Origin of the sequence: Amycolatopsis sp. NPDC051758, assembly GCF_044453095.1 — a bacterium.
Lineage (GTDB): Bacteria > Actinomycetota > Actinomycetes > Mycobacteriales > Pseudonocardiaceae > Amycolatopsis.
Map to the genome: position 1 here is coordinate 770554 of NZ_JBITCJ010000001.1, position 111226 is coordinate 881779.

A 111226-nucleotide genomic window follows, 5' to 3' on the forward strand; every position below is an offset into this window, starting at 1 on the left:
CCGCCACGATCCGGACCGACGGCGCGGAAGTGGCGGCGAAAATGGTCCTCGACGTTATGAAGTGATCTTCCCGTACCGCTCCAGGGACACCTGGCGCTCGTGGGCGTGGTCGACCATGGGCTCCGGGTAGCCCGCGGGGCGGTCCTTCAGCTTGTGGACCGCCTTGCCCTCGACCGACCGCAGCTCCGGGACGTACTTGCGGACGTAGTCGCCGTTCGGGTCGAACTTCTCGCCCTGCGTTGTCGGGTTGAAGATCCGGAAGTACGGCGCCGCGTCGGTGCCGCTGCCGGCGACCCACTGCCAGTTCAGCTGGTTCGACGCGAGGTCGCCGTCAACGAGGTGCTTCATGAAGTGCCGGGCCCCCAGCCACCACGGCAGGTGCAGGTCCTTGACCAGGAAGCTCGCGACGACCATCCGGACGCGGTTGTGCATCCAGCCCTCGGCCAGCAGCTGCCGCATCCCGGCGTCGACGATCGGGTAGCCGGTCCGGCCGGCGCACCACTGCTCGAAGGCCTCGTTGTCGTTGTCGTGCTTCATCTTGTCGAAGCGCGTGTCGTAGTTCTTGCGCGCGGTCTCGGGCCGGTGCCACAGGACGTCGGCGTGGAACTCGCGCCAGCACAGCTCACCGCGCAACGACTTCACGCCGACACGGTCGTCCCCGGCGAGGTCCGCGAGCAGCGTGCGCGGGTGGACGCACCCCCAGCGCAGGTACGGCGAAAGCCGCGTGGTGCCTTCGCGGTCCGGCCGGTCGCGATCGGTGTCGTACGTTTCGATGCCGTCGTCGAGGAACTCGTGCCAGGCGTCCAGCGCGGCCTGCTCGCCCGGCTCGGGCAGTGTCGCGGAAACCTTGGGCGGCTTCGGGATCTTCAACGACTTCGGCGGCTCGACCCAGTCCACAAGGGATGGTCCGGTGTCGGCCGGCCCACGCCAGCCGTGCGCGGTCCAGGCGCGGTAGAACGGTGTGAAGACGCGGTACGGATCACCGTCCGGCTTGGTGACGCGGCCCGGCGCGACCGCGTACGGCGAACCCGTCTCGACCCAGTCGATGTTGTTCTCCGCCAACGCTTTGGCAACCTCGGCGTCACGACGGCGGCCGTACGGGCCGGTGTCCGCGCTGACGTGCACCGCGGCGGCGCCGATCTTCTTCGCCGCCTTCACCACTTCGGCCGCCGGTTCGCCGCGCACCAGCATCAGCCGTCCGCCGAGCTGCTCGTCCAGCTTCTCCAGGCACCCGTACAGGAACGCCTCCCGCGGGGCGCCGCCCGGCTTCAGCAGCGCTTCGTCGAGGACGTACAGCGCGAGAACGTGCTTGCTGTGCTTCGAAGCTTCGAGCAGGGCAGCGTGGTCGCCCAGCCGCAGGTCGCGACGGAACCACAGGACGACGGGTGCTTCTTTGGTCACGACGCCCCACGATAAACGCCCCGCCGTGCCAGTGCACGACGGGGCGTTCACGGTCAGCCGATCAGGCTCAGCGCTCCGACATCGGGGTGTAGTCCCGCGACGCGTAGCCGGTGTAGATCTGCCGCGGGCGGCCGATCTTGGTGGCCGGGTCGTTGATCATCTCGCGCCAGTGCGCGATCCAGCCCGGCAGGCGGCCGAGCGCGAACAGCACCGTGAAGAACTTCGTCGGGAAGCCCAGCGCCCGGTAGATCAGGCCGGTGTAGAAGTCCACGTTCGGGTACAGCTTGCGCGAGACGAAGTAATCGTCCGAAAGCGCGACCTCTTCGAGCTTCTTGGCGATGTCGAGCAGCTCGTCGCCGCCCTTCAGCTTGCCGAGGATCTCGTCGGCGGTGTTCTTGATGATCTTCGCGCGCGGGTCGTAGTTCTTGTAGACCCGGTGCCCGAAGCCCATCAGCTTCACGCCCTTTTCCTTGTTCTTCACCCGCTCGACGAACTTGGCGACGTCGCCGCCGTCGTTCTTGATGCCCTCGAGCATGTCGAGCACCGCGGCGTTCGCCCCGCCGTGCAGCGGGCCGAACAGCGCGTTGATGCCGGCCGAGATCGAAGCGAACAGGTTCGCCTCGGACGAGCCGACCAGGCGCACGGTCGAGGTCGAGCAGTTCTGCTCGTGGTCGGCGTGCAGGATGAACAGCAGGTCGAGCGCCTTCGCGACGTCCGGGTCGACCTCGTACGGCTCGGCCGGGAAGCCGAACGTCATCCGCAGGAAGTTCTCGACCAGGCCGAGCGAGTTGTCCGGGTACAGCAGCGGCTGGCCCACGGACTTCTTGTACGCGTACGCGGCCAGGGTCGGCACCTTGGCGAGCAGCCTTATCGTGGACAGCTCCACGTTCGGTTCGTCGAACGGGTTGAGCGAGTCCTGGTAGAAGGTCGAGAGCGCCGAGACCGCGCTGGACAGCACGGGCATCGGGTGCGCGTCACGCGGGAAGCCGCTGAAGAAGGCCTTCAGGTCCTCGTGCAGCAGCGTGTGGCGCTGGATCTTCTCGGTGAAGTCGGCCAGCTGGGCCTCGGTCGGCAGCTCGCCGTAGATCAGCAGGTAGGAGACCTCGATGAAGGTCGACTTCTCGGCCAGCTGCTCGATCGGGTACCCGCGGTAGCGGAGGATGCCGGCGTCACCGTCGATGTAGGCGATGGCGGACGACGCGGCACCGGTGTTCACGAACCCGGGGTCGTAGGTGATGTACCCCGTCTGCGCCAGCAGCTTCCCCAGTTCGATCCCGGGCGCGCCCTCGACCGGGTGGACGACCTTGAACTCGTGCTCGCCACTCGGCAGGGTCAGCTTCGCGGTTTCGCCGCCGGACTGCCCCGCAGTCGTCGCGTCGGACATGCAAGTCCCTCTCACGTTGGGCACGGGCCGGCGGCGCCTGTACGTTCCACAGGTAGCCACGTGTTCACGCGAGGAAACACTGGCGCCTCGCTGCACACCGCCCCGCTGGGGTATGAAGAATGCCCCTCTACGCTAGTCGAGAAACGTGTGTTCGCGCAGCGGTGACGTTGCTCCTGGGTGCCCCTTTGGGACCAGGTTCACACGGTGGATGCCATGTCGGCCGACGTCGGCGGTTCGGCGCCGCTGCGGGACACCGTGATCGACGCCGCTTTCGCCGCGTATTCCAGCGCCTCCCGCCACGCGTCCGCGTCCAGTGAGGCCAGGTCGGCGACGTCGCGGGTGTGCAGCCAGGCCAGCAGCGCGCCCTGGACGGTGTCGCCCGCGCCGATGGTGTCGACGACGGTCACCTTCCGCGACGGCACGTGGGCCAGCTCACCTGCGGCGGTGATCACCGCGACGCCGTCGGCGCCCCGGGTGAGCACCACGGCGTCCACACCGGACTCGATCCACGTCTTCGCCGCGGCGACCGGGTCGGCGCCTTCGGTCAGCCACGCGGCGTCGTCGTCGGAGATCTTGAGCAGCCGGACGTCCGGCAGCCAGGACGCGAACCGGGCGCGGTAGGCGGCCGGATCGGTGATGAGCGCCTCGCGGATGTTGGGGTCGAGCACGGTCAGCACCCCGCGCGCGGCCTCGCGCCGCAGCATCGCCTCGTACGCCGACGCGCCGGGCTCGAGGACCATGCCGAGCGTGCCCAGCGAGAGCGCGGTCACCTTCTCCGGCAGCGGGCCCGGGTCGGCGACGAGCCGGTCGGCGGTGCCCTCGACGTAGAACGTGTAGCGCGCGGCGCCCTTCGTGTCGAGCGCGACGACCGCCAGCGTCGTCGGCTCGTCACCGCGTTGCAGCAACGACGTGTCGACGCCGGAAGCGTGCAGGCGGTCGACCATGGCGTCGCCGAAGCGGTCGGTGGAGACGCGCGACAGGAACGCCGTCGGCACGCCGAGCCGGCCGGCGGCCAGCGAGACGTTGTACGGCCCGCCGCCCAGCCGCGGCAGCAGCGCGCGCAACCCACCGTCCACAGTGGAATCCAGGGGGTCGCCGGGAACCAGGTCGACCAGAGCTTCTCCGCCTACGACGATCACGCGGGAAGTTTAAGTGACCCGGGGCTGACAATTCCTGTCCGCTATTTGTTCAGCCCACCGAGCAGCAGCTCACCCAGAGCGGTGAACGCTTCGGCGTCCGACACCTCGGTCCGCTGGCCGAGCACGCCGGTCTGGATGCCTTCGATGATCAGCCCGGTCATCTCGGCCACGAGCCGGGCCTGGACGTCGCGGAAGACACCGTCGGCGACCCCCAGGTCGATGAACTGCCGCAGCCGCTTCGCCGCGAACCGGCTGTTGACCTGGTAGGTCTCGCGCGCCGGGGCGAACTCGGCGATGTCGCGCATGAAGGTCGCCGACGCCCGGTTCAGGTGCTCGGCGACGCCGGCCAGGTACTCGCCGATGAGCTTGGGGGCGTCGTCGATGCCGGCGATCCGCTCCTCGATCCGCTCCGCGGCGCCGCGGAAGAACTGGGTGACGACCTTGACGGCGAGCTGCTCCTTGCTGGGCGCGAGCGCGTAGAGCGTCGACTTGGAGCAGCGCAGGCGGGCGGCGATGTCGTCCAGGGTGAAAACGGCGAAACCCTCGGCGAGGAAGAGCGCCTCGAGCTCGGCGAGCAGGGCGCGCTGGCGCGCCGTGGGCCGGCGGCGGGCTTCGAGGGACGGCATCGGTCCACTATCTCCTACGTCTTTCCGGCCACCCCAGGCTTGTCGTACTGTACTCTAAGCGGACCCACAGTACTGTTTTCAGTACGGTTTTTTGGAGGACACCGATGCCCGCCGAACGCCTGCTGCCCGACTCGGACGCCGAGGACCTGCTTGCCCTGGCGACCGAGATCGCCCGCGACGAGCTCGCGCCCCGGGCGGCCGAGGCCGAAGAGGCCGAGCGGTTCCCGCGCGACCAGTTCCGCCTGCTCGGCAAGTCCGGGCTGCTGGGGCTGCCGTACGCCGAGCGCTGGGGCGGCGGCGAGGTGCCGTACGAGGTTTACCTGCAGGTTCTCGAGGAGCTCTCGGCCGCGTGGATGACCGTCGGCGTCGGGCTGTCGGTGCACACGATGTCTTGTTACGCCCTGTCCGAGTGGGGCACCGACGAGCAGCGCGACCACTGGCTGCCGGACATGCTCGAAGGCTCGCTTCTGGGGGCCTACGCGCTGTCGGAGAGCCAGGCGGGCTCGGATGCAGCGGCCCTCTCGACGCGCGCGCGTCTCGACGGTTCGGACTACGTCGTCAACGGCACGAAGGCGTGGATTACCCACGCGGGCGTGGCGGACTTCTACACGACGATGGTCCGCACGAGCGACGACGGCGGCCGCGGCATCTCGTGCCTGCTGGTGGACGGCTCCACGCCGGGCCTGTCGGCGGCGCCGCGCGAGCGGAAGATGGGCCTCACCGGGTCCCCGACCGCCCAGATGATCTTCGACAACGCCCGTGTTCCTGTGGACCGCCTCATCGGGTCCGAGGGTCACGGGTTGAAGATCGCTTTGTCGTCACTGAGCTCCGGCCGCCTCGGTATTGCGGCCTGCGCGGTGGGCTTGGCGCAGGCGGCGCTGGACGAAGCGGTGGCGTACGCGAAGGGGCGTTCGCAGTTCGGCCGCGCGATCATCGACTTCCAGGGGGTCGAGTTCCTGCTGGCCGACATGGCGGCGACGGTGGAGTCGTCCCGCGCGTGCTACCTGGACGCGGCGCGCCGCCGTGACCGCGGGATGCCGTTCCAGCGGCAGGCGTCGATCGCGAAGCTGGTGGCGACGGACGGCGCGATGAAGGTGACCACGGACGCCGTCCAGGTCCTCGGCGGCGCGGGGTACACGCGGGACTTCCCGGTGGAGCGGTACATGCGGGAGGCGAAGGTGCCGCAGATCTTCGAAGGGACGAACCAGATCCAGCGGATGGTGATCGCGCGGGAGCTGAAGTCGGCTTGACCTGGTTCAGCGAATCCTGTCACACGCTCGGTACGGATACGGTCACTCATGGTTGCACTTGAGCCGTGAGACAATTCCGGCGACGTGAGGAGAAGCTGTGACTGCACTTCCCCAGCCGGGCCCTGCTCGCCGGTGGGAGATCCCCGATCACCTGCTGACGATCGAGGAGTACGCGGCGCTCGGTGAAACCGACTCCGGTTTCACCGAGCTTGTGGAAGGTCGCGTCGTGATGTCACCAAGTCCCAGCAGGAAGCACAACAAGGCCGCTTACCTGCTGGGCCGGCAGCTGGAGTCCCAGCTGCCCCCGGAGCTCGATTTCACCCTGGACATCGACGTGGACCTAGGTCTGACACCCCGGGGTGAACCAGGCTTTTCGCGCCGTCCCGACCTGCTGATCACCCATCGCGAAGCGAATGCTCGCGTAGACGACGAAGGCGACATGTACCGCGCCGACGAGGTTGTCGTGGTCGTCGAAATCGTTTCGCCAGGCTCGAAGCGCACTGATTACCAGGTGAAGCACGACGAATACGCCGATGCGGGAATCCCGCACTACTGGATCGTCGACATCACCGAGCCCGTCTCGCTGGTCGCGTGCCACCAAGCGGGCGATTTCGGGTACATGGACGCTTCCGCGGTGACCGGGACCTTCACCACCGACGTTCCGTTCCCGGTCAAGATCGACCTGACCGCGCTCCTCGTCTGATCGGACGACACGCCGGAACCGCCCGGTAACCGGCGTGTCGTCCGAAACTCAGGGGGCTTCGCGGTAGCGGCGGTCGGCCGACACGCCTTCGCCCAGGCTCTCGTCAAAGTGATACACCTCGGCGCCCCGGACGAAGACTCGGAGCGCGCGGTTCATCACATCGAGCGGATCTCCCGACCACAGCACCACGTCCGCGTCGAGGCCCGGTTTCAGGGAGCCGATCTGGCCGTCGAGGCCCAGCATCGAGGCCGGGTTCACGGTCAGGGACTTCAGCGCCGTCGCCGGGTCGAGGCCGTCCTTGACCGCCAGGGCCGCCTGGTAGACCAGGAAGTTGATCGGGATCACCGGGTGGTCCGTCGTGATCGCGATCTTCACCCCCGCGCGCGCCAGGATGCCTGCCGACCGCAGAGTCCGGTTCCGCAGCTCCACCTTGGACTTCGTGGTGAACAGCGGCCCCAGGATCACCGGGACGTCGCGCGAAGCGAGCAGGTCCGCGATCAGGTGGCCCTCGGTGCCGTGGTTGATGACCAGCTTGTAGCCGAACTCGTCGGCCAGCCGCAGCGCCGTCACGATGTCGTCCGCGCGGTGGACGTGCTGGTCCCAGTACAGCTCGCCGTCGAGGACCTTCGACAGCGTCTCCATGGTCAGGTCGACCTCGTGCGGCTTGCCCTCGGACTCCGCGTGCGCGCGCTTCGCCTGGTAGTTGCGGGCCTTCGTGAACGCCTCGCGCAGGATCGCCGCGACCCCCAGGCGCGTCGACGGCGTCTGCTTCTTCTCCCCGTACACGCGCTTCGGGTTCTCGCCGAGTGCGCTCTTCACGCTGACGTGCTCCGCGAAGACCATGTCGAGGATGCTGCGACCCCAGGTCTTGACGCCGATCGTCTGGCCGCCGATCGGGTTGCCCGAGCCGGGCTTGATGACGACGCTCGTGACGCCGCCGGCCAGCGCGTCGTCGAAGCCGGGCTCGTACGGGTCGATGCCGTCGATGGCGCGGAAGCGGGCGCCGTTCGGGTCGGTCATCTCGTTCGTGTCGTTGCCGGCCCAACCTTCGCCGTCCTCATGGACGCCGAGGTGCGCGTGGGCGTCGATGAAGCCCGGCAGCACCCAGGTGCCGGCCGCGTCGACCAGCTCGGCGTCCTCCGGGATGTCGACGTCGGCCTCGGTGCCGACCGCGACGATCTTCCCGTCGTCGATGAGGACCGTGCCGCCGTCGATGGGATCACCGTCGATGGGGACGACATAGCCCCCGACAATTGCCTTCGCCATAGTTCGCCACGCTAACGAACTGCTCAGGACGGCTGCACACGGGCCTTCTCGAAGTGGACGAGCTCGTGGCCGTGCTCCGGCGTCCGGTGCGTCTCGCGGTAGCCGAGCTTGAGGTACATCGCCTGCGGCCCCACGCTCTTCGAGCCGGTGAACAGCCGGAAGACCGTGACCGCCGGCGGCGCCGCCGCCTCGGTGGCCAGCAGCAGCTCCCGGCCCAGGCCGTGGCCCTGCCGGTCCGGCGCCACCACCAGCCGGCCGACCACCCCGACATCGCCCGACACGCTCAGCCGCACCGACGCCACCAGCCGTCCGTGCTCGCGGAAGCCCCACGAAAGGTCACTCGAAAGCGCCGCCCGCGTCTCGGGCAGCGTCTCCAGCAGGGGCGGCAGGTCGAAGTCGTCGTGCGCGCGGGCTTCGGTCACGTACGCGGCGCGTTGCAGCGTCAGCACTTCGCCCGCGTCGGCGACGCCCAGGCGAAGCAGCTTCACCGGACTCGGATGCCCCAGCTGCCCGACCACGACGTCGCCGGCTCGAGGGTGATCAGGTCGGTGCCGGTGTTGAGCGCGTCGGCCGGGCAGGTCATCGGCTCGATCGCGACGGCGCGGCCGCGGCCGACGAGATCGTCCGGGGTGAACACCTGCGCCCAGTGGAAGTCGGGGCCGGTCCAGACGACGAGCTGCTGGTCCTCGTGGCCCAGGACGAAGTGGTGCAAGCCGTCTTCGGCCGTGGTGAGCCCGCCGAACGCCGTGTCGAGGTCGACGTCCTTCAGGAGCCGGCCGCCGCGGAAGTCGTACTCGGTGCCCTCGACGTCCTGCTCCGGCGCGTACGGCATCTGCTCGTCGCCGAGGTACGGCCGGACGCGGCTCGCCGGCAGCGTCAGGGTCAGCTCGTCGGTCGGGACCTCGCCGATCCGGAAGTACGGGTGGGTGCCGACGCCGACGCCGATCGGCTGCTCACCCTCGTTGCGGATCTCGTGGGTGATGGTCAGTTCGCGCGGCGCAACCTCGTAGGTGACGGTCGCGCGCAGCGGCACCGGCCAGCCGGGCTGCACCTCGACGTCGACGGCCAGGGTGATCGACGACTCGGCGTGCTCCAGCAGCTCCCACTCGAGGTGGCGGGTCAGGCCGTGGATGGCGTTGCCGCGCGCGGCCTCGGTGATCTCGAGCTGCTGCTCCTCACCCTCGAACGTCCACTTCCCGGCCTTGGTGCGGTTCGGCCAGGGCAGCAGCACCTGCCCGGCGCCCTTCGGCGGCTTCGCGTCTTCGGGGAACTCCTCGACGTACGGCACTCCGCCGACTTCGAACGCGCGCAGCCCGGCGCCGATTTCGGTGACGACGGCACGTGCGTTGCCGCGGGTGATCTCGAACTGCTGACCGGTCGGGTTGCCCATGCGCACGACCTTACCGACGCCGGGGCGCCCGATTGCAGCCGGAGAAATAACTAGACCGGTCGTCATAGTTTGCGCTACCGTCGGTCCCATGGTTCGCCGCACCGACACGCGGCAGCGGATGCTCGACACCGCCGCCGACCTGTTCCAATCGCAGGGTTACCACGCCACCGGCCTCACCCAGCTGACCACGGCCGGGGGCGCACCCAAGGGCTCGCTCTACTTCCACTTCCCCGGCGGCAAGGAGCAGCTCGCCGCCGAAGCCGTCCAGCTTTCGAGCGAGCGCACGGGCGCGCTGCTCGAGGCGATCGTGCACGCCGCCCCGGACGCCCCGACGGCGATCGACCGCGCCGTCGAAGCACTGGCGAACTTCCTGAGCGAGTCGGACTTCCAGCGCGGGTGTCCACTTGCGACGGTCGCTCTCGACGCCGCCGCCGCGAGCGAGCCCATCCGAGAAGCCTGCGCGGACGGCTACTCGTCGTGGCACGGCATCCTCGCGGACTACCTGGCGGGACAAGGACTTTCCGCCGAGCGCGCGGACGAGCTGGCCACCGTGGTGCTCGCCACCATCGAAGGCGGGCTGCTGCTGGCCCGCACCCGCCGGGACGTCGCGCCGCTGCGCGCCGTCGCCGCCCACCTGCACACCACCCTCGACCGGGAGTTCTCCTGATGCGTGTCCACCACCTGAACTGCGGCACCATGCGGCCGCTCGGCGGCAAGCTGATCGACGGCGAACCGGGGTTGTTCCGGCGCGCCACCATGGTCTGCCACTGCCTGCTGCTCGAAACCGATACGGGACTCGTGCTCGTCGAGACGGGCATGGGCACCCCGGCCGCCGTCGACCGGGAAGCCTGGCTCGGCGCGGGATTCGTCCGCCAGTCCAACCCCGTCGAAGACCCCGCGCAGACGGCGATCGCGCAGATCCGCGCGCTCGGCTTCGACCCGGCGGACGTCCGCGACATCGTGCTGACCCACCTCGACCTCGACCATGCGGGCGGGCTCATCGACTTCCCGTGGGCGCGGGTGCACGTCTACGCCGAAGAGCTGCGGGCGTTCCAGTCGCCGCGTGACGCCGCCGAACGCGGGCGCTACCGCACGATCCAGTTCGCTCATGGTCCACAGTGGACTTCCTATGCGGACACCGGGGAACCGTGGTTCGGCTTCGACGCCGTCCGGCAGCTCGACGGCCTGCCGCCCGAGATCCTGCTGATCCCGCTGTCCGGGCACACCCGCGGGCACGCCGGGGTGGCCGTCGACACCGGCAGCGGCTGGCTGCTCAACGCCGGCGACTCGTACTTCTTCCACGGCCAGGTCGAGCCCGCCGCCCCGCACTGCCCGCCGGGCCTGAAGTGGTTCGAAGGCCGCATGGAGACGGTGAAGGGCGCCCGGCTGGACAATCACCGCCGCCTGCGCCAGCTTGTTCAGGAGCACGGCGACGAGGTCACCGTCTTCGCCGCGCACGACGAGACCGAGTTCCTCCGGCTGAGCACCAGTGCCAACCGGGGCTTCGCCCCAGGCCGGGGGCTTCGCCACCCGGACCCCCGAAAAACGAGCAGGAGCAGCGTATGAAGGTGCACCACCTGAACTGCGGAACGATGCGCCCGGCGGGCGGCAAGCTGCTCGACGGCGAGCCCGGCCTGCTGCGGCGGTCGGAGCTGGTCGCGCACTGCCTGCTCATCGAGACCGGCGACGACCTGGTGCTGGTCGACACCGGGTTCGGCGCCCAGGGTGTGGCGCGCCCGGGCGAGTGGCTCGGCCGGCCGTTCCTGACGATGGTCGGCGCGAAGCCCCAGGCCGCCGAGACGGCCGTCGCGCAGATCAAGGCGCTGGACCTCGACCCGGCGAACGTCCGGCACATCGTGATGACCCACCTCGACGTCGACCACGCGGGCGGGCTGGCCGACTTCCCGAACGCCGTGGTGCACGTCCGGGCGGAAGAGCACCGGGCGGCGACGGCCCCGGCGAACGCGGCCGAGAAGAACCGCTACCGCGCGGCGCAGTTCGCGCACCGCCCGCTGTGGAGCACCTACGACGAGACGGGCGAGCCGTGGTTCGGCTTCGAAGCGGTCCGCTCGCTCAAGGGGCTGCCGGAGGAGATCCTGCTGGTCCCGCTCACCGGCCACACACGCGGCCACACCGGCGTCGCGGTCGACACCGGTGCCGGCTGGTTGCTGCACGCCGGGGACGCGTACTTCTTCCACGGCCAGCTGGACCCGGTCGCCCCGCATTGCCCGCCGGGGCTGACGGCGTTCCAGAACATCGTCCAGACACTGCGCAAACCGCGGCTGGAGAACCTGGCGCGGCTGCACGAGCTGGCCCGCGACCACCAGAACGAGGTCACGGTGTTCTCGGCGCACAGCCCGGTCGAGCTGGCGGCCCTGCGCCGCTGACCTTCGAGGGAACCGGACGATCTCCCGGCGTCCTCTTCGCCGACCCGGTCACCGGGGCCTGATCAGCTCGCTTCGAGGGCCTTCTTGACCAGCGGCGCCATGACCTCGGGGGTCATCTTCGCCGGGCCGGTGTAGTTGATCAGCACCGGCACGCCCGACACGAGCTCCGCCGAGGCGAGCGTCGCCGTCTTCTGCTCGTCGACGTAGTAGACCGCGCCTTCCGGGAAACCGGCGACGTCCTGCGCGCCGGCCTTCGCCTTCTTGATCGACGCCACCATGTCGGCCGGCTTGGCCTGGCGGCCCTCGAAGCGGGTCACCGCGAGCGCGCCCGCGGCCTTGCCGTCCAGCTGGTACTCGCAGCTGCGGGCCTTGCCGCCGTTGGCCGCGTTGTCCTGCACCGGGCCCGGGACGGCCTTGAGGTTGTCGAGGAACAGCGCCTTCGACACGGCGTCGGCGGGCAGCAGCGCGCACGGGTCCAGCGAGGCCGCCGAGGCCTTCGAGCTGGGCGCCGGCTTCGGCGAAGCGGACGACGAAGGCGCCTTCGACGGCTCGTCCCCCGAGGAGCAGGCGGTCAATGCGGCAAAAGCGACCAAAACGACGGCGAGGGTACGCATATCCGGCACCCTAGCCCGGATCGCCCCACCACCACGTTCGGGGGAATGGCCTACGCGGTCGGCGCCCGGTACCGCCAGAACGCCGGGAGCACGAACATCGACGCGCAGACGAGCACGATCACCAGCAGCCCGCCGACGGTCGCCGTGGCCGCCGTGCCGAACGCCGCCGCACCCCAGCCGTGGGTCAGGTCCGCGATCCGCGGGCCACCCGCGACGACGACCGTGAACACCCCCTGGAGCCGGCCGCGCATTTCGTCGGTCGTCGCGGTCTGCAGGATCGCCATCCGGTAGACCGCGCTGACCATGTCGGCGGCGCCGGCCATCGCCATGAAGACGACCGCCAGCCACAGCGAGTGCGCGAGCCCGAACGCGGCCACCGCCGCGCCCCACGCGCAGATCGAGATGACCACGGCGACACCCTGGCGGTGGATGCGCGTCAGCCAGCCGGAGAACAGCCCGATCAGCATCGCGCCCGCGGGCAGCGCGGCGTAGAGCCAGCCGAGCGCGGGACCGCCGCCGGGCGGGTCGCCGAAGGTGCGTTCGGCCATCTCCGGGATCAGCGCGCGCGGCATCCCGAAGACCATCGCGATGATGTCGGCGACGAAGGAGGCCAGCAGGATCTTCTGCCCGGCGAGGTACTTGAAGCCGTCGATGACGTCACGCATGCCGGCGCGGCGGGACGGGCCGTTGAGCGGCGGGATCGAGGGCAGCCGCCAGACCGCGAAGAGCGTGACGGTGAGGGCGATGACGTCGATCAGGTAGAGCGTCGAGAGGCCGAGGACCGGGATCAGCGCGCCGGCCATCAGCGGGCCGAAAACGGCGCCGAACGTCGACATCGTGGTGTTCAGCGCGTTCGCCGACGGGAGCAGTTCGGCGGGCACGAGCCGGGCGACCACGGCGCCGCGGGTGGGCATGTTGATCGCGAAGAACGCCTGGTTGGCGGCCAGCAGGGCGAGGACGAGCCACACCGAGCCGAAGTTCGCGAACGCCTGTAACCAGAGCAGCGCGGAGGTGATCGCAACACCGACGTTGGTGACGAGCAGCAGCTTCCGCCGGTCGACGGCGTCGGCGATGGCGCCGCCCCAGAGCCCGAAGACCAGCAACGGGACGAGCGCGACGAGCCCGGTGAGGCCGACGTACGCCGAGGATCCGGTGAGGTCGAAGACCTGCTTCGGCACCGCGACGGCGGTCAGCTGGGTGCCGACGGCGGTGACCACAGTGGACAGCCAGAGCCGGCGGAAAGCCGGGATCTTCAGCGGCCGGGTGTCGACGATGATGCGGCTGAGGAGCCCGCGAACGCCCGAGCGGGGCGGCAAGGTCCCCTGATCACCACTCACAACGGACGAGCTTAGCTCGGCTAACTATTAACACGCGCGTGATTTTCGTCGCCCGGCGAAAGCGCCCCAAGGCGGCCTTAGGTGCGTGAGACGCAACCAAGGCCGCCTTGGGGCGCTTGAGATCAGGGGGCGACGCGCTCGATCTGCCAGCCGTCGTCGTTGCGGACGTAGCGGAGCCGGTCGTGCATGCGGTCCTCGCGACCCTGCCAGAACTCCACCAGGTCCGGCCGGATGCGCCAGCCGCCCCAGTGGGGCGGGGCCGGGATCTGCTCGGTGTCGGCGAACCGGCGCTCGATGCCGTGCAGGGCGTTCTCCAGCGCGCGGCGGCCGTCGACGACGCGGGACTGGGGTGACGCCCAGGCGCCGAGCTGCGAGCCGCGCGGGCGCTGGGCCCAGTACTCCGCCGTCTCCTTGACGCCGACCTTCTCGACCTCGCCGCGGACGTGGACCTGGCGGTGCAGCGAGTACCAGGGGAACGTCACCGACGCGTAGCGCGTCGCGGTCAGGTCGTGGCTCTTCTCCGAGGTGTAGTTCGTGTAGAACACGACGCCGCGCTCGTCGAGGCCCTTGCACAGCACGGTGCGGGACGAGGGCCGCCCTTCGGCGTCCGCCGTCGCGAGCACCATCGCGTTCGGTTCGGCGATGCCGGCGGTGACGGCCTGGTTCAGCCAGCCCTGCAGCTGATCGGTCCAGGTGGCCGCCAGCGCGGATTCGTCGAACGCCGCGCCGTCGTACGCGACGCGCATTCCGGGCAGGCGAACTACAGCGTCTTCCACCTGGTCCTCGATCTCCGGCATCATCGCCAAACCTCCGTACCCGGTCGGGGCAGCTGACACTTCGGCCCATGCGACGTTAGGGCCTCGCGAGCTGCAGCGGAACCCACTGAACGGTGACTCCCGACACGACTTCGCCGCCATCAGCCCGTAACCACAGGACAGCAAGCCGTAACCCCTGCGTTACCTCCCGGACCAGGATCGATACAGGACAGACCTACCTTCGGCCCGTTCCCCACCACCCCGGAGGCAGGCATGACCGAGATCCTGTCGAACGCCGAAGAAAGCGCTCCGCCGAAACGCCGGTACGCCCCGCTCGCGGCGAACGAAAACCGCGAGGACTATTCACTGCGCTTCGCCGCTCATTCGTTCCGGAAATGGTCACCGTTCGTGGTCGCGACGACGGCGCTGGGCGGCATCGCCTACCTCGCCGACTTCGCGATCGGGGCCAGCATCGTCCTCTCCTACGGCTTCACGTCGGGCGTGCTGGCGATCCTCGCCGCGGCCGTCGTCATCTTCACGACCGGCGTGCCCATCGCGGCCGCCTGCGCGAGGTCCGGCGTCGACATGGACCTCCTGACCCGCGGAGCCGGCTTCGGCTACTTCGGGTCGACGCTGACGTCGCTCGTGTACGCGAGCTTCACCGTCATCTTCTTCTCGCTCGAAGGCTCGATCATGGGCCAAGCCTTCGAGCTGGCCCTGGGCATCCCGCTGCCGATCGGCTACCTCCTGGCGACGCTGATCGTGCTGCCGTTCGCGCTCTACGGCATGGGCGCGGTGGCGAAGATGCAGACCTGGACACAACCGCTGTGGATCGCCGGCCTGGTGCTGCCGTTCGTCGTCGTGCTGGTCCGCGAGCCGGGCCGGTTCGCCGACTTCGCGGCCTTCGGCGGCACGAACGGCGCCGGCGCCGGGTTCTCGGCGATCGGGTTCGGCTTCGGCATGGGTGTGGCGCTCTCGCTGATCGGGCAGATCGGCGAGCAGGCCGACTACCTGCGGTTCATGCCCGAGAAGACGGCCGAGAACAAACGGTCGTGGTGGGCCGCGGTGCTCGCCGCCGGTCCCGGCTGGGTGATCCTCGGCGCCGCGAAGCAGATCGGCGGCGCGCTGCTGGCGTTCCTCGCGCTCGGCGTGGTCGGGCAGACGCACGCGCTGGAGCCGATCGCGCCGTACCTCGAAGCGGTGAAGCCCGCGCTCGGCCCGGTGGCGCTGACGTTCGCCGCGCTGTTCGTCGTCGTCTCGCAGATCAAGATCAACACGACGAACGCGTACTCGGGGTCACTGTCGTTCGCGAACTTCTTCTCCCGCGTGCTGCACAAGCACCCGGGCCGCGTCTGGTACGTGCTGGTGAACTGCGGGATCGCGCTCGCGCTGATGGAGTTCGGCGCGTTCGGCTTCCTCAACAAGATCCTGGGCTTCTACTCGAACGTCGCGATCGCGTGGATCGGCGCGGTCTGCGCCGACCTGGTGATCGCGAAGCCGCTCGGGCTGTCACCGCGCTACATCGAGTTCAAGCGGGCCTACCTGCACAAGATCAACCCGGTCGGGTTCGGCTCGATGATGGTCGCCTCGACGGTGTCGATCGTGGCGTACTTCGGGGTCTTCGGGCAGTTCCTGGCCGCGTTCAGCCCGTTGCTGGCGCTGGTGATCGCGATCGTCCTGGTGCCGACCTTGGCCGTCGTGACACGCGGCAAGTACTACCTGGCGAGGCCGAACACGGTCGCCGGGCCGGACGCCGACGTCGATCTGCAGGCGACGTACGGCTGTTCGGTCTGCGGTGATCCCTACGAGCTGCCGGACGTCGCCGACTGCGCGAAGCAGGACGGCCCGATCTGCTCGCTGTGCTGCACGCTCGACAACACCTGCCACGACGTCTGCCAGACGACCGGGCCGGTCTTGCTGGGCTTGCCGGAGCCGCGCCGGGCGTAGAGTCCACGAAGGCCCTGTACCCGTGTCCGCCACGGGTACAGGGCCTTCGTGTTGGCCGGGTTCCCCCCTACTCCCCCTCCCGGCTCGACTCCTTCACGTCCGGGACGGCGCCGGGGTTGCCCGGCTTTTCCAAGATCTTTTCCGGCCGCATGATGGCCGCCAGCATCATCGCGCGGAACTCCGCGCCGATCTCTTCGACCGGCAGCGGCGGCTCGTGCGCCTGCCACTCGCGCAGCAGCCCGGTGCCCGCCCCGACCAGCGCGATCGCCGTCAGCCGGTAGTCCCGCACGGGCGCGACGCCGTGCTCCGCGGCGCGGCTCGCCTCGGCGGCGATGAAGTTCGCCCAGCGGTCGACCCACACCTGGTGCTGCGCCTCCAGCTCGGCGCTCACACCGACCGCTTCGACGTAGTTGAGGCGCGGCATCCGGGGATCCGCGGTGACGGTCGCGATGAAGACGTCCAGCAGCGTCGTGATGCGGGTGAGCGCGTCGGCATCGGCGACCTTGTCGAGCTCCGCGGTGACGTGGGCGAGCGCGAGGCTGTTGATCTGGTCGTGGAGGGTGCGGAGCACGTCCTCCTTGCTCGTGAACTCCTCGTAGAAGTTCCGCGTCGAGACGCCCGCCCGCGCGCACACCTCGGTGATCTTGGTGAGCTGGAACCCGGTGGAGGTGAACAGCTCGAGGCCGGCCACGAGCAGCCGCTGGCGGCGGTCGGCGCGGCGCTTCTCGGCCGTGACCCCGCCGTACGTGCGAGCCACCGGTTCTCTCCTCCTTTCGAGGGATTGCCAGATCCTACCCGGGTCACTAATTTGTGAAAATCTCAATTACCAACGGCCGGAGGCAACGATGCTTCGTCGGTTACTGGTCGCCGTCACCCTCCTCCTCGCCGTGGCGACTCCCGCCGCGCACGCTTCGAGCGAGCCGGGGACGTTGCTGGAGCAGCGGCCGACGACGGTCTTCCTCGGCCCCTTCCCGGCTCCGGTCAAGGCGTGGCACCTCCTGTACCGCTCGACGTCGGCGACCGGCGCGCCGAACGCCGTCTCCGGAACGCTGCTGGTGCCGCCGACGCCATGGCTGCGCGGCGGTCCGCGGCCGCTGATCACGTACGCGGTGGGCACGCACGGCCTCGGCGACCAGTGCGCGCCGTCGAACCTGCTGGCGCACGGTATCGAGAACGAGAGCGCCCTGCTGGCTCAGGCCTTGTCCCGGGGCTGGGCGGTCGTCGTCACCGACTACGAAGGCCTCGGCACGCCGGGGACGCACACGTACGCGGTCGGCCAGTCCGAGGGCCGGGCGGTGCTCGACGCGGCGCGCGCGGCTTCCCGGGTCCCGGGCACCGGGCTGTCGGCGTCGGGCCCGGTCGGGGTGTTCGGCTACTCGCAAGGCGGCCAGGCGGCGGCGTGGGCGGCGGAACTGCAGGGCTCGTATGCGCCTTCCCTGCGGGTGGTCGGCGTCGCGGCGGGCGGAGTGCCGGCGGACCTGAACGCGGTGTTCCGGTCGAACGACGGCGGCGCGGCGTTCGGCCTGGTCCTGGGCGCGGCAACGGGTTTTGCGGCGGCGTACCCCGAGGTCCCGTTCGAGTCGATCCTGAACGACCGCGGCCGGGCTGCGGTCAGGGTCGTTTCGGAGGCCTGCACGATCGAGCTGGGCGCGGCGGCGCCGTTCGCGCACCTGCAGGACTTCGTGACGATGCCGGACCCGATCCACGACCCGCGCTGGCAGGCCCGGCTGAACTCCAACTTCCTGGGGAAGGTCGCGCCTGCGGCGCCGGTGTTCCTGTACCACGGGACGCTCGACGAGCTGATCCCGTTCTCGGTCGGCACCGGCCTGCGCGACCGCTGGCGCGCGGCGGGTGCTGCGGTGACGTGGCAGCAGTTCCCGCTGCTGGAGCATATAGCGGCGGTGTCGATCGGCGGCCCGGTCGCGATGACGTGGCTGGGCACCAAGTTCTGACGCTCGCCGGGGACGGCGCAGGGGGTCTTCCCCGGCGAGCGATCGGGTATCGAGGGGGCTTTGGGATGAACGGCGAGCGCCGAACGGTCGAGCACCCGAAACTGTCGGTGCCCTCCGGTAGCGTGGAAAACGGGGGCTGCTCAGAGCGCCTTCAACGCCGTCACCGCGTCCGGGGCAAGGGAAGTCGTCAGCATTCCGCCCGCCGCGAGCGGGGTTCGGGACCACCACTCACCCGAAGCCGCCGGGAGTTCCGGGCCGCCGACCACCAGGTCCGTGGCCAGCACTCGCCGGCCCGCCAGCACCGCCAGACTGCCGTCCAACGCGGGATCGCCGATCGTCAACGTCTGGCGCAGCACCGGGATCGAGCCGCGCGTGACGTTCTGGGTCGTCGTCAGCGTGCCCGGCTTCTCCCCGGCCCGGCCCAGCACCAGCACCTCCCGCGTGTGCAGGCAGGCATCGGCCGCCAGCGAAGCCCGGAAGACGGCGGAATGGTTGGCACGAGCCGTGATGACCGTCGGCTCCGGCAGGTACTCCAGCGAGCCACCCTCGGCGACCGAGACGTCCACTGTGGACAGTGAACCCTCGCCGTGCAACCCGGGCAAGGCCAGGGTCGCCGCGACGCCGGACAGCCTTAAAGACGCACCCGGGCCGACGTGGATCGTCAGCAGCAGGTCGTCACCACCGAGCGGAGACGTTGCCGAGTTGACCAGGTGCACCACCGCCGTCGGGCCACTGCCCCGGCGTGGGAACAGCGTCAGCGGCGCCATCGACCGCAGCTCCCGCAACACCGTGCGGGAGCCGTCGAAGCACGCGGTCAGCCGGGCGTGGGCCTTCACCCGGCGCGGACCGGCAGCAGCGACCGCACCCAGTCGGCCACCGCCGGCGCGTCCGGGGTGTCCACAAGGGACTGCGTGATGACCGGCAGCGAGCCGCGCATCCGGTGCGCGTCCGACGTCATCACCTCCATGTCCGCGCCGACCAGGTGTGCGATGTCGATCTTGTTGATCACCAGCAGATCCGCCGTCGTGACACCGGGACCGCCCTTGCGCGGCACCTTGTCGCCGCCCGCGACGTCCACGACGAACACCTGGCTGTCGGCCAGGCCGCGGCTGAACACCGCGGTCAGGTTGTCTCCGCCGCTTTCGATGATCACCAGGTCGAGGCCCGGGAACTTCTCCTCCAGCCGCTCGACGGCGTCGAGGTTCGCGGTGATGTCGTCGCGGATCGCGGTGTGCGGGCACGCGCCCGTCTGCACCGCCTCGATCCGCGCCGGGTCCAGGACACCCGCGCGACGCAGGAAGTCCGCGTCCTCCGTGGTGTAGATGTCGTTCGTCACCACCGCGAGCTGGATCTCGTCGCCGAGCGCGCGGCACAGCGCCGCGGTCAGCGCCGTCTTGCCGGAGCCGACCGGGCCGCCGATGCCGATCCGGTACGCCCGGCCCGCCGTCGGCGCCGCGTCGTAGTGGTCGGGTTCGGCGGCCGTCGGGTCGAAGTTGACCTCGTGGAAGTGACCGTGGCCGTGGCCTTCAGCTGGCAAAGAGACGCACCTCTTCCTGGTGATGCCGGGCGTGCGCCTCGGCGAACAGATCCAACGCGGGCGAGCCCGGCGACGGCAGCGACGCCGGATCGTCCCCGGCCACCGCTGCCGCAGCTTCACAAACAGAACGCAGGTCGAGCCGCGCAACAACGGCGTTGACAGCGAACGGATCCAGCCCCAGCAGCCGCACCGCCGCACTGGCCGGCCCGCTCACCGCCAGGTACGCGACAGCCATTGCGGCGTCGTACGGCGACCCACCCGCAACGCCGACCAACGCGCCCAGCACGATCGGATGGTGCGGCCGCGGCGTTTCCGCCACCAACGTCGAGAGCACCGGTGACGGCCAGGCGATCCGCCCGGCCCGCGCGGTCCCCCGCCCCTGCGCCCGGGACGCCTCCCGTTGTGCAAGGGACGGCGTCCGAGCGTCCAGCTCGGCGTCCAACCGGGACCAGTGTCCACTCACGACAGAACGAGCCGCGGCATGCGCCGAAGCAGCAGCAAAAACCGCGGCCAGCGAGCCCGCCGTCCGCAACCTTCCGGAAAGGAATCCCGGCAGGTCACGCTCGGAAGTGATGAAACGACGTGAGACGGCTTCTTCGAGCCCGCCACTGTGGACGTGCCCGCCGCCGGGAAAGCGCGAGTCCGCCAGGATGAGTGCCGAAAGGTCCATCAGAACAAGAAGTACCGTTGGGCCATCGGCAGTTCCGTCACCGGCTGCGGCTCGATCAGCTCGCCGTCGACGTGCACCGCGAAGCTGTCCGGCTCGACGCGGACGTCCGGCGTGGCGTCGTTGAGCACCATGTCCGCCTTGGTCCGCGCGCGCATGTTCGACACGGCGACCAGCGGCCGCGTGATGCCGAACGTCTCTCGCAGGCCACTGTCCAAAGCGGAAGGCGCGACGAAGTGCAGGCTCAGCGCGGCACCGATGTTGGCGCCGAACATCGGGCGCGCCATGACCGGCTGCGGTGTCGGGATGGACGCGTTTGCGTCACCCATCGCCGCCCACGCCGGAAAACCGCCCTTCAGCACGACGTGCGGCCGGACGCCGAAGAATTTCGGCTCCCACAGCACCAGGTCGGCGAGCTTGCCGACCTCGACCGAGCCGATCTCGGTCTCCATGCCGTGCGCGATGGCCGGGTTGATCGTGTATTTGGCGACATAACGACGTGCGCGCAGGTTGTCGGCCGCGCCGTCGCCGGGCAGCGCGCCGCGACGGCGTTTCATCACGTGCGCGGTCTGCCAGGTCCGGATGATCACCTCGCCGATCCGGCCCATCGCCTGCGAGTCCGAGCTCATCATCGAGATGGCGCCCATGTCGTGCAGGACGTCCTCGGCGGCGATCGTCGTCGGCCGGATCCGGCTCTCGGCGAAGGCGAGGTCCTCGGGCACCGACGGGTTGAGGTGGTGGCAGACCACCAGCATGTCGAGGTGCTCGTCGAGGGTGTTCGCGGTGTGCGGCCGGGTCGGGTTGGTCGACGACGGCAGGATGTTCGGCAGCGAGACGACCTGGATGATGTCCGGCGCGTGCCCGCCGCCGGCGCCTTCGGTGTGGTACGCGTTGATCGAGCGGCCGCCGATGGCGTCCACAGTGGACTCCAGGAAGCCGGCTTCGTTCAGCGTGTCGGTGTGGATCGCCACCTGCACCCCGGCCTCGTCGGCCACCGTCAGGCAGGCGTCGATCGCCGCGGGTGTGGTGCCCCAGTCCTCGTGCAGCTTGAACCCGCCCGCGCCGGCGGCCAGCTGCTCGCGCAGCGCCTCGTGCCGGACGGTGTTCCCCTTGCCCAGCAACAGGACGTTGATCGGGTAACCGTCCATGGCGGACAGCATCCGGCCGAGGTTCCACGCGCCGGGCGTGACGGTGGTCGCCTTGGTCCCTTCGGACGGCCCGGTGCCACCACCGACCAAAGTGGTCAGTCCGGCGGCCAGTGCGGTGTCGACGAGCTGCGGGCAGATGAAGTGGACGTGGCAGTCGATGCCGCCGGCGGTGAGGATCTTCCCGTTGCCGGACAGCACTTCGGTCGACGGGCCGATGACGAGCGCCGGGTCGACCCCGTCCATCGTGTCCGGGTTGCCCGCCTTGCCGATCCCGACGATCCGGCCGTCACGCACCCCGACGTCGGCCTTGACGATCCCCCAGTGGTCCAGGACGACGGCGCCGGTGATGATCAGGTCCGGCGCGCCCTCGGCCCGGGTCGCCGTGCCCTGGCCCATGGATTCGCGGATGACCTTGCCGCCGCCGAAGAGCACTTCGTCACCGCTGCCGCCGGGACCCATCGAGCGGTCCTCGGTGACTTCGATCACCAGGTCGGTGTCGGCGAGCCGGATGCGGTCGCCGGTGGTCGGCCCGAAAAGTTCCGCGTAGCGCTCGCGGTCGATCTGCGGCATTTCAGAACTCTCCAGAGAATTCGGACCGCAACCCCGGAACCCGGCGCGCGCCGGCCAGCGGGACGAGGTCGACCTCACGTTCGACACCCGGTTCGAACCGCACCGACGTGCCGGCCGGGACGTCGAGCCGGTGCCCGCGCGCGGCGTCGCGGTCGAACTCCAGGCCCGGGTTCACGGCGGCGAAGTGGTAGTGCGAGCCGACCTGGACCGGCCGGTCGCCGAGGTTGCGCACGAGCAGCCGGACGCGGGCACGGCCCGGGTTCAGCTCCACCGGCTCGTCGCCGGGAATGATCTCGCCTGGACGCATGCGGGGCCTCCTCAGACGATCGGGTCGTGCACGGTGACGAGCTTCGTGCCGTCCGGGAAAGTGGCCTCGACCTGCACGGAGTCGACCATCTCGGGCACGCCGTCGAGCACCTGCGCCCGCGAGAGCACACTCCGGCCGCTCGAGACCAGCTCGCTGACCGTGCGCCCGTCGCGGGCCCCTTCGAGGACGTGGTCGGTGATGAGCGCGACCGCCTCCGGGTAGTTGAGCCGGACGCCGCGGTCCAGCCGCTTGCGCGCGACGTCCGCCGCCACGTGGATGAGCAGCTTGTCGCGCTCCTGCGGACTGAGGTGCATCAGCTAGGTCTATCACCCGGACCACGGCCGCGCCCGGTTCGGAAACACAGGATTTACCTGGGCTTCGTCACAGTCCGTGGCGAAAATTCTCCTGCTGGACAGCTTCGGTGACTGAATCGTTCTCGTAATCGTGACCGAAACCACCACATCTTTCGATTGCCCCTCGGCGATCGAGGGAGCAAGGTCTATCCATCCGTGCGATGGCGCGCGCGTTCCGTGCGCATTTCCGTCCGCGAGAGCACCACCACCAAGACGGGGAAAAAGCGCACCGAAAGGTTCCGCGAAACAGTGACTACCTCCACGATCACCAAGCCTCAGCCGTCCGGCGAACCCGACGACGGCTTCCGACCGGGTCTGGAGGGCGTTGTCGCCTTCCACACCGAAATCGCCGAGCCCGACCGGGACGGCGGTGCGCTGCGCTACCGCGGCGTCGACATCGAGGACCTCGCCGGCAAGGTGACCTTCGGCGACGTATGGGGCCTCCTCGTCGACGGCCGCTTCGGCCACGGTCTTCCGCCCGCCGAGCCCTTCCCGCTGCCGGTGCACACCGGTGACGTCCGGGTCGACGTCCAGGCCGCGCTGGCCATGCTGGCGCCGATCTGGGGTTACCGTCCGCTGCTCGACATCACCGACGAAGAGGCCCGTGAGCAGCTGGCCCGCGCCTCGGTGATGGCGCTCTCCTACGTCGCGCAGTCCGCGCGCGGCATCGGCCAGCCCGCCGTCCCGCAGGCCCGCGTCGACGAGGCCCACTCGATCACCGAGCGGTTCCTGGTCCGCTGGCGCGGCGAGCCGGACCCCGCGCACGTCAAGGCGCTGGACGCGTACTGGGTGTCGGCCGCCGAGCACGGCCTCAACGCGTCGACCTTCACCGCCCGCGTCATCGCCTCGACCGGCGCCGACGTCGCGGCGGCCATGTCCGGCGCGATCGGCGCCATGTCGGGCCCGCTGCACGGCGGCGCCCCGGCGCGCGTGCTGCCGATGATCGAAGAAGTCGAACGCACCGGTGACCCGGCGGGCCTGGTCAAGGGCATCCTCGACCGCAAGGAACGCCTGATGGGCTTCGGCCACCGCGTCTACCGCGCCGAGGACCCGCGGGCCAGGGTGCTGCGCCGGACCTGCAAGGAGCTCGGCGCGACCCGCTACGAGGCGGCCGTCGCGCTGGAGCAGGCGGCGCTGAAGGAGCTGCGCGAGCGCCGTCCGGACCACCCGATCGAGACGAACGTCGAGTTCTGGGCCGCGGTCATCCTGGACTTCGCGCAGGTCCCGCCGCACATGATGCCGTCGATGTTCAGCTCGGCCCGCACCGCCGGCTGGGCCGCCCACATCCTGGAGCAGAAGCGCACCGGACGCCTGGTGCGGCCGTCGGCCAAGTACGTCGGCCCGGCGCCGCGCACGCCCGAGGACGTCGAGGGCTGGGAACTGGTCACCAAGCACTGACCCGCTACGAGCCGGCTGGTGCCTTCACGGGACCGGCCGGCTCGTGCTTCGCGGTGGCCTCGAGCATGGCCGTGAGCTGGTCGACCAGCCAGCTGTCGAGGTCGTCACGCGCGACGCTGCGCTCCTGCAGCCAGCTCAGCAGCGCCCCCTCGACCACCGCGGTCCAGCAGCGCAGCGTGAGTGACAGCAGCGGTGACGGATCTTCAACGCCGAGGGCGTCCAGGATCAGGGCCACCGCGCGGTTGCGGACCTCGTCGATCGCCGCGTCCGTTTCGGACGTCGCGATCACCGAACCGCTGCGCAGCAACGCGATGTAGCCCGCGCGGTAGTGGTCGGCGACGTCGATCAGGCCACGGACGGCCGCCTTCAGCCGCGTCTCCGGCGGGCCCTCCTCCAGGCCGGCCAGGCCGTCGATGAGCCCGTCGGTGACCGTGCGCAGCGCCTCGACCTGGAGCTCACGCAGGCTCGAGAAGTACCGGTAGAACAACGGGCGTGACACCTCGGCGCGCGCGACGATGTCGTCCACGGTGACCAGCTCCGGCGCCCGCGAGCCGAACAGGTCGAGCGCGGCGCGGATCAGGTCGTCACGGCGGGCCTGCGGCGACATCCGCCGCGGCCGGCTCACGGCGTCAGGTCCAGTTTCGCCGCTTGGCGCAGCAGCCCGGGCGTTAGTCGCGAAAGGACCAGCGCGACCTTGGCCTCCGGAGTGGACGGTGCGATCGCGGTGTCCTTTTCGACGGCTCGCAGGATGTCCTTGGCGACGCCTTCCGGCCCGAATCCGCGGCGGGCGTACAACTTCGAGCTCTGCTGCTGACGCCGTCGCTGCTCCTCTTCGGACACTCCCACGAACGTGGTCGTGTTGGTGATGTTCGTCTTCACGATGCCCGGGCACACCGCCGTGACGCCGATGTGGTGCTCGGCGAGCTCGGCCCGCAGGCAGACGCTCAACGTCAGCACCGCGGACTTCGTCGTCGCGTAGGCCGTGAGGATCTTCGACGGCAGGTAGGCGGCGGCCGACGCGAGATTGACGATCTGGCCGCCTTCCGCGCGTTCGGCGAGCATCGGCGCGAACGCGCGGCAGCCGTGGATCACACCCCAGAGGTTGACGTCGATGACGCGTTCCCAGTCTTCGACGGACGTGTCGAGGAACGGGCCGGACATGCCGATCCCGGCGTTGTTCACCACGATGTCCGGGACGCCGTGGTTCGCGCGGACGTCTTCGGCGAAGCGGTGCACGGCGGCGCCGTCACTGGAGTCCACTGTGTACTCCGCGACGCCGTGGTCTTCCAAGAGCTTCAGTGTTTCCGCGGCGGCCGCCGGGTCGATGTCGGTGATGACGACGTCGGCCCCTTCGGCGGCGAAGGCGAGCGCGGTGGCCCGGCCGATCCCGCTGCCGGCGCCGGTGACGACGACCAGCTTGTGCTCGAACCTCTTCGCTCCCACTCGCGACTTCTTCAGGGCTCGGCTCTCGGCGCCGGTTTCGGCGTACTCGATCAGCTCGGCGGCGGCGGCCGCGACCACCGCCGGCCGCGCCCGGGTCACCCAGTGCGTCCCGACGATCGGGCGGACCCGCAGGTCCGGCACCCATTCGGCGATCTCGGTCTGCAGCGGCGTGGTGACGTAGGCGTCGCCGGTCGGGGCGAGGACCTGCACCGGGACGTCGGCCGGGCGCGGCACCGGGCGGGACAAGCGCGTGAACATGTTCGCGCGGTAGAGCTCAAGACCGTGGACGCCGTCCTGGACGTTCGGCTTCGCCGCGTCGGGTTCCATGCGGGCGATCTGGGCGCCCAGCAGGCCGGTGCGCCAGAGCAGCCCCGGGATCAGCGGGAGCTGGAACGCGAGGATGTACCAGGAGTGCAGGAACTGGTTGAGCGCGTTCTTGAGCCGCTTCGGCGTCGGCCGGGTGACCTGCGCGCGGAACCACGCGCCGGCGTGGTCGAGGCTCGGGCCGGAGATCGACGTGTAGGACGCGATCCGGCCGCGCAGGTCTTCACCGGTGACGGCGTGCCACGTCTGGATCGAGCCCCAGTCGTGGGCGACGAGGTGGACCTTGCCGCGGGGCTGGACCTCGTCGACGACCGCCTTGAGGTCGTCGGCCAGCTGGTCCAGCCGGTAGGACGCGCGTCCCGGCGGCTTGTCCGACTGTCCCGCGCCGCGGACGTCGTAGGTGACGACGCGGTGTTTTGCGCCCAGCTCGGCGGCCACCCCGCCCCACATCGAGCTGTTGTCGGGATAGCCGTGCACGAGCACGACCGTCGGCCCGTCTTCGCGGCCGTCAATGGTGACCGAGAGGCGGACACCGTCGCTGGCGGTCACCCACTTGTGAGACATTCTGTCATGTTAGACAACTTGTCAACAGTACGATTCACCCACGCGGCGGCTTCCGGTCGGATGTTGTTCATGCATCGGGCCGGTTTTTGCTTGTATGACACCGTTTTCATGGTTCCACGGGAAACCAAGCGAACGTCCCGGCTGACAACTCTGTCCACCGATCGGTGGACAGCTGGATTCAGCTGAGCGTTGCTCGGATCCGGCGCCCCGGACCGCCAGGCTTGAGCCATGACCACAGCAGTGAGCGTGCGCGGCCTGCGCAAGCAGTACCCCGGTCACCTCGCGGTGGCCGGGCTGGACCTGGACATCGCGCGGGGTGAGGTGTTCGCCCTGCTCGGCCCGAACGGCGCCGGCAAGACCACCACCGTCGAGATCCTCGAAGGTCACCGGCAGCGGACCGACGGCGAGGTCACCGTGCTCGGTGAGGACCCCGGGAAGGCCGGGCGGGTCTGGCGGTCGCGGATCGGGATCGTCCTGCAGACCGCCAACGACGCCGCCGAGCTGAGCGTCGCCGAGACCGTGCGGCACTTCGCGAAGTACTACCCCGACCCGCGTGATCCCGAGGAGGTGATCGAGAAGGTCGGGCTCACCGAGAAGGCCAAGTCCCGCATCAAGTCGCTCTCCGGCGGGCAGCGGCGCCGGGTGGACGTCGCGCTCGGCATCATCGGCCGCCCCGAGCTGCTCTTCCTCGACGAGCCGACCACCGGCTTCGACCCCGAGGCGCGCCGGCAGTTCTGGGCGCTGATCAGCGACCTGGCCGCCGAGGGCACCACCATCCTGCTGACCACTCACTACCTCGACGAGGCCGAAGCGCTCGCCGACCGCGTCGCGGTGATCGCCCGCGGGGAGATCGTCGCGCAGGACACCCCGCAGAACCTGGGTGGCCGGGCCGCCGCCGAAGCCACCGTGCGCTGGGTCGACGAACGCGGGGAGCACGTCGAGCGCACCGCGTACCCGACCAAGCTCGTCACCGAGCTCTCCGCTGGGGGCAGGGAGCTCGCCAACCTCACCGTGACCAGGCCCAGCCTGGAGGACGTCTACCTGGACCTGATCGGAGAAAAAGCATGACCACCCAGACCCTCCCGGGCCCGCTAGAACTAGGACTCGCCCGCGGCGGCAGCGAGCTGCGACAGTTCTTCCGGCACAAGGAGCAGGTGGTCTTCACCTTCTCCCTGCCCGCGGTGCTGATGATCCTGCTCGGGTCCATCCTGGACGGCCCGACGGCGCTGGCCGGCGTCACCTCCGGGCAGCTGCTCGCGGCCGGGATGATCGGCTCCGGCATCGTCTCGACGTCGTTCAACAGCATCGCCACCGGCGTCTCGGCCGACCGTGAAACCGGTGCGCTCAAACGCCTGCGCGGCACGCCGATGCCGTCGTCGTCCTACTTCGTCGGCAAGATGGTGCTGGTCGCGGTGTCCAGCCTGGCCCAGACCGTGCTGATGGCCGGGGTCGCGGTGCTGCTGTTCGGGCTGAAACTGCCTTCCGACCCGGCGAAGTGGCTGACGCTGCTGTGGGTGTTCGTGCTCGGCATCGTGTCGTGCACCCTGCTCGGGATCGCGCTCAGCTCGCTCGCGAAGTCCACCACCGGCGCGGTCGCCGTGGTGCAGATGTTGTACCTGGTGCTGCAGTTCATCTCCGGCGTGTTCGTCACGCCGATCACGAACCTGCCGAAGATCATGGTGGACATCGCGTCGTTCTTCCCGCTCAAATGGATCTGCCAGGGCTTCCGGTCGGTGTTCCTGCCGGACGGCGCGGTGGGAATGGAGATGGCCGGCTCATGGGAACTGCCGCGGGTGGCGTTGGTGCTGGGGATCTGGTGCGTGGTGGGCGCGGTGCTGGCGCGGGCGACCTTCCGGTGGACCGACGCGAAGTGAGTGACGCCTGGGACCGGTTCAACTGGCTCTGGGAGATCCTCTTCGCGGTGGCCTACGCGGCCACGACCGCGCTGGTGGTGCTGGACGAAACCGATCCGGTGCGGACGGTGGTCGCCGTCGGGGCGCTCACCGCCCTCGCGCTGACCTACCTCCTGTGGGGCCGCCGGGTCGTGCGGGACGACGGGCACCTGGCGCAGCGGTGGACGCTGGCCGTGCTCGTCGTCGTCCTGGTCGCGGTCGCGCTGCTCGCCAACACGACGGCCAGCTTCATCCTGTTCATGGTGTGCCCGCTGCTGTTCTCGACACTCAACTTCCGCCCGGCGGCGGTGCTCACCACGGTGGCGATCCTGATGTCGCCGGCGTCGTCGATCGTGAACGACGGGCTCGAGGGCCCGGTGCTGCACATCCTGCTGCCGATGACCGCGATCCTCGTGGTGTTCGGCGTGCTGTCGGGCAAGTTCATCCTGCACGTCATCGAGGAGAGCCGGGCGCGGGCGGACCTGATCGACGAGCTCGAGGCGAGCCGGGCCGAGGTCTCCCGGCTCTCCCGGGAGGCGGGCACGGCGGCCGAGCGGGAGCGGCTCGCCCGCGAAATCCACGACACGCTCGCCCAGGGCTTCACCAGCATCGTCACCCTCGCCCAGGCCATCGAGTCCGAAGTGGACACCGACCCGGCGGCGGCGCGGCGGCACGCGGAGCTGGCCGCCCGCACCGCGCGGGACAACCTCACCGAGGCCCGCGCGATGGTCGCCGCGCTGGCCCCGGCCGACCTCACCTCGGGGTCGCTCGTGGACGCCGTCCGCCGTCAGGCCGACCGGCTCGCCGACGAGACCGGAATGACCGTCCGGTACGAAGTGGACGACGGGCTGCCCCCGCTTGCGATGCCGAGCGAAGTCGTCCTGCTGCGCGGCGCGCAGGAGGCGTTGAACAACGTCCGGCGGCACGCGGCGGCGTCCGCGGTGGCCGTGCACCTGTCCCTTGTGGACGGTTCGGTCCGGCTGTCCGTGCGGGACGACGGCGCCGGCTTCGACGCGGACCAGGCCGACGGGTTCGGGCTGCGCGGCATGCGCTCCCGCGCCGAGCAGGTGGGTGGCAGACTGAGCGTCCGGAGCGGCTCCAGCGGCACCGAACTCACCCTGGAGGTGCCCGCTTGATCCGCATCATGCTCGTCGACGACCACCCCGTCGTCCGCGAAGGGCTCCGCGGGATGCTCGAAGCCGAAGCCGACCTCACGGTCGTCGGCGAAGCGGGCTCCGGGGACGAAGCCGTCGCGCTCGACCGCGTCGCCCGGCCCGACGTCGTGCTGATGGACCTGCGGATGCCCGGGCTCGACGGCGTCGGCGCGACCAAGCGGATCCTGCGCGAGCAGCCCGGCCGGCGGATCGTCGTGCTCACCACGTACGAAACGGACGCCGACATCCTGCGCGCCGTCGAGGCCGGCGCGTCGGGCTACCTGCTCAAGGACGCGTCACGCACCGAGCTGGCGAACGCGATCCGCGCGGCCGCCCGCGGCGAGACGGTGCTGGCGCCGTCGGTGGCCGGGAAGCTGGTCAACCGGGTGCGCAACCCCGAGCCGCAGCCGTTGTCGGCCCGCGAGGCCGAGGTGCTGCGACTGGTCGCGAAGGGCGGCACCAACGCCGACATCGGGCGGGCGCTGCACATCAGCGAAGCCACGGTGAAGACCCACCTGCTGCGGGTGTTCGGCAAGCTCGGCGTGTCCGACCGGACGGCCGCGGTGACCACGGCGATGTCCCGCAACCTGCTCGGCTGACCCCGGGCATCACCCGTGTCTCCAGGGGCATCACGCGTGATTGAGCGGGCATCAAGCGTGATCCCAGGGGCATCACGGCGATGCCCCGCCAGACACGCGTGATGCCCCGCCAATCACGCGTGATGCCGTTCCAGACACGCGCTATGCCTGTTCGCGCACACCGCGGGTGTGAGGTCTGGCGAAGAGTCCTGCCGCACCGGCCGGCGCGCGGCAGAATGCCTGCATGCTTGAGTCGACCGAACACGCCCTGCTCCGCCGGATCGCCCACGAGCAGGCGGCCTGCCGGGCTCCCTCGCTGGTCGCCGCCGTCGTGCGGGACAGGGAGATCGTCTGGTCCGGCGGCCGCGGGCGCGTCGGTGGTGCACAGCCCGGCACCGACACCCAGTACCGGCTGGGCTCGATCACCAAGACCCTCGTCGCCACCGCCGTCATGCGGCTGCGTGACGAAGGCCTGCTGGACCTCAACGACCCCCTCGAACAGCACGTCCCGGGCACGCCGTTCGGCGCCGCGACCGTCGCCCAGCTGCTCTCCCACACCTCCGGCCTGACCTCGGAGTCACCCGGCCTGTGGTGGGAGCGGACCCCGGGCGCCGACTGGGACGCGCTGGCCGGCAGCCTCGCCGAAGGCGCCACCAAGCACCGGCCCGGCGCGCGGTTCCACTACTCGAACGTCGGCTACGGCGTGCTCGGCGAACTGGTCGCGCGCCACCGCGGCAAGGGCTGGCTGTCGGTGCTCGACGAAGAGATCCTCGGCCCGCTCGGGATGCCCCGCACCACCCCGCACCCGGTCGGCGCGCACGCCGACGGTTTCGCCGTGCACCCCTTCGCCGACGTCCTGCTGCCGGAGCCCAGCCCGGACGCGGGCGCGATGGCGCCGGCCGGGCAGCTGTGGTCGACCGCCACCGACCTCGGCCGCTGGACGGCGTTCCTCGGCGGCCACGGCGGCGGGGTGCTCGCCCCGGACACCATCGAAGAGATGCGGACCATGGTCACCGTCGACGACACCGACGTCTGGACGACCGGGTTCGGCCTCGGCCTGATGCTGGTGCGGTACCGCGGCCGCCGGCTGGCCGGGCACACCGGCTCGATGCCCGGCTTCCTCGCCGTCACGCTGGTCGACCCGGTCGCGCAGACCGGCGCGCTGGTGCTCACCAACTCGACGTCCGGGGTCGGCATCACCCAGCTCTGCCTCGACCTCATCACCACGACCGACGAGCTGGAGCCGCGCCTGCCCGCCGAGTGGGAGCCGTCCCCCGTCGACCCGGACCTGCTGGCGCTGACCGGGCTCTGGCACTGGGGGCCGACGCCGTACCACCTGCGCATCCAGGCGGACGGGCTGCTCCTGCTCGCGCCGGCCGAGGGCGCCGGGCGCAGCTCGCGCTTCCGCGCGACCGGCAAGGACACCTACGTCGGCCTCGACGGCTACTACGCCGGCGAGACGCTCGAAGTGGGCCGGAACGCCGACGGCGTCGCCACCCACCTCGACCTGGCGACGTTCATCTTCACCCGCACGCCGTACGACCCGGCCGCGCCGGTGCCGGGCGGCGTCGAAAACTGGCGCTGAACCGAGCAGGGCCCCGCTCACACCCCCAGCGCGGTGGTGAGCGGGGCCCTCAGGTCAGCGCGGCGGTGCCGGTCACGTGGGCGACGGCGGCGGCGAACCGGTTGGCGAGGCGCTTGCCCTCGCCCCAGTCGAAGAGGCCGAACTTCAGGCTGGTGGTGATCGTGAGCATCGAGCCGCCCGCGACCTGCGAAACGAGCACGGTGATCACCTGACCCCAGCTGAAGAAGGTCACTCCGGTCTTGAAGAACACGGTCCCTTGCTGCCGGTCGTACCACGGGGTCGACCCGCCGAGCACCGCGACTCCGGCGGGGAGCGCGTTCCACAGCACCTGGGGCGGCGCCGGATAACTCAGCTGCACAGTCGTCACGGCGGTGAACCTACCGGCCGCACGGCTCCCCGGTAACCGTGTTTTTACGGTCATCGCGGGGCTCACCCGGCGTAGTCCCACTGCTCGGAACAGCCGCTATTCCACATACCGGGCAGTCCAGCACCGCCTTCACCAGCCGCGTCCCGACCTGAGAGACTGGCGCCATGACCGACGCTGAGTTGACCATCCCCGCAGACCTCAAGCCGGCCGACGGCCGCTTCGGCTGCGGACCGTCGAAGGTCCGCGCCGAGCAGCTGAGCGCCCTGGCGGAGTCCGGCTCCACCTACCTCGGCACGTCGCACCGGCAGAAGCCGGTCAAGTCCCTCGTCGGGCGCGTCCGGGCGGGCCTGTCCGAGCTGTTCTCCCTGCCCGAGGGCTACGAGGTGTTCCTCGGCAACGGCGGCACCACGGCGTTCTGGGACGCGGCCGCGTTCGGCCTGGTCCGCGAGCGCTCGCAGCACTTCACCTACGGCGAGTTCTCCTCGAAGTTCGCCTCCGTCACCAAGGGCGCGCCGTTCCTGGCCGACCCGATCGTCGTCAAGGCCGACGCGGGCAGCGCGCCCGAGATCGCCTACGAAGCCGGCGCGGACCTGGTCGGCTGGGCGCACAACGAGACGTCCACCGGGGTGGCCGTCCCGGTGCGCCGCCCCGAAGGCTCCGACGGCGCGCTCGTCGCGATCGACGCCACCTCGGGCGCCGGCGGCCTCCCGGTCAAGGCCGAGGACTTCGACGTCTACTACTTCGCGCCGCAGAAGTCGTTCGCCGCGGACGGCGGGCTGTGGATCGCGCTGGCCTCGCCCGCCGCGGTCGAGCGGATCGGCGAGATCGGCGGCGGCGACCGCTGGATCCCGGAGTTCCTGTCGCTGACCACCGCGCTGGACAACTCCCGGAAGGACCAGACGTACAACACCCCGGCCGTCGCGACGCTCTTCCTGCTCGCCGAGCAGATCGAGTGGATGAACGGCCAGGGCGGCCTCGAGTGGACGACCGCGCGCACGAAAGACTCGTCGTCGCGGCTGTACGAGTGGGCCGAGAAGACGAGCTACACCACGCCGTTCGTGAAGGACCCGGAGCTGCGCTCGCAGGTCGTCGGCACGGTGGACTTCGCCGACGAGGTCGACGCCGCCGCGGTGGCGAAGGTGCTGCGCGCCAACGGGATCGTCGACACCGAGCCGTACCGCAAGCTGGGCCGCAACCAGCTGCGCGTCGGCCTGTTCCCGGCCATCCACCCGGACGACATCACGAAGCTCACGCAGAGCATCGAGTACGTCGTCGAGCGGCTGGGCAGCTGATCTAGACGTCCGTGAGGGCCGCGTCGAGGGACTCCCTCGGCGCGGCCTTCGCTTTGTTCAGGCGACGGGCGGCGAGCGCCGCGAGGACCAGCAGGGCCAGGCCGAAGAGTGCGTAGGCCTCCGTCGCGAGCCACCAGCCCACGGACGACGCCGGGCGCGGCGCGAACCACATCGGACCCCAGATGAACAACGCCAGCCCGGCCACGACGACGGCGCCGGACCACCACATCACGACGCGGTCGCTCCGCCAGGCCCGGACGCCGTAGTACCCGGCCAGGACGAGGATCGGCACGCACCACGTCCAGTGGTGGGTCCACGAGATCGGCGACACCAGCAGCCCGCCGAGCGCGCACGCGGTCAGCGCGAGCACCGGCTCGCCCGCCCGCACGATGACCACCGCGACCAGGGCCATCACGGCGAGCGCGGCCAGCAGCCAGACGACGTTCCCAGTGGTCTCCGGCAGGCCGATCCGCGTCACCAGCCCGCGCAGCGACTGGTTGCCGACGTAGTCGACACCGCCGATCCGGCCCGCGTCGAAGACGAGTTTCGTCCAGTACGTGAAGGACGCCGACGGCCGGACCAGCCACAGCAGCGCCCCCGCCGCCACGAACCCGAGGACGACCCGCGCGGCCGACTTGAAGTCGCGGCGGAACAGGAAGTACACGACGAACACCGCGGGGGTCAGCTTGATGGCCGCGGCGACGCCGATGAGCAGGCCCTTCGTCCGCCCGCGCTGCCCGGGCAGCAGGACGTCGAGCACCACCAGCACCATGAGCAGCGCGTTGATCTGGCCGAAGCCGAGCGTCGAGCGCACCGGCTCCAGCAGGGCCCCGGCGAGCTGTGCGCCGATGGCGACCAGCGCGGCCACCGCCCGGCCGTGGACCTTCGACGAGTCGGTCAGCGAGCCGTTGAGCGTCGCGACGTAGAGGTACGCGACCACGCCGGTCGCGATGATCGACGCGATGCTGACCAGCTTCATCGTCACCGCGAACGGCAGCAGCGTGCCGGGCAGGAACACCGCCGCGGCGAACGGCGTGTAGGTGAACGGCAGCAGGATCTGGTGCGTGGTCGGCACCCAGGCGTCGTACGGCGAGCCCTGGCCGGCCAGGGCCTTCGCGCCACCCAGGTAGACCTCCAGGTCGAGGCCGTCGAACCGCTTCAGCAGGAGCACCAGCACGACGGCCGCGATCTCGAGCACGACCAGCGCCCCCGCCAGCTTCCGCCCCGACCACCCAGCCACCGACACGTGCTTTCCCCCTCAGCCAGGCCTCAGACCGGCCGAGATTACCGGGCGCTCAGCAGCAGCCGCGCACCGGCAACCGCCTTGACCTGGCGTTCGCCGAGACGGCCGGCCGGTTCGCCGCGGTCTCGACGTCCGCCAGCATCCGGTCCAGCGTGCCCCGTTCGAGGACGCGCCCGGCGGTGACGACGGTGTTGATCCGGCGCACCGCACCGATGTCGGCGAGCGGGTCGGCGTCGAGCAGCACCAGGTCGGCGACCTTGCCGGGGGTGATCGTCCCGGCGGTGCCCGCGCGCCCGAGGAACACGGCCGCGTCGCGGGTCACCGACTGCAGCGCGCGGCGCGGGGTCAGCCCGGCCTGGACCAGGAGGTCCAGCTCGTCGTGCAGGCTGAAGCCCGGGTAGACGTACGGGTTCTCGCAGTCGGTGCCGCCCAGGAGCCCGACGCCGGCCCGGTGCGCCGCGCCGGTCAGCTCCACCTGGGCCTCGAAGTAGGCCTGCTGCTGGGCGACCTGTTCCGGCGTGACCGGGGTGAACATCGGCAGCCGGTCGGCCCAGTAGGCGCGGATGTCCGGTGAGACGTACTTGAGCCGCGGGTCGTCCGCGTGGACGCCGGCCGGGCGGGAGATCACGCGGTTGACCACCAGCGTCGGGCTCAGCCAGCTGTTCGCTGCCTTCAGCCCCGCGAAGTGGCGGCCCGCAGTCACCGGGTCGTAGGCCTGGGCCGCCTGCCGGTCGAGTTCGCGGGCGAGGTTGAAGAAGTCGCGCTTGGCGTTCAGGTCGAACGGCGTCGCGTCGAGCCGGGCCAGGAACTCGTCCCGGCGGCTCGACGTCGCGATCGAGAGGCCGAAGAGGTGCTCGAAGCTGCGCTGCCCGGCGCGGGCGGCGTCGAGCTGGCGGATCCGGTACGGCCAGTGCCCGCCGAACGGCACGCCGGAGCGCCGGCACTCGTCGGCGATCGCGGCGAAGGCGTCGGGCGGCAGGTAGAAGTACACCTTGACGAAGTCCGCCCCCTGGGCGACGGCGGTCCGGACCGCCGCCCGCCCCTCCTGCGCGTTCCTGACCAGCTGGACCGGCGGGCCGAGCAGCGACTCGGGGCCGTCGAGGACCGCGCTGGCCAGCACGACCCGCGGGCCGAGCAGCTCGCCGCGGGTGATCTTGTCGCGAGTCGCGCGGTTCTCGGCGTACCCCTGCATCTCCCGGATGCCGGTGACACCGTTGGCCAGGAACAGCGGCGGCCACAGGTCCTCGTAGTCGATGCCGTGGGCGTGCATGTCCCACAGGCCGGGGACGAGGTGGCGGCCGCGGCCGTCGACGACCCGGGCGCCGGGCAGGCCCGGCAGCTCGGCGGCCGGGCCGACCCAGGCGATCCGGTCGCCGACCAGCACAACCGCGGAGCCCGGCCGGGCCGGGCCGTCCGTGCCGTCGACGACGGTCGCCCCGAGCACCACCACGACCTCGGTGCCGGCCGCCGCGGCCTCCTGCGCGAAGGCCGCCGGGGCGATGCCCGCGGCGGCCAGCCCCGCGCCCGCCGCGGCGAGCCACCGCAGGAAGTCACGCCGGTTCGCCTCGACTCGCACCACAGTTGCCCGCCTCTCGATCAATCCCCCGTTCGCCCCATTCAACGCGGGCTGATCGGACGAGAAGTCTCCCTGAGTGCGGGACTGCCGGGTGATCGGCACTGTGCCGTGTGTCACCGATCCGGCCACAGTCACGACCGAAACGGCCCACAGCAACGGTTACGTCACCCGGCAGTCAGTGCCCTCGCTCAGGCGAGCGCCTGGGTGGGTGCGAGCCGCGCCGCCCGGACCGCCGGGTAGGCCCCGGCGACCGCGCCGACCAGTGCCGCGACGCCGACCCCGCCGGCCAGCGCGCCCCACGGCAGCACCGCCGGCCAGCCCTGGCTCAGCGCGTACCCCGCCGTCACCAGCACTCCGGCCAGGACGCCGGCGAGGCCGCCGAGCCCGGACAGCAGCACCGATTCGGCCAGGAACTGCCCGCGGACCTGGCGTTTCGTGGCCCCGAGCGCGCGGCGCAAGCCGATCTCGCGCCGGCGTTCCAGCACCGAGATGACCATCGTGTTCGCCACCCCGACCCCGCCGACGAGCAGCGCGACCCCGCCGAGACCGAGGAACAGCGCGCTGTACGTCGTGTCCGTCAGCTTCTGCGCGGCGAGCGCGTCCGACGGGCGGCGCACCTCGACCTCGTTCGGCGCCTGCGGGTTCAGCGTCGCGCCCAGCACCGACCGCACACTGTCCACCTGGGACTCCTCGGCGCGGACGTACACAGTGGACGGGTGGCCGTCGAAACCCAGCAGCCGCTTCGCGACGTCCCAGCCGACCAGCGCCGACCGCTCGACCTCCGGCGCGAGCGGCATCGGCGAGAGGATCCCGACGACGGTGAACCACTGCGACCCGATCAGCACCTGCGGCGGCCGCGCCGGGTCGATGTGGTCGATGCCGAGCCGGGCCGCGGCCTGGGACCCGAGCACCGTCACCGGGTAGTTCTGGTTGCCCGCCGCCAGAAACGCCCCGGCCCGGACCTTCCCGCCGAGCACACCCAGCAGGTCCGGCCGTGCCGCGAACACGGCGAGCCCGGAGGTTTCGTCCGCCGGGATCTTGTCGCTGCGCCGCACGCTCGCCGACGTCGTCCCGGTGCCGCTGGCCGCCTGCACCGGCCCGATCCGCTTGGCCATCGGGACGGCGTCGTCGGGCAGCGTCGCGTCGTCCCCGAAGAGCGTCTGCCCCGGCCCGGCGGAGAGCAGGTTGGTGCCGAGCGCCGCGAGCTTGTCGTGCAGGGCCTGCGCGCCGGACGCCGGGATCGCCAGCACCGCGACCATCGCCGCGACGCCGATCGCGATGCCCAGCGCGGAAAGCACCGCGCGCACCGGCCGCGTGCGCATGCCGTGCGCACCGAGCGCAACGACGTCCGGTGGTTTGAGCCGGGCGGGTTCCGGCAGTGTCACCAGCGTCATCGCGCACCCACCAGGCCGGTGTCCAGCCGCAGGCGCCCGTCGAGCAGCTCGATCCGGCGTGGCATGCCCGCGGCGATCTCCCGGTCGTGGGTGATCACGACGATCGTGGTGCCGTCCGCGGACAGCTCGCCGAGCAGCGAGAGCACGGCCGCGCCGGTGCCGGTGTCGAGGTTGCCGGTCGGCTCGTCGGCCAGCAGGATCGCCGGGTTGTTGACCACCGCCCGGGCGATCGCGACACGCTGGCGTTCCCCGCCGGAGAGCTCACCGGGCCGGTGCCACGCCCGGTGTCCCAGCCCGACGCGTTCGAGCGCCACCAGCGCCCGCCCGCGCCGCCGTCGCCGCGGCACGCCCGCGTAGAGCAGGCCGGTGCAGACGTTGTCCACCGCACTCATCCCTTCGTCGAGGAAGAACTGCTGGAACACGAACCCGATCCAGCGTGACCGCAGCGCGGAGACCTTCCGGTCCGACAGCGCGGCGACGTCGTGGCCGCGCAGCTCCACCCGGCCCGCCGACGGCCGGTCGAGGGTGCCCATCAGGTGCAGCAGGGTCGACTTCCCGGACCCGGACGGCCCGACGATCGCCACCATCTCGCCGTCCTCGAGCGAGAGCGAGACGCCGTCGAGCGCGGCGACCCCGCCGGGGTAGGTGCGCGTCACCTCGTCGACGCGCAGCACGGGTGTCACGACGTCGTCACCACCCGCATGCCCTCGGTCAGGCCGTTGCCGGTGATCTCGACCTTGCCACCGCTGAACAGTCCCGTTTGGACGGCGATCAGCCGGCGCTTGCCGTTCTCGTCGACCTCGACGGCGTAACCGCCTTCGGCGAGCGCGACCAGCGCGCCGACCGGGACCGCGAGCACGCCGGAGTGGACGTCCTTGGTGAACCGGACGGTCGCCGGCGACGAGTCGAGCGTGCCGCCCGCCGCGGGGTCGTCGAGCCGGACGCTCACGGTGATCTTGGGCTTGCCGTCGTCCTGGCCCATGGCGTCCTTGCCCTCGACCGCGGACTTGCCGACGTCGGTGATCGTGCCCGGCGTCGTCTTCCCGTTGATCGTCACGGACGCCTTAGCGCCCTGCTGGGCGAGTTCCTGCTTCGCCGCGTCGAGCTTCACCTGCACCGAGCGGACGGTGCCGGTCGTCTTGAGCACGTCACCCTGCGCCGGCGAGCCGAGCTTGGCCGACAGCGCCGACACCCGGAGCTCGCCCGCCGCGAGCACGACGTCACCCTGGCCGAACGCGCCGGTCTGCTCCAGCCCCAGCGCCTTCTGCCACTTCTTCAGCGCGGCCGCCGTCGCCGACGTGAACTTCTTGTCCGGCGTGCCGAACCCGCCGTACCCGCACGCCTTGAGGTTCTCCTCCAGCTGCTTGACGTCCGCGCCGTCGTCGGCGCCCGCGGCGAGGTCGCGGTAGAACGGCAGCGTGCCGTAGAAGAGCGGCACCGGCTTCGCGTCCACTCCGTACACCGGCTTGCAGCGGGTCAGGGTGGCGCCGGCGTCGGGCAGCGAAGTGATCGTGCCGGGCTTGCGGCCCTGGACGCTCGACTCCTCGCCGTACCCGAGGGTGCCGTCGGCTTCCTCCTCTTCACTCAGGTCGGTCTTGGCCACCTCCGCCGTCTCGACCGGCGGCGGTGCGGCCTCCTGCACGGTGGTCGCGTCCGAAACCCGCGTCAAGATCACGACGGAGCTGGTGCCCAGCACCACGACGATCACCGCGCCGGCGACGAACCATCGGGTGCGCCCGCGGCGGCGGGCCTTGAGGTGGGCCACTTCGCTCATTGGCCGGCCGCCTCGGAGTGGACGCTCATGCCCATGCCGCACGCCTTCGCGGCCTCTTCGACCTTCTTCGGGTCCTCGCCCTCGCCGCCGATCCGCGTGGCGCCCTTGCCGGTGGGATCGGGGTCGGGCATGTCGACACCGTGCTCCCGCATGCACTTGGCCTGCTTGCGCATCTTGTCGAGCTCTTCGGCGCTCGGCGGCTTCATCTCCCCGCCGTTGGGCATGAGGTGCTTGCACGCGTTCTGCGCGGCGTCGAGCTTCGAGCGATCCTTCTCGTCCCCGCCCAGCGTGATCGCCATGCCGCCGCCGTCGCCCGCGGGCTTCGGGTCGGGCATGTCGACGCCGTGCTCGCGCATGCACTTGGCGAAGTCGCGCATCTTGTCCTCGTCGCTCTTGCCGCTGGTGTCGGCCGCGGTGGGCCCGCCCGACTGCGGCGGTGTCGAGATCGAGGCGACCTTGTCACCGTCGTCCGCCTTCGCGCCGCAGCCCCCGAGCAGCAGGGCCGCCCCGAGCGCCGCGACGGCGATCCGTGTCCGCATGGCTCGCTCCTTTCGTCCGGATGGGTGCCAGGTCTACGGATCGGGGGATTCGGGCGCGCTAAGCGACGTCGCTTATGCGGTCCTTATGGCCTCCCTGCGCAGACTGGGCGGGTGCGTGTGCTGGTGGTGGAGGACGAGCGGCTGCTGGCCGACTCGGTTGCGGAGGGGTTGCGGCGCTTCGCCATGGCCGTCGACGTCTGCTACGACGGCGAGCAGGCCCTCGAACGGGTCGGCGTCCACGGGTACGACGTCGTGGTGCTGGACCGCGACCTGCCGAAGGTGCACGGCGACGAGGTCTGCGCCGCCGTGGTCCGGGCGGGCGGTGAGGCGCGGGTGCTGATGCTGACCGCGGCCGCCGACGTCACCGACCGCGTCGCCGGCCTGGGGGTCGGCGCCGACGACTACCTGACGAAGCCGTTCGCGTTCGCCGAGCTGGTCGCCCGGGTGCAGGCGCTTTCGCGGCGCGCGCGGCCCGCGTTGCCGCCGGTGCTGGAACACGACGGTGTTGTCCTCGACCTGCCCCGCCACCAGGCCGCCCGCGACGGCCGGTTCCTGCTGCTCTCGCCGAAGGAGTTCGCCGTGCTCGAGGTGCTCATGCGGGCGGAGGGCGCGGTCGTCAGCGCCGAAGACCTGCTGGAAAAGGCGTGGGACGAGCACGCGGACCCGTTCACCAACGCGGTGCGCGTCGCGGTGATGACGTTGCGGCGCAAGCTCGGCGACCCACCGGTGATCGAGACCGTGCCCGGCGCCGGCTACCGCTTCGGCACCCCGTGAACGGCATCTCGGTCCGGACGAAGCTGACCGCCTGGTACGGCGCGCTCTTCCTGCTCGCCGGGCTCGTCCTGGTCGTCATCAACTACCTGCTGGTGCAGAGCACGCTGCCCGACCCGGCCCGGGTCGCCTCGACGACGATCGGCTCGGCCGACCTGACCTACGGCGTCGCGGCCGACACCGTGGGGTCGCCGGGCGTGGCGGTGCGGCTGCTCAGCGGCTCGCTCGACGAGTACCGCTCCTCGACGCTGTCCACGCTGGTCGTCGGCTCGGCGATCGCGCTGGTGGTGACGGCGGCGCTGGCCGTGCTGTTCGGCTGGCTGATGGCGGGCCGGGCGCTGCGGCCGCTGCACGACATCACCTCGGCCGCGCGCCGGCTGGAGGCGGGCAAGCTCGACCGGCGGATCAACCTCGATGGCCCGCCCGACGAGCTGAAGGAGCTGGCCGACACCTTCGACGGCATGCTCGACCGGCTGGCGGAGTCGTTCGACAGCCAGAAGCGGTTCGTCGCGAACGCGTCCCACGAGCTGCGGACGCCCCTGGCGGTACAGCGGACGCTGATCGAGGTGGCGATGGCCGACCCGGAAGTGGCGCCGGAGCTGCGCAAGCTCGGCACGCACCTGCTGCACACCAACGAGCGCAGCGAACGGATGATCGAGGGCCTGCTGATCCTCGCCCGCAGCGACCGCGGGCTCCACGCGCGGGCGCCGGTGCGCCTGGACGAAGTGGTGGCGTCGGTCGTGCGGGCGACGTCCGCCCAGGCCGCCTCGGCCGGGGTGAAGGTGGAGACCCGGCTGCGGCCGCGCGTGGTCGCCGGCGACCCGGTGCTGCTGGAGCGGCTGGTGACGAACCTGGTGGTCAACGCGATCACGTACAACGCTTCGGGGGGCTGGGTCTACGTCGAGGTTCGCGGGGATCCGGCGCTCGAGATCCGCAACTCCGGTCCGGTGGTGCCGCCCGAAGCCGTGCCGACGCTGTTCGAGCCGTTCCGCCGGATCAACGGGGCCGAGCGGACCGGCGACACGCGCAACGCGGGGCTCGGGTTGTCGATCGTCCGCTCGGTCGCCCAGGCCCACGGCGGGTACGCCGAAGCCCAGCCCGGCCGGCGCGGCGGTCTCACCGTGCTCGTCCGGTTGCCGCCTTCTTGATCCACTCGATCGTGACTGACCGTGTCCGGCGTGTCACGCCGACGCCGCCGACCAGGGTGACTGATGATTCGGGCGTCGCCAAGTGAACAGTGGGCAGTTCGGAACGGACTCGGCGCGCCTCGCGCGTCAAGCCGACGCGCCGTTCTAACGTGGGCACCCACAACGGTGAAGCATCGAGGAAGGCGAACAATGCGCGCGCTGCGGGTGATCGGGTTGCACGAGGACGGTAAGTCCATCGTGTGCGAAGACCCGGCGAGCCGTACGCGTTTCCTCCTCCCGGCCGATGAAAGACTGCGCGCGGCGGCGCGGGGAGACATCACCCGCCTCGGCCAGATCGAAATCGAGTTGGAGAGCCAGATGCGGCCACGCGAGATCCAGGCGCGAATCCGCGCCGGCGAATCAGTCGAGCAGGTGGCGGGCGGCGCCGGGATTTCGGAGCAGCGCGTCGAGCGCTACGCCTACCCCGTGCTCCTCGAGCGGTCGCGCACCGCCGAGCTCGCGCAGAGCGCCCACCCGGTCCGCGAAGACGGCCCCGACGTGCAGACGCTCGGCGAAGTCGTCGCGTACGGCTTCGGCGTCCGCGGGCACGACTACTCCCAGGCGACCTGGGACTCCTGGAAGGGTGACGACGGCCGCTGGGTCGTCGTGCTGCGCTGGAAGGCCGGGCGCTCGGACAACCGCGCGCACTGGGCGTTCTCGCCCGGGGCCCACGGCGGCACGGTCACGGCGCTCGACGAGAACGCCGAGGTCCTGCTCGACCCGAACGCCTACCGCGCGCCGCGCACGGTCCGCGCCATCGAGCCGGCCCGCGAGACGGAGTTCCAGCCGACGCTGGACTCGGTCGTGCCGGAGCGCGCCGAGCTGCCGGCCGCCGAGCCGGACCCGGACGACGACACCCGCGAGATCCCGCGTGTCCCGGCCGACCCCGAAGAGGACGTCGCCGAGGAGCCGCGGCCGAAGGCCAAGAAGAACCACCCGATCGTGCCGTCCTGGGAGGACGTGCTCCTCGGGGTCCGCTCACAGCGCGGCTAGGTCTCAAGCTGCGCCGCGAGTGTCTTCGGGGCCACTTGGCGGTAGGCCTCCCGCACGATCCGGTCGATCTCACCCCAGTCGACGTCGACGTCCAGCCGCACGCCCAGCCAGCCGCGGTGCCCGACGTAGGCCGGCCGGAAGAAGCGCCCGGGCTCGGTGCGCACCAGCTCCTCCTGCGCCCCCGGCGGCGCCGGGCACCAGAAGGCCAGCCTGCCGTCGCCGTGGTGGTCGTCGGCGAACATGACGAACGTCTTCTTGCCGCGCACGAACCACGCGGGCGACCCGTGGCTGAGCCGCTCGGTCGCTTCGGGCAAGGCCAGGCACAACTTCCGCAACGCGTCGAGCTGCTCCATCCGGCAAGGTTACGATGTCACGCTGAGGGAGGGTTTGCTCATGCTGCGTGACGTCCGATGACGACCATGGCGCCGGACCGCGCCTGGCAGGCCCGTCTCGGCGAGCTGCGGTTCCGCGTGTTCACCGGGGCGCCGGTGGTCGAGGTCGCGCCCGCGCAGTGGGGCCTCGACGTGTCGGTCGTCCGGCAGGCCGCGGTCTCGCGCCGGTACCGCGAAACCCCGCCCGGCCAGGCGGGCTTCCTGCGGTTCGAGTTCGCCCCCGCCTTCTTCCCGCGGCGCTTCGACCGCGGGCCGGGCACGGCCGCCGACCGCCGCCGGCTCGCCCGGCTGCTCACCCGACAGACCCAGTTCTGGGCCAGCTCACGGCGGCTGCGGCTCGGCCGCGACGACATCGGCGCGGTTGCGGCGGCCGCCGGCCTGACGGTGGCGGCCGAGGTGGCCGATTCGACCGACCGGCTCCTGCTGCTGCGGCACCCCGGGCTGCCACCCGAGGAGCTGCGGCCGCGCACGACCGCGCGCGGGCTCGGCCTCGGCGGCGTCCAAGGCCTGGTGGCGGTCCTCAGTATCGCGGGGGTCGGCGTGGGCACCTGGTTCGCCGCGACGTCCGAGCAGAAGTGGCCGATCCTGCTCATCCCGGCCGGCCTGGCCGGCGCGCTCGGCGCCCAGCTCCTGGTCCGCGCGATCGCCGGCCGGTCCCCGCGCATGCCGTGGCTGGACGAACCGTTCGACGGCGGCCACCAGGTGGTCGTCGCGCCGCCACCGTCGCTGTCGACCGAGCTGCACGGCGAAGTCGCCTCGTTGTACGGCTACTTCTACGCGGGCCAGCACCACTCCGGCCGCAACACCACGAACCTCCTGTTCGCGAAGTGCCGTCCCGGCTTGACGTTCGGCAACCCGGCGCCGGCCGCGCCGGCCCGGTTCGAGGACCCGGCCGAGGCCCCCGGCCGCGAACAATGGCTGCGCAACCACCTCGACGGCCGCGACGAGCTGTGGGTGAGCGTCCGGCACGCGAAGCTGCCGCCGGCCCGGATCACCGGGATCGCCGGTGGCGAAGGCCTGTTCCCCGTCGCGGAGTTCGCCGACCCCACCGACCGGATCCTGCTGCTGCGCCGTCCCTCCGCACCACCGGTCACCGGGCGGAGGTTCCGGATGTCGTTCGCCGGCTTCCTCGCCCCGGCGGCCTGGGTCGTGCTGTGCTTCGGCGGCAGCGGCCTGACAACCGCGATCACCGGCGACAACCGCGTCTTCACGATCGGCTTCGCCCTCACCGTGCTGGGCGTGCCGCCGCTGCTGTGGGTGCTGCGGGCCTTCCCGCGCTCGGCCCGCGTCGGCTGGCTGGCGCGGGAGTTCACCGGCAAGGCCGGCGTGACCTTCTTCTCCGGCCAGTTCGACGTCTCACCCGGCCTGGTCCGCCAGATCGCCGAGTTCCACGGCTACTTCTTCGGCACCGAGACCTCGACCCGCGCCCAGGGCACGCTCGTCACCTACGTCCGGCGCCGTTAGAGCGCGATCACCAGCACGCCGATCCACGCGATCACGACACCGCCGGCCGCGCCGTACGCGGCCCAGCGCAGGATCGGGGTGCGGCGGACCAGCCACAACGACGGCGCGATCCCGGCCGTCACGACGACCGACGCCACGAGCGCCAGCCAGCCGCTGGTCTCGCGGGCGAGCGTCGAGGCCAGCGCCAGCATGGCGACCACGACCACCGCCGCGATGAACGCCGAGACCGTCAGCCCGGTGAACCACGGGGTCGGCTCCCCCGGCGGGCCGGGCGGGCCGAGCACCGCGCGGACGAACCGGTGGCCGGGTTCGGCGGCGCGCGGCGGCGGCTCGACCACCGTGTCGGCGCCGGTCACCGGATCCACGAACCGGACGGTCGTGCCCATCACCGAGGCGAGCCGGCCGGCCAGCTGACGGCCGCGCTGGGAGACGACCGCGCCTGCTTCCGCCCCGGAATCGGCCGACACCGCGGCCGCCACGCGCGCCCACTCGTGGAGGGCCTGCGCCAGGTCGGCGCCGATCGCGAGCTTGTGCGGGTCCACCTCGCGGGCGTGCTCCCCGCCGGGGCCGGCCAGCACGGCGCGCTCACCGCGGATCCGCAGCTCCATGGTGTCCTTTCCGCTCCACCGGTCCCGAAACCAGAACCTTAGTCGGCGGACGCCAGTTCGTAGAAGGCGACGGCGGCGGCCGTGGCGATGTTGAGGGAGTCGACTCCCTCCGGCATGGGTATCCGGACCGCATGATCTGCCGCCGCCAGCGCCGTCTCGGTCAGTCCGGGACCTTCGGCGCCGAACAGCAGCGCCACCCGGCCGGGGGCGTGCTTCCGCAGCTCGCGCAGCGGAACCGAGCCCGGTCGCGGGGTGAACGCGGCGACCGAAAACCCGTGCGCCCGCAGGTCGTCGAGCCCGCCCGGCCAGTCCTGCAGGTACCCGAACGGCACCCGCAGGACATGGCCCATCGACACCCGCACGCTGCGCCGGTACAGCGGGTCGGAACAGCCGGGTCCGAGCAGGACACCGCCGACGCCGAGCGCGGCCGCGTTGCGGAAGAGCGAGCCGAGGTTTTCGTGGTCCCCCACACCTTCCAGGACGGCGATCGTGCCGGCGCCGGCCACGACTTCGGAAACCGTCAAGGGCGCCGGCCGGCCGGCGACGGCGAGAATCCCGCGGTTGAGGTGGAAGCCGACCACGTCCGCCATCACCTCCGCGGACGTGACGTACTGGGGCACGTCCGTCCCGGACAGGTCGTCCGCCAGCTCGGCAAAACGCCGTTCAACACCCAGCAGCGCCCGTACCGGGTACCGGGACGCCAGCAGCCGGGACACCACGACGGTGCCCTCGGCGATGACGAGTCCCTTGCCTCCCGGGCGGTCCGGGCGGCGGTCCGCTGTGGACAGATCGCGGAAGTCGTCGACCCGCGGGTCGTCGCGATGGTCGATCTGGATCACGCCCATCCGCCCAGTCTGTCACCCGCTTGCCGGGTGCTCCGAATGGTCCGAACGTCGAACCGGCTGTGGTACGAACGGGTTATTTTGCTGTCAGTTAACTTCTCGTGACGGAGAGCACCAGTTTGGCCGCTAGCCCGGATGCATCGACTGTGTAACGGTTGTCCGCCGGGACCTGAAACACGTTCCTAGTTCCACGCCGACACAAAGCAGGGATGGTCATGGGGATGGACCTCGCGGCTCAACCGTTCAACACGCTCGACCGGGGACGGTACCGCCGCAAGGTGCAGCGTTGCCTCGACACGCTGGCCCGCATGCTCACGGACGGCAGTTTTTCGTTCCCCCGCAAGAACATCGGCCTCGAGGTCGAGCTGAACCTGGTCGACCGCGAGCTGCGCCCGTCGATGACGAACGCCGCCGTGCTGGAGGCGCTCGACGACCCGTCGTTCACGACGGAGCTGGGCCAGCACAACCTCGAGCTGAACGTGCCGCCGCGGCCGCTGGCCGGCGATTCGGCCCTCCAGCTGGAAGACGACCTGCGCGCGTACCTCGGCACCGCGGCGTCGAAGGCCCGCGACACCGGGTCGGCGCTGGCCATGATCGGCATCCTGCCGACGTTGAAGCACGAGCACTTCGACCAGAAGTGGCTGACCAACAAGAGCCGTTACGCCACGCTGAACGACCAGATCTTCGCCGCGCGCGGGGAACGCACGGTGCTGGCCATGGAAGGCGCGCCACTGCCGGGTCAGCAGCCCGAACGCCTGCGCAGTTATGCGGAATCCATCCTTCCGGAAGCCGCGTGCACCAGCGTGCAGCTGCACCTCCAGGTCGCGCCGGAGGAGTTCGCCGCGCACTGGAACGCGGCGCAGTGCCTGGCCGGGCTGCAGATCGCGCTCGCGTCGAACTCGCCGTTCCTGCTGGGAAAGGCGTTGTGGCACGAGACGCGCATCCCGCTGTTCCTGCAGGCGACCGACACCCGGCCGGAAGAGCTGAAGAACCAGGGGGTGCGGCCGCGGGTGTGGTTCGGTGAGCGCTGGATCACGTCGATCTTCGACCTGTTCGAGGAGAACGTCCGCTACTTCCCCGGCCTGCTCCCGGAAACCGACGCCGAAGACCCGATCGAGGCGCTCGACGCGGGCCAGGCGCCGAAGCTCACCGAGCTGCGCATGCACAACGGCACCATCTGGCGCTGGAACCGGCCGGTGTACGACGTCGTCGACGGCCTGCCGCACCTGCGGGTGGAGAACCGCGTGCTGCCGGCCGGGCCGACGGTTGTCGACACGGTGGCCAACGCGGCGTTCTTCTACGGCGCCCAGCGCGCGCTCGCCGAGGCGGAGCGCCCGGTGTGGAGCCAGATGTCCTTCCAGGCCGCGGAGGAGAACCTCTACGCCGGCGCGCGCCGCGGCTTCGACGCGCAGCTGTACTGGCCGGGCATCGGCTGGATCCCGCCGGACGAGCTCGCGCTGCGTGTGCTGCTCCCGCTGGCCCACGAGGGGCTGCGCCGCTCCGACGTCTCCGACGAGGCCCGCGAGCGGTACCTGGGCATCATCGAGCGCCGCTGCCTCGCCCGGCGGACCGGGGCGACCTGGCAGCGCGACTACGTCGTGCGCGCGCAGGAACGCGGGCTGGACCGCGAAGCGGCGTTGAACCGGATGCTGGGGCGCTACCTGGAGCTGTCGGAGGCGGGCGAACCCGTGCACACCTGGACGCTGGACGACTGAGCGATAACCTGGGTGGATGCCGAAGATTATCGGTGAGTCCCTGGAGGCACACCGGCGCGAGGTCCGGGCGCGGGTCTTCGACGTCATGCGCGCGCAGCTCTACGAACGCGGCTTCGACGCCATCACGCTCGCCGGGGTCGCCGCGGCGGCCGGAGTGGGCCGGACAGCGCTGTACAACCACTTCCCGGACAAGGAAAGCCTGCTGGTCGCCTTCGTCGAGGACGAAGCCGCCCGGTACGTCACGCGGCTGACCGAGGCCGTCGAGGCGCAGGCCGACCCGATCGGCCAGCTGGCCACGTTCGTCCGGCTGCAGCTGCGTGTGCTGGCCGAGTACCACATGCCCCCGGGCACGGCGCTCGCGTCGGCGCTGGCGCCCGCGGCGTACCGCCGGATCAGCGCGCACGCCGACCCGATCACCGACCGGCTGCGCGCGATCCTCACCGGCGGGGTCGACCTGGGGCGCTGGCCCGCCGAGGACCTGGACGTCCTGATCCCGATGATCACCGCGGCGCTGGGCAACCGCGCGCTGGTCGAAGTGCCCCCTGAGCAGCTGAACGACGTCGTCGAAGCGGCGGTCCGATTTGTGCTGAGAGCGGTCGGAGCGAACATTTAGGGTAGCCTTACCCCGGATTGTGGCCTACGATCTTTCTGACAGCGTGTCAGATCGATCGCCGGGAGGCCTGCCATGTCGGTGACCACGGACGTCGACGCCCGACCGTTTTCGGCGACCTTGCGCGCGTCCACCCTCGCGGTGCACGAGAAGGCGAACTACTCGACGTACATGCGCGCCCTGCTCGGCGGTGAGCTGACGCAGGAGGGCTACACCCAGCTGGCCGTCCAGTACTACTTCATCTACGGCGCGATCGAAGCGGCGAGCGACACGATGGCCGGCCACCCGGTCGGGGGCGAGTTCGTCTTCGACGAGCTGCGGCGGCTGCCCAACCTGGAGCGCGACCTCGCGCACCTCGTCGGCCCGGACTGGCGTTCGGCGATCTCGCCGCTCGCCTCCACGCAGGCGTACGTCGACCGTGTCCGCGAAGCGTCTTCGTGGGCCGGCGGGTACGTCGCCCATCACTACACGCGCTACCTCGGCGACATCGCCGGTGGCCAGGCCATCCGGCGGCTGCTGGAGAAGAAGTACGACGTCGCCGAGGCGGGCACGCTCTTCTACCACTTCGAAGACATCGGCAGCGCGCCCAAGTTCCGCGACCGCTACCGCGCGAAGCTGGACAACGCGCCGTGGAACGAGGCCGAGCGGGCGCGGGTGATCAACGAGACGCTGGTGGCGTTCGAGTGCAACGTCGCCGTCTTCGACGAGCTGGCCCGGCGGCTCGACGAGTTCCGCGCCTGAATGATCGTCGTCACAGCTCGTTGACCTCCAGTTAAGTCCAGGTAGCAGGCTCGGTTTCGGGTGGCACGCCCTCGGGTACGCCACTGTCGAACCCGTCGTCCCACGCAGTGACGACGACTCGCCCCCGCTCGCCGCGGGAGGGCGTGTGCTACTAGGTTCGATACCGGAAACTTGTGTCGAAGACAGAAGGAGGGCCAATGGCCCGCTACGAGCTCCCCGATCTCGACTACGACTACAGCGCCCTGGCGCCCCACATCTCCGGCGAGATCAACGAGCTGCACCACAGCAAGCACCACGCGACCTACGTCAAGGGCGCGAACGACACGCTCGACAAGATCGCGGAAGCCCGCGACGCCGGTGACTTCGGCAACATCGTCGGCCTCGAGACCACGCTGGCCTTCAACCTGGCCGGCCACGCCAACCACGTCGTGTGGTGGAAGATCCTGTCGCCCGAAGGCGGCGACAAGCCGACCGGCGAGCTGGCCGCGGCGATCGACGAGGCGTTCGGCTCCTTCGACAAGTTCAAGGCGCAGTTCACCGCCGTGTCGACCACGATCCAGGGCAACGGCTGGGGCGCGCTGTCCTGGGACCCGATCGGCAAGACGCTGATCACCCAGCAGCTGCGCGATCACCACAACAACCTGATCCTGCCGACCGTGCCGATCCTGCTGGTCGACGTCTGGGAGCACGCGTTCTACCTGGACTACAAGAACGTGAAGCCGGACTACGTCAAGGCGCTGTGGAACATCTTCAACTGGGCCGAGATCTCCAAGCGGTTCGACAACGCCGTCGCCGGCGGCAACGGCCTGCTGCTCGGCTGAGCAAGCGGTTCGCGAACGGGGTCCTCCTGCTGGAGGACCCCGTTTTCGTCGTCGGGTGAATTCTCTTGACCTCGAGTGCGGTCGAGGTGTGAGAGTTGACCCATGGATGTTGACGCGTATCTGGCCCGGCTCGGTGTCGCGTGGCCCGCGGCGGCCGACCTGGCGACGTTGCGCCACCTGCAGGAACGCCACCTGGCGGCGGTCCCGTTCGAGAACCTGAGCATTCACCTGGGCGAGCCGGTCGAACTCGCTGAAGAGGCATTGTTCGCCAAGATCGTGCGCCGGCGGCGCGGCGGGTTCTGCTACGAGCTGAACGGTCTCTTCGCGGCACTGCTGCGCGAACTCGGATACACCGCTTCGCTGCGCGCGGCGCAGGTCTTCCGTCCGGACGGAACACTCGGCCCGCCCCTGGACCACGCGGCGATCGTCGTCGAGCTCGACGAGCCCTGGCTGGTCGACGTCGGTTTCGGCCGCTTCGCCCGGCACCCGGTGCGACTGTCCGGCGTGGACGCCCAGTCCGATCCGGACGGTGAGTTCCTCGTGCTGGACGCGCCCCACGGCGACGTCGACGTCTTGATGAACGGTGAGCCGCAGTACCGCCTGGAGCGCCGGCCGCGGCCGCTGAGCGACTTCGTCCCGATGGCGTGGTGGCAGTCGACGTCGCCGGAGTCGCACTTCACGAAGTCACTGACGTGCTCCCGGCCGACGTCCCAGGGCCGGGTGACACTCTCGGGCGACAAGCTGATCGAGACGGTCGAGGGCGTCCGGCACGAGGTCGTATTGCCGACCGAAGCCGCGATCCGCATGGCGTACCGGGTCTACTTCGGCCTCCCGCTGACGCGGCTGCCCACGTCACCGGGTGAGAGTCCCTTGACGAGCGGCGCGCTCAGCCCGACACTGCCGTGACCTGGCATGAACGAAGCCCCGGCCTGGGGTTCCCAGGGCCGGGGCTCCGTCCGTTCCCGAACTGACTGCCGCTCCCACCACGAAGCGGACATGTATGAGGTTAGCCTAACCTCATCTCTCTAGGCAAGAGTCTCCTCACCGAGACCCCGATCTCACTCGTTCGAGTGGCTTCAAGTGTGCGAAACCGCCGTTTTCTGTCGGTGCGTGGCGCTACGGTCACAGCGTGAACATGAGGGGGATGCACCAACCGAAAAAAGACCACACGGTCCTGATCGCGCTGTCCGTGCTGGCCGCCGTGACCCTGTTGGGCGCGGCGTTCTGGCTCGTGACGCGCGATTGGTCCGAGCCGCGGGCGGCGCCGCTGGCACTGCCGGTGTCGTGGCCGTCCGCCGGCGGTGAGCCGGTCCGGCAGGTCCCGATGCCGACCGGCGAGCTGGCCGTCGCGCTGCCGTCCCGCACGAGCGGGCACGTGCTCTGCGGCGCGATCCCGGAACAGACGTGGGCGAGTGTGCTGGGCGGCCCGGTGCTGCGGGAGGTCGACAAGAACGGGAACTGCCACGTCGTCTCGGCGAACGTCGCCGCCTCGGCCACCCTGTGGGCCGATCCGGTCGCCATGACCGGCACGCGCCCCGAGCCCGTGACCGTCGCCGGGCGCCAGGGCTCCGTGAGCACGTTCGGCCCACCCGGCTACGGCGAGATCCTCACGCTGCGGCTGAGCGGCTCCACGGCGAAGTGGACCCGGCCCAGCCTCCAGCTCATCGTGAACCGCGTGCCGGAAGACCGGGGTGAGCACGACTTCCGCGGCATGGCGCTGTCCCTGGCCGGCACGATGATCGGCGCGATCACCACACCGGGGCCGGCGCTGCCGGCCGACGGCGAGTCCCGCGAGATGACCCCGATCCCCGGCTCGGGGATCACCGACGCGCCCTACCCGTTCATCACCTGGCAGTTGTGCACGCAGCTGTCCCGCGCCCTCGGCGTCCCGCTCGGCCGGCTGAAACCCGGCTCGTTCGGGTCGTGCCGGCGGGAGGAGGACAGCAAGAGCGTCACGCTCGCCTACCACGACGAAAGCGACAACGAGTACTTCCCCGACCGGGTTGCCGGTCGCCCCGCGAAAGACGACTCGTCGGGCAACACCTTGGAGATCCAGCTTCTCGACGATTCCCGGCAGACCCTCGAGATCAGCTGGCTCGACTCGACCAAACCCGAAAAAGCCTTGGCCGACCTCGCCGAGAAGGTGGTCCCACCGCTACTGGGCCGCTAGACCTTCGCCCGCTTCAGCACCCGAAGCCCGAACCCCCGCTGGACGGGCCAGGAAACCCCGCCCCGCCGGATCAGCACCACCGCGCACACCACCGCGGCCAGCGCCGAAACCGCTCCGCCGATGTAGAAGGGAGACCGGCCGCCGAACTCCTGCGCCATCCAGCCGACCATCGGCCCGCCGATCGGGTTGCCGCCGATCAGGACCAGCACGTACAGGCCCATCACACGGCCGCGCATCTCGGGGCTGACCGACGTCTGCACCAGGGCGTTGGCCGTGTTGAGGAACGTCATCGTGGCGAAGCCGAGCGGGATCAGGCCCAGGCCGAACGTCAGGTACGTCGGCATGAACGCCGTGATCAGCTCGAACACACCGAGGAAGAACGCCGAGATCAGCATCAGCCGAACCCGCGGACGGCCCTTCGTGCCGCGGCGGGCCGACATGATCGCGCCGGTGAAGGTGCCGACCGCGACCAGGGTGGAGAGGAGACCGTAACCGTCGGCGGCGGTGTGGAAGACGTTCGCCGCGACGATCGGGAGCGAACTGAAGTAGGTGATGCCGAACGTGCTGACGAACAGCACCAGCACCATCACCGTCATCAGGTCGGAGCGCCGCCGGACGTACCGCAGGCCCTCGGCCAGCTGGCCCTTCTCGCGGGGCACCGCCGCGACGCGGAAGAGCTTGTCCGGGTTCATCATGATCAGCCCGGTGATCACGGCGATGGTGCTGGCTGCGTTCGCGATGAACAGCCAGCCGGTGCCGATCCAGGTGATCGCGAACCCGGCGATCGCCGGGCCGACGATGCGCGCCATGTTGAAGATCGACGAGTTCAGCGCGACGGCGTTCGCGATCTGGTCCCGCCCGACCATCTCGGCGACGAACGACTGCCGCGTCGGCACTTCGAGCGACGCCGTGATGCCGAGCGTGAAGCACAGGACGTAGACCTGCCACAGCGCCACGAGCCCGGTGATGTCGAGGACGCCGAGCACCACGGCCTGCAGACACGCCGCGGCCTGGATCCAGGTGAGCAGCCGGCGCTTGTCGACGCGGTCGGCGAGAACACCGGCCCACAGCGAAAGGAACAGGGTCGGCGCGAACTGCAGCGCGACCGCGATCCCGAGGGCGATGGGGTTGTTGCCGCTGAGGGTGAACACCAGCCAGTCCTGGGCGATGCGCTGCATCCAGGTGCCGATGTTCGAGATGACCTGGCCGGTGAAGAACAGCCGGTAGTTGCGGACCCGCAGGGACGCGAACATGCTGCGGCGGCGCGGTGTTTCCGAAGGTGGTGAAGCGGACGGCGGTGGGGCCGTGTCCCGGGTAGCAGTGGTATCGATGGAACGTTTGGTTTCGCTACCCGTGGCCGTCACCGTGGTTAGTTCCCCGCCATCCTGTCTATGATTTCGGCGGCTTTCGAGAGCACTTCACGCTCTTCGTCGCCGAGATCCGCCAATTGCCTGTCCAGCCACGCCTCCCGGACGGAGATGGCTTTCCGCACGTACGCCAGCCCGCTTTCGGACAGCTCGACGATGGCTTGCCTGCCATCGGTCGGGTGCGGGCGCCGCTCGACGAACCGCATCTCCTCGAGCGCGGCGATCACCCTCGTCATCGAAGGTGGCTGGACGCCTTCCTTCGCGGCGAGCTGCCCGGGGGTCAGCGCACCGCACTTGTGCAAGGTGGACAGCGCGGCGACCTGTGTGAGCGTGAGGTCGTCCCCGACGCGCTGTGCCCGCAGCCGGCGGTTGAGCCGGACCACCGCGAGACGCAGACGGCTCGCCAAGGAGCGTTCGTGCGTGTCGCCGGACATATAGTTAGCATACCTTACGATGTTTCGGCCGCACGGGTGATCTCCGTCAACCCGCAACCTGGAATACGGCCGCGCGTCCTCTCCGGAGGGACGAGACCTGGGGGTCGGATGAACAAGAAGCTGGTGGGCTCGGCCGTGATCGGCGCGGCGGTCCTGGCGATCGTGGTGGCGCAGTTCTGGCGCGGCGAAGAGGCTCCGGCGGCCGCGCCGCCACCGCCGTCGACGTCGATGCCGACGACCACCACGGTGCCCCTCAAGGGCGAATTCGTGGCTTACCAGTTCCCGGACGCGGCGGGCGGCCGCGGTTGGTCGCTCCAGATCCCGGTTCCGGCCGGCTGGGCCGCCACCGACGACAAGGACCGCGCGACCTACCGCCGCGGCGACGTGGTGCTGGAGATCGACCGGGTGCCGCTCGATCAGGAGGATCCGATGAGCGGTCTGGTGGCGCTCGACAAGAAGTCCGCCACCTTCCCGGGCCACTCGCCCGGCACCGTCAGCCCGCACGACCCCGTCGGCGGCTACGACGCCGCCAAGTGGGAGTTCAGGTACGAGCGCGACGGTGTCACCCGGCAGGTCCGCGAGATCGGCATCGGCGTCGGGGAGGCCCTGGTCACCATCCGCTACGACGCCCCGGTGGCGCAGTTCACGGACAACGTCGAAGTCCTCGCCGACGCCCTCCAGGTCACCGGCGCCGGCTGATCAGCGGAACGCCGCCTGGAGCGGGCCGACCGCGAAGTACGCGACGAACGCCAGCGCGATCACCCACATCAGCGGGTGCACCTGGCGCGCCTTGCCGGTGGCCGCGCGGATCACGACGTAGCTGACGAAGCCGGCGCCGATGCCGTTGGCGATCGAGTACGTGAAGGGCATGACGACGATGGTCAGGAACGCCGGCAGCGCGATCGAGTAGTCGGTGAAGTCGATGTCGCGCACCTGCGACATCAGCATCGCGCCGACCACGACCAGCGCCGGCGCGGCCGCCTCGACCGGCACCACCTGGTACAGCGGCGTCAGGAACATCGCGGCGATGAACAGCACACCGGTGACGACGTTCGCCAGGCCGGTGCGCGCGCCCTCGGCGATGCCGGACGCCGACTCGACGAACACCGTGTTCGAGCTGGCCGAGCCGAACCCGCCGGCCGCGCCCGCGAGGCCCTCGACGAACAGCGCCTTGCCGACGTTGGGCAGCTGGCCGTCCTTCGGCAGCAGGTCGGCCTCCTTCGCGAGGCCGGTCATGGTGCCCATCGCGTCGAAGAAGTCGGCCAGCACCAGGGTGAACACCAGCAGGCAGACGGTGATGATCGGCAGCCGCGCCCAGGCGCCGAACGAGACGTCTCCGACCAGTGACAGGTTCGGCAGGCCGACGACCTGGTCCGGCAGCGCCGGGTAACCGAGGTTCCAGCCCTTCGGGTTCGTGCCCTGCGACGGTCCGGCCTTGACGATCGCCTCGACGACGATGGCCAGCACCGTCGACGCGAGCACGCCGATCAGGATCGCGCCCTTGACCTTGCGCACGACCAGGATGCCGGTGACGAGCAGGCCGACGACGAACACCGCGGTCGGCCACGAAGCGATCGAGCCGTTGATGCCCAGGCCGACCGGGACGGTGGTGTGCGCGTCGTCCGGCAGCCGGCGCACGAACCCGGCGTCGACCAGGCCGATCAGGCAGATGAAGACGCCGATGCCGACCGCGATCGCCGACTTCAGCGACGCGGGCACGGCCCGGAACACCGCGGTCCGGAACCCGGTCAGCACGAGCGCCACGATGATGACGCCCTCGATGACGACCAGGCCCATCGCTTCCGGCCAGGTCATCTGCGGGGCGATGGTGACCGCGACCAGGCTGTTGATGCCCAGGCCGGTGGCGATCGCGAACGGGTAGTTCGCGACCAGGCCCATCAGGATGGTCATCACCCCGGCGACCAGCGCCGTGACCGCGGCGACCTGCGAGACGGGCAGGATGCCGCCGAGGAGGTCCTTGTGCGCGCCCGCGTCGTCGGCCGAGAAGCTGCCGATGATCAGCGGGTTCAGCACCACGATGTAGGCCATCGTGACGAAGGTGACCAGGCCGCCGCGCAGTTCGCGCGGCACGGTCGACCCCCGCTCGGTGATCTTGAAGAACCGGTCCAGTGTGGACGTCCCGGCGCGGGTCGTCTCCTGCTCCGCCATTCGCCTGCCCATTCTGTCGCTGCTGCGGAGTACCCTGCACCTCGTGAGTGATCCGAGCAATCCACCGGAGGTTACGGGCTCGTTGCGGCACACGCCGGAGCTGCCCAAGAGGCTGACCGACCTGACGCCGGTGGTGATCGTAGGCACCTCGATCTGGGCTGTCGCACTGGTGGTGCTCTTCTTCACGACTTCGGGGCTGTGGGTGCAGACGGCGCTGTCCGGGTTCGTGCTCGGGTTCATCGGGATGGGGATCATCCTGTGGCAGCGCGCCGCCGCCCGCCGGGGCTCGAAGTCGGCCCAGCGGCTCTAGCCTTCACGAGCCGCTACGCCAGCAACGTCCTCGGCGAGGGGTCGTCGAGCAGCGCCGTGATCAGGTGCCGGTCCGGCCAGTGGTCGGCCGCCCAGGCGAACGCGCGGGCCAGCCCCTCGGACGTGTCGGCCGCGTGCAGCCGGCCGTCGGACCACCACTGGACGTCGTGCTCGGCGCCCTGGATGGACACGGTCAGCGGATCGTGCACCAGCACACCGCCGTCGGGCAGCCGGATGCCGAGCTGGTCGGCGACGAGCTTCAGCGCGGGCAGGTCGGCCCACGGCGCGTACTCGCCTTCGCTGGTCACCTCGGCCGGTTCACCGCTGGCCAGCGGCAGGTCGACCAGGTACGACAGCCGGTCCGGATCCGCGGGCGCGACGACGAACCGGTTCGGCTCGAGCGCACCCGCGACCCACGGCACGTCCAGGACCAGCACCCCGTCGGCGACCGACCCGTCGGCGGTCCGGACCGCACTCGGATCACTGGGTTCGAACCCGGACTCGACCACGGCGTCGTAGGCGCGTGCGGCCAGCCCGGGTGAGATCTGCCTGCCCCAGTTCCCCAACCGCTCCAGCACATCGAACGCTTCGTCCACACTGGACAGGCTGAGGTCGCGCCGCACCCCGGCGATCTCGAGGAGCTCGACCTCCAGGCCGACATCGGGCACCTCGTCGTAGAGCCCGGCCAGGTCGGCGCCGGGCAGCCGCCACGCGTTCGGCGGCGCACCCCCCAGCACGGCGTACTGCGCGATCCACCAGGCCGCGTGCCCGCCGGGCGTGCGCAAGGCGTGCCAGGTCTCGGGCCGGGCGGCGAGCAGGCGCAGCGCCGCGGGCCAGGAGTCGTCGGCGACGAGGTCGAGGTCCCGGATCGCCACCAGCGTCGACGGCGGTTCCGGCCGCGAGTCCCACCAGGCTTCCTCGTCCGGCAGGTCGTGGTCGGGTTCGTGCGGTTCGTCGTCGACGACCAGCGCGAAGGAATCGAGCACACCAGCGGCTTTCAGCGTCTCCGCCGGCCAGTCTTCGGCGAAGTCCTCGTCGAGGACGTCGAGCGCGCCGTCCTCCTCGAAGACCTCTTCGTCGAAGATGTCGATCAGCGGCGACGCCGGGAGCACGAGCTCGTCGGCACGGCGCCAAGTGTCGGTAGCGGGCAAGGCGAGCGCACCGACCCAGCGCGGGGCGTCGTCTCCGCAGTCGGCGATCAACCTGAGGACGGCACCCGCGAGCGTCGTACCGTCCAATCCGGACCGGATGTCTTCCACACTGCGCTCGACGGCGTCGCGCAGCTGATCGGCGTTGAGCAGCTCACGCGCGTCAGCTTGCTTGGCACCCAAGCGTTCCAGCAGCGGGTGCGACGCGGCGGGGTGCACCAGACGCAAGCCCGGAATATCCACATCGGACAGCAGCTCGAGCAACTCGGCCGAGCCCTCGACCAGCAGAGAGCCTTTCGCCCCCGGCAGCGTCCGGCCGTCCGATAGCGGAACCGGCAGACCGTCCAATCTGGACGCGGCGAGCGCGTGGGACTCGACGGCGATCGTCAGTGCCGCGTAAACCTCGCGCCACCAGCCCGGCTCCCTGCTCACCCCCGTAAGCGTTTCCAGCACCTCTTCGATACTGGTCACCTGCACCGAAACAGCCTTCAAAACCTGAGCGGGCGCAGCACCTTTGAGCAGTCCGGACAGGACGTCGGCGAGCAACGCGGGCAGTCCGGGCACGTCGACGTCGAGCACACGAGCCTGACGCCCGGAGACCTCACCACCGTCCTGAGTAGACAGCCACGGTTCTCCCGCGAGGTTCGCCAGCACCTCGTCGCGCAGCTTTGCGTCCACAGTGGACTTCGGAAACCCCGGCGTGGGAACCAGCGCGAACCGCTGCTCCGCCGGAAGCAACCGAACGAGCCGGACATACTCGGCAGCAGCGTTTTCGAGCGCCTTCGTCAGTTCGGCCCCGGGCAGCGCACGACGACGCGAAGGTTCGACCGGCACCGTCGCGAGCAACCTCGCCGGGAGCGACAGCCCGTCATCGGTCGGCGTCGGCGCGTGCAGAACGTCCTCTTCGAGCGGCTGCGGGACACCCGCCTTGTCGACCGGCACCGCCCACACGACGTCACCGCGATGAGTCAGCCAGCGAGTTTCCCTTTCGGGGCCCCGAATCTCGACAACGTCACCCTCAGCGGTGCGAGTCCAGACATTCCCAGCAACGTCGGCTTCGGCCAGCCACGGCAGCGCAAGCAGCAGGTCGGCGATGTCCTTCGCCAGCTCGTCGAGCAGCGTTGGGCCGTCAACGTCGTCCCGCAGCGGCAGCCGCACTTCGGTGTCGAAGCCGGCGGGGACGTCGGCGGGCACGGGCCACGGGAGCCGCAGAACGGGAACGTCGCCGGTGATGCCCGCGGCTTCGCGGGTGCGCTCGGCGGAGAAGGCGACGCCACCGGTCGTGGAGACGACGCGAGGTTCGTCGGAAACGGTGCGCACAGCGGCAAATCCGACCCCGAAACGCCCGACGGTCTCCCCGGTCTTACCGGACGCCCGCAACGAGGCAAGCGACGCCACCCCGCGCGCGTCAAGCGACGCACCGGTGTTGGCAAACCGAAGCTCGCCGTCCACAAGGGACACTCTGATCCGTCCAGGGCGCCCGGCCGCCATCGCGGCATCGGCGGCATTCTGCGCAAGCTCGACAAAAAGCCGATCCCGATAAGCCCCGACGCGCAGATCACGCTCGACGTTGGTGTCCTCGATGAGCCGGGTCGGCGAGTCCTGCCAGGCGCGCAGGGTCGCTTCCCGCAGCCGCGCGGTGCCGAAGGGATCGGCCCCGAGCGCCTCAGCCGTTGCGGTGGTCACCGCTGGCTTCGGCGTCCGTGTCGACCTGGGTGTGCGCTTCGCCGGTCTCGGTGTGGGTCGCGTCGGCCTTCGCAGACTCAGCTTCAGTCTCGGCTGCTTCGGCCTTCGCGGGCTCGACTTCGGCGACCTCGGCCTGAGTCGCCTCGGTCTCGACCGTCGCAGGCTCGACTTCGGCGGCTTCGGGCGCAACCGGCTCAGCTGTCGCGGCAGCGTCGGCTTGGAACGCGTCCGGCACCTCACCGGCAACCGGTTCGCCGGCCTCGGTCACCACGTTGTCGGTGAGGGCGGCTTCGGGAACCTCGACTTCCTGCTCGGTCACCTCGACGAGCCGCTCACCAACCACATCGGTCACCCCGGCATGAGCCGGTTCCGCCTCGCCGCTCGTCTCCACCGAAACCGGATCCACCTCAGCGGCATCCGATTCCGCGGCCGGCGGCTCCGCAGCCACATCGGGCTGAGTCTGAAGCGGCTCCGCAACCTCAGCCGCCGAAAGCCGCCCGACCTCAGCCAGCGCCGCCGGGTTCACTTCGGCGGCATCCGACTCTGCGGGAGTACCGGGCGCCTGAGTCGCCACATCGAGTGATTCCGGGGCCGCCTGCAGCTCGGCGACCGCATCAGTCACCTCGGCCTGCGTCGGCTCCGCCTCGGCAGGCTCGGGCACCTCGGTGGCAACCGGCTCGGAGGCCACATCGGTCACCTCGGCCTGAGCTTGCTCCGCGCCAGCCGACTCCGCCTGGGCAACTTCCTCGGCCGCGACCGGCTCGGCAATCGCATCCGTCGCCTGCGGCTCGGCAACCGCATCAGTCACCTCGGCCTGGGCCGGCTCCGCTTCCGCGGGCTCCGACACCTCGGTGGTAACCGGCTCGGTCGCCGCAACCTCGGCCACCTGCGATTCGACATCCGCAACGGTCGCGTCGGCCTGCGCCGACTCTGCCTCGACCGGCTCAACAACCGTTGCCGGGTTCTGCTCCGCTTCCGCGGCCTCCGGCGGCGAGGACACCTCAGCCGACTCTGCGGCCACCGGCTCGGCGACCACATCGGTCGTCGCAGCCTCGGCCACGACCGGCTCGGCAACCGCACCGCTCGCCGAAACCAGAGCCGCCTCTGGCTCCACCTCCGCCGGCGACACGTCAGCCTCCGCGATCGCCGTCTCCGGCTCCGCGGCCGCCGTCTCCACCACCTCGGGCGCCGGCGTGAAATCCAACAACGAATCGTCGTACACCAGCTCCGCCACCGGCACGGACGAAGTCACCTCGACCTCGACCTCCGAGTGCGCTCCGCACCCGTACTCGACGTCGACGACGTGACCATCCGCCGGGGCGATGTCGTTGCTGCACACGCCGAACACGCCGCGCAGCGACCCGGCCAGGGGCACGAAGAACCCGCACGTCCCGCACACGTCCGGCGCGCTGCGGGCCATGTCGGACCTGGGGCCGAACTCGCCGCCGTGCCAGCGGGCGGCTGCGTCGGTGCGGCCGAAACGGGACAGGACGTGGATGCGGCCCAGCCCCGCGTCGTGGGCCACCTCTTCCACTGCCGGGTCGTCCGACTGGAGGTACGCCGGGGCCAGGCGGGGGTCGTTGTCGTCCGTCGGGAAGATGTCGCCGACGCCCAGGTCTCCCGCTCGGACGCGGCGCTCCCACGGGACCCATGCCGGGGCGATGCGGGCCTCCGGGCCCGGCACCAGCACGACCTCGCTGACCGTCACCGGCTCGTCGTCGCCGGCCAGGGCGATCGTCACCGACCAGCGCCAGCCGCGGTAGCCCGGGACCTGGGCCTCGAACAGGTGACTCGCCGTGACCGCGTCCTCGCGGGCGGCACCCACGTGGGCGCCGATCTGCTCCTCGGGCGCGTCCTCCAGCACCGCAGCTCGCGCGAACTCCACCGCGTCGGCGAGTTTGCGCTGCACGGAGCCGTCGTCGAGGGTCAGCAGCAGAGTCATGCGGCCAATTGTGCCGCACGCATCCTCAGCGCCCGTGCCAGGCTGTTCAACGTGCGCACGCCGATCATCACCTCACTGCTGCTGGCCGCCGCGCTCGGCGGCTGCGCCGGGGCGCCCGAGCAGGAGCCGAGCCCGGAACAGCTCACCGTCCAGGTGCTCTCGACCCTGCCGCACGACCCCGCCGCGTTCACCGAAGGCCTCGAGTTCGCCGGCGACACTCTGTACGAGAGCACCGGGCTCGCCGGGCAGTCGACGCTGACCGCGGGCCCGGCCGGCGGACCTCCGGCGACGACCGCCACGCTGCCGTCGCCGCTGTTCGGCGAGGGTGTCACCGTGCTCGGGCCGACGTTGTGGCAGCTCACCTGGCAGGACGGCTTCGCCATCGAACGCGACTCCAAGACCCTCGCCGAGCTGCGGCGGGTGCCGTACCAGGGTGAGGGCTGGGGGCTCTGCCACCAGGCGGACGGACGGCTGGTGATGAGCAACGGCTCGTCGTGGCTGACCTTCCGCGACCCGAAGACCTTCGCGGTCACCGGCAGCGTCGACGTCGGCCGTGATCAGCTCAACGAGCTCGAGTGTGTCGGCGGCGACGTGTACGCAAACGTTTGGCACACCGACACCGTCCTGCGGATCAACGCGGCCACCGGGCACGTCACCGGCACGATCGACGCCGCTCAGCTGCGTGCCCAGCTGAACACAACGGGCGCCGAAGACGTGCTCAACGGTATCGCCGCCGTGCCGGGGACCGACGAATTCCTCCTCGCCGGGAAGCAGTGGCAGATCACGTTCCGGGTGAGGTTCGTCCCCAAGAACGCCTAAAGCACGGATGAGCAGGCGGGACCGACCCCGGGTAAGGCAGGATTGACACGTGGCACTCTTCGGCTCCCGCTCCGACTCCGACGGCACCCGGTCGGGGCAGCAGCGCGGCCGGAAGTCCAAACGACGCTGGACGCCGGAGCCGCGCGCGACGCAGGCCAAGCCCTGGCGGGAGGCCGTGGCGCCGAACCGCGCCGAGTACCAGAGCCCGCCGCCGCCCACCCGCGCCGAGCACCCGAGCGCACCGCCGCCGACCCGCGTCGAACGCCCGGTGCCGCCCCCGGCCCGGCCCGCGCCGCCGCGGGTGCCGAATGCCAACGAGGCGCCGACCGCCGCCGCGCCGATGGGCCCGCCGGTGGGACACCGGCCGCCGCCACCGCGCGGTGCCCGGCCGTACGACCCGAACCGCACCGAGCCGGTGCGGCGCGAGCCGCAGCCCGGCTTCTACCAGGGTGAACGCCGTCCGGGCAGCGGTGAGTACGAGCACTACGACACCGGTGGTTACGCGGGCGAGCCGCGCCCGCCCGAGGCCGAGCCCGCGCCGCCGCGGGAGGAACCGCGGACGCCGGGCGGCACGCCGAAGCTGCCGAAGAAGATCACCGTCACGCGCGTGGCTGCGATGCGCAGCCGGCAGCTGACCGGTCAGGCCGTCGGCGCCTTCCAGCGCGCGACGAAGGCCGACGGCGCCGAAAAGTCCGGCCTGACCTCGCTGACCTACGCCGTGATGCTGAACTACGCCAGCGACGCGGCGATGGCGATCGCGCTGGCCAACACCCTGTTCTTCGCCGCGACCAGCGGTGAGAGCAAGGGCAAGGTGGCGCTCTACCTGCTCATCACGATCGCCCCGTTCGCACTGGTCGCGCCGGTGATCGGCCCCGCGCTCGACAAGGTCCAGCGCGGCCGGCGGCTGGCGATGTGCGCGTCGTCGGTCGGCCAGGGGCTGATGGCCGTCGTGATGGCCCTGCACTTCGACGACTGGCTGCTCTACCCGGCCGCGCTCGGGATGATGGTGCTCTCGAAGTCGTTCACCGTGCTCAAGGCGGCGGTCACACCGCGAGTGCTGCCCTCGGAGATCACGCTCTCCAAGACGAACGCCCGGCTGACCACGTTCGGCCTGGTCGCCGCGGGCGCGTTCGGCGCGCTGGCCAGTGGCATCAACGCGATCTCCGGCTCGGCCGGCGCGCTGTGGTTCACGGCGCTGATCTGCGTCGCCGCGGCCGTGCAGTCGATGCGGATCCCGGCCTGGGTCGAGGCGACCGAGGGTGAGGTGCCGACGTCGCTTTCGGCGCACCCGACGGAGAAGAAGCGCCGCCAGCCGATGGGCCGTCACATCGTCGTCGCGCTGTGGGGCAACGGCTCGGTGCGGGTGCTCACCGGCTTCCTCATGATGTTCGCCGCGTTCGCGGTGAAGGCCCAGACCGAGGGCACCGGGCAGACGCCGTTCATGCAGCTCCTGCTGCTCGGCGTGATCGGCGCCGCGGCGGGGGCCGGCGGCTTCCTCGGCAACGCGCTGGGCTCGCGGCTCAGCTTCGGCAGCCCGGACCAGGTGATCGTCGGGTGTGTGGCGGGCTGTGTGCTGGCCGCGCTGGTCGCGACGCTGCTGCCCGGCCTGGCCACGGCCGCGATCGTCGGCCTGGTCGGCGCGACGGCCAGCGCGCTGGCGAAGATCAGCCTCGACGCCGTGATCCAGGAAGACCTGCCCGAGGAGTCGCGCGCGTCGGCGTTCGGCCGCTCGGAAACGGTGCTGCAGCTGGCGTGGTGCCTCGGCGGCGGGGCCGGCCTGCTGCTGCCGCCGACGTACTGGATCGGCTTCCTGGTGATCACCGTCGTGCTGGCGGTCGGCTTGACCCAGACGTACCTGGTGCGCCGCGGCGGTTCGCTCGTGCCGGGTCTCGGCGGCGACCGGCCGCTGCGGCCCGAGCCGACCGGGAGCTTCCCGGCCCAGGGCCTGCCCAGGGACCCGTCGGCCCGCCGGTAGGCTCCGGCACATGCGACGTTCCCGGGTGGTGGCCCTGCTTGCGGCCGGTGGGTTCGCGGTGGCCGGCTGTTCGGCGCCCGGCCCGGCCGAGGTCACCTTCTTCGCCGACGGCCACACCATCAACACCACGCCGGTGCTCACGTGTGACTACTCGCAGCAGCTCGCGCAGCCGTGCAGCGCGAAGGGCGCAACGCAGACGCTGAAGGTCCGGCCGGGCAAACCGGTGCAGATCTCGGTGCCCGGCGAGGTCGCGGACGCGCCGTGGCAGATCGTCTACGAGTACGTGACCCCGCAGGGCGAGTTCAAGCAGAGCGACCCGATCCCGTTCACGTCACTGGATCGCTACGCCTACACGGTCACACCGCCGACGCCCGCCGACCGCATCTCGGCGGTCGACGTGCAGCGGTACACGGCCGTGCTGAACGCGGGCACCGGTGAATCGGGCCTGCTGCCCAGCGACGTCTGGGGCCTGCGGCTGGAGGCTTAGGGATCGAGGTCCCGGGCCACCGCGCGCATGATCTCGCCGATCTGCTTGGTGTTCTTCTTGTCCGGGTAGCGGTTGCGCCGCAGGTCCGGCTGCACCTTCAGTTCGATCAGCTTGATCATGTCCTCGATCAGGCCGTGCAGCTCCTCCGCCGGGCGACGGCGCGCCTCGGCGACGGACGGCGGCGGGTCGAGCAGCCGGACGGAGAGCGCCTGCGGCCCACGGCGGCCGTCGGCGACGCCGAACTCGAGCCGCTGCCCGGCCTTGAGCCCCTCGACGCCCTGCGGCAGCGCGGCCTTGCGGATGTAGACGTCGGCGCCACCATCGTCCTGCGTGACGAAACCGAACCCCTTCTCCACGTCGTACCACTTGACCTTGCCGGTCGGCACTTCCCTCACCAATCCTTCTGCTGTCCCGCTCACGACGAACGCGCCCGGTGGGCGTACCCAGGGCGCGCTCCTGGAAGCGTATCTCGCCACAGCCCCTGGGGAGAAGTCGATACCGGCGGATACCCTCTGCTTCATGACGACCGCGACGAAGGAGACCACCGTGGCCGCCCCCGGCAAACCGTTCCTCATGCGGATCGGTATCGGCCTCTTCGGCCTCGGCATGCTCACCGTCCTGACGGTGTTCATCATGTTCGCCGCCGGTCTGGAGAACCTGCCGATCTGGCTGTCCGTCGGCGCCGGCGTAGTCACCCCGCTGGGCCTGGGGCTCAGCCTGCTCGCGCTGTTCTTCGAGGCCAGGGCCAAGAAAACCGACTAGGGCACCACGCTCCCCGCGAAGGTCCGCTCGAACCAGTCCGGGAACTCCGTCAGCGAGTCGAACACCACTTCGGCGCCTTCGCTGAGCAACAGCGCGCGGTCGCACGGCCCCGTCGTGACACCCACCGCGATCGCACTCGCTGCGAGCGCACCCCGGATGTCGCCTGCGTGATCTCCGACATACACGCGTGCGTCGTGCGCCAGGAGCGCTTCGGCCTTCTGCGTGGACCACAGCTCGCCGACGACCTCGTCGACGTCCAGGCCGAGCGCGTCCACGTGCAGCTGCGCATTGGGCCCGTACTTGCCGGTGACGACGAGCGTGCGCCCGCCGGCGGCGCGGACCGCGCGCAGCGACTCGACCGCGCCCGGCAGCGCGACCGTGCTCGGCACGACCATGTCCGGGTACAGCGCGCGGAAACGGTCGACGAGGCCGGGGATGCGCTCCTCGGGCGCTTCGAAGCCGCGCAGGATGTCGTCCAGCGGCGGGCCGAGGTTGGCCGCGAACGCGTCGCCGTCCAGCGGCAGGCCGGATTCGGCGCCGAGCGCGTTCATCGCCGCGGCCATGCCCGGGCGCGCGTCGATCAGTGTCATGTCGAGGTCGAACCCCACCGTGATGCCCACCCCTGCACGGTAGCTGCCCCCACCGACAGATTTACACGTCAACCGATCATGTACAGCGCCTTGACAGCGGAGTGATCTGTGTCAAGGTGGAGGTGTGACCAGCTTCACTGACCGGACGAAGGCGTCGTTGCGGGAAGCGCTGCTCGACGCCGCCGCCGACCTGCTGCCGGACCGGGGGCACGCGGCGCTGCGGATGGCCGACGTCGCGGCCCGGGCCGGGGTGAGCAGGCAGACCGTCTACAACGAGTTCGGGAACAAGGCGGCGCTGACCCAGGCGGTGGCGCTGCGCACCGCGTCGGAGTTCCTCGACGGGATCCGGCAGCGGTTCGAAACGGCGGACGGGCTGCTGGCCGGCATCCACCACGCCGTCGTCTACACGATCGAGCACGCGCGGGAGAACCGCCTGGTCGCCGCGGCGCTCGGCACCGAAGCCGGCGAGGACCTGCTGCCCCTGCTCACGACCAAGGGCGAGCCGATCCTCACCGCGGCCGCGGACCTCGCTGCCGAGCAGTACCAGGAGCTCGAGCCGGGGCTGTCGGCCGAATCCGCCGCGCTGCTCGCCGAAACCGTGGTGCGGCTTTCGCTGTCGCACCTGGTGCTGCCCACGCACTCGGCGACGGAGGCGGCCGACGCCGTCACCGCGGTGCTGGCCCCCGCCATCCGCCAATTCGTCCACAATGGAGTGACACGATGACCGACACACTCGCCGAGCTGCGGACCGGCTTCTCCTCGCTGCGCAAGGGCGGGCTGAACTGGGACTCGTTCCCGTTGCGGCTGTTCGTCAAGGGCAACAAGAAGTTCTGGAACCCGGCCGACATCGACTTCAGCCGTGAACGTGAGGGCTGGGACACGCTCAACGACGAGCAGAAACGAAGCACGACTTACCTGGTCGCGCAGTTCATCGCCGGCGAAGAGGCGGTCACCGAAGACATCCAGCCGTTCATGCGCGCGATGTCGGCGACCGGCCGGTTCGGCGACGAGATGTACCTGACGCAGTTCTGCTTCGAGGAAGCCAAGCACACGGAAGTGTTCCGGCGCTGGATGGACGCGGTCGGGCTGACCGGGGACCTCCACCCTTACGTCGCCGAGAACCCGCACTACCGCAAGCTGTTCTACGAGGAGCTGCCGCAGTCGCTGCGGGCGCTGGAGGACGATCCCAGCCCGCTCAACCAGATCCGCGCGAGCGTGACGTACAACCACGTGATCGAGGGCAGTCTCGCGCTCACCGGGTACTACTCGTGGCAGCTGATCTGCACCCAGCAGAACATCCTGCCGGGCATGCAGGAACTGGTCCGCCGCATCGGCGACGACGAGCGCCGTCACATGGCCTGGGGCACGTTCACCTGCCGCCGGCACGTCGCCGCGGACGACTCGCTGTGGGACGCCGTGCAGCAGCGGATGGGCGAGCTGCTTCCGCACGCGCTCAACATGATCCAGTGGGTGCAGGACCAGTTCGAGGAAGTGCCCTTCGACAACGATCCGGAGGAGATCATCCAGTACGCGGCCGACCGCGCGCAGCGGCGTTTGGGCGCGATCGAGTCGGCACGCGGGATGCCGGTGGAGCAGATCGACCTCGACTACTCGCCCGAGGACCTGGAAGAGACCTTCGGTGAGGAAGACGCGAAGGCGATCGCGGAGGCGGCCGCGGACGTCGCCTGACGGCGGTGCCGTGAAGGGCGCCTTCAGGGACAGATAAGCCCTGAAGGTGCCCCTCACGGCCGACCGTCACCAGTCCCAGACGCGATTCATGGTCTCACCACTCCCAAGAGCGCTTCACGTGATCACCACTCCCATTGCCGTTCCACGGTTCACCATTCCCAAGCGCGGTTCATCGCTTCACCACTCCCAAACTCGCGTCATGATCACCACTCCCAAGCTCGCCAGTCCTTGTTGCGCTTCACGCGGTCACCAGTCCCAAGTGCGGCACCACTCGTTCCCGCGGGTCCAGTCGTTCCCGCGGGACCATTCGTTGTTACGGCCCCACTCCCAGCCTCGAGTCACGGCGAATCTCCCTTCGTGTGACAAACACTGCGAAGGGGTAACGCACGACCGCCGAGCCCGGTTTAGGCGTGCTTCGCCGCGGCTGCGTTCTCCAGGCCGAGCAGGCTGATCGACTTCTCGCGCATCTCGACCTTGCGGACCTTGCCGGTCACCGTCATCGGGAACTCCTCGACGACGTGCACGTACCGCGGGATCTTGTAGCGCGCGAGCTTCCCCTCGCAGAACTCACGCACCTTCTCCGCCGTCAACGGCGTAGCGCCTTCGCGCATCCGGACCCACACCATCAGCTCTTCGCCGTACTTCTCGTCCGGGACGCCGACGACCTGCGCGTCGAGGATGTCCGGGTGCGTGTAGAGGAACTCCTCGATCTCGCGCGGGTACAGGTTTTCGCCGCCGCGGATGACCATGTCCTTGATGCGGCCGGTGATGTTGACGTAGCCGTCGCCGTCCATGACCGCCAGGTCACCCGTGTGCATCCAGCGGGCCGCGTCGATCGCCTCGGCCGTTTTGTCCGGCTGCTCCCAGTACCCGAGCATCACCGAGTACCCGCGCGTGCACAGCTCGCCCGGCTCGCCGCGCGGCACCGTCAGGCCGGTTTCCGGGTCGACGACCTTGACCTCGAGGTGCGGCCCGACCCGCCCGACCGTCGACACGCGGCGCTCGACCGAGTCGTCCGACCGCGTTTGCGTCGACACCGGGGACGTCTCGGTCATGCCGTAGCAGATCGACACCTCCGCCATGCCCATCCGGTCGATGACCTGCTTCATCACCTCGACCGGGCACGGCGAGCCGGCCATGATGCCGGTGCGCAGCGACGACAGGTCGAAGCTCGCGAAGTCCGGGTGGCTCAGCTCGGCGATGAACATCGTCGGCACGCCGTAGAGCGACGTGCACTGCTCGGCGGCGACGGCCTCCAGCGTGGCGCGCGGGTCGAACGCCGGGGCCGGGATGACCATGCACGCGCCGTGGCTGGTGCACGCCAGGTTGCCCATCACCATGCCGAAGCAGTGGTAGAAGGGCACCGGGATGCACACCTTGTCGAATTCGGTGTAGTTGCACAGCTCGCCGACGAAGTAGCCGTTGTTGAGGATGTTGTGGTGGGACAGGGTGGCGCCCTTGGGGAAGCCCGTGGTGCCCGACGTGTACTGGATGTTGATCGGGTCGTCCGCCGAGAGGTTCGCCTGCAGTTCCGCGAGCCGCGCGGGGTCGCCCTGCCAGCCGGCGTCCATCAGCGCCTGCCAGCTCTCGCCGCCGAGCAGCACGACGTGCTCGAGCTGCGCGCACTTCTCGCGGACCTCGTCGACCATCGCCGGGTAGTCGGACGTCTTGAACTTGTCCGACGCGACCAGCAGCTTCACCCCGGCCTGGTTGAGCACGTACGCCAGCTCGTGCGAGCGGTACGCCGGGTTGATGTTGACCAGGACCGCGCCGATCTTCGCCGTCGCGTACTGCAGGAACGTCCACTCCGCGCGGTTCGGCGACCAGATCCCGACCCGGTCCCCCTTGCCGATCCCCTGCGCGAGGAGCCCCAGCGCCAGCGCGTTCACCTCGGCGGCCAGCTCCCGGTAGGTCCACCGGCGGCCGGCGAGCCGGTCGACCAGCGCGTCACGATCGCCGAACGCCGCCACCGTCCGGTCGAAGTTGTCGCCGATGGTGTCCCCGAGCAGCGGGACCTCCGAGATCCCCGAGGCGTAGCTCGGCAGGGCGGGCGCGTCAGGCATGGTGGCTCCCTTGGACGTCTTCGTCGGGCCAGGTGAGTCTAAGAACGGAACGCGCCGGTCGCGACCGCTCGGAGCCGTTTCGAGATCGAACCGCTGGTAGCATCGCCCGCGGACTTTCAGGGGGCGATCGATGGCCGGCCAGGGGTTTCGCGACGAGCTGACCCAGTTGCTGCAGGCGCGTTATCCGTTGCTGGTCGTCGAGACGCACGAAGAGCAGCGGGTGCTCCGCGAGATTCGCGCGGTCGCGGAGGACCAGCAGCGGCTGCGCACGCCGCGGCGGGTGTACGTGTGGTCGTCGACCACCGGCCTGGCGCCGGCGGGCGGTCCGCCCATCAACGAGACCCGCGCCGCGGCGGCCGCGCTGGAACGCGTTTACAGCTGGGCCGAGCCCGCCGTGTTCGTGTTCGTCGACCTGCACCCGTCGCTGGTGTCCGAAGGTGGCCACCGGCCGGATCCCGACGTCGTCCGCCGGCTGCGCGAGCTCGCCGCCGCGTTCAAGACGCGTCCGGTGCCACTGAGCCTGATCCTCGTGTCGCCGTCGCTGCCGGTGCCGCCCGAGCTGGAGCACGACGCGACCGTCGTCGACTTCCCGCTGCCCGACCAGCGCCAGATCGGCGAGCTGCTGGACGGCATGGTCGCCGCGCACCGGCAGAACGTGCGGATCAGCATCGACCGCGACGACCGGGACATGATCATCGTCGCCGCCCGCGGGCTGACCTTGCCCGAAGCCGAAAACGCGTTCGCCAGGGCGCTGGTCGAGGGCGGCGGCCTCGACCCCAGCGACCTGGAACTGATCCTCGCCGAGAAGCGCCAGGCCGTGCGCCGCTCCGGGATGCTCGACATCGTCCCCGCGGAAACGAGCTTCGACGCCGTCGGCGGGCTCGACCGGCTCAAGCGCTGGCTCACCAAGCGCACCGGCACCTGGACACCCGCGGCGTCGGCGTACAACCTCGCGGCGCCGAAGGGCCTGCTGCTCACCGGCGTGCCCGGCTGCGGCAAGAGCCTGTCCGCGGTGTGCGTCGCCAACATGTGGCGGCTGCCGCTGCTGCGGCTGGACCTGGGCCGCGTCTTCGCCGGCCTGGTCGGCTCCAGCGAGAAGAACATCCGCACGGTCATCCGCACGGCGGAGGGCATCGCGCCCTGCGTGCTGTGGGTCGACGAGATCGAGAAGGGCCTCGCCGGCGCGGGCGGCGGCGGGGACGGCGGCACCGCGCGGCGGGTGTTCGGCACGTTCCTGTCCTGGATGCAGGAGAAGACGGCGCCGGTGTTCGTGATGGCCACCGCGAACCAGGTCGGCTCGCTGCCGCCGGAGTTCCTCCGCAAGGGCCGGTTCGACGAAATCTTCTTCGTCGACCTGCCGTCGGCGCCCGAGCGCGCCGCGATCTGGCGGATCCACCTGCACCGGCGTGTCACCGACGACTTCGTGCGCAGTGAACTGCGGATGGACGACGCGCTGTTCACCGAGCTCGCCGACGTCAGCGCCGGGTACAGCGGCGCCGAGATCGAGCAGGCCGTGCTGTCGGGCCTGGTCGACGCGTTCGCCGAGAAGCGGCCGCTGCGCCGCGACGACCTGGTGCACGCGGTGAAGTCGACCGTGCCGCTGTCGGTCACCCAGGCCGACGAGATCCTGGCCATCCGGAACTGGGCCGAGACGCGCGCCGTCGCAGCGACGGACACGTCCGACGACGTGGCCGAGCCGCCGGCGCCCGTCGCGCCACCGCCGCCGTCACCGGGGGCACCGAGTGGGAGGACGATCGACGTATGACGCACCGCGTGACCGTGACCATCGGCAAGGACGGCTCGATCAGCGCCGAAACGCACGGCGTGACCGGCTCGAAGTGCCTCGACTACATCCCGCTGCTGGAGGACCTGCTCGGCGCGGAGACGGTGACCTCGGAGTTCACCGAGGACTACCGGCGCACGTCCGCTTCCGCGGAGAACACGGCTTCACAGCAGCAGACCCAATGGAACTCCTGAACCTGCACCGGATCGTCGACACGACCGCCGCGGAGGGGCCCGGCCTGCGCTGCGCGGTGTGGACCCAGGGCTGCTCGGTCCGCTGCCCCGGCTGTTTCAACCCGCAGACGTGGACGACCCGCGGCGGCACGCTCTTGCCGTGGCCGGAACTGGTTTCGCGAGTGCTGGCGATCGACGGCATCGAAGGCGTCACGCTGCTCGGTGGTGAGCCGTTCGACCAGCCTGGGCCGCTCGGGCTCTTCGCCGAAGCCGTACGCGCCGAGGGACTATCGGTGATGACGTTCACCGGGCACGTCCTGGAGGAGCTGCCGCCGTCGAAGCTGCTCGATGCGACGGATCTGCTGGTCGACGGCCCGTTCCTGGCCGACCGGCCGGAGCCGTCGCGGCCGTGGGTCGGCTCGGTGAACCAGCGGTTCCACTTCCTGACCGACCGCTACGACGAGTCGATTTTCCGCACCCCGAACCGGCTGGAACTGACGATCGCCCCGGACGGCGCGATCGAGCTGAACGGGTTCGCCACCACCGAAGTACTCGAAGCGCTGCTCGAAGGGGATCACCGATGAGTGTCACGCTCAAGCTGCGCAGTGAGGCGCTGGCCCAGCTCAACGCCGCCACGATCGCCGCGCACACGCAGGCGCAGCCCGGCGTCGTCACCGTGCGGACCCGGATGCGCCACCGCGACCTGCTCGCCCGCGCGCTGACCGGGCTGCGCGCCCAGGTGACCGACGACGGGAACGCCGTCACCGCCGCGTGGGAGGGCCGGCGGATCACGTTCGTCTACGGCCCCGAAGGCGTCCAGATGGCCCACGTCGACGGCCCTGGGCTCGCCGAGGCCGAAGCCCAGCGGCTGGTGCTGTCGGTCGACGAGGCGTACGCCGCCGAAGTGCAGCGTGCGGTTCTCGCACGGCTCAAGCAGCGCGCGGCTTCGAACGGGATGGTCGTCGAATCCGAGCGGGTCAACGCCGACCAGTCGATCAGCGTCACGCTGGCCGCCACGTCGTGACCGAGGTCAGGGTCGGGCTGATCGAGTTCGGCAAGGCGCTCAACGACACGATCACCCTCCCCGGCCTCGGGGAGCTGCCCGGCGGGCAGGTGAGCATCGGGCGCGCGGTCCGCGGCGCCCGCGCACGGCTGCGGCGCGGCGACCGCGTCCTCGCCGACAACCTGCGCCTGGGGATCATGGTGCGGAAGAAGTTCTTCTCCAGCGACGTCGAGCCGGTGACCGACGCCGGGTTCCTCAAGGACGTCTTCGTCGCCGTCGGGCGGCGGGACATCGGGAACGGGGACTCGCTGGAGCTGTACACCGACGACGCCGTCGGGCCGGACACCAGCAGGCAGGACGGGCTGGCGGTGGTGCTGGCGCCGGCGTACGACCAGCTCACCGGTTTCCACGTGCAGGTGCGGCCGCAGACCGGCGTGCTGCGGTACGGGGCGCTGGCCGCGCTGCTGCGGGGTGGCCGGCCGGTCGGCGAGCCGCTGCGGGTGCTCGGGCTGTTCGGCCCGGCCGGGCCGGTCGAGGAGCTGCCGGCCGGTCAGCCGGGAACGGCGCTGCTCGGCTTCCAGTGCGACGTGCCGCCGATGGCCGGGGACGCGCTGACCGCGTTCCACGAGCCTGCGCACGACCACTTGGAGCGTCGCGAAGGGGCAGCGGTGGTGCACGGCGTCACCGACCTCGGCAACGGCTCGGTGGTGGCGGCGGTCGAGGTGCCGGAGGGGCGGGCCGCGCAGTTCACGGTGGGCACGCGGGCGCGGGTGCTGCGGCCGGCGGGGACGACGTTCAACGAGCGGAGCACGGTCATCGCGCCGGAACTGCCGATCCTGTCGCTGGCCACGGGCGGGGTGGCGGTGCGGACGACCGCCGGGAGCCGGGTGTTCACGGTCGGGCTGGGGACGCGGGACGTGCGGGAGAACGACACGATCGAGGCTTATGTCCCGGTTGGTGTGGTTCCGCTGGCTGCTCCGCCGGTTTCTGCTCCGGTTTCTGCTCCCCTTCCGGTGCCCCTTTTGGACGTCAACACGGCTTCGGGACCGGAGCTGGCGCGCGTGCTTTCCCCGGAGCGGGTGGAGCGCGCGCTGAAGCTGCGGCAGCGTCAGGGCGGATTTGCGGACGTGGAGGCGTTCGGCGTCGCGATCGGCCTGCAGCCGCACGAGATCGTCCGGCTGCGGACGCGTGCGACGGCCGGCCGGGTGCCGTTGCGCGAGACGGGTGTGCGGCAGCTCGACATCTGAGCGCGCGGTGGCCGGTCCGCTACGCTCGGGGATGTGCCGGAGCAATTTTCCCTGAGCCTGACGGAACTCGACACGGCGATCCGGCGCACGGGTCTCCCGGCGAACTGGCACCCGTTCGAAATCCGCAGCCCCGGTCGCACCCTGGCCGAGAACGAACGCATCGCGGCCGCGTCCTGGGAGTCCATGCGGGCGCGGAGCCTGGCGGGCGCGGACAAACTGGACATCGAGGTCGAGCAGACGCTGCGGGCGTGGACCCAGCCGGACGTGCTGATCATCGTCCGCGCGGCGGAAGAAGGCCGCCAGGTCTTCTACCGGGCCGCGATCGGCCACGGGCTCGGCGTCTTCGCGGAGCTGGCCGGCGAAGAGGTCCTGTTCGCCCAGACGCGGCCGGACCGCCTGGTCGACCTGGTGGTCGGCATGCTGCCGGACTACTGTCCGGTCCCCCTGCCGGAGCTGACGTTCACCGAGCCCGGCAACCGCCGCGACACGGACGCGGCGACGGAGTTCTCGTCGTGGCCCCTGCACCGCTACGGCACGTTCGAGCTGTCGATCCGCCATTCGGGCGCACTGAAGCCGGCCGGAACGGTGACGTTCGTCGACAACGCCGGCGGCCGTTTCCTGATGTTCAGCGAGGCCCTACCGGGCGGCGAAACCCGCGTCCGGTTCACCCCATCGGATGGTTCTCACCTGCGAACCTGGCTCCACGAGCGTGGCCGGAACCACTGACGCGGCCGGTTCGTCACTAGTACAGTGCAAGAGGACCACGCAGGGTGGTGTCGACGACTGGGAGGGCGTCATGAGCGGTTCGCAGTTCGGCGCACCGGGCACGTTCACGCCTCCGCCCGGTGAAGGGGACGCGGGGTCGAACTTCCTTTCCGGGTTGCTGGACGGACCTACGGACTCCGACGCCGCGAAGCGAGTCAGCGAGGGTGGCCATCACCTGAAGTCGCTGGCCGAGGGCGGTCAGTTCGCGGTGAACGAGGAAGGGTTCCAGGCGTACATCAAGGCCTGCGACTTCTTCCTCGACGGATACAACCGCATGATCGTCGACGTCGGACTTCTGACGACAGCAGCCAACATGGGAGGCAGCGAGTACGCCAAGGCTGTCGCCACCTTCAATGTAAAAGTGGCAGACGGCGATGAGGAGTCCCTGATCCCCAACCTCATCCGGATGCGCGATGGCGTCCTGCAGGCTCGCGAGGCGATGGCGATCGCCCGCAAGAACTACCGCGAAACCGAGGACGCCCACAGCATGACATTCGCCCAGCTCAACAAAGGTCTGCAAGAGCGGTGAAGGTGCGAGGATTTCCGGTTGCGCTCGCCGCACTGGCTCTTACCTTCGGCCTTACCGCCTGCACGAGTCAGGTTGGGGGCCAAGCAAACCCCAGTTCAACTACGTCGGTATCGACTGCTCCGGAATCGAACACCGCCGGCAGCAATCCTTTCGTGGGCTTGGACTCGTGCGTCTTGCTCGACCAAGCCCTCGCCGGGCGGGGATTTCCACAGGCCGAGCCGACTGTTGCCCGCTCGAAGGAGTCCTGCCGGGCCACCAAGGCCGCGACCGTTGACACACCAGGCGCGGACGTGGCCCTGTCCCTGCAGGCTGGCCAGAACTATCGGGACAATGTCAGCAACCCGAGCCAAGCGAGCGAGGGAAAGGTCAACGGGCGTCCGGCGGTCGAAGAACGCGAGCCACAGCACTCCTCCGGGCAGTGCGGTGTGTGGTTGGAAGTGAAGCCGAACTCCCGTGCCCTGGTTCTACTGAGCGCAAGCACGGATACCGGGAGCGCCTGCACGCAGACCGAAGAAATCGCCGCGAAAGTCGAACCACTGCTGCCGAAGAACTGAGACGGAGTCCTGTCATGAGTCAGCCGCACCGGGCGGAGCATCGCCAGTCCGAGGGTGACTACTACGCGGCCACCGAACAGAAGCTCCAAGGCAATGCCGAGGGCCAGCGGCTGACTCAGAAAGCGGCGTCGGACTACTCGGTCGCGCAAGGAAAGGTCCTGCAAGAGGGCCAGAACCTGCGGGGCGATTCGCCGGCGCCTGGCGAGAACTATGCGAACAGCCCGCACGAGGTGCTGTACGACATGGTGCACAAGGACCTCGACATCGAGGGCATCAACGACCGCAGCCGCGTGGCCAACGTCTACGGCAACTGGCTCGCCGACGCGTCCAACCAGTTCCGTGACGCGGCTACGGCATCAGGTGGGTCATGGCAGGGGCCGGCAGCAGAGCAAGCGAACGGCTTCTTCCAGAGCACCGCCGGGCACACCGAGCAGACCGGTGATGCCATGCAGCTGGTCTCCAATCACTACTCCCAGCAGTCCGCGGCCGCGCATTACGCCAAGACCAACATGCCCGAGCCCACCGGCTTCAACCAGCAGGCCGAGCTGGACAAGGCGAAGCAGCAGTACAACTCCGGCAATCTCATCGGCATGAGCTCCACCATGGCCGGCATCCAGGTCAAGCAGCAGCAGGCCGATGCCGCGCACCAGCAGGCCGTTCAGGTCCTGCAGGGCCTCGACGGCACCTACCACGAGACCGCCAGCTCCCAGCCCACCTACGCGCCGCCGCCGCAGCTGGGGAATGGGGACTCGACCTCTGTTTCCGGCTTCCACGGGACCAGCAGCACCGGCTTCACCGGCACCCCTACCGTCGGGGGCACCGGGCCCGGTGGGACGACCGGGGGCGGCTACGTGCCGCCCGGCACGACGCCCGGTGTCGCCCCGCCCGGGACAACGCCGCCTGGGGCGATGCCGCCCTCCTACGTTCCGCCGGGTGCCACCAGCGGTACCGGTGGCACCTTTGGTGGTGGCAACACGAACTTCCGCGGTGGGCCGGCCGCGAGTGGCTTCCCGCGGATGACGCCCGACGGGCTGGCCATGCCCGGCACGCCCGGGGCCGGTGGCGGGAGCGGTGACATCACGCGCAGCAAGCCCGGCATCGGGTCGGGGCGTGCCGGGACGGGCTTTGCCGGGTCCCGCGTGTCCGGCGGTGGTTACACCGGTGGCCCGAAGGAGACCGCCGGCGAGAGCGCCAAGACCGGCGGGAAGGCCCCCGGCGAGCGGCTCGAGCGTGGGGCCACGGCCGCCGCGGCCGCCAAGGGCAAGGCCGGGGCTCCGGGAGCCGCCGGTGCCGGTGGGGCGGGCAAGAAAAAGGAAGACGACAAAGAGCACAAGAACAAGTACGCCGTCGAGGAAGACGTCTTCGACCTCAAGCCGGAACGGGGGCCGGACGGCGAGAAGATCGTCAAGCCCACCATCGGGGAGTCGTAGACCGGCGAGATGCCCTAAGGGAGACCCCTAAATCTCCCCTAGATCAAGATCAGGCCCCCCACGCCGCAGCTACTGTGGAAGCCATGCGCTTCTTCATCGTCGACGCCTTCACCGACCGGGCCTTCACCGGCAATTCCGCCGGCGTCGTCCTCCTGGACGAGCCCGCCGACCCGGCCTGGATGCAAGCCGTCGCCACCGAGATGAAGCACGCCGAGACCGCCTTTGTCGTCACCTCGGGCCCCGGCCCCAAGTCGCTCCGGTGGTTCACCCCCGCGGTCGAGGTCGCGCTGTGCGGGCACGCCACCGTGGCCGCCACGCACGTGCTCGGCGGTGAGCAGGTCTACACCACCAAGAGCGGTGAACTCCGCGCCAAGGCCGAAGACGGCTGGGTCGAGCTGGACTTCCCCTCCGACCCGCCGCAGCAGACCGACGACGATCTGTCCGAAATCCTCCCCGGGGTCGAGATCGAGTACACCGGACGCGGCGTCGAGAACCTCTTCGCCGTCCTTCGCGACGCTGAAACGGTCAAAAACCTCGAACCCGACCTCGCCAAACTCAAGGACACCTGGACGGGACGGCTGCTGGTCACCGCGAGAGGCGACGACTACGTCAGCCGCTTCTTCGCGCCGGGCGTCGGCATCGACGAAGATCCCGTCACCGGCTCGGCGCACTGCATCCTGTCGCCCTACTGGTCCGAGAAGCTCGGCAACAAGGAGCTCACCGGCCACCAGGTCTCCGCGCGCGGCGGGGTCGTCCGGACGCGGCAGGACGGCGACCGGGTGCACCTCGCCGGCCAGGCCGTGACCGTCGTGAGCGGGGAGCTGCACGTCTGATGCGCACTCTCCTGAACCTCATCTGGCTCGTGCTCTGCGGCGTCTGGATGGCGCTGGGTTACCTGGTCGCGGGCGTCATCTGCTGCATCCTGATCATCACGATCCCGTTCGGGCTCGCGTCGTTCCGGATCGCGGCCTACGCGCTCTGGCCGTTCGGGCGCACGGTGGTCGACCGGCGGGACGCCGGCGCCGCGTCCTGCCTCGGCAACGTGATCTGGTTCGTCTTCGCCGGGCTGTGGCTGGCGATCGGACACGTCCTCACCGGCGTCGCGCTGTGCATCACGATCATCGGCATCCCGCTCGGCATCGCGAACTTCAAGATGATCCCGGTGTCGCTGATGCCGCTCGGCAAGGAGATCGTCGAGATCGGCTGATCAGGACTCCGGCTCGTACGGCAGCTCCACCACCAGGCACGGCCCGCCGACGAACAACCCGCCGTCGACCCCCAGGGCCTTGCCGCCCGCGTACAGGTACGGCCCTTCGATCTGCGTCGGGTGGATCCCCAGCTGGTCCGCGATGACGCTGTGCCCGTGCACGATCCGGGAGCCGCCGAGCTGGTCCATCAGCTTCTGCGCGTTCTCCTCGCCTTCGGGCCCGCGGAACGCGTAGCGCGTCGTCATGCGGCGCCAGACGTCCCACCACGCCTCGATGTCGGACCCCGCGAGGATTTCGCCCGCCGTCTCGTTGATGGCCGGCACCGTGCCGCCCCAATCGAGGTACTCCAGGGTGTCCGAGTGCAGGAGCAGGTGGTCGGCCGCCAGAGCGGCCAACGGGCGCGCGGTCAGCCACTCGATGTGCTCCGGGGTCAGCCGGTCCTGGTCGGCCAGCAGGCCGCCGTTGATCTCCCAGCTGCGGGCGAAGCTGCGCGGGCCGAAGTCGGACGGCACCGGCTCGTCGCCGAAGTGGTACATCCCCAGTGCCAGGATCTCGTGGTTGCCCAGCAGCGTCTGCACCAGGCCGCCGGCCTCGGCCGCCTGCGCTTCGAGCTGCATGACCAGGTCGATCGCGCCGACGCCGTCCGGGCCGCGGTCGACGAAGTCACCGAGGAACCACAGCTGGTCCGCTGCCCCCGACCAGTTGTCTTCGTCGTCGACCAGACCTTCGGCGCGCAGTGCCTCGGCCAGTTCGTCCCGGTGGCCGTGCACGTCGCCCACTACGTACGTGGACTTGCTCATCCGGTGACGATAAGCCCTGTGGCCGCCCGGCCCACCGTCAGCCTTCGCCGAACGGGTCCGCGGTTCGCCCGATCAGGTCGGCGATCGAGTCGAGCACCAGGGTGGGCCGATACGGATAGCGTTCGGCCGACTCCCGGGTGGAGATGCCGGTGAGCACCAGGATCGTCTGCAACCCGGCTTCGATGCCCGAATGGACGTCGGTGTCCATCCGGTCGCCGATCATCAGCGTCGACTCCGAATGCGCACCCAATCGGCGCAACGCCGAGCGCATCATCAACGGGTTCGGCTTGCCAACGTAGTACGGCGAGCGCCCGGTGGCCTTCTCGATCAGCGCCGCGACGGAACCGGTGGCGGGCATCGAGCCTTCGACACTCGGGCCGGTCGCGTCCGGGTTGGTCGCGATGAACTTCGCGCCGCCCTCGATCAGCCGGATCGCACGCGTGATCGCGCTGAAGCTGTACGTCCGTGTCTCGCCGAGGACGACGTAGTCCGGGTCGCGCTCGGTCAGCACGTAGCCGACCTCGTGCAGCGCCGTGGTGAGGCCCGCTTCGCCGATGACGTACGCCGAGCCGTTCGGCCGCTGCGACGAGAGGAACTTCGCCGTCGCCAGCGCCGAGGTCCAGATCGACTCCTCCGGGATGTCGAGCCCGGTGCGCTCCAGCCGGGCCCGCAGGTCACGCGGGGTGTAGATCGAGTTGTTGGTCAGCACCAGGAAGTCGATGCCGTTCGACTTCAGCTCGGCGAGGAACTCGTCGGCCCCCGGGACGAGGTGCTCCTCCTTGACCAGGACGCCGTCCATGTCGGAGAGATACGTCCACCGGCGCTCGTTCATGCGCGAAACCTATCACGCGTGCGAGACACCTGCGTTCCACGCCGAAAAGGGCTACAGTGGGAATTGCCGGTATCGCGAGGGGAGTCGCGTTCCCGGTCACCGAGGGGGTTCGGGGGAATACTTTTCGACGTCACCGGCGTGGTCGCCGGGGCGCAATTCTTCCTGCCCCCGAACGCCGAGGGGGAGAACCGAATGACCGAAATCATCGAGCGTCCGGCCACGGCCGGGCCGATCGCCGGGCCGAACTGGGGGCTCACCAAGTTCCTCGACCCACTGCGCATTCCGCCGGTGCTGCGGCCGCATTCGTGGTGGGGCGAGGACATGATCACCATCCCGATGATCGCGAAGCGCCGGCGACTGCACTCGCAATTGCCGCCGAGCACGTTGTGGACGTACGCGGGCCATTTCCCGGGTCCGACCATCGAAGTGCGCAGCGGTAAACAACTGCGGATTTCGTGGTCGAACGAAATCGACGGCGAGTTCCCGCTCGTCGCCGTTCAGGGCCCGGTGGGTGACGCGCCGGCCAGCCGCCCGGGCCGCGAGCTCGAGAAGACCGGCTACGCCGTCATCGACGGTGTCGCGGACCTGCCGTCGTGGACCGTGGTGCACCTGCACGGCGCGCGCACCAACGCGGGCAACGACGGCTGGGCGCACAACGCCGGCCTCAAGGGCACTTCGCAGCTGGCCGAGTACCAGAACGTCCAGCCGGCGATGCCGCTCTGGTACCACGACCACGCGATGGCGATCACGCGCTTCACCGTCCACGCCGGCCTCGCCGGGATGTACCTGCTCCGCGACGACGAGGAAGACGCGCTCGACCTGCCGGACGGCGACCACGAGATCCCGCTGATCATCACCGACCGGAACCTCGACCGGGACTCGCCCACCGGCCCGCTCAACGGACAGCTGCTGTTCAAGGTCCCGGTGGTGCCGAACGGCCCGATGATCCCGTTCACCGGCCCGTTCAACCTGGTCAACGGCGTGATCTGGCCGCACCTCGACGTCGACGCGCGGTGGTACCGCTTCCGGCTGCTCAACGCGGCCAACTCGCGGTTCTACACGCTCAACCTGGTCGACGAGAACAACAACCCGGTGAACGACGCCGTCCGCCTGATCGGCACCGACGGCGGCCTGCTGCCCGCGCCAGCACCGCTGCCTGCCAACGGCCTGACCGTCGCCCCGGCCGAGCGGTTCGACGTGCTGATCGACTTCAGCCGCTTCAAGGGGCAAAAGCTCAAGCTGCGCAACGCCGACCCGCGGCTGGGCACGGTCGAGCCGGACCTGATGGAGTTCCGCGTCGACGGCCGGGCCAAGCACGACCCGTTCCGGCTGCCGGAGAAGATCTCGACGTCCTACACCCGGCTGGTGCACGGCTCGACGCTGCCGGAGGACCACGACCACGTCTGGATCGCGCTGTTGCTCAACGCCGAAGGCCACCCGGAGATGTGGGACCTGGAGCCGGTCGACGCGGATCCGGGCGGCGCCGGGATCATCCAGGTGCAGGACCCGGCCGGCGGGCTGAAGACGTTCCGGATGATCGGGCGGCTCTTCGACGACACCACCGGGATCTTCATCAACCACGACCGCTGGGCGGTGTGGAACATCCTGCACGTCGCGAACGGCGGGCCCGCGCACCCGATCCACATCCACCTGACGGAGTTCCAGGCGCTGTTCCGGCGGGCCTTCACCACGACGTTCGACCAGCCTTCGGAGCGGACGACGGCGCCGATCAGCGGCTTCACCGACGTCCCGCTGGAGAAGTACGAGGAGGGCTGGAAGGACACGATCATCGTGAACCCCGGCCAGTGGGTGAGCGTGGCCGGGCAGTTCGGCGGCGGCACCGGCGAGTTCATGTACCACTGCCACATCCTCGACCACGAGGACGAAGGCATGATGCGGCCGTTCGTCGTGCACCCGCCCGAGGTGGCCAAGTTCCACGTCCACCCCGGCGGCGACCACCACCACGACGGCTGACGCCGGCTCCAGTGCGCCCCAATGTGGCCTTCGGTGCGTGAGACGCAACGAAGGCCGCCTTGGGGCGCTGGCAATCGGACAACAGCGTGAGCCCGCCGCCGGCGGGGCCGTGGGAGTGAGTCAGGAGGCCGCGGCCGGGTGCACGCTCACGGTCGCGGCCTTCACCGACAGCGTCACCGCCGAGCCGGGCTCCAGGGCGAGCTCGGCCACGGCGGCCGGGGTGAGGTCGGCGGTGAGGCCGTGGGCCCAGCCGTCGCCCTCGGCCCGGACGCGGATCACCGGGCCGTGCGGCTCCAGCGCGGCGACCACGGCGTCGGTGGTGTTGCGCGGGCTGCCGCGGTGCTCACCGTCGTGCGGGTAGACGGCGACGGCGTTGGGCGGGAACACCGCCACCGCGGGCTCGCCCACCACGACGTCCGGGGCCGGGAGGCCGGCCACCACGTCACCCGACGCGGTCCGCAGGCCGGCCACGACCGCCGTCCCGGCGACGAGGTTGAGCCCGGCGATCCGCGCGGTGAACGCCGTTCGCGGTGCGGAAAGCACTTCGCGGGTCGGGCCGTGTTCGACGATCCGGCCGCCGTTCAGCACCGCGACGTGGTCGGCGAGCGCAAGCGCGTCCAGCGGGTCGTGGGTGACGAGCACGGTGGTCGGCCCGGTCTTGAGCACGCGCCGCAGCAGGCCGCGGATCGCCGGCGCGGCGTCGACGTCGAGGGCGGCGAACGGCTCGTCGAGCAGCAGCAGGTCCGGCTCGGCGGCGAGCGCCCTGGCGATCGCGACCCGCTGGGCCTGGCCGCCGGACAGCTGCCCGGGCCGCCGGTCGGCGAGCGCGACGGCGTCCACCTCGGCCAGCCAGAAGTACGCGCGTTCCCGGGCGGCGCGGCGGCCGGCACCGGTCGACCGCGGCGAGAACGCGACGTTGTCCGCCGCGGACAGGTGCGGGAAGAGCAGCGCGTCCTGGGACAGCAGCCCGATCCCCCGGCGGTGCGGCGGCACCCCGGCCAGCTCGCGCCCGGCCACGGTGATCTCCGCCGACGTCGGTGTGATCAAGCCCGAGAGGCAGCCCAGCACGGTCGACTTGCCGGAGCCGTTCGGGCCGAGCAGCGCGAGCACCGTCCCGGCGGCCACGTCGAGGTCGACGTCCAGCGAGAACGAGCCGCGGACGGCCTCGATCCGGGCCGTGAGGCTCACCGCAGGCCGCCTTCCCACGAACGCGGCCGCGCGACGGCGATCACGAGCACCGCCACCACGATGAGCAGTATGGAGAGCGCGACGGCGCTGTCGATGTCCACCTCGGCCTGCGTGTAGACCTCCAGCGGCAGCGTGCGGGTGACGTCTTCGAGGCTGCCCGCGAAGGTGATCGTGGCGCCGAACTCGCCGAGCGCGCGGGCGAAGCTCAGCACGACGCCCGAGCCGAGCGCGGGCAGCAGCAGCGGCAGCGTGACGCGCCGGAAGACCGTCCACGGACGCGCGCCGAGGGTCGCGGCGACCTGCTCGTAGCGGTCGCCGGCGCCGCGCAGCGCGCCTTCGAGGCTGACCACGAGGAACGGCATCGCGACGAACGTCTGCGCGATGACCACCGCGGTCGTGGTGAACGGCACCGACTCCCCGGTCAGCGTGGTGATCAGCATGCCGAGGAAGCCCTTGCGGCCGAGCAGGTAGAGCAGTGCGAGCCCGCCGACGACGGGCGGCAGCACCAGCGGCAGCAGCACGATCGAGCGCAGCAGCCGGACGCCGCGGAAGCGGGCACGCGCGAGCACGACGGCCAGCGGCACGCCGAGCAGCACGCAGGCCAGGGTGGCCAGCGCGGCCGTGATCAGCGAGAGGCGCAGCGCGTGCCACGACGACGGCGTGGCGATCAGCGACGGCAGTCGTGTCAGGTCCGAGCGCACCAGCAACCCGACGACCGGCAGCACCACCAGCGCCAGCGCCAGCGTGGCGGGGATGGCGAGCACCCACGGGACGCGCGAGTGGCCGGCCGGGACCCGGCCCGGCCGGCCACTCGCGGAACGCCTACTGCGCAGAACCGAACCCGACCTTGGCCAGCTCGTTCTTGCCCTCGGTGCCGAGGACGAACTCTTCGAACTGGTGCGCCAGCTCGGCCTGGCCGCCCTTGATCGCGGCGATCGGGTAGTTGTTGATCGCCTGGGCCGCCTCCGGGAAGTCGACCTTGTCCACCTTGCCCGCGGCGGAGGTGGCGTCGGTGACGTAGACGAGGCCCGCGTCGGCGTCGCCGGACTGGACCTTGTTCAGCACCTGCTTGACGTCCGACTCTTCACTCTTCGGCTTGAGCGTGACGCCGGTCTGCTGCTCGACCTTCTTGGTCGCCGAGCCGCACGGCACCTGCGGCGCGCAGGTCACGACGCTCAGGCCGGCCTTGTTCAGGTCGGCGAAGGACTTGATGCCCTTCGGATTGCCCGGCGCGACGGCGATGGCCAGCTTGTTCGTGGCGAACACGGTCGCCTGGCCGTCGATCACCCCGCCCTGGGTGGCCTTGTCCATGTTCGCCTGGTCGGCGGAGGCGAAGACGTCGGCCTTCGCGCCGTTGGTCAGCTGCTGCACCAGGGTGGACGACCCCGCGAAGCTGAACTTCACGGTGACGCCGGAGTGCTGGGCCTCGAACTCCTTGCCGAGCGCGGTGAACGACTCGGTGAGGGACGCGGCGGCGAACACGGTGAGCGTGCCGCCACCGGTGCCGCCGGTGCCCTTGGGCGCGGGCGCGCTGACCGACGACCCGCCGGTCTGCGTGCTGGGCTCGTCCGAGCTGCTGCAGGCGCCCGCGAACAGGGCGACGGCCGCGACGGCGAGAGCGAGCTTCTTCATTTACTTCCTTCCGGTGTTTCCACCACGACAGTGGTCGCCTTGACCACCGCGACCGCGAGCACCCCGGGGCGCAGGCCCAGCTCGCGGACGGCTTCCGTACTCATCAGGGACACCACGCGGTGTGCCCCGCACTGCAGTTCCACCTGGGCCATCACCTTGTCGGCGATGACCTCGGTGACCAGCCCGACGAACCTGTTGCGGGCGGACCGGCCGACGGTCGAGGGGTCTTCGGGCCCGACGGCCTGTGCCCGGGCGAACCCGGCCAGCTGGGCGCCGTCCACGACCTTGCGGCCGGCGGCGTCGTCGGTGGCGGTCAGCTGTCCCGCGCGCACCCACCGGCGGACGGTGTCGTCACTGACTCCGAGCAGGCGGGCGGCCTCGGACAACCGAAATTGCGGCATGTCCGAGAGATTATCTCCGCACTTGAGGAAAAGCTACGCGGGGCGCGAATTGTCCATGATCTCGGCGCGCAGCTGTTCGAGCATGACATTCTGATAACGCTCGATCACTTTTCGTTCGGCCGGGGAGAACTGCGCCAGCATCTCGCGGAGCCAGTCGAAGGCCGACTGGAAGAGCGGCGCGAAGCGCTCACTGGCCCCCGGCACGACCGCGACGAGGACCTTGCGGCGGTCTTCGGGGTCACGGACGCGGTGCACCAGCCCGACCTTCTCCAGGCGGTCGATGACACCGGTGACGGCGCCGGTGGACAGCCCCGTGAGCTCGGCGATCCGGCCCGCGGTCAACGGTCCGTTCGATTGGACGACCAGGTCGAACGTCTTGTGGTCGGTGCCCGACAGGCCCATCCGCTCGGCGATCCGGGCGTGGCGGAGGACGGTGAGCGTGCTGCCCGCGCGGCCCAATTCCGCGAAGCGGAAGAGCTCTTCTTCGGGGACCGGGTAGGTCTTTTCCGCTGTGCCCGTCATCACTTGTCCTTCGGTTCGCGCAGGTCGTTCGCCCACTGAACAGCTTACTGCCCAAAGTATCCGGACGATCACTGAGGTTTGCGCGTGATGCGGGCTACTCTGGGCGTAATGACGGCAGTGGATCTCGGGTTTCCTCGCGTCCCCGGTACACGAGGGTCATCTCGCGTGCCCAGGCCCGAGAACCCCAAACTCATCGACACCTTCGGCCGGATCGCCACCGATCTCCGGGTTTCCCTCACGGACCGGTGCAACCTGCGCTGCACCTACTGCATGCCCGCGGAGGGCCTCGACTGGATGCCGGGCGAGCAGGTGCTGTCCGACGACGAGCTGGTCCGGCTGATGCGGATCGCCGTCGAGATGCTGGGTGTCACCGACATCCGGCTCACCGGCGGCGAACCCCTGCTGCGGCCGGGCCTCGAGGACCTCGTCGCGCGGATCACGGCGCTGGAGCCGCGGCCGCGGCTGTCCATGACGACGAACGGGATCGGCCTCGCCAAGCGCGCGCCCGCGCTCGCCGCGGCGGGCCTGGTCCGGATCAACGTCTCGCTCGACACCATCAACCCGGAGAAGTTCCTCGAGATCACCCGCCGCGACCGGCTCTCGCACGTGCTGGCCGGCATGGCGGCCGCGCGCGACGCCGGGATGTCGCCGGTGAAGGTCAACGCCGTGCTGATGCGGGGCGTGAACGAGACCGAAGCCGTGCCGCTGCTGAAGTTCTGCCTCGCCGAGGGCTACCACCTGCGGTTCATCGAGCAGATGCCGCTGGACGCCCAGCACGGCTGGAACCGCGGCGAGATGATCACCGCGTCGGAGATCCTGGAGATGCTGGGCGCGGAGTTCTCGCTGTCGCCGTTCCCGGTCGCCCGCGGCGGCGCGCCCGCCGAGCGCTGGCTGGTCGACGGCGGCCCCGGCGACGTCGGCGTGATCGCGTCGGTGACCCGGCCGTTCTGCTCGGCGTGCGAGCGGACGCGGCTGACCGCCGACGGCGCGGTCCGCTCCTGCCTGTTCAGCAACGACGAAACGGATCTGCGGGCCCTCGTGCGCGCGGGCGCGCGTGACGAAGAGGTGGCGGACGCCTGGCGCGCCACGATGTGGGGCAAGCTCGCCGGCCACGAGATCAACGACGCCGGGTTCGCGCAGCCGATCCGGCCGATGAGCGCGATCGGCGGTTGAGATGACGACCCTGACCATCGTGGTCCGGTACTTCGCGGCGGCGCGGGCCGCCGCGGGCGTAGAAGAAGAGAAGGTGCAGCTGCCGTCCGGCGCGTCGGTGTCCGACGCGGTGGCCGAGCTGCGCCGCCTCCACCCCGAGGGCCTGCCGAAGATCCTCGACGCGGTCAGCTACCTGCTCGACGGGGTCGCGGTCCGGGATCGCACCCGCGTGCTGACGGATGGCGCCGAGCTCGACGTCCTCCCCCCGTTCGCCGGCGGCTGATGCCCCGCTGATCACGCGAGCCGACCCTCCAGGCACGCGAGTCGTCCGTCCAGGTACGCGAGCCGTCCACCTGGGCACGCGAGTTCGCCCTTGCCGTACTCGATCTACCGCTCGGGTACCGGAGCGGACCGCTCGGCGAAGTCCTTTATCTCTGTGCGGCGTGGCGCGTCACCGGATCCGGCTGTTCGCGAGAGGCTGAACAGCGCCGGTCGCAACGCCATCCGGTGACCCGTTTCGCCTGGTCCGTCGCCCTGTGTCGGCCCAGCCGGCCCGACCCGGTCACCGCGGCTTCCCCGGCGTGACTTCAAACCCCACTAACGTGTGGGACTGCTGTGACTCAAGGGGCACCTGAGGCAGGATTGTCAAGTCTGGCGAACTGCCGGAGTGCGTCATAGGATGCGCGCTTCATTCGCTTGCCCGACGTCGCGAATGGCCCATTCGCTGCGCAAAACACGTGATGCAAGCCTCACGATCCGTGTTTTATCTCGGCAAGGAAACGGGGAGATAACGGCCCGCTGACCTGCGAAGACGCCCGCATCGACGAGGGTTGCGTGCTGTTACTGTGACGTAGGTCACGCCCCGAATAATTTCCGATCACGGCTCTCGTTACGTACCGTCGCTTTTCGGTTGGCCCCGACCAACCAGCACGACCGGGAATCCGTAGCGCCTAGCCCTGTCCGACGGATCCCCGGACCCATACCCCGAGCGAAAGCATTTCCGGACAGGGACGAGGGGACGACGAAGACGCGACGTGCGTCGGACTCGCCTGCCGGCCTGAGAGGGCCGGCGCCAGGACCCCGATCCTGACCCTCAGCACCGGCTCGTAGGCGCAGGGAAGCCTGAGAAGCATTCAGATGTCTTACCGAGGCAAGCACCGCAAGATGTCCGCAGCCACCCGCACCGTCGCTCGCGTCGCCATCGCGGGCATCGCGGTCGGCGCTCCCCTCGCAATCGCCGCGACCCCCGCGTCGGCGACGAACTGGGACGCCATTGCGCAGTGCGAGAGCGGCGGCAACTGGGGCACCAGCACCGGCAACGGCTACTACGGCGGCCTCCAGTTCTCGCAGAGCACCTGGAAGGCCTACGGCGGCACCGGCAGCGCGCAGAACGCTTCGCGTGAGCAGCAGATCGCCGTGGCCGAGCGTGTCCTGCAGGGTCAGGGCATCGGCGCCTGGCCGGTCTGTGGCAAGAAGGGCGGCGGCTCGTCGGCCCCCAAGGCCACCCACAAGTCGACCACCAGCACCCCCAAGAAGGTGACCCCGAAGAAGAGCACGACCGCCCCGAAGCAGGCGGCGGCTCCGGCGGCGACCGGCGTTGCGTCTTCGAACCCGGCCGGTGACTACACCGTCGTGGCGGGCGACACCCTGTCCAAGATCGCCAAGCAGTTCAACGTCCAGGGCGGCTACGCGAAGCTGCAGGACCTGAACTCGAAGTACATCCCGAACGCGGACCTGATCCTCGTCGGCCAGAAGATCGCCACCAAGTGACGATCGCGCAGTGATGCGTAAGTCCGGCCTCGCGCCGTGACACCACGAACCCTCCACCGCCGATCCCCCGGGCGGTGGAGGGTTCGTGCGTCTCCACCTCAGACCGGCTCATTCGCCTTCTGACGCGATTGGGGCCGAACCTGGGGACCAACCACGTCCTCGGCGTTCCAGGCCGCCGTTCGGGCACTCCGCGGCCCACACGGGTCACGGCGAGTTGACCCACTCGTCGGTGCCGTCGGTGAAGTGCTGGTGCTTCCAGACCGGCAGCCGCGCCTTGACCTCGTCCACCAGGTCCGAACACGCCGAGAACGCCTGGCCGCGGTGCTCCGCCGCCACCGCGCACGCCAGCGCGACGTCGCCGATCGCCAGGTGACCGATGCGGTGGCTCACCGCCACCGCCCGCACGCCGGTCCAGCGCGCCGACAGGTCCGCGACAACGTCGGCGATCACGTCGCCCGCGCTCGGGTGGCCCTCGTACGTCAGGTCGCGCACCCCCTTGCCGCCGTCGTGGTCGCGGACGACCCCGGCGAACGTCACCACCGCACCCGCGGCGTCGTCCTCGACCAGCCGGGCGTGCTCCTCGACCGACAACGTCTCCTCGGTCACCAGCGCCCGCACCACGCGCACCGAAGGCGCCGAAGCGGCCGGACGCGGGTGGTCACCGCCGGCCAGCTGGTCGACGGCGTGGTCCAGGATGCCGTCGAGCACACCCAGGCCGTCCTTCACACCGCCGCTGGACCCCGGCAGGTTCACGACCAGGGTCCGCCCGGCCACCCCCGCGAGACCGCGCGAGAGCACCGCGGTCGGCACCTTCGGCAGCCCGGCGGCGCGGATCGCGTCCGCGACCCCCGGCAGCTCGTGGTCGAGCACCGCGCGCGTGACGTCCGGGGTGCGGTCGGTCGGCGAGATGCCGGTGCCGCCGGTGGTGAGCACCACGGCGACGCCGTCGGCCAGCGCGGCCCGCAGCGCAACGCCGACCGGGTCGCCGTCCTCGACGACGACCGGCGCCGGCACCTCGTACCCGCGGCCGGCCAGCCAGGCGGCGATCACCGGGCCGGTCTTGTCCTCGTAGACACCCTTCGCGGCGCGGTTGGACGCCACGATCACCCGCGCACTGCGCTTCACGGCCGCTCCCAGGTCCCGGTCTTGCCGCCGTCCTTGCGGAGCAGGCGGACCTCGTCCAGCGTCGCCGCCGGATCGACGGCCTTGATCATGTCGTGCAGGGTCAGCCCGGCCACCGCCACCGCGGTCAGCGCCTCCATCTCGACGCCGGTGACGTCGGTGGTCTTCGCCGTCGCGCGGATGCGGACCTCGGCCTCGCCGAGCTCGAACTCCACCTTGACCCCGGACAGCGCGATCTGGTGGCACAGCGGGATCAGCTCGGGCACCCGCTTCGCGCCCATGATCCCGGCGATCCGGGCGGTGGCCAGTGCGTCGCCCTTCGGGAGGCCGTCGGACGCCACCAGCCGGAGCACCTCGGCGGTGGTCCGCACGGTGCCCGCCGCGAGCGCGGTGCGCGCGGTGGCGGTCTTGCCGGAGACGTCGACCATCCGGGCCGCCCCGGTTTCGTCGACGTGGCTGAGTTCACTCACATGGCGAGGCTACTTCCGAGCGCGCGCAACGCCGCCGCGGGCACCGGGCGGGTCGACTCCGCCGCGACCGGCGTCCGCCGTGAGGCGGATCCCGGGTGGTCCCGGCCGGCTAGCGCTCGGCGCGCACGGCCTTCCGGACGGCGTCGGCGACGGCGGGCGCCACCGCGCTGTCGAACACGCTCGGCACGATGAACGACGCGTTGAGCTTGCCGTTGTCCACGACGTCGGCGATCGCGTCGGCGGCGGCCAGCAGCATGTTGTCGTCGATGTTGTTGGCGTGCGCGTCGAGCAGGCCGCGGAAGACACCCGGGAAGGCCAGCACGTTGTTGATCTGGTTCGGGAAGTCGCTGCGGCCGGTCGCGACGACCGACGCGTGCTGCTGCGCCTCGAGCGGGTCGATCTCCGGGTCCGGGTTCGCCAGCGCGAACACCACGGCGTCGGACTTCATGGTCGCGACCTGCTCGGCGCCGAACAGGTTGGGCGCGGAGACGCCGATGAAGACGTCCGCGCCGACGAGCGCCTCGTGCAGGGTGCCGCTGACCTGCTCCTTGTTGGTGTGCGACGCGATCCACGCGAGGTTGTCGTCGAGGTTGCCACGCGCGGAGTGGACGATGCCGTCGATGTCCGCGGCGACGATGTCACCCGGGTTCTTGCGCAGCAGCAGCCGGATGATCGCCGAGCCGGCCGCGCCGACGCCGCTGACCACGATCTTGCAGTCTTCGATGTTCTTCTTGACCACGCGCAGGGCGTTGCGCAGCGCGGCGACCACGACGATCGCGGTGCCGTGCTGGTCGTCGTGGAAGACGGGGATGTCGAGCTGTTCACGCAGCCGGGCCTCGATCTCGAAGCAGCGCGGCGCGGCGATGTCCTCGAGGTTGATCCCGGCGTACACCGGCGCGATCGCCTTGACGATCTTGATGATCTCCTCGGTGTCCTGGGTGTCCAGGCACACCGGCCAGGCGTCGACGTCGGCGAACTTCTTGAACAGCGCCGCCTTGCCCTCCATCACCGGCAGCGCGGCGGCCGGGCCGATGTTGCCCAGGCCGAGCACCGCGGACCCGTCGGTGACGACGGCGACGGTGTTGCGCTTGATGGTCAGCCGGCGCGCGTCCTCGGGGTTGTTCGCGATGGCCTGGCAGACCCGCGCGACACCCGGGGTGTAAGCGCGGGAGAGGTCGTCACGGTTGCGGAGCGCGACCTTGGGGGTGACCTCGATCTTGCCGCCGAGGTGGATCAGGAACGTCCGGTCGGAGACCTTGCGGACCTTGACGCCGGGCAGCGAGTCGAGCGTCTGGGTGATGTCGTTGGCGTGGTTCTCCGACAGCGCGTTGGCGCTGATGTCGACCACGATCGAGTCGGAGTGGGACTCGACGACGTCGAACGCGGTCAGCACGCCGCCGACGCGCCCGACGGCCGTGGTGAGGTCACCGGCCGCGCTGGACGAGGCCGGGGCCTCGACCCGGACGGTGATCGAATATCCGGGACCGGGAACCGGCATGGCGCTTACCCCCGCATGGGAAAAGTCGGTTGGGACGGGAGCGAACCTACTCCCGTGACCGCCCTCACGAGGCCCCGGAACCGGTACTGACCAGTAACTATGCGGTCAGCGGTTGATCTCGGTCTCGGGGTGCACGTAGGGCACCGTGTCGAGCGGGAACGTGACATCGCCGAACGGCGACAGCGCGCCCTGGCGGTCGGCCGCGAGCTCGGTCACGGGGTGCTCCCCGGCCTCGCCCGGCCAGGTCGGGTCGACGCCCTTGTGCTTCTTCTCACCCTTGGCCACAACGTCCTCCACAGCCTTACTCGGTTCTTCGGGGACAGTCTGCCTGAGCCCCCGCAAGCTCAGCCAACCGCCCGGTATCCTGGCCTTCTATGCCCGCGACCTCCTTGGCGGACTGGCTGCGTGCGGAGTCCGACGACGCACTCGCGGAGCTCCTCCGCACGCGTCGCGACCTGTCCACGCCTCCGCCCTCCGACAGCACCGTGCTCGCCACCCGGGCCGGCACGCCGGGCTCGGTCGCGCGCGCCTGCGAAGACCTCGACACCTTCACCCTGGCCGTGCTCGAAGCGTGCCTGCTGGCCGGGGCGGACCGCGATCCCGTGCCGGTCGCCGACGTCGCGAAGCTGGTCGGCACCGACATCGCCGTCCCGCTGGCCCAGTTGCGCTCGCGGGCGCTTGCTTGGGGCCCGGACGACGCGCTGCGCGTGCCGCCCGCGGCCCGGGAGGCGCTCGGGCCGTTCCCCGCCGGGCTCGGCGCGTCGTCGCCGGCGCTCGCCGGCGACGACCTCGGGGCACGGCTGGCCGAGCTGCCCGACGACGAACGCGGCGTGCTGACCGCCCTCGCCGCCGGCCCGCCGATCGGCCGCACCCGGGACGCCGGGCAGGACCTGTCGTTCGAGAAGGCCACCACGCCGGTGCAGAAGCTGCTGGCCCGCGGGCTGCTGCTGCGGCGCGACGACCAGACCGTCGAGCTGCCGCGCGAGGTCGGTGTCGCGGTGCGCGGCGGGGCCTTCGCGCCGGGCACCCTCACCGAGCCCACGCTGCCGGTGCACCCGCACCAGATGTCCACTTTGGACGAGGCGGCGGCCGGTGAAGCGATGGAGTTCTTGCGCCGCACCGAATCCCTGCTGCGCGCGTGGTCGGCCGCGCCGCCGCCGGTGCTCAAGTCGGGCGGCCTCGGCGTGCGCGAGCTGAAGAAGCTGGCCAAGGACCTGGAGATCGACGACGCGCAGGCGACCCTGTTCGCCGAGCTGGTCGTCGGCGCCGGGCTCGTCGCCGACAGCGAAGCGACCGCGCCCGAGTGGGTGCCGACGACGCTGACCGACTCGTGGCTGGCGTCGCCGACCGCGCAGCGGTGGATGACGCTCGCGCAGGCGTGGCTGGAGCTGCCGCGGCTGCCCGGGATGGCCGGCGGGCGCGACGGCAAGGACAAGCCGATCGCGCCGCTGTCGGAGGAGCTGCGCCGCCCGCTGGCGCCGGTCGCGCGGCGGCGGGTGCTGGCCGCGCTGGCCGACCTGCCCGAGGGCACCGGCGTGAAGAGCGTCGACGAGCTCGTCGCGGTGCTGGCCTGGCGCGCCCCGCGGCGCGGCGGGCGGCTGCGGGACGAGACCGTCCGCTGGACGATGGCCGAGGCGAGCGCGCTGGGGATCGTCGCGCTCGGCGGCGTCACCACGGCGACGCGCGCGCTGCTCGCCGACGACCGGCCGGGCGCGGTCGAGGCGATCCTGGACGCGCTGCCCGCGCCGGTGGACCGGGTGCTGCTGCAGGCCGACCTGACGGTGGTCGCGCCGGGGCCGCTGGAGCCGGAGCTGGCGGCGGAGATGGACGCGGTCGCGAACGTCGAGTCGGCCGGGCACGCGACGGTCTACCGGATCACCGAGACCTCGGTGCGGCGGGCGCTGGACACCGGCCGCACGGCCGACGAGCTGCACGCGCTGTTCAAGGCCAAGTCGGCCACGCCGGTGCCGCAGTCGCTGAGCTACCTGATCGACGACGTCGCCCGGCGGCACGGACGGCTGCGCGGCGGGGTCGCGGCGTCGTTCCTGCGGTGTGACGACGAGGCGCTGCTGGCCGAGGTGCTGGCCCACCCGGTCACCGCGGAGCACGACCTGCGGCTGATCGCGCCGACGGTCGTGATCAGCCCGGACCCGCTGCACGAGGTCCTGGCGGGCCTGCGCGCGGCCGGTTTCGCCCCGGCGGCCGAGGGCCCGGACGGCCGGGTCGTCGACATCCGGCCCGGCGGCCGCCGCCTGCCGGCGAAGGCGCGCGCGGCGCGGCGGAGCCCGGGTGAGCAGGCGGTGCTGAGCCCGGACCAGGCGGAGCGGATCGTGTCGAACCTGCGAGCCGGCGACGCGGCTTCGGCTCGACGTCGAGGCTCGGCGGTGCGGGCGCCGACGGGTGGCGGCGCGGACACGTCGGCGACGTTGGAGCTGCTGTCCCGCGCGACGCTGGAGCGGCGCGAGGTGTGGATCGGGTTCGTCGACTCCCGCGGCACCGCCAGCCAGCGCGTGGTGCGGCCGGTGCGAGTCGGCGGCGGGATCCTCGAAGGTGACAACAACGAGCGGTACTCGCTGCACCGGATCACGTCGGCGGCCATCGTCGAGGACTGACCCGGGGCCGCGCGTCACTCCCGCCGAGGGGCTACAGCGCGCGCAAGCCCGCGAGGACGCGCTCCATGAACTCGCGGGACGACCGGTCGCCCAGGATCAGCTCGGTCTGGTGGATCAGCACCAGCCCGATGTCGGCCATGTCGCCGACCAGCACCTTCACCACGCCCAGCGGCAGCCGCAGGTGGGCGGCGATCTCCGCCACCGAGCGCGTGTCCAGGCACAGGTCGCAGATGCGCCGGTGCTCGACCGAGCGGACGCCGCGGTACCGGCGGCCGTCGTCGGACGTCGACACCAGGGCCTCGAGCGCCAGGTTGTGGTCGGACCGGGTGCGGCCGCCGGTGCGCGTGTACGGGCGCACTCGCGAGCCCACCGAGCCGACCGGCACCGGGCCGGCGGTACGGGCAGGTTCGTCCCAGGGCTCCGGCTGGGGGATCCAGCGGGTCTCCGGGTCCGGCGGGGGCGTCCAGCCGGTGCGCGGGTCGACCGGCGGAGCCCAGGTGGGCGGCGGCGCCGCCGGCACGGGTCCCGAGTGCATGGGCCCCGAGCGCGGAGGCACCGCGTGTGACGGCGCCGCGTGCGGGAGTGCCGGGTGCGGCCTGGACATCGGGGGCCGGGGCGCGGGGTGCCGGGGCATCGGCGGCCGGGGTGCGGGTGGCCGGGGCGGGGCGGGCTGGCGCGCGCCGCGGGGCGGCGTCCACGCCGGCTCCAGGGCCGGGGGCTCCGGCTCGTAGGTCTCCCCGTCCTGCCACTCCGGCTCGTCGGGGTCGTAACCGCCGCCGTTGTCGGGGCCCCAGTCGCGGGCGGTCTCGTAGTCGTCTTCGGCCGGCTCCGGACCCCACTCGCGGGTGTCCTCGTCGGTGTAGCCCTGCGGGTCCGCCGTCGGCCGGGCCGGCTTGCGCTTGGGCATGATCGTCGACAGCGTCGACATGTCGAACTTGCTCGGTGAATCGAACCCCTCGCGCTCGGTGCCGCGGTGCAGTGCGTCCCAGCCGCTGGAGTCCGGATCGTCGAATCCCGAAATCCTCATCTCGCCCTACCCACGCACGCCGCCCTGGAGCTGGGCGCGCAGCTCGGGGGTGATCTGCTGGCCGACCCGCTCGACGAGCAGGGTCATCTCGTAGGCGACGGTGCCGATGTCGCACGTCGGCGCGGCCAGCACCGCCAGCGACGAACCGTCCGAAACGGACATCAGGAACAAGTAGCCGCGCTCCATCTCCACCACGGTCTGGTTGACACCACCCGCTTCGAAGCAGCGCGCGGCCCCGAACGTCAGGCTGATCAGCCCGGACGCGACCGCGGACAGCTGCTCGGCGCGTTCCTGGGGCAGCCCTTCCGACGGCGCCAGCAGCAGCCCGTCCGCGGACACCAGAACGGCGTGCGCGGCGCCGGGTACCCGGCGCACGAAGTCCGTGATGAGCCAGCCGAATGAACCCTGGCCGGATGCCGTCACTACTGCCCCTCCTTGCTCGTGCGGCGCCGTGCGCCGCACACCGGAGTGGCCGGCACGGCCGGTCGACGACGCCACCGTAAAGCGTATTCGCACCGCCGGTGGTGTCGAGTCCGTCACCGGCCGGCCGGTGCGCACCCTACGTGTGCGCCCGGCTGCGCTCCGCGCCGACCCGGCCCCGCTCACGCGTCCGGGGGTCACTCCCCGGCACCGGCCAGGCCCCGCCACGGAAGGGTGTCCGCGCAGGTCAGCACCGGTGCCGGCGATCCGGAGGGACGGCGTCGCCGAACCGGCCCGGACCGTTCCCGCCCCGGACGGCCGCACCACTCCCCGAAGTGGGTGAAGCACGCGGAGTTCACTCCAACGGCCGCATCCGGTTCGGGGCGTCATGCGTTATCCCGCGCGCAACGCCGAATCGTGCGCGATCGCGTGCTGGACGACCGAGATCAGCACCTGCTTGGCGGAGTCGCGCTCACGCGCGTCGCACGCCATGATCGGGACCGACGGCGCGATGGTCAGCGCGTGCCGGACGTCCTCGATCTGGTGGTGCAGGAGCCGGTCGAAGCAGTTGATGGCCACGACGTACGGCAGCTTCCGGTTCTCGAAGAAGTCGATCGAGGGGAACGCGTCGGCGAGCCGCCGCGTGTCCACCAGCACGACCGCGCCGATGGCGCCGACCGCGAGGTCGTCCCACATGAACCAGAACCGGTGCTGACCCGGCGTGCCGAACACGTACAGCACCAGGTCCGAGTCCAAGGAGATACGCCCGAAGTCCATCGCCACGGTGGTGGTCGTCTTGTTGGGCGTGGCCGAGGTGTCGTCGTGTCCGACGCTCGCCTCGGTCATCATGGCCTCGGTGGTCAGCGGGTCGATCTCCGAGATCGCCCCGACCATGGTCGTCTTCCCCGAACCGAACCCGCCGGCGACCACGATCTTGGCCGACGAGGTCGGACCCGTCACCTGCGGCGCGTTCGCGTCGGAGTCAAATTCTCCGAAGCCCACTGAGCACCCTTTCCATGAACTCGATACTCGGGCGGTCACCCACGGTCTGGCTGCTGGAGTGCACCAGCACCAGCCCGAGACCCGCCACGTCACCAATCAACACCCGCACCACGCCCAGCGGCAGCCGCAGCAGCGCCGCCACTTCGGCCACCGACCGGGTGTCGAGGCACAGGTCGCAGATCGACCGGTGCTCGGGCACCCGGACCCGGTCGAGCATCCGGCCCTGTTCGCTGGTCGAAATCAGCGCCTCGATCGCCAGGTCGAGGGTCGCCTTCGTCCGGCCCCGGGTCCGGAAGTACGGCCGGACCAGGCCCGAGGTCTCCATCTCGGTCGGCGGCGGCTCGTCGATGTACTCCTGGTGGGCCTGCCGCGGCAGCGCCGCGGCCAGCTCACCGGAGTCCGGTCCCGACGAGTAGTCGCGATCGTTGCTGTACGCGGCGAAGTCGTGCGCGTCGTACAGCGGCCCGCTCGCACCGCCGAACAGCTCCGCGCCCGGCCCGCCGAGCAGCCGGTCGCGGTATTCGCCGCTGCCGGCCTGGATCGGCCGGATCGGTTCCTGCCCGGCGTTGCTGTCGGTCAGCCAGTTCGGTGGCTCCCGCACGGGGTCGCTGTCGGAGGCCTGCACCCGCCGCTGCCGCCATTCGCGATCGACGCGCTCCCGGAAGGACTGCCAGTCCTCCCGCCCGTCGTCCGGCCCATGCTGCTCGGACCACCCGCCGGAGAAGTCGTCACCGAGCCGGCCATCACCCCTCAAGCGCCCGTCGTCCACGGCTCTCTCCTCGGTTCCCCGGATCTCAGCGGCGGACCGCTGAGCCCTGCAGTTGCGCCCGCATTTCCGGGGTCAGCTGCTGGCCGACCCGCTCCACCAGCAGGGTCATCTCGTAGACGACCAGGCCGATGTCACTTTCCGGCGATCCGAGAACCGCCAGGCACGAACCGTCGGAAACGGACATGAGGAAGAGGAAGCCGTTGGCCATCTCGACCACGGTCTGCGCCACCGTGCCGCCCTCGAAGACCTTCGCCGCGCCGCGCGCGAGGCTGGTGAGCCCCGACGCCACCGCGGCAAGCTGGTCCGCCCGGTCCTTCGGCAGGCCACGCGAGGCCGCCAGGAGCAGGCCGTCGGCCGACACCACGACTGCGTGGGCCGCGCCGGGCACCCGGTGCACAAAATCCGTGATCAGCCATGCGAAGCTGCCGGCATTGCTCGCCTTGGCATGCGCCTGGCCGTTCGGCTGCGCGGAGCCACCCGGCTGCATTGCACCCGCCCGTGTCACTTTCACTCCTCACTGCTGTCTGTGGTGTTGCCACGCCCCGGAACCCCGCTGCCTTCCAGCCTTTCGTCGGCCGGTAGTTCCTTCAACGCATGCCGTCCCGAGGTGTACCCCCGCTGGAAGCTTGCCATCCTGTTCCGCGCCGCGGACGCCGAGCGGGTGATCGCACCCGTTCCGGGCATCCCCGCGGTGTTGTCCGCGAAGTTGTTCTGCGCCGGCTCGTCCGCCGAGGGGCTGTTGATCGACCCGGGCACCAGGTACTGGTTCGGGACGCGTTTCGGCAGCCCGGCCGGGGTGATCTCCTCGTTCTTGGACTCGAGCAACGACTGCGCCTTGCTCCAGCCGTCGTCGGAGGCACTGTGCCAGCCGTCGTCGGGCGGGAGCAGCGGGTGCCGCGTCGCGGCGGTCGGCTGCAGCTCGTCCACGTGTTCGACGTGCTCCGGAACCCGCTCCGGGACCCGCTTCGGCAGGGGCTGCTCCGCAGGCGGCTCGTCGTAGCCGGTGAGCGGCGGCAGGTTCGGGTCGTCGACCTCGCTCTGCTGCTGCGACGGCACCGGGTCGGCGGTCGCGTCATCGCCCTCACTGAACCAGCGTGACAGCACCGACTGGTAGATCGGCAGCCGCCGGGTGGGTACATCGTCCTCGAGCGCCGACGGTCCGACCTCCTCCGCGCGGGGCGGTGGCGGTGGCGGCTCCTCCGGCGGGACGTACTTCGGCTCCCGCTTCGGCAGCACCAGCGGCGCGAACTGCGTGTCCGCGCTCGAGCTGGCGCCGTCGCCGTTCGCCGACGGCGTCAGCGGCGCCAGGTCCTCGGCGGTCGGCCAGGCCGGGGTGTCCGGCCGGGGCAGCTCGGGCGACAGGAACGGGCCCGCCGCGCGGCCGCCGCTGACCAGGTCGTCCAGGCTGATCGGCTGGTCGAGCGGGACCAGCCCGCCCTGGTTCGCGACCGGCTCGTGCTTCGGAGCCGGCGGCGGCGGGGGCGGTGGTGGCGCCGACGGCGGCACCGGCGTGTGCGACCGGGTCTGCTCGTAGTCGGACGGCATCGACGGCAACGGGATGCTCGGCATCGACATCGACGTCTCGGACCGGTTCGGCGGCAGCGGGGTCTGCCGCGTCATGCCCGGGCGGAGCTGGGTGAGCAGCTCGGCCGGGACGACGACGCGGGCGATGACGCCGCCTTCGATGTCCTCGTTCTCGCGCAGCCGGACCTCGATGCCGTGGCGCTTGGCCAGCCGCGAAACCACGTACAGACCCATGCGCCGGGTCACCGACACGTCCAGGTCCGGCGGCTCGGCCAGCCGGGCGTTGACCTCGGCCAGCCGCTCCTCGCTCATCCCGACACCGTGGTCGGTGACCTGGATGGCGAGCGCCTTGCGGCGGGTGATGACGGCCCGGACGATGACCTTCGTCTCCGGCTCGGAGAAGTAGGTCGCGTTGTCGAGCAGTTCGGCGAGGACGTGCACGAGGTCGTGGATCGCGAGGCCCTGGACGGCGACGTCGGGCACGATGCCGACCTCGATCCGGGCGTACTGCTCGATTTCGGACACCGCGGCGCCGATGACGTCACCGGCGGGAACCGGCTTGGGCACCGACTTGGCCAGGCCGGCGCCGGAGAGCACCAGCAGGGACTCACCGTTGCGCCGCAGCCGGGTGGCCAGGTGGTCGAGCTCGAACAGGCTGGCCAAGTGGTCCGGGTCCTGCTCGTCGGCTTCCAGCCGGTCGATGACGCCGAGCTGGCGTTCCACCAGCCGCTGCGACCGCCGGGAGAGGTTCACGAAGATGCCGTTGACGTTCTCGCGCAGGAGGGCCTGCTCGGCGGCCATCTTGACGGCTTGTTCGTGGACGATGTCGAACGACCGCGCGACCTCGCCGATCTCGTCGCGAGAGGTGACCGGCACCGGCTGGACGGCGCGTTTCGAGGCGCCGACCGGGTCCGGGTCGTCCAGGATCGCCTGCACGGTCTCGGGCAGCCGGGTGTAGGCGACGTCCAGCGCGCTCTTCCGCAGCACCCGCAGCGGGCGCAGCATCAGCCGGGCGACGATGAGCATCAGCGCGATCGCGGCGGCCAGCGCCACGAGCACCACGGCCCCGCCGATCCAGGCGGAGTTGACGGCCGCGGTGGCCAGGTCGTCCGCGCGGGTCTTCAGCTGGGCCAGCAGGTTCGACTCGACGGCGTGCAGCTTGTCCGCCGACACCGTGCTGTCCTTGCCGAGCGCGGTGGTGTCGATGCTCGGCGCCTCACCCAGCTGGGCGAAGGCGAACGCGTTGGTCTGGATCCGGCGGCGGTCGTCGACCTCCGGCCCGGAGTAGGTGTCGTTGTAGAGCTGCCGCTGGTCGTCGTCGGCGTTCGCGAGGAAGGCCGAGACCGAGGCGTCCGCGCTGGAGGCCGACGCACGCGTCTGGTCCAGCAGGTCGCCGGGGAAGTTGCCGCGGTACGCCGCGATCTGGAGCTCGGCGTCGGCGCGGGTGGTGAACTCCTTGGCCTCGCTGACCGCCTGCGTGCTGGTGCCGAGCCGGAGCACGTCCCGGTCGGTGACCGCGGTGGTCACCTCTCGGCCGAGCTCGATCAGGGCGTCCAGGATGCCGGAGTAGGCCGTCATCACCGTGATGTCGGGCAGGCCGTTCTGGGTGTTGTAGGCCGCGCGCAGCGGGCGCAGCGCGTCGAGGCGCTGGATGCCGCGGGCGTACCGGTCCTTGGTGGCCTGGTCGTCGTACTCGAGGCCCGCCGCCGCGGTCCGCAGGTTGGTGACCTCGCGGTCGACCTTGGCGATCTGGGAGTCCAGCCCGGTCTGCAGCAGCTGGTTCGCGGACGCCAGCCGGGCGACGGCGAGGCCGCGCTCGTTCTGCAGCTCGTGGACCACCGTGGTGACCTTGACCGCGAACGCGACCTGGTCGGCCGTCCGCTGGAACTCCGCCGCCTCCTGGGCGTCGTCGACCACGCGCAGCGCCCCCAGCGCCAGCGCGGTCAGGGTGGGGATGATCAGGACCGCGGCCAGCTTGGAGCGCAGCCGCCAGTCGCGCATGCCGGAGAAAAACCCGGCCTTCCGGCCTGGATCTGCTCCAGGCTGCCGCGCAGGGGTCCCTCCCACCCCCGCGGCGTCTTCGTTCGGCACCGCCGCACCACCATCATCGTTCCTGCTCGGATAACCCTGGTCCGTCCAGCGCCCGCCAGGGCGCATCACGTTCTCGTCAGCCACTCGTCTGCACGCTCCCCGCGCTCCGGCACACCGGCCATCCGGGAGGAGCCCAGCGCGAGACGGTACCCGTACGGGTGAAAAGATCGTCTTCGACGGGGGTTCCTGAACCCCGTCCGAGTGGACGGAATCGGTTCAGCTCGAGCATCACGGTCGGGTCCCTGCGCTGGTCTCGCATCGGTCTCTTGGTTCGGCCTAGCCCACCGGCGCGGCGACTGTGCACGGCCAGGGAGTGGTCTCTACGGGGAAGCTTCTCTCAGGAAAAGCACAGCGTGCCCTGGTAAACCGAACTGGGTCTTCTTGATCGGCCATCCAGGCACTCTCTCTCACTACATCGGAGGTTGATACCTCCCCGCAGGTGCAGAGGGTAGCGAACGGCAGGGGAAGATGTAACCCTCCCGACAGCACCCACTGGATGTTGCACAGCGTTCGCTCAGTCGACGCACAGCTGGTGATCTCTTTTTCCGGAACTGGCCCCTACGCTGGGTAAACCGCTACGGCGAGTGGAGCAGTGGGTCTAGACCAGAGGCCGGGAGAGTGACACGTACCACTCGCTTGTGTATTTCTCCCACCCGTTGTGAGCAGGCTGTCACCTTCTCTACAGTGGCCGCGTGGCTCCGGGCAATGGGTCACACACTTCCAGCGGACTTCGTCCACCATCCGTCACACTTCGACCAAGGAGCAGGCCTTGCTTGGAAACGCCAGGAGCAGGGGCCGGGTCCACACTCGCCGCGCCGCGCTCGGGCTCGCCCTCACCGCCGCCGCCGTCACAGCCGTCAGCGGCTGCAGCGCGCTCGGCTCGGACGACTCGAACGCCTCGTCGACCGGGGGCGGCCTGGAGAAATCCAAGATCAAGGTTTCCATCATGCCGACGACGGACCTCGGCCCGTTCTGGCTCGCCCAGGACGGCGGCTACTTCAAGGCCGAGGGCCTCGACGTCGAATCGGTGGTCGCGGCCAGCGGCCAGGCTTCGATGACCAAGTCGATTTCCGGTGAGGTCGACATCTCCCTCTCGACCTACACCCCGTTCTTCATCGCGAAGAGCAGTGGTGCGGCCGACATGCAGCTCGTCGCGGACGGCTCCTCGGTGAACGCCAAGAGCAACGCCATCGTCACCGTCCCGAACTCGCCGGTGAAGACGGTCAACGACCTCGCCGGCAGGCGCATCGCCATCACCGCCAAGAACACCGCGTCGGACCTGCTGACCAAGTCCGTGATGAAGGACCACGGCGTGCCGTCGGACAAGGTCAACTGGGTCATGCTCCCGCTGCCGAACATCGCCGCCGCGCTGGCGGCGGGCCAGGTCGACGCCGCCTACCTCCCGGAGCCGTTCATCACCCAGGCCGCCAAGAACGTCGGCGCGACCCCGGTGATCGACATCAACACCGGCGCCAGCCAGGACTTCCCCCTGACCGGCTACGGCGCGACGAAGAAGTGGGTCCAGACGAACCCCAAGACCCTGGCCGCCTTCCAGCGCGCGATGCAGAAGGCCACCCGCGATGCGATCAACGACCGCGCGAAGGTCGAGCCGCTGCTGGTCAAGTACGCGAAGATCGACCAGGACACGGCGAAGCTGCTGACCATCCCCGGGTACGGGTCGCTGCTGGACGCGCGTCGCATGCAGCGGGTCCCCGACCTGCTGCTGCAGCTGGGCGCCATCACGACGCCCGTCGAAGCGGCGCCGATGATCGCCCCCCAGGCGACCGCCAGCTGACGTCGTGACCAAACTGCTCCGCAACCTGATCGGCCTGGCCGGCTTCCTCGTGCTCTGGGAGGTCGTCGTCCAGGTCGGCGTGGTCAGCAAGACGTTCATCCCGCCGCCCAGCGTCGTCCTCGTCACCGTCGGGGAACTGCTCGGCGATCCCTCCTTCCTCCGCGACGTGGTCGCGACGATGCTGGCCTGGCTGATCGCCCTGCTGATCGCCGTGGCCGTCGGGGTGCCGGCCGGGCTGCTGCTCGGCAGCATCCCGGTGCTGCGCAACGCCACCGCCGCGATCGTCGAGTTCCTCCGCCCGATCCCGGTCGCCGCGCTCATCCCGCTGGTGCTGCTGGTGATCGGGTCCGGGCCCGAGGCGAAGATCACCCTCGCGGTGTACGCGTCGCTGTGGCCGATCATGTTCAACACGATCTACGGGTTCAGCGAGGTCGACCCGGTGCTGATGGAGACCGCGCGCGCGTGCGGGACCAGCCGGTTCCGGATCCTCTCTTCGGTCGCCTTGCCGAACACCGCGCCGTTCGTCTTCACCGGCATCCGGCTCTCGGCGACCATCGCGCTGATCGCCGTGGTCAGCACCGAGTTCCTGGCCGGCTCCGAAGTCGGCCTCGGCAACTTCATCCTGGTCGCGAGCACCGGTTCGACCCGGTTCGACCTGGTGCTGGCGGGTACCGTGGTGGCCGGGGTGCTCGGCTTCCTGATCAACGAGGGCCTCGAACAGATCGGCAAGCGGCTGTTCCGGTGGAGCACGGTGGACCGGGAGGCGATCGCATGACCGCGGCAACTCTGACCGCACGTTCCGGCCGGGTCGGCCGGCGCGCCGCGCGCGGCGCCGCGACGGTGGTGCGCAACTGGCTGCTCTTCGCGGTCCTCGTGGTGCTCTGGGAGTTCGCCGCCCGCGCGGGCGCGAGCAAGTTCTTCCCACCGCCGTCGGAGATCGCGACCGCGGCGGCGAAGCTGTGGTTCACCGGGCCCGCGTCGCAGCTCTTCCTCACCGACGCGGTGTACGACAACGTGTTCCCCAGCCTCGGCCGGATGCTCAGCGGCTGGGCGCTGGCCGCGGTGTTCGGCATCGCCCTGGGAGTGCTGGTCGGCCGGTCCGAAAAGGCGCTGGACTACGTCGGCCCGCTGTTCGCGTTCTTCCGCTCGATCCCGCCGCCCACGCTGATCCCGGTGTTCGCGGTGCTGTTCGGGCTGAGCACGGGCATGCAGACCGGGTCGATCATCTTCGGCGCGATCTGGCCGGTGCTGCTCAACGCGGTCGACGGCGTCCGCTCGGTCGACCAGGTCAAGGTGGAGACCGCACGGTCGTTCCGCACGCCCAAGCGGTACTGGATCACGATGGTGGTGCTGCCCGCGGCGGCGCCGAAGATCTTCGCCGGGCTGCGGGTCAGCCTGTCCATCTCGTTGCTCCTGATGGTGATCTCCGAGCTGGTCGGCGCCTACAACGGCATCGGCCGGTCGCTGATGAACGCCCAGCAGGACTTCGACTTCCCGACCATGTGGTCGTGGCTGGTGCTGCTCGGCATCCTCGGCTACGTCTTCAACACGATCTTCCTGGCCGCGGAACGGCGGGTGCTGGCCTGGCAGCCGACCCGCCTCGGCCGCGACTGACGCTGGAAAGGCCCTCTCCCATGACAACCATGCTCGAAGTCTCCGGCGTCAGTCACACCTACGGCTCCGGCGCCAAGGCGCACACCGCGGTGAACGACCTCACGTTCACCGTCGAAGCCGGGCAGCTGGCCAGCATCGTCGGCCCGTCCGGCTGCGGCAAGTCGACGTTGCTGCGGTGCATCGCCGGCCTGACCCCGTCCACCGCGGGCACGGTCAGCCTGCACGGCGACCGCGTCACCGGTGTGCCGGACGACCTCGCCGTCGTGTTCCAGGACTACAGCCGTTCGCTGTTCCCCTGGCTCTCGGTGCAGAAGAACGTCGAGTTCCCGCTGCGGTGGCGGTCCATCACGCGCGCAGAGCGGCGGGCGCGGGCGGCCGAGGCGCTCGAGCAGGTGGGGCTCTCCGGCGTCGGCGGGAAGTACCCGTGGCAGCTGTCCGGCGGTATGCAGCAGCGGGTGTCGATCGCCCGGGCGCTGGCCAGCCGGCCGTCGCTGCTGCTGATGGACGAGCCGTTCGCGTCCGTCGACGCCCAGACCCGGTTCGAGCTCGAGGACCTCACCCGGCGGGTGCAGCGCGAGCAGGGCAGCACGATCCTGGTCGTCACGCACGACATCGACGAGAGCGTCTACCTGTCCGACCGGGTGCTGGTGCTCTCGAAGTCGCCGGCGTCGATCGTGGCGGACCTCAAGGTCGGGCTGCCCGCCGACCGCGACCAGATCACGACGCGCGAGTCGGCGGAGTTCGTGTCGCTGCGCGGTGAAGTGGCCCGGCTGCTCCACGGCGGCACCCCGTCGGACGCCGTCGCGGCCGCGTCCGACGCCGCGGAGTGGGACCTGGCCGAGCGGGCCAAGGATGTGACGAAGAGCCGGACCGGGAGCTGACCCAGCTGCAGGGGGGATCGACGCGGCCACCGCTTCGCGCACCGGGCTGCTGACTTTGAAGTCCACTTTGGACGTCAAGCAGCTGGATGGTGGTGCGCTAGCGGTCCGCGGAGTCCGGGTAGACGACGTGTTCGTCGGTGTGCCGGTCGAACAGCCGCCACTGCTCGACACTATGACCCCCGCACGCCGGGAAGACCTCGATCACGAGAGGGCCGTCGAGGTGCACCGACAACGTCCCGGCGGGCCCGAGGGACGCCGACTCGACGAAGCATTCGTGCTCCGTGACCATCCCGGTCAGCTGCCGGGCCTGGCGGTCGAACTTGGTCCGGTACTCGTCGAACGCCGTCTCGGCGTCCCCGGTGTCCCGGTAGCTCATGTCGACCGAGCCGAACAGGATCTGCTCGCGGTGCCGCACCCGGAACGGGCACTGCGCGTGGAGCCGCTTTTCGACGTCCGCACCCTGGATGCCCACGATGGCGATGTTCAGCGTCCGGCTGAATTCGGTGACCCGGCACCCGGCCAGCAGGGCCACCGCCGCCGTGAGCTCTTCGGTTGTCGACAAATCGCTCAGTAGAGCTTCGTGTCCGCCGGGGCGACCCGGATGTGGACCAGGGTCGGGCGGTGGTCGGCGAGGGCCGCGGTGAGGCCGGGGACCAGGGCCGACGGCTCGCTGATCGTGACGCCCTGGCAGCCCATGCTCGCCGCCAGGCCGGCGAAGTTGATGCCGCCCAGTTCGGTGCCCGGGAGCTTCGCGCCGCCGATCGCGTCGCCGAGGATGCGGACCGCCGCGTACTCGGAGTTGTCCATGATCAGGATCGTCACCGGGAGCTCCTGGCGCGCGGCCGTCCAAAGGGCCTGGATGCCGTACATGCTCGAGCCGTCACCGATCAAGCCGATCACCTTGCGGTCCGGACGGGCGAGCGCCGCGCCGACCACACCCGGGACGCCGTAGCCGAGCGAGCCGCTGGCCATCGTCAGGAAGCCCATGTCGGTTGCGGTGATCGGCAGGTGGTCGTGCAGGACCCCGCGGTGGCTGGGTGTCTCTTCGACGACCAAAGCGTTGCCGGGCATCAGTTCCGAGAGTGTCGAGAAGACGAAGTCGGCAGTGAGCGCCGCCCCGCTCGGCTTCCCGGGACGCGTGATCGGCGCCGGCGCGGGCCGCGTGGTGCGGTCGACCGCGTTCAGCAGCGCGCGGACGCCGAGCTTCGGCGTCGCGCGGATGCCGGTGCCCTCGAAGGCACGCGCGAGGATCTGCTCGTCGTCACTGATGATGAACAGCGGCGGCAGCGGAGCTTCGCCGCGCCCGCGTTCGACGTGGTAGGTGAAGGCGGGCGCCCCGATCACCACAACGAGGTCGTACGCCGCGAGCTTGTCCGAGACGGCGCCGCGTTCGGGGTCGAGGAAACCCTGGAACAGCGGGTGGTCCTCGGGGAACGAGCAGCGGAACGACATCGGCGCGACCCACACCCCGGCGTTGACCCGCTCGGCGAGCGCGACGGTCTCCACCACCGCGGCGTCCTGGTCGACGGCTCCCCCGACGACGATCGCCGGCCGTTCGGCGGCTTCGAGTGCGGCGGCGAGCTCGGTGACGGCCTCGGGATCCGGCGCGAAACCGCGGATCCGCGGCCGGGAGACGATCGGGCGTTCGGTCGTGACGGTCCAGTCGTCGGCCGGCACGGACACAAAAACCGGACCGGACGGCGCCTGCGTCGCGACGTGGTAAGCCCGGGCCAGCGCGGCCGGGACGTCCTCGGCCGTGGCCGGTTCGATCGCCCACTTCACGTACGGCTTCGGGAACTGCGGGGCGTCCACCGCGCCGAGGAACGGATCGTGCGGCAGCAGCGCACGGTTCTGCTGCCCGGCGACGACGATCAGCGGCGTCCGGTTCCGGTAGGCGGTGAAGAGGCTGCCGAGGCCGTGCCCGACCCCGCCCGCGGAGTGCAGGTTGACCAGGACGGCCTGCCGCGTCGCCTGCGAGTAGGCGTCGGCCATCGCCACGACGACGGATTCCTGCAGGCCCAGGACGTAGTCGAAGTCGTCCGGCCAGTCGGTCAGGAACGGGACCTCGGTGGTGCCGGGGTTGCCGAACACCGTGGTGAGGCCGAGCTCGCGGAGGAGCTCGCGGGTGGCGTCCAGGACCGTGCGCTTGATCATCCCTTCAGGCTAACGCTTTGCCTGGTGAAGGAAAGCCCTCCAAGCGGCCGCACTGAAGACGATCGTGCCGCCCTCGCGGTCCTTGGTGTCCCGAACGTGCGACACGGGACCCGGCGCCACCTCGACGCAGTTGGTCTCATCGGTGTAGCTCGACGTGCGCCACTCGCGCATGTTCACTCCAGTCCGGCGATCACCCCCTGGATGAGTGCGAGCGACTCCTGCTCACCCAGCGCCAGGTCCGACAGGGTTTCCGTGGCCGCCCGGAAGGCGGCGACGTGGTCTCCATCGTAGACATGGGCGCTGCCGCGGAGGTGCTCGATGTGGACCACCGAAGGAAGGTGAGCGAAGTCGAAGACCACGAAGTGGCCGAACAGCCCCGAGTGGTAGCCGGCATCCGCGGGCACCACGCGGATGCTGCTGGTGCGCGGCTGCGCCGCGCGCACCAGCAGCCGCCACTGCTCGGCCATCACAGCGGGTTCGGCGATGGGCCGGTGGAGAGCTTCTTCGCCGAGGAAGAGCTTGAGCACCAGCGGATCGCGGCGGGTGAGCACCTCTCGCCGCCGCAGGCGGATCGCCACCTCCTGCTCGACCATCCGCGGCGGCAGCCGGTGGGACTCGAGGATGGCTTCGGCATAACCGGGCACCTGCAGGAGGCCCGGCACCACGAACGGCTCCCAGTCGACCATCTCCGTCGCCGTGCGCTCGTACTCGACATACGTCGACAAAGCCGGTGAAACTCCCGGCATCGTGCGCTCCAGCCAGTTCGGCTCCTTCGCGTACTCCGCCAGCTCCAGCAACCGCGCCCGCTCCACCGGCTCCACCCGCATCGCCCCGAGCAGCAGCCCCACCTGCTCCACCTTCGGCACCCGCGTCCCGCTCTCCCAGTGCGACAGCACCTGCGGCGCCACGTCCACGAGCCGCGCCAGTTCGCGCAGGCCCAGCTCGCGCGCCAGCCTCGCCGCGCGGAGGCCGAAGCCCAGCGCGCGGGACCGCGGTGTCGCCACTCGTGTTGACATGGGCACATTCTGTCACCGGGCACCAACAAAAACGGGACGCCGGGGCCGTCACAGATCCGCGACAGCCCCGGCGCCCCGAAAACGAACTCAGCCGATCAGGCCCGACAAGCCGCTGCCCTTGAAGGAGCCCCAGCCGGTCACCTGGTCGTACCCCGTCCCGGCGGTGAAGCCGGTGGTGCCGTGCAGGGTGTTGTTGCCCGTGGTCACGTCGTGGAAGCCCGTGCCGTACGAAGACCCGTTGCCGATCGAGTAGAACGTCGGGTTCAGGTTGCCGAGCCCACCACCGTGGACCTGGTTCTGCAGCGTCGCGAACGCCGCCCACAGCGGGGCCGCGCCCGACGTGCCCCAGACCGTCTCCCACGAACCCGCCGTGTAGATGTAGTAACCCGAGCCGCTGGCCGCGTCCGCGGAAACGTCCGGCACCTTGCGGTAGGTCGTGCTCTGCGAGGACTGCCACGACGGCGCCGTGAACACCGTCGAGATGCCGCCGCCGGTGGAGCCGTTGGACGCGCCGTCGTTCCACGCCTTCTCGCTGCTGTAGGCGTTCGACGAGGTGACCGTCAGCTGGGTGCCGCCGACCCCCGTCACGTTCGGGCTGGACGCCGGGAAGTCGACGGCCTTCGCGGTCGAGCCGGTCTGGCGGTAGCAGTCGGTCGTGCCGTCGTCGCCCGCGGCGGCGAAGTACGAGATGCCCTCCGCGGTGCCGGTCGCGATCGCGTTGCTGACGCTCTTAGCCGCGCTCGACCCTTCCGCGGATTCGCAGGCGCCCCAAGAGATCGAGACGACGTTGACCGTGTGGTCCGACGCGATCTTCTGGTACATCGCCAGCTCACCGGCGCTGCTGTTCGGCGCCTCGTACACGTAGTCGTTGGCCTTCGCCGCGAGCGCGTGCACGACCTCGATGTCGAGCTCGACCTCGATCTGGCCGTCACCCGGCGAGGAGTCGTAGTTCGCGCCGCTGACCGGGACCGTCGTGACCGTGCCCGCCGAGAGGCCGTACGTGCTGTCGTACTGGGTGATGTTGGACTTCTGGTACCCGTCGAACTCGACGAAGCCGACCTTCACGCCGCTGCCGGTCGCCGAGAGACCGCTGGTGCCGTAAGCGGTCTTGAGCACCGGCGGGGTCACCGCCTTGACGACGTTCGGCTTGGCGGCGGCCACGGACGAGTGCGTCCGCACGGCGTGGTCGTCGAGGCCGACGACGTTCGCCACCACCCCCGAGACGTCCGAGGGCACGGCCGGCGCGGCGTCGTTGGCGAAGAAGTCGCGGCCGGAAACCTTGTCATGATATGTCCCGATCCGGGTGCGGAACGCCGATTCCAGCTGCGCCGCCGACCCGGTGAACGTGATGGCCTGCCGGTTGCCGGAAACCTCGATCCCCGTCGCGCCCGCCTTCTCGAGGAATGAGACGGCCTTGTCGACGTCGGCCTGGGCGGGGCCGAACTCGGCCGTGAACTGCGCCGGCGTCAAGAAGTGGTGGTATTGCGGCGAAGCCGGGTTCTGGACGTCGGCGAGGAACTTTTCCAGCGCCTGCTGGTTGTGCAGTTTCAGCGAGAGCGCCGCGGTGATCTGCCGGCCGGCCGCGACGTCGCCGGTGCGGTCGCTGTTGACCAGTGGCGCGGCGCTGTCGGCCAGGGTGACCAGGGGTTCCGAGGCCGCGGCGGCAGGGACGGCCACGGCGAGGCCGAGCAACGCAGGCAGCGGCACGGCGGCCGCGACGAGCTTGCGCAAGCGCATGGGAAATTTCCTCTCGGCGGTGGGGACCGGACCTGCGCGGAATGCTCACCGCAGGCTGTGCGAGAAGCATAAGAAACCGCTATCGCGCCGAGGAACCTACTTTTGTCTGCCCTTTCGCGGTTCCCATTTTCGTTTTCCGGGAGGTTTACCATTCCATGGCACAACGATTATTGTCCGTATTGCCGGTTGTCAGCGGGACAGGTCGTCGACGCGGTCGACGATTTCACGGGCGCGCGAGTCACCGGAATACCGGCGGGCAGCGGCCGTCAGCGTCCGCAGGCGCTGCCGGGTCCGGGGTGAGCGCAGCGCGGCGGCCACCTCGATCGCGTCCCGGCCGACCTCGCCGGCGACGTCGAGATCGCCGTCCAGCGCGTGCACCGTGGCCAGCCAGATCACCGTCAGGGACCGGCTGCGGGTCATGTCCGGCCCGTAGCCCGCGATCGCGTCGGTGAGGGCCTGGATCCCGTCGCGGCCGTGCCGGACGTCGACCACCTGGGCCAGCTCGCCGTGCACGGTGCCGATCATCGCGGCCAGGTCGGTGGGTCCGAAGAAGGCGGCCCAGGGCGACGGCTCGGTCCCTTCGGCGGCCGCGAACTCCGCGCGCGCCCGGTGCAGGCAGCTCAGCGCGCCCGCGACGTCGGCCTTCTTGGCGCACGCCCACGCCTGGTTGGCCGACAGGATCGACAGGGCGAGCTTGCAGTGCGCCAGCAGCGCCGCTTCCCGGCCCCGCGAGAACTCCGTCACCGCCGCGTCGACCGCGCCGTAGTGCAGCCGCAGCCGGCCGACGCGGTAGTGGATGTTGGCCTGGAGGTCGTCGTTGCCGGCTTCGACGGCGAGCTCCAGCGCCCGCGCGAACGCCTCCAGCGCGGCTTCGGGACGGTCTTCGTCGAAACTCGTCCAGCCGGCGAGGTTGTACAGGTC

113 protein-coding genes (2 of these 113 running past the window's edge) are annotated in these 111226 nt (G+C 70.6%); 53 read left to right on the forward strand and 60 right to left on the reverse strand.

The window, feature by feature from the left end; all coding sequences use genetic code 11:
• Positions 1–65: the end of a glycosyltransferase gene (locus ACIA5G_RS04080; RefSeq protein ID WP_395921870.1), read on the forward strand. It extends 1138 nt beyond the left edge of the window; the window shows 65 of its 1203 coding nt (coding positions 1139–1203); its start codon lies off the left edge, out of view; it ends in the stop codon at positions 63–65.
• Here the strand turns inward: ACIA5G_RS04080 and ACIA5G_RS04085 are convergent.
• The 4 genes from ACIA5G_RS04085 to ACIA5G_RS04100 form a co-directional block, all read right to left on the reverse strand.
• On the reverse strand, positions 55–1401 hold the full coding sequence (locus tag ACIA5G_RS04085; RefSeq protein WP_395920719.1) for a cryptochrome/photolyase family protein: 1347 nt from the start codon (positions 1399–1401) through the stop codon (positions 55–57). The two genes, ACIA5G_RS04080 and ACIA5G_RS04085, sit on opposite strands and share 11 nt — an antisense overlap.
• Positions 1402–1468: 67 nt before the next feature.
• Positions 1469–2785 (reverse strand): citrate synthase, encoded by a 1317-nt coding sequence (locus ACIA5G_RS04090; RefSeq protein ID WP_395920720.1) that lies wholly within the window; start codon positions 2783–2785, stop codon positions 1469–1471.
• A 197-nt stretch (positions 2786–2982) separates the two neighbouring features.
• On the reverse strand, positions 2983–3924 hold the full coding sequence (locus ACIA5G_RS04095; RefSeq protein WP_395920721.1) for a carbohydrate kinase: 942 nt from the start codon (positions 3922–3924) through the stop codon (positions 2983–2985).
• Between the two features lie 41 nt (positions 3925–3965).
• Complete coding sequence (locus tag ACIA5G_RS04100; protein WP_395920723.1) at positions 3966–4550, reverse strand: TetR/AcrR family transcriptional regulator; 585 nt, start codon at positions 4548–4550, stop codon at positions 3966–3968.
• 104 nt (positions 4551–4654) lie between these two features.
• Between ACIA5G_RS04100 and ACIA5G_RS04105 the strand changes: the two genes are divergently transcribed.
• Complete coding sequence (locus tag ACIA5G_RS04105; RefSeq protein ID WP_395920724.1) at positions 4655–5800, forward strand: acyl-CoA dehydrogenase family protein; 1146 nt, start codon at positions 4655–4657, stop codon at positions 5798–5800.
• A 97-nt stretch (positions 5801–5897) separates the two neighbouring features.
• Positions 5898–6503 (forward strand): Uma2 family endonuclease, encoded by a 606-nt coding sequence (locus tag ACIA5G_RS04110; RefSeq protein WP_395920725.1) that lies wholly within the window; start codon positions 5898–5900, stop codon positions 6501–6503.
• 48 nt (positions 6504–6551) lie between these two features.
• Here the strand turns inward: ACIA5G_RS04110 and ACIA5G_RS04115 are convergent, their stop codons facing one another.
• From ACIA5G_RS04115 to ACIA5G_RS04125, 3 genes are read right to left on the reverse strand one after another with little or no spacing between them, the layout of a single operon-like run.
• Positions 6552–7769 carry an amidohydrolase gene (locus ACIA5G_RS04115; RefSeq protein WP_395920727.1) on the reverse strand — a complete coding sequence of 406 codons (1218 nt, stop codon included), beginning with the start codon at positions 7767–7769 and terminating at the stop codon, positions 6552–6554.
• A gap of 23 nt (positions 7770–7792) precedes the next feature.
• A complete protein-coding gene (locus ACIA5G_RS04120) occupies positions 7793–8287 on the reverse strand; it encodes a GNAT family N-acetyltransferase (RefSeq protein ID WP_395920729.1) in 495 nt (164 codons plus the stop codon).
• Positions 8254–9159 (reverse strand): aldose 1-epimerase family protein, encoded by a 906-nt coding sequence (locus ACIA5G_RS04125; protein WP_395920730.1) that lies wholly within the window; start codon positions 9157–9159, stop codon positions 8254–8256. Before ACIA5G_RS04125 ends, ACIA5G_RS04120 begins: the two co-directional genes overlap by 34 nt.
• An 88-nt stretch (positions 9160–9247) precedes the next feature.
• On the opposite strand from ACIA5G_RS04125, the gene ACIA5G_RS04130 reads away from it, so the two are divergent.
• The 3 genes from ACIA5G_RS04130 to ACIA5G_RS04140 are packed head-to-tail and all read left to right on the forward strand — an operon-like array spanning position 9248 to position 11546.
• Positions 9248–9826: a TetR/AcrR family transcriptional regulator gene (locus ACIA5G_RS04130; protein WP_395920732.1), complete on the forward strand. Its 579-nt coding sequence runs from the start codon at positions 9248–9250 to the stop codon at positions 9824–9826.
• The gene (locus ACIA5G_RS04135) at positions 9826–10725 is read left to right on the forward strand and encodes an MBL fold metallo-hydrolase (protein WP_395920733.1); all 900 of its coding nucleotides are present in this window, start codon (positions 9826–9828) and stop codon (positions 10723–10725) included. The genes ACIA5G_RS04130 and ACIA5G_RS04135 overlap by 1 nt, the downstream gene beginning before the upstream one ends.
• Positions 10722–11546, forward strand: a complete 825-nt coding sequence (locus tag ACIA5G_RS04140; protein WP_395920734.1) for an MBL fold metallo-hydrolase — start codon at positions 10722–10724, stop codon at positions 11544–11546. The genes ACIA5G_RS04135 and ACIA5G_RS04140 overlap by 4 nt, the downstream gene beginning before the upstream one ends.
• Before the next feature lie 62 nt (positions 11547–11608).
• On the opposite strand, the gene ACIA5G_RS04145 is transcribed toward ACIA5G_RS04140, so the two are convergent.
• The 3 genes from ACIA5G_RS04145 to pdxH form a co-directional block, all read right to left on the reverse strand.
• Positions 11609–12160, reverse strand: coding sequence for a DUF3558 family protein (locus ACIA5G_RS04145; protein ID WP_395920735.1), 552 nt, complete (start codon positions 12158–12160; stop codon positions 11609–11611).
• A 50-nt stretch (positions 12161–12210) separates the two neighbouring features.
• A complete protein-coding gene (locus ACIA5G_RS04150; protein ID WP_395921872.1) occupies positions 12211–13476 on the reverse strand; it encodes an MFS transporter in 1266 nt (421 codons plus the stop codon).
• 143 nt (positions 13477–13619) lie between these two features.
• Positions 13620–14297 carry a pyridoxamine 5'-phosphate oxidase gene (pdxH, locus tag ACIA5G_RS04155; RefSeq protein WP_395920736.1) on the reverse strand — a complete coding sequence of 226 codons (678 nt, stop codon included), beginning with the start codon at positions 14295–14297 and terminating at the stop codon, positions 13620–13622.
• Between the two features lie 228 nt (positions 14298–14525).
• Here pdxH and ACIA5G_RS04160 point away from each other — a divergent pair, with 228 nt between their 5' ends.
• The gene (locus ACIA5G_RS04160) at positions 14526–16199 is read left to right on the forward strand and encodes a purine-cytosine permease family protein (protein WP_395920737.1); all 1674 of its coding nucleotides are present in this window, start codon (positions 14526–14528) and stop codon (positions 16197–16199) included.
• Between the two features lie 67 nt (positions 16200–16266).
• Here ACIA5G_RS04160 and ACIA5G_RS04165 read toward each other — a convergent pair whose 3' ends face one another.
• Positions 16267–16956 carry a TetR/AcrR family transcriptional regulator gene (locus ACIA5G_RS04165; protein WP_395920738.1) on the reverse strand — a complete coding sequence of 230 codons (690 nt, stop codon included), beginning with the start codon at positions 16954–16956 and terminating at the stop codon, positions 16267–16269.
• Between the two features lie 88 nt (positions 16957–17044).
• On the opposite strand from ACIA5G_RS04165, the gene ACIA5G_RS04170 reads away from it, so the two are divergent.
• Positions 17045–18151 carry a lipase family protein gene (locus ACIA5G_RS04170; protein ID WP_395920739.1) on the forward strand — a complete coding sequence of 369 codons (1107 nt, stop codon included), beginning with the start codon at positions 17045–17047 and terminating at the stop codon, positions 18149–18151.
• Between the two features lie 140 nt (positions 18152–18291).
• On the opposite strand, the gene ACIA5G_RS04175 is transcribed toward ACIA5G_RS04170, so the two are convergent.
• Genes ACIA5G_RS04175 through ACIA5G_RS04200 form a run of 6 tightly spaced genes read right to left on the reverse strand, consistent with a single transcriptional unit; the run spans position 18292 to position 22694 of the window.
• On the reverse strand, positions 18292–18987 hold the full coding sequence (locus ACIA5G_RS04175; RefSeq protein ID WP_395920740.1) for an urease accessory protein UreD: 696 nt from the start codon (positions 18985–18987) through the stop codon (positions 18292–18294).
• Positions 18984–19688 carry an urease accessory protein UreG gene (gene ureG, locus ACIA5G_RS04180; RefSeq protein WP_395920741.1) on the reverse strand — a complete coding sequence of 235 codons (705 nt, stop codon included), beginning with the start codon at positions 19686–19688 and terminating at the stop codon, positions 18984–18986. Before ureG ends, ACIA5G_RS04175 begins: the two co-directional genes overlap by 4 nt.
• Positions 19678–20358, reverse strand: coding sequence for an urease accessory protein UreF (locus ACIA5G_RS04185; RefSeq protein ID WP_395920742.1), 681 nt, complete (start codon positions 20356–20358; stop codon positions 19678–19680). Before ACIA5G_RS04185 ends, ureG begins: the two co-directional genes overlap by 11 nt.
• A complete protein-coding gene (locus tag ACIA5G_RS04190) occupies positions 20358–22073 on the reverse strand; it encodes an urease subunit alpha (protein ID WP_395920743.1) in 1716 nt (571 codons plus the stop codon). The genes ACIA5G_RS04185 and ACIA5G_RS04190 overlap by 1 nt, the downstream gene beginning before the upstream one ends.
• 1 nt (position 22074) lies before the next feature.
• The gene (locus ACIA5G_RS04195; protein ID WP_247058391.1) at positions 22075–22380 is read right to left on the reverse strand and encodes an urease subunit beta; all 306 of its coding nucleotides are present in this window, start codon (positions 22378–22380) and stop codon (positions 22075–22077) included.
• Positions 22381–22391: 11 nt separating this feature from the next.
• Positions 22392–22694, reverse strand: a complete 303-nt coding sequence (locus ACIA5G_RS04200; RefSeq protein WP_308673798.1) for an urease subunit gamma — start codon at positions 22692–22694, stop codon at positions 22392–22394.
• A 288-nt stretch (positions 22695–22982) separates the two neighbouring features.
• On the opposite strand from ACIA5G_RS04200, the gene ACIA5G_RS04205 reads away from it, so the two are divergent.
• Complete coding sequence (locus ACIA5G_RS04205) at positions 22983–24131, forward strand: citrate synthase 2 (RefSeq protein ID WP_395920744.1); 1149 nt, start codon at positions 22983–22985, stop codon at positions 24129–24131.
• Between the two features lie 4 nt (positions 24132–24135).
• On the opposite strand, the gene ACIA5G_RS04210 is transcribed toward ACIA5G_RS04205, so the two are convergent.
• Together ACIA5G_RS04210 and ACIA5G_RS04215 are read right to left on the reverse strand one after the other, a co-directional pair.
• On the reverse strand, positions 24136–24738 hold the full coding sequence (locus ACIA5G_RS04210) for a TetR/AcrR family transcriptional regulator (protein ID WP_395921874.1): 603 nt from the start codon (positions 24736–24738) through the stop codon (positions 24136–24138).
• A gap of 14 nt (positions 24739–24752) precedes the next feature.
• Complete coding sequence (locus ACIA5G_RS04215) at positions 24753–26447, reverse strand: SDR family oxidoreductase (RefSeq protein ID WP_395921876.1); 1695 nt, start codon at positions 26445–26447, stop codon at positions 24753–24755.
• A gap of 243 nt (positions 26448–26690) precedes the next feature.
• Between ACIA5G_RS04215 and ACIA5G_RS04220 the strand changes: the two genes are divergently transcribed.
• The 5 genes from ACIA5G_RS04220 (at position 26691) to ACIA5G_RS04240 (ending at position 31671) form a co-directional block, all read left to right on the forward strand.
• Entirely contained in the window at positions 26691–27530 is an 840-nt protein-coding gene (locus tag ACIA5G_RS04220; RefSeq protein WP_395920745.1) for an ABC transporter ATP-binding protein, read from the forward strand.
• Positions 27527–28336 carry an ABC transporter permease gene (locus ACIA5G_RS04225; protein WP_395920746.1) on the forward strand — a complete coding sequence of 270 codons (810 nt, stop codon included), beginning with the start codon at positions 27527–27529 and terminating at the stop codon, positions 28334–28336. The genes ACIA5G_RS04220 and ACIA5G_RS04225 overlap by 4 nt, the downstream gene beginning before the upstream one ends.
• Positions 28333–29490 carry a sensor histidine kinase gene (locus ACIA5G_RS04230; protein WP_395920747.1) on the forward strand — a complete coding sequence of 386 codons (1158 nt, stop codon included), beginning with the start codon at positions 28333–28335 and terminating at the stop codon, positions 29488–29490. Before ACIA5G_RS04225 ends, ACIA5G_RS04230 begins: the two co-directional genes overlap by 4 nt.
• Positions 29487–30107 (forward strand): response regulator, encoded by a 621-nt coding sequence (locus ACIA5G_RS04235; protein WP_395920748.1) that lies wholly within the window; start codon positions 29487–29489, stop codon positions 30105–30107. Before ACIA5G_RS04230 ends, ACIA5G_RS04235 begins: the two co-directional genes overlap by 4 nt.
• A 223-nt stretch (positions 30108–30330) precedes the next feature.
• Positions 30331–31671 (forward strand): serine hydrolase domain-containing protein, encoded by a 1341-nt coding sequence (locus ACIA5G_RS04240; protein ID WP_395920749.1) that lies wholly within the window; start codon positions 30331–30333, stop codon positions 31669–31671.
• Positions 31672–31720: 49 nt separating this feature from the next.
• Here ACIA5G_RS04240 and ACIA5G_RS04245 read toward each other — a convergent pair whose 3' ends face one another.
• Entirely contained in the window at positions 31721–32038 is a 318-nt protein-coding gene (locus tag ACIA5G_RS04245) for a hypothetical protein (RefSeq protein ID WP_395920750.1), read from the reverse strand.
• Between the two features lie 164 nt (positions 32039–32202).
• Here ACIA5G_RS04245 and serC point away from each other — a divergent pair, with 164 nt between their 5' ends.
• Positions 32203–33330, forward strand: a complete 1128-nt coding sequence (serC, locus tag ACIA5G_RS04250; RefSeq protein WP_395920751.1) for a phosphoserine transaminase — start codon at positions 32203–32205, stop codon at positions 33328–33330.
• Between the two features lies 1 nt (position 33331).
• Here the strand turns inward: serC and ACIA5G_RS04255 are convergent, their stop codons facing one another.
• The 6 genes from ACIA5G_RS04255 to ACIA5G_RS04280 form a co-directional block, all read right to left on the reverse strand.
• On the reverse strand, positions 33332–34576 hold the full coding sequence (locus ACIA5G_RS04255; RefSeq protein ID WP_395920752.1) for a glycosyltransferase 87 family protein: 1245 nt from the start codon (positions 34574–34576) through the stop codon (positions 33332–33334).
• Between the two features lie 49 nt (positions 34577–34625).
• Positions 34626–36152, reverse strand: coding sequence for an amidohydrolase family protein (locus ACIA5G_RS04260; RefSeq protein ID WP_395920753.1), 1527 nt, complete (start codon positions 36150–36152; stop codon positions 34626–34628).
• Between the two features lie 185 nt (positions 36153–36337).
• Positions 36338–37543, reverse strand: coding sequence for an ABC transporter permease (locus ACIA5G_RS04265; protein ID WP_395920754.1), 1206 nt, complete (start codon positions 37541–37543; stop codon positions 36338–36340).
• Positions 37540–38226 (reverse strand): ABC transporter ATP-binding protein, encoded by a 687-nt coding sequence (locus ACIA5G_RS04270; protein ID WP_395920755.1) that lies wholly within the window; start codon positions 38224–38226, stop codon positions 37540–37542. The genes ACIA5G_RS04265 and ACIA5G_RS04270 overlap by 4 nt, the downstream gene beginning before the upstream one ends.
• Positions 38223–39317, reverse strand: coding sequence for a peptidoglycan-binding protein (locus ACIA5G_RS04275; RefSeq protein WP_395920756.1), 1095 nt, complete (start codon positions 39315–39317; stop codon positions 38223–38225). Before ACIA5G_RS04275 ends, ACIA5G_RS04270 begins: the two co-directional genes overlap by 4 nt.
• A complete protein-coding gene (locus ACIA5G_RS04280; RefSeq protein WP_395920757.1) occupies positions 39314–39856 on the reverse strand; it encodes a hypothetical protein in 543 nt (180 codons plus the stop codon). Before ACIA5G_RS04280 ends, ACIA5G_RS04275 begins: the two co-directional genes overlap by 4 nt.
• 111 nt (positions 39857–39967) lie before the next feature.
• Between ACIA5G_RS04280 and ACIA5G_RS04285 the strand changes: the two genes are divergently transcribed.
• The 3 genes from ACIA5G_RS04285 to sepH all read left to right on the forward strand — a co-directional run bounded on the left by ACIA5G_RS04285 (position 39968) and on the right by sepH (position 42807).
• Complete coding sequence (locus ACIA5G_RS04285; protein ID WP_395920758.1) at positions 39968–40630, forward strand: response regulator transcription factor; 663 nt, start codon at positions 39968–39970, stop codon at positions 40628–40630.
• Positions 40627–41775 (forward strand): sensor histidine kinase, encoded by a 1149-nt coding sequence (locus ACIA5G_RS04290; RefSeq protein WP_395920759.1) that lies wholly within the window; start codon positions 40627–40629, stop codon positions 41773–41775. Before ACIA5G_RS04285 ends, ACIA5G_RS04290 begins: the two co-directional genes overlap by 4 nt.
• A gap of 189 nt (positions 41776–41964) precedes the next feature.
• Positions 41965–42807 (forward strand): septation protein SepH, encoded by an 843-nt coding sequence (sepH, locus tag ACIA5G_RS04295; protein WP_395920760.1) that lies wholly within the window; start codon positions 41965–41967, stop codon positions 42805–42807.
• Here sepH and ACIA5G_RS04300 read toward each other — a convergent pair.
• Entirely contained in the window at positions 42804–43160 is a 357-nt protein-coding gene (locus ACIA5G_RS04300) for an MmcQ/YjbR family DNA-binding protein (protein WP_395920761.1), read from the reverse strand. The two genes, sepH and ACIA5G_RS04300, sit on opposite strands and share 4 nt — an antisense overlap.
• Positions 43161–43217: 57 nt before the next feature.
• On the opposite strand from ACIA5G_RS04300, the gene ACIA5G_RS04305 reads away from it, so the two are divergent.
• Positions 43218–44663 (forward strand): hypothetical protein, encoded by a 1446-nt coding sequence (locus ACIA5G_RS04305; protein ID WP_395920762.1) that lies wholly within the window; start codon positions 43218–43220, stop codon positions 44661–44663.
• Here ACIA5G_RS04305 and ACIA5G_RS04310 read toward each other — a convergent pair.
• A complete protein-coding gene (locus ACIA5G_RS04310) occupies positions 44660–45271 on the reverse strand; it encodes a DUF2537 domain-containing protein (protein WP_395920763.1) in 612 nt (203 codons plus the stop codon). The genes ACIA5G_RS04305 and ACIA5G_RS04310 overlap by 4 nt on opposite strands.
• Positions 45272–45309: 38 nt before the next feature.
• Positions 45310–46116: a TrmH family RNA methyltransferase gene (locus tag ACIA5G_RS04315; protein ID WP_395920764.1), complete on the reverse strand. Its 807-nt coding sequence runs from the start codon at positions 46114–46116 to the stop codon at positions 45310–45312.
• Positions 46117–46328: 212 nt separating this feature from the next.
• Here ACIA5G_RS04315 and ACIA5G_RS04320 point away from each other — a divergent pair, with 212 nt between their 5' ends.
• The 6 genes from ACIA5G_RS04320 to ACIA5G_RS04345 all read left to right on the forward strand — a co-directional run bounded on the left by ACIA5G_RS04320 (position 46329) and on the right by ACIA5G_RS04345 (position 52170).
• Positions 46329–47828 (forward strand): glutamate-cysteine ligase family protein, encoded by a 1500-nt coding sequence (locus tag ACIA5G_RS04320; protein ID WP_395920765.1) that lies wholly within the window; start codon positions 46329–46331, stop codon positions 47826–47828.
• A gap of 16 nt (positions 47829–47844) precedes the next feature.
• Positions 47845–48441, forward strand: a complete 597-nt coding sequence (locus ACIA5G_RS04325) for a TetR/AcrR family transcriptional regulator (protein WP_395920766.1) — start codon at positions 47845–47847, stop codon at positions 48439–48441.
• Between the two features lie 72 nt (positions 48442–48513).
• On the forward strand, positions 48514–49179 hold the full coding sequence (locus tag ACIA5G_RS04330) for a heme oxygenase (biliverdin-producing) (protein ID WP_395920767.1): 666 nt from the start codon (positions 48514–48516) through the stop codon (positions 49177–49179).
• Positions 49180–49376: 197 nt separating this feature from the next.
• A complete protein-coding gene (locus tag ACIA5G_RS04335) occupies positions 49377–50000 on the forward strand; it encodes a superoxide dismutase (protein WP_103336673.1) in 624 nt (207 codons plus the stop codon).
• 102 nt (positions 50001–50102) lie between these two features.
• Positions 50103–50906, forward strand: coding sequence for an arylamine N-acetyltransferase (locus ACIA5G_RS04340; protein ID WP_395920768.1), 804 nt, complete (start codon positions 50103–50105; stop codon positions 50904–50906).
• A gap of 238 nt (positions 50907–51144) precedes the next feature.
• Positions 51145–52170, forward strand: a complete 1026-nt coding sequence (locus tag ACIA5G_RS04345) for a hypothetical protein (RefSeq protein ID WP_395920769.1) — start codon at positions 51145–51147, stop codon at positions 52168–52170.
• Here ACIA5G_RS04345 and ACIA5G_RS04350 read toward each other — a convergent pair.
• Together ACIA5G_RS04350 and ACIA5G_RS04355 are read right to left on the reverse strand one after the other, a co-directional pair.
• Positions 52167–53423 carry an MFS transporter gene (locus tag ACIA5G_RS04350; RefSeq protein ID WP_395920770.1) on the reverse strand — a complete coding sequence of 419 codons (1257 nt, stop codon included), beginning with the start codon at positions 53421–53423 and terminating at the stop codon, positions 52167–52169. The two genes, ACIA5G_RS04345 and ACIA5G_RS04350, sit on opposite strands and share 4 nt — an antisense overlap.
• Positions 53424–53539: 116 nt before the next feature.
• Positions 53540–53971: a MarR family winged helix-turn-helix transcriptional regulator gene (locus ACIA5G_RS04355; RefSeq protein WP_395920771.1), complete on the reverse strand. Its 432-nt coding sequence runs from the start codon at positions 53969–53971 to the stop codon at positions 53540–53542.
• A gap of 108 nt (positions 53972–54079) precedes the next feature.
• On the opposite strand from ACIA5G_RS04355, the gene ACIA5G_RS04360 reads away from it, so the two are divergent.
• Positions 54080–54670 (forward strand): hypothetical protein, encoded by a 591-nt coding sequence (locus ACIA5G_RS04360; protein WP_395920772.1) that lies wholly within the window; start codon positions 54080–54082, stop codon positions 54668–54670.
• Here ACIA5G_RS04360 and ACIA5G_RS04365 read toward each other — a convergent pair whose 3' ends face one another.
• Positions 54671–56140, reverse strand: coding sequence for an NCS2 family permease (locus ACIA5G_RS04365; RefSeq protein ID WP_395921878.1), 1470 nt, complete (start codon positions 56138–56140; stop codon positions 54671–54673).
• An 82-nt stretch (positions 56141–56222) separates the two neighbouring features.
• Between ACIA5G_RS04365 and ACIA5G_RS04370 the strand changes: the two genes are divergently transcribed.
• A complete protein-coding gene (locus ACIA5G_RS04370; RefSeq protein WP_395921880.1) occupies positions 56223–56450 on the forward strand; it encodes a DUF2530 domain-containing protein in 228 nt (75 codons plus the stop codon).
• 13 nt (positions 56451–56463) lie between these two features.
• Here the strand turns inward: ACIA5G_RS04370 and ACIA5G_RS04375 are convergent, their stop codons facing one another.
• A complete protein-coding gene (locus ACIA5G_RS04375) occupies positions 56464–59283 on the reverse strand; it encodes a sacsin N-terminal ATP-binding-like domain-containing protein (protein ID WP_395920774.1) in 2820 nt (939 codons plus the stop codon).
• Positions 59264–61147: a DUF3027 domain-containing protein gene (locus ACIA5G_RS04380; protein WP_395920775.1), complete on the reverse strand. Its 1884-nt coding sequence runs from the start codon at positions 61145–61147 to the stop codon at positions 59264–59266. The genes ACIA5G_RS04375 and ACIA5G_RS04380 overlap by 20 nt, the downstream gene beginning before the upstream one ends.
• Positions 61148–61276: 129 nt before the next feature.
• Between ACIA5G_RS04380 and ACIA5G_RS04385 the strand changes: the two genes are divergently transcribed.
• The 3 genes from ACIA5G_RS04385 to ACIA5G_RS04395 are packed head-to-tail and all read left to right on the forward strand — an operon-like array spanning position 61277 to position 64506.
• Positions 61277–62044, forward strand: coding sequence for a glutaminyl-peptide cyclotransferase (locus ACIA5G_RS04385; protein WP_395920777.1), 768 nt, complete (start codon positions 61277–61279; stop codon positions 62042–62044).
• Positions 62045–62093: 49 nt separating this feature from the next.
• Positions 62094–64019: an MFS transporter gene (locus ACIA5G_RS04390; RefSeq protein ID WP_395920779.1), complete on the forward strand. Its 1926-nt coding sequence runs from the start codon at positions 62094–62096 to the stop codon at positions 64017–64019.
• A gap of 10 nt (positions 64020–64029) precedes the next feature.
• Positions 64030–64506 (forward strand): DUF2771 family protein, encoded by a 477-nt coding sequence (locus ACIA5G_RS04395; RefSeq protein WP_395920781.1) that lies wholly within the window; start codon positions 64030–64032, stop codon positions 64504–64506.
• On the opposite strand, the gene ACIA5G_RS04400 is transcribed toward ACIA5G_RS04395, so the two are convergent.
• Positions 64503–64892: a cold-shock protein gene (locus ACIA5G_RS04400; protein WP_323325665.1), complete on the reverse strand. Its 390-nt coding sequence runs from the start codon at positions 64890–64892 to the stop codon at positions 64503–64505. The two genes, ACIA5G_RS04395 and ACIA5G_RS04400, sit on opposite strands and share 4 nt — an antisense overlap.
• A gap of 133 nt (positions 64893–65025) precedes the next feature.
• On the opposite strand from ACIA5G_RS04400, the gene ACIA5G_RS04405 reads away from it, so the two are divergent.
• Positions 65026–65268: a hypothetical protein gene (locus ACIA5G_RS04405; protein WP_395920782.1), complete on the forward strand. Its 243-nt coding sequence runs from the start codon at positions 65026–65028 to the stop codon at positions 65266–65268.
• Here the strand turns inward: ACIA5G_RS04405 and ACIA5G_RS04410 are convergent.
• Positions 65265–65888 (reverse strand): HAD family hydrolase, encoded by a 624-nt coding sequence (locus tag ACIA5G_RS04410; RefSeq protein ID WP_395920783.1) that lies wholly within the window; start codon positions 65886–65888, stop codon positions 65265–65267. The genes ACIA5G_RS04405 and ACIA5G_RS04410 overlap by 4 nt on opposite strands.
• Before the next feature lie 94 nt (positions 65889–65982).
• Between ACIA5G_RS04410 and ACIA5G_RS04415 the strand changes: the two genes are divergently transcribed.
• Both ACIA5G_RS04415 and ACIA5G_RS04420 read left to right on the forward strand, forming a co-directional pair.
• Complete coding sequence (locus ACIA5G_RS04415; RefSeq protein WP_395920785.1) at positions 65983–66582, forward strand: TetR/AcrR family transcriptional regulator; 600 nt, start codon at positions 65983–65985, stop codon at positions 66580–66582.
• A complete protein-coding gene (locus ACIA5G_RS04420; RefSeq protein ID WP_395920786.1) occupies positions 66579–67547 on the forward strand; it encodes a R2-like ligand-binding oxidase in 969 nt (322 codons plus the stop codon). Before ACIA5G_RS04415 ends, ACIA5G_RS04420 begins: the two co-directional genes overlap by 4 nt.
• A gap of 404 nt (positions 67548–67951) precedes the next feature.
• On the opposite strand, the gene ACIA5G_RS04425 is transcribed toward ACIA5G_RS04420, so the two are convergent.
• Positions 67952–69610 carry an AMP-binding protein gene (locus ACIA5G_RS04425; protein ID WP_395920788.1) on the reverse strand — a complete coding sequence of 553 codons (1659 nt, stop codon included), beginning with the start codon at positions 69608–69610 and terminating at the stop codon, positions 67952–67954.
• Positions 69611–69740: 130 nt separating this feature from the next.
• Here ACIA5G_RS04425 and ACIA5G_RS04430 point away from each other — a divergent pair, with 130 nt between their 5' ends.
• The 11 genes from ACIA5G_RS04430 (at position 69741) to ACIA5G_RS04480 (ending at position 78301) form a co-directional block, all read left to right on the forward strand.
• Positions 69741–71375 (forward strand): AAA family ATPase, encoded by a 1635-nt coding sequence (locus ACIA5G_RS04430; protein WP_395920790.1) that lies wholly within the window; start codon positions 69741–69743, stop codon positions 71373–71375.
• Complete coding sequence (locus ACIA5G_RS04435) at positions 71372–71587, forward strand: DUF2997 domain-containing protein (protein ID WP_395920791.1); 216 nt, start codon at positions 71372–71374, stop codon at positions 71585–71587. The genes ACIA5G_RS04430 and ACIA5G_RS04435 overlap by 4 nt, the downstream gene beginning before the upstream one ends.
• Positions 71575–72150, forward strand: a complete 576-nt coding sequence (locus ACIA5G_RS04440; RefSeq protein WP_395920792.1) for a 4Fe-4S single cluster domain-containing protein — start codon at positions 71575–71577, stop codon at positions 72148–72150. The genes ACIA5G_RS04435 and ACIA5G_RS04440 overlap by 13 nt, the downstream gene beginning before the upstream one ends.
• Positions 72147–72590, forward strand: a complete 444-nt coding sequence (locus tag ACIA5G_RS04445) for a hypothetical protein (protein ID WP_395920793.1) — start codon at positions 72147–72149, stop codon at positions 72588–72590. Before ACIA5G_RS04440 ends, ACIA5G_RS04445 begins: the two co-directional genes overlap by 4 nt.
• Positions 72587–73816: a hypothetical protein gene (locus ACIA5G_RS04450; RefSeq protein ID WP_395920794.1), complete on the forward strand. Its 1230-nt coding sequence runs from the start codon at positions 72587–72589 to the stop codon at positions 73814–73816. The genes ACIA5G_RS04445 and ACIA5G_RS04450 overlap by 4 nt, the downstream gene beginning before the upstream one ends.
• 33 nt (positions 73817–73849) lie before the next feature.
• Positions 73850–74542 carry an ESX secretion-associated protein EspG gene (locus ACIA5G_RS04455; protein WP_395920795.1) on the forward strand — a complete coding sequence of 231 codons (693 nt, stop codon included), beginning with the start codon at positions 73850–73852 and terminating at the stop codon, positions 74540–74542.
• A 70-nt stretch (positions 74543–74612) separates the two neighbouring features.
• Complete coding sequence (locus tag ACIA5G_RS04460; RefSeq protein WP_395920796.1) at positions 74613–75110, forward strand: hypothetical protein; 498 nt, start codon at positions 74613–74615, stop codon at positions 75108–75110.
• Positions 75111–75112: 2 nt separating this feature from the next.
• On the forward strand, positions 75113–75664 hold the full coding sequence (locus ACIA5G_RS04465; RefSeq protein WP_395921882.1) for a DUF3558 family protein: 552 nt from the start codon (positions 75113–75115) through the stop codon (positions 75662–75664).
• Positions 75665–75678: 14 nt separating this feature from the next.
• A complete protein-coding gene (locus ACIA5G_RS04470; protein WP_395920797.1) occupies positions 75679–77094 on the forward strand; it encodes a hypothetical protein in 1416 nt (471 codons plus the stop codon).
• Positions 77095–77177: 83 nt separating this feature from the next.
• The gene (locus ACIA5G_RS04475) at positions 77178–77927 is read left to right on the forward strand and encodes a PhzF family phenazine biosynthesis protein (protein ID WP_395920798.1); all 750 of its coding nucleotides are present in this window, start codon (positions 77178–77180) and stop codon (positions 77925–77927) included.
• On the forward strand, positions 77927–78301 hold the full coding sequence (locus ACIA5G_RS04480; protein WP_395920799.1) for a YccF domain-containing protein: 375 nt from the start codon (positions 77927–77929) through the stop codon (positions 78299–78301). The genes ACIA5G_RS04475 and ACIA5G_RS04480 overlap by 1 nt, the downstream gene beginning before the upstream one ends.
• Here the strand turns inward: ACIA5G_RS04480 and ACIA5G_RS04485 are convergent, their stop codons facing one another.
• Both ACIA5G_RS04485 and ACIA5G_RS04490 read right to left on the reverse strand, forming a co-directional pair.
• A complete protein-coding gene (locus tag ACIA5G_RS04485; RefSeq protein ID WP_395920800.1) occupies positions 78302–79102 on the reverse strand; it encodes a metallophosphoesterase in 801 nt (266 codons plus the stop codon). It abuts the gene before it with no gap.
• 37 nt (positions 79103–79139) lie between these two features.
• Complete coding sequence (locus tag ACIA5G_RS04490; RefSeq protein WP_285476861.1) at positions 79140–79934, reverse strand: HAD-IIA family hydrolase; 795 nt, start codon at positions 79932–79934, stop codon at positions 79140–79142.
• Positions 79935–80126: 192 nt separating this feature from the next.
• Here ACIA5G_RS04490 and ACIA5G_RS04495 point away from each other — a divergent pair, with 192 nt between their 5' ends.
• Positions 80127–81908, forward strand: coding sequence for a multicopper oxidase family protein (locus tag ACIA5G_RS04495; RefSeq protein ID WP_395920801.1), 1782 nt, complete (start codon positions 80127–80129; stop codon positions 81906–81908).
• A gap of 120 nt (positions 81909–82028) precedes the next feature.
• On the opposite strand, the gene ACIA5G_RS04500 is transcribed toward ACIA5G_RS04495, so the two are convergent.
• From ACIA5G_RS04500 to ACIA5G_RS04520, 5 genes are read right to left on the reverse strand one after another with little or no spacing between them, the layout of a single operon-like run.
• Complete coding sequence (locus tag ACIA5G_RS04500) at positions 82029–83096, reverse strand: sulfate/molybdate ABC transporter ATP-binding protein (RefSeq protein ID WP_395920802.1); 1068 nt, start codon at positions 83094–83096, stop codon at positions 82029–82031.
• Positions 83093–83860 (reverse strand): ABC transporter permease, encoded by a 768-nt coding sequence (locus ACIA5G_RS04505; RefSeq protein WP_395920803.1) that lies wholly within the window; start codon positions 83858–83860, stop codon positions 83093–83095. Before ACIA5G_RS04505 ends, ACIA5G_RS04500 begins: the two co-directional genes overlap by 4 nt.
• 58 nt (positions 83861–83918) lie before the next feature.
• On the reverse strand, positions 83919–84728 hold the full coding sequence (gene modA, locus ACIA5G_RS04510) for a molybdate ABC transporter substrate-binding protein (RefSeq protein ID WP_395920804.1): 810 nt from the start codon (positions 84726–84728) through the stop codon (positions 83919–83921).
• The gene (locus ACIA5G_RS04515; protein ID WP_395920805.1) at positions 84725–85129 is read right to left on the reverse strand and encodes a molybdopterin-binding protein; all 405 of its coding nucleotides are present in this window, start codon (positions 85127–85129) and stop codon (positions 84725–84727) included. The genes modA and ACIA5G_RS04515 overlap by 4 nt, the downstream gene beginning before the upstream one ends.
• Positions 85130–85162: 33 nt before the next feature.
• Positions 85163–85651 (reverse strand): MarR family winged helix-turn-helix transcriptional regulator, encoded by a 489-nt coding sequence (locus tag ACIA5G_RS04520; protein ID WP_395920806.1) that lies wholly within the window; start codon positions 85649–85651, stop codon positions 85163–85165.
• A gap of 165 nt (positions 85652–85816) precedes the next feature.
• Between ACIA5G_RS04520 and moaA the strand changes: the two genes are divergently transcribed.
• The 3 genes from moaA (at position 85817) to ACIA5G_RS04535 (ending at position 88573) form a co-directional block, all read left to right on the forward strand.
• Positions 85817–86824, forward strand: coding sequence for a GTP 3',8-cyclase MoaA (gene moaA, locus ACIA5G_RS04525; RefSeq protein WP_395920807.1), 1008 nt, complete (start codon positions 85817–85819; stop codon positions 86822–86824).
• A gap of 1 nt (position 86825) precedes the next feature.
• Positions 86826–87086: a MoaD/ThiS family protein gene (locus ACIA5G_RS04530; protein WP_395920808.1), complete on the forward strand. Its 261-nt coding sequence runs from the start codon at positions 86826–86828 to the stop codon at positions 87084–87086.
• An 854-nt stretch (positions 87087–87940) separates the two neighbouring features.
• The gene (locus ACIA5G_RS04535) at positions 87941–88573 is read left to right on the forward strand and encodes a transglycosylase family protein (protein ID WP_395920809.1); all 633 of its coding nucleotides are present in this window, start codon (positions 87941–87943) and stop codon (positions 88571–88573) included.
• A 204-nt stretch (positions 88574–88777) separates the two neighbouring features.
• Here the strand turns inward: ACIA5G_RS04535 and ACIA5G_RS04540 are convergent, their stop codons facing one another.
• From ACIA5G_RS04540 to ACIA5G_RS04555, 4 genes are all read right to left on the reverse strand, one after another.
• Complete coding sequence (locus ACIA5G_RS04540) at positions 88778–89698, reverse strand: molybdenum cofactor biosynthesis protein MoaE (RefSeq protein WP_395920810.1); 921 nt, start codon at positions 89696–89698, stop codon at positions 88778–88780.
• Positions 89695–90165, reverse strand: coding sequence for a cyclic pyranopterin monophosphate synthase MoaC (gene moaC / locus ACIA5G_RS04545; protein ID WP_395920811.1), 471 nt, complete (start codon positions 90163–90165; stop codon positions 89695–89697). Before moaC ends, ACIA5G_RS04540 begins: the two co-directional genes overlap by 4 nt.
• 109 nt (positions 90166–90274) lie before the next feature.
• Positions 90275–91663, reverse strand: a complete 1389-nt coding sequence (locus ACIA5G_RS04550; RefSeq protein ID WP_395920812.1) for an NAD-dependent malic enzyme — start codon at positions 91661–91663, stop codon at positions 90275–90277.
• A 105-nt stretch (positions 91664–91768) separates the two neighbouring features.
• On the reverse strand, positions 91769–91948 hold the full coding sequence (locus ACIA5G_RS04555; RefSeq protein WP_395921884.1) for a hypothetical protein: 180 nt from the start codon (positions 91946–91948) through the stop codon (positions 91769–91771).
• An 89-nt stretch (positions 91949–92037) separates the two neighbouring features.
• Here ACIA5G_RS04555 and ACIA5G_RS04560 point away from each other — a divergent pair, with 89 nt between their 5' ends.
• Entirely contained in the window at positions 92038–94275 is a 2238-nt protein-coding gene (locus ACIA5G_RS04560; RefSeq protein WP_395920813.1) for a helicase-associated domain-containing protein, read from the forward strand.
• A gap of 31 nt (positions 94276–94306) precedes the next feature.
• On the opposite strand, the gene ACIA5G_RS04565 is transcribed toward ACIA5G_RS04560, so the two are convergent.
• From ACIA5G_RS04565 to ACIA5G_RS04590, 6 genes are all read right to left on the reverse strand, one after another.
• Positions 94307–95302: a DUF742 domain-containing protein gene (locus ACIA5G_RS04565; RefSeq protein WP_395920814.1), complete on the reverse strand. Its 996-nt coding sequence runs from the start codon at positions 95300–95302 to the stop codon at positions 94307–94309.
• A gap of 6 nt (positions 95303–95308) precedes the next feature.
• Complete coding sequence (locus ACIA5G_RS04570) at positions 95309–95725, reverse strand: roadblock/LC7 domain-containing protein (RefSeq protein WP_091390236.1); 417 nt, start codon at positions 95723–95725, stop codon at positions 95309–95311.
• Positions 95726–96115: 390 nt separating this feature from the next.
• On the reverse strand, positions 96116–96724 hold the full coding sequence (locus ACIA5G_RS04575) for an ATP/GTP-binding protein (protein ID WP_247017872.1): 609 nt from the start codon (positions 96722–96724) through the stop codon (positions 96116–96118).
• Positions 96705–97493, reverse strand: coding sequence for a DUF742 domain-containing protein (locus ACIA5G_RS04580; RefSeq protein ID WP_395920815.1), 789 nt, complete (start codon positions 97491–97493; stop codon positions 96705–96707). The genes ACIA5G_RS04575 and ACIA5G_RS04580 overlap by 20 nt, the downstream gene beginning before the upstream one ends.
• Before the next feature lie 25 nt (positions 97494–97518).
• Positions 97519–97980: a roadblock/LC7 domain-containing protein gene (locus ACIA5G_RS04585; RefSeq protein WP_395921885.1), complete on the reverse strand. Its 462-nt coding sequence runs from the start codon at positions 97978–97980 to the stop codon at positions 97519–97521.
• A 20-nt stretch (positions 97981–98000) separates the two neighbouring features.
• A complete protein-coding gene (locus ACIA5G_RS04590) occupies positions 98001–101174 on the reverse strand; it encodes a nitrate- and nitrite sensing domain-containing protein (RefSeq protein WP_395921887.1) in 3174 nt (1057 codons plus the stop codon).
• Between the two features lie 703 nt (positions 101175–101877).
• On the opposite strand from ACIA5G_RS04590, the gene ACIA5G_RS04595 reads away from it, so the two are divergent.
• The 4 genes from ACIA5G_RS04595 to ACIA5G_RS04610 are packed head-to-tail and all read left to right on the forward strand — an operon-like array spanning position 101878 to position 105398.
• Positions 101878–102903 (forward strand): ABC transporter substrate-binding protein, encoded by a 1026-nt coding sequence (locus ACIA5G_RS04595; RefSeq protein ID WP_395920816.1) that lies wholly within the window; start codon positions 101878–101880, stop codon positions 102901–102903.
• Positions 102904–102907: 4 nt separating this feature from the next.
• Positions 102908–103678, forward strand: coding sequence for an ABC transporter permease (locus tag ACIA5G_RS04600; RefSeq protein WP_395920817.1), 771 nt, complete (start codon positions 102908–102910; stop codon positions 103676–103678).
• Positions 103675–104517: an ABC transporter permease gene (locus ACIA5G_RS04605; protein ID WP_395920818.1), complete on the forward strand. Its 843-nt coding sequence runs from the start codon at positions 103675–103677 to the stop codon at positions 104515–104517. Before ACIA5G_RS04600 ends, ACIA5G_RS04605 begins: the two co-directional genes overlap by 4 nt.
• 20 nt (positions 104518–104537) lie before the next feature.
• Positions 104538–105398 carry an ABC transporter ATP-binding protein gene (locus ACIA5G_RS04610; protein ID WP_395920819.1) on the forward strand — a complete coding sequence of 287 codons (861 nt, stop codon included), beginning with the start codon at positions 104538–104540 and terminating at the stop codon, positions 105396–105398.
• Positions 105399–105495: 97 nt separating this feature from the next.
• Here the strand turns inward: ACIA5G_RS04610 and ACIA5G_RS04615 are convergent, their stop codons facing one another.
• From ACIA5G_RS04615 to ACIA5G_RS04640, 6 genes are all read right to left on the reverse strand, one after another.
• On the reverse strand, positions 105496–105960 hold the full coding sequence (locus ACIA5G_RS04615; protein ID WP_395920820.1) for a hypothetical protein: 465 nt from the start codon (positions 105958–105960) through the stop codon (positions 105496–105498).
• A 5-nt stretch (positions 105961–105965) separates the two neighbouring features.
• Complete coding sequence (mdlC, locus tag ACIA5G_RS04620; protein WP_395920821.1) at positions 105966–107552, reverse strand: benzoylformate decarboxylase; 1587 nt, start codon at positions 107550–107552, stop codon at positions 105966–105968.
• A gap of 9 nt (positions 107553–107561) precedes the next feature.
• Positions 107562–107723: a DUF397 domain-containing protein gene (locus ACIA5G_RS04625; RefSeq protein WP_395920822.1), complete on the reverse strand. Its 162-nt coding sequence runs from the start codon at positions 107721–107723 to the stop codon at positions 107562–107564.
• Between the two features lie 2 nt (positions 107724–107725).
• Complete coding sequence (locus ACIA5G_RS04630) at positions 107726–108568, reverse strand: helix-turn-helix transcriptional regulator (RefSeq protein WP_395920823.1); 843 nt, start codon at positions 108566–108568, stop codon at positions 107726–107728.
• Between the two features lie 87 nt (positions 108569–108655).
• On the reverse strand, positions 108656–110305 hold the full coding sequence (locus ACIA5G_RS04635) for a protease pro-enzyme activation domain-containing protein (RefSeq protein WP_395920824.1): 1650 nt from the start codon (positions 110303–110305) through the stop codon (positions 108656–108658).
• A 189-nt stretch (positions 110306–110494) separates the two neighbouring features.
• Positions 110495–111226 carry the 3' portion of a hypothetical protein gene (locus ACIA5G_RS04640; RefSeq protein ID WP_395920825.1) on the reverse strand. The gene runs 222 nt beyond the window's last position, so only the last 732 of its 954 coding nucleotides appear in the window; its start codon lies off the right edge, out of view — the gene reads right to left on this strand; its stop codon occupies positions 110495–110497.

Coding starts and splice junctions, on each gene's coding strand:
- ACIA5G_RS04090 (WP_395920720.1), bottom strand. CDS start 2,785: ATGTCCGACGCGACGACTGCGGGGCAGTCCGGCGGCGAAACCGCGAAG.
- ACIA5G_RS04100 (WP_395920723.1), bottom strand. CDS start 4,550: ATGCCGTCCCTCGAAGCCCGCCGCCGGCCCACGGCGCGCCAGCGCGCC.
- ACIA5G_RS04105 (WP_395920724.1), top strand. CDS start 4,655: ATGCCCGCCGAACGCCTGCTGCCCGACTCGGACGCCGAGGACCTGCTT.
- ACIA5G_RS04115 (WP_395920727.1), bottom strand. CDS start 7,769: ATGGCGAAGGCAATTGTCGGGGGCTATGTCGTCCCCATCGACGGTGAT.
- ACIA5G_RS04125 (WP_395920730.1), bottom strand. CDS start 9,159: ATGGGCAACCCGACCGGTCAGCAGTTCGAGATCACCCGCGGCAACGCA.
- ACIA5G_RS04130 (WP_395920732.1), top strand. CDS start 9,248: ATGGTTCGCCGCACCGACACGCGGCAGCGGATGCTCGACACCGCCGCC.
- ACIA5G_RS04135 (WP_395920733.1), top strand. CDS start 9,826: ATGCGTGTCCACCACCTGAACTGCGGCACCATGCGGCCGCTCGGCGGC.
- ACIA5G_RS04140 (WP_395920734.1), top strand. CDS start 10,722: ATGAAGGTGCACCACCTGAACTGCGGAACGATGCGCCCGGCGGGCGGC.
- ACIA5G_RS04145 (WP_395920735.1), bottom strand. CDS start 12,160: ATGCGTACCCTCGCCGTCGTTTTGGTCGCTTTTGCCGCATTGACCGCC.
- pdxH (WP_395920736.1), bottom strand. CDS start 14,297: ATGATGCCGGAGATCGAGGACCAGGTGGAAGACGCTGTAGTTCGCCTG.
- ACIA5G_RS04160 (WP_395920737.1), top strand. CDS start 14,526: ATGACCGAGATCCTGTCGAACGCCGAAGAAAGCGCTCCGCCGAAACGC.
- ACIA5G_RS04170 (WP_395920739.1), top strand. CDS start 17,045: ATGCTTCGTCGGTTACTGGTCGCCGTCACCCTCCTCCTCGCCGTGGCG.
- ACIA5G_RS04185 (WP_395920742.1), bottom strand. CDS start 20,358: ATGGACCTTTCGGCACTCATCCTGGCGGACTCGCGCTTTCCCGGCGGC.
- ACIA5G_RS04190 (WP_395920743.1), bottom strand. CDS start 22,073: ATGCCGCAGATCGACCGCGAGCGCTACGCGGAACTTTTCGGGCCGACC.
- ACIA5G_RS04195 (WP_247058391.1), bottom strand. CDS start 22,380: ATGCGTCCAGGCGAGATCATTCCCGGCGACGAGCCGGTGGAGCTGAAC.
- ACIA5G_RS04200 (WP_308673798.1), bottom strand. CDS start 22,694: ATGCACCTCAGTCCGCAGGAGCGCGACAAGCTGCTCATCCACGTGGCG.
- ACIA5G_RS04210 (WP_395921874.1), bottom strand. CDS start 24,738: ATGTCGCCGCAGGCCCGCCGTGACGACCTGATCCGCGCCGCGCTCGAC.
- ACIA5G_RS04220 (WP_395920745.1), top strand. CDS start 26,691: ATGACCACAGCAGTGAGCGTGCGCGGCCTGCGCAAGCAGTACCCCGGT.
- ACIA5G_RS04225 (WP_395920746.1), top strand. CDS start 27,527: ATGACCACCCAGACCCTCCCGGGCCCGCTAGAACTAGGACTCGCCCGC.
- ACIA5G_RS04240 (WP_395920749.1), top strand. CDS start 30,331: ATGCTTGAGTCGACCGAACACGCCCTGCTCCGCCGGATCGCCCACGAG.
- serC (WP_395920751.1), top strand. CDS start 32,203: ATGACCGACGCTGAGTTGACCATCCCCGCAGACCTCAAGCCGGCCGAC.
- ACIA5G_RS04265 (WP_395920754.1), bottom strand. CDS start 37,543: ATGACGCTGGTGACACTGCCGGAACCCGCCCGGCTCAAACCACCGGAC.
- ACIA5G_RS04275 (WP_395920756.1), bottom strand. CDS start 39,317: ATGAGCGAAGTGGCCCACCTCAAGGCCCGCCGCCGCGGGCGCACCCGA.
- ACIA5G_RS04280 (WP_395920757.1), bottom strand. CDS start 39,856: ATGCGGACACGGATCGCCGTCGCGGCGCTCGGGGCGGCCCTGCTGCTC.
- sepH (WP_395920760.1), top strand. CDS start 41,965: ATGCGCGCGCTGCGGGTGATCGGGTTGCACGAGGACGGTAAGTCCATC.
- ACIA5G_RS04300 (WP_395920761.1), bottom strand. CDS start 43,160: ATGGAGCAGCTCGACGCGTTGCGGAAGTTGTGCCTGGCCTTGCCCGAA.
- ACIA5G_RS04305 (WP_395920762.1), top strand. CDS start 43,218: ATGACGACCATGGCGCCGGACCGCGCCTGGCAGGCCCGTCTCGGCGAG.
- ACIA5G_RS04310 (WP_395920763.1), bottom strand. CDS start 45,271: ATGGAGCTGCGGATCCGCGGTGAGCGCGCCGTGCTGGCCGGCCCCGGC.
- ACIA5G_RS04315 (WP_395920764.1), bottom strand. CDS start 46,116: ATGGGCGTGATCCAGATCGACCATCGCGACGACCCGCGGGTCGACGAC.
- ACIA5G_RS04320 (WP_395920765.1), top strand. CDS start 46,329: ATGGGGATGGACCTCGCGGCTCAACCGTTCAACACGCTCGACCGGGGA.
- ACIA5G_RS04325 (WP_395920766.1), top strand. CDS start 47,845: ATGCCGAAGATTATCGGTGAGTCCCTGGAGGCACACCGGCGCGAGGTC.
- ACIA5G_RS04330 (WP_395920767.1), top strand. CDS start 48,514: ATGTCGGTGACCACGGACGTCGACGCCCGACCGTTTTCGGCGACCTTG.
- ACIA5G_RS04335 (WP_103336673.1), top strand. CDS start 49,377: ATGGCCCGCTACGAGCTCCCCGATCTCGACTACGACTACAGCGCCCTG.
- ACIA5G_RS04340 (WP_395920768.1), top strand. CDS start 50,103: ATGGATGTTGACGCGTATCTGGCCCGGCTCGGTGTCGCGTGGCCCGCG.
- ACIA5G_RS04345 (WP_395920769.1), top strand. CDS start 51,145: ATGCACCAACCGAAAAAAGACCACACGGTCCTGATCGCGCTGTCCGTG.
- ACIA5G_RS04350 (WP_395920770.1), bottom strand. CDS start 53,423: ATGTTCGCGTCCCTGCGGGTCCGCAACTACCGGCTGTTCTTCACCGGC.
- ACIA5G_RS04355 (WP_395920771.1), bottom strand. CDS start 53,971: ATGTCCGGCGACACGCACGAACGCTCCTTGGCGAGCCGTCTGCGTCTC.
- ACIA5G_RS04360 (WP_395920772.1), top strand. CDS start 54,080: ATGAACAAGAAGCTGGTGGGCTCGGCCGTGATCGGCGCGGCGGTCCTG.
- ACIA5G_RS04365 (WP_395921878.1), bottom strand. CDS start 56,140: ATGGCGGAGCAGGAGACGACCCGCGCCGGGACGTCCACACTGGACCGG.
- ACIA5G_RS04395 (WP_395920781.1), top strand. CDS start 64,030: ATGCGACGTTCCCGGGTGGTGGCCCTGCTTGCGGCCGGTGGGTTCGCG.
- ACIA5G_RS04405 (WP_395920782.1), top strand. CDS start 65,026: ATGACGACCGCGACGAAGGAGACCACCGTGGCCGCCCCCGGCAAACCG.
- ACIA5G_RS04420 (WP_395920786.1), top strand. CDS start 66,579: ATGACCGACACACTCGCCGAGCTGCGGACCGGCTTCTCCTCGCTGCGC.
- ACIA5G_RS04425 (WP_395920788.1), bottom strand. CDS start 69,610: ATGCCTGACGCGCCCGCCCTGCCGAGCTACGCCTCGGGGATCTCGGAG.
- ACIA5G_RS04430 (WP_395920790.1), top strand. CDS start 69,741: ATGGCCGGCCAGGGGTTTCGCGACGAGCTGACCCAGTTGCTGCAGGCG.
- ACIA5G_RS04435 (WP_395920791.1), top strand. CDS start 71,372: ATGACGCACCGCGTGACCGTGACCATCGGCAAGGACGGCTCGATCAGC.
- ACIA5G_RS04440 (WP_395920792.1), top strand. CDS start 71,575: ATGGAACTCCTGAACCTGCACCGGATCGTCGACACGACCGCCGCGGAG.
- ACIA5G_RS04445 (WP_395920793.1), top strand. CDS start 72,147: ATGAGTGTCACGCTCAAGCTGCGCAGTGAGGCGCTGGCCCAGCTCAAC.
- ACIA5G_RS04460 (WP_395920796.1), top strand. CDS start 74,613: ATGAGCGGTTCGCAGTTCGGCGCACCGGGCACGTTCACGCCTCCGCCC.
- ACIA5G_RS04470 (WP_395920797.1), top strand. CDS start 75,679: ATGAGTCAGCCGCACCGGGCGGAGCATCGCCAGTCCGAGGGTGACTAC.
- ACIA5G_RS04475 (WP_395920798.1), top strand. CDS start 77,178: ATGCGCTTCTTCATCGTCGACGCCTTCACCGACCGGGCCTTCACCGGC.
- ACIA5G_RS04480 (WP_395920799.1), top strand. CDS start 77,927: ATGCGCACTCTCCTGAACCTCATCTGGCTCGTGCTCTGCGGCGTCTGG.
- ACIA5G_RS04485 (WP_395920800.1), bottom strand. CDS start 79,102: ATGAGCAAGTCCACGTACGTAGTGGGCGACGTGCACGGCCACCGGGAC.
- ACIA5G_RS04490 (WP_285476861.1), bottom strand. CDS start 79,934: ATGAACGAGCGCCGGTGGACGTATCTCTCCGACATGGACGGCGTCCTG.
- ACIA5G_RS04495 (WP_395920801.1), top strand. CDS start 80,127: ATGACCGAAATCATCGAGCGTCCGGCCACGGCCGGGCCGATCGCCGGG.
- modA (WP_395920804.1), bottom strand. CDS start 84,728: ATGAAGAAGCTCGCTCTCGCCGTCGCGGCCGTCGCCCTGTTCGCGGGC.
- ACIA5G_RS04515 (WP_395920805.1), bottom strand. CDS start 85,129: ATGCCGCAATTTCGGTTGTCCGAGGCCGCCCGCCTGCTCGGAGTCAGT.
- ACIA5G_RS04520 (WP_395920806.1), bottom strand. CDS start 85,651: ATGACGGGCACAGCGGAAAAGACCTACCCGGTCCCCGAAGAAGAGCTC.
- ACIA5G_RS04530 (WP_395920808.1), top strand. CDS start 86,826: ATGACGACCCTGACCATCGTGGTCCGGTACTTCGCGGCGGCGCGGGCC.
- ACIA5G_RS04535 (WP_395920809.1), top strand. CDS start 87,941: ATGTCTTACCGAGGCAAGCACCGCAAGATGTCCGCAGCCACCCGCACC.
- ACIA5G_RS04550 (WP_395920812.1), bottom strand. CDS start 91,663: ATGCCGGTTCCCGGTCCCGGATATTCGATCACCGTCCGGGTCGAGGCC.
- ACIA5G_RS04560 (WP_395920813.1), top strand. CDS start 92,038: ATGCCCGCGACCTCCTTGGCGGACTGGCTGCGTGCGGAGTCCGACGAC.
- ACIA5G_RS04565 (WP_395920814.1), bottom strand. CDS start 95,302: ATGAGGATTTCGGGATTCGACGATCCGGACTCCAGCGGCTGGGACGCA.
- ACIA5G_RS04585 (WP_395921885.1), bottom strand. CDS start 97,980: ATGCAGCCGGGTGGCTCCGCGCAGCCGAACGGCCAGGCGCATGCCAAG.
- ACIA5G_RS04590 (WP_395921887.1), bottom strand. CDS start 101,174: ATGCGCCCTGGCGGGCGCTGGACGGACCAGGGTTATCCGAGCAGGAAC.
- ACIA5G_RS04605 (WP_395920818.1), top strand. CDS start 103,675: ATGACCGCGGCAACTCTGACCGCACGTTCCGGCCGGGTCGGCCGGCGC.
- ACIA5G_RS04610 (WP_395920819.1), top strand. CDS start 104,538: ATGACAACCATGCTCGAAGTCTCCGGCGTCAGTCACACCTACGGCTCC.
- mdlC (WP_395920821.1), bottom strand. CDS start 107,552: ATGATCAAGCGCACGGTCCTGGACGCCACCCGCGAGCTCCTCCGCGAG.
- ACIA5G_RS04625 (WP_395920822.1), bottom strand. CDS start 107,723: ATGCGCGAGTGGCGCACGTCGAGCTACACCGATGAGACCAACTGCGTC.
- ACIA5G_RS04630 (WP_395920823.1), bottom strand. CDS start 108,568: ATGTCAACACGAGTGGCGACACCGCGGTCCCGCGCGCTGGGCTTCGGC.
- ACIA5G_RS04635 (WP_395920824.1), bottom strand. CDS start 110,305: ATGCGCTTGCGCAAGCTCGTCGCGGCCGCCGTGCCGCTGCCTGCGTTG.